This window comes from Prevotella sp. HUN102 (genome assembly GCF_000688375.1).
In the GTDB taxonomy this organism is placed as follows: Bacteria; Bacteroidota; Bacteroidia; order Bacteroidales; family Bacteroidaceae; genus Prevotella.
The window spans coordinates 2,246,888-2,328,889 of sequence record NZ_JIAF01000004.1; the positions used below are offsets into that span (position 1 = coordinate 2,246,888).

The window sequence follows — 82,002 nt, forward strand, 5'->3', positions numbered from 1 at the left end:
GCCTGTGGGGAGGCTCTACGGGACGTTTCCATACGCAGTACGGTGTCGGGCTGAAAATCATGCTGGACTGATGGACGCGCGACAGATGAGAGAGATTCCCATTGCGGACTTCCTGAACGCAATGGGGATTCATCCGACCAAACAAAAAGGAAACGCTTTGTGGTATTCCGCTCCGTACCGCACGGAGCGGACACCCTCCTTCAAAGTCGATACCGCCAAGAATGTCTGGTTCGATTTTGGAACGGGCAAAGGCGGCGACATCTTCGACTTGGCAGGAGAGTTTATCGGATGCGGTGATTTTCTCCTGCGGGCGGCATTCATCGCCAAGAGCGGAACGTGTCCGCTGCCTGCTTTGGAACAACCGCAAAGAAGCGAAAAGAAAGAACCAGTCTTCAATGATATTTGGGTGCGACCGTTGCAGGATGCCAAACTGCTGGGCTACTTGAAAGAACGGGGTGTCAATGCCCACGTTGCCATACCCAACTGCGAGGAGGTTCGATACCGTGTGCATGGCAAACGGTACTATGCCATCGGCTTTCGTAACGATGCCGGAGGATTGGAGCTTCGCAACCGCTTTTTCAAAGGCTGCATACCGCCGAAGGATATTTCCTTGAAGTGTAACGGCTCGGACGTGTGTTCCGTTTTTGAGGGCTTTATGGATTATCTCTCCGCCATGCAACTCGGTATCATCGCTTCGGATAGGCTTGTCCTTAATTCCGTTTCCAACGTGGAGAAGGCAGTAAGAGCCTTGCAGGGCTATGAAAGGATAGAATGCTTCCTCGACAATGACGATGCGGGGCGAAGGACTTTTCGGAGATTGCATGAGTGCTTCGGGGAGAAGGTCATTGACCGCAGCTCGCTGTATGCCGACCACAAGGATTTGAATGAGTTTCTGCTTTCCAAGAATGCAGGGAACAATGTATAACAACAAAACGATAACAAACAATGAAGAAGAAAATTGTAAACACAATATGGGTAATGGGAGTGCTTGCCCTCGCCGGGTTTTGTTTATCTGCTTGTAATCACGAGTTGGATATTCAGCAGGCGTACCCGTTCACGGTAGAGACAATGCCGGTGCAGAAGCACATCGTCAAGGGACAGACGGCGGAGATACGCTGTACATTGAAAAGGGAGGGCAATTTTGCCGATACCCACTATACCATCAGGTACTTTCAGAGCGATGGAAAGGGACGGCTGAAGATGGACGACGGCACGGTCTTCAAGCCCAATGACCGTTACCCGCTTACGAAAGAGGAGTTCAGGCTATACTATACCTCTGCTTCCTCCGACCAGCAGACCATTGATGTGTATGTCGAGGACTCGTTCTCGCAGACGGCAAAACTCTCGTTTGAGTTCAACAGTCAGAAGGACGAGGAAAAGGAGAGGAAGGATGAGGATAGGAAGTAAACTTGCCCTCTTGTGTCTTATCTGCCTTTCCTACTTCCGCCTTTCCGCTCAGGACGGAAGAAATCTCCTGCTCTCACTCCCTCCATTCGAGCGTGCCGTTGTCTGCATCAAACACTTCGAGGGCTTACATTCTTGGAAGGATTATCCCTATGTAGGTTACGGACATCGGCTTCTGCCCGGAGAGCGGTTCACGGCGGCGATGACAGAACGGCAGGGGGATTCCCTGCTTCGGGCAGACCTGACGAAGCGTCTGATGATGTTCAAAGACTACGGAAAAGATGCTTTGCTGCTTACCGTCCTGTCCTACAACATAGGAGCAGGCAGATTGCTGGGATACGGCAAACATCCCAAGAGCCAATTGCTGCGGAAGATAGAGTCGGGCAACAGGAATTTCTACCGTGAGTTTGTCTCTTTCTGTCGATATAAGGGCAAAGTCCTCAGAGGGCTTGTCAAACGACGAAGGGTGGAGTTTGCCCTGTTTTATATTCCCTGATTTCACAAAGTACACCCCTTGCAAGTTTTATCGGCTTGCAAGGGGCATTTTCTTGTTGTTTGATTCACCTTTCTCGTTATGAATGAGTAACTTTGCAGAATGAACTTATAAAAAGAGTTTTAATGAAAAAGAGAGAAGCACTCATAGCATTAGTTTCAATAGCAATATCTGGAATCCTGAATGAACCGATAATTGCTGCATTTAAGATGATTCCTTGGGATAAGATTACTTCTACAGAGAATTGGGAGTGGATATTCTTACCAAAAGTTAGCATTCTAAACATTATCTTCTTTATTATCTTACTGGTTACTGTTTACTACATAGCCTATCTGTTACTTATCAAGAGAAAGAATGTTGCAATAAACAAACTTAAATCGTTAAATTGTTTTGTCGATGACGAGAATCATATCAAAGTAACTTGGGATGTTGGCATAGGAACTATATATAATCATAATCCATTTGCATATAATATTCAATTCTTCTGCCTTCAGCATGGTGAACTTCCTCTGAGAATGCAAAATGGATGTTGCCAAGATTCTACATGTTCCAATAGTTCTTTATGTATAGATGAAAGGAGGGTAAAAAATTATATAGAATCTCTACTTTTGAAGAAACAACAAGAACTTAAAGGATTAAGTTGAAATACAATTTGATCGATAAAAGTTTTTCATCGGCTTTTTATAATTAACCTAAACGATAGGTGTAAAAAATTAAACTATGGGAATAGAGAAACTTACAACATTGGCTTTTTCGATGTATTCAAATAAAGGAGCGTATGCCCTGTTACTCGGTTCAGGCATCTCTCGTTCCGCCCATATCCCTTCTGGCTGGGAAGTGGAAGAGAAACTTATTCAGAAACTTGGGGCATCACAAGGTATCATAGTCTCTGATGATTGGCATCAATGGTATAAAGACAAATACCAGCAATCTGCATCTTATTCCTCTCTTCTTGGAGAAATTGTAAAGACTCCAACAGAACGAGTGCAGTTGATGAAATCATTTTTTGAACCAACGGATGAAGAAAAAGAAATAGGTTGGAAGACCCCTACCAAAGCACATCTTGCCATTGCAAAATGTGCAAAGAAGGGATATATTCGTGTTATCTTGACAACGAACTTTGACCGCCTTCTTGAAAAGGCTTTTGAATTGGAAGGAGTCACTCCACAAGTTATTAGTCATGAAGGAGCAATATCACAAGCAACACCTATCGTACACAGCAAGATACCAACTATCATTAAGATAAATGGAGACTATATAGATTGTCAATTCAGAAATACGGCAGAAGAACTGGATGAATACCCAGAACAGATGAAATTGTACCTGTACCGTATTTTTGAGGAATATGGCTTGGTCACTTGCGGATGGTCTGGAGAATGGGATAAAGGCTTAATTGAAATCATTAATGGTGCAACACATTCTCGTTATAATTCTTTTTTTACTTATATCGGAGAAGCAAAGAATAGCATAATGTCTCTGTCTCGAGATCGTATGGGAGAACTTATGCCAATAGAGAGCGCCGATAATTTGTTCTCAGAACTCTACGAGCAAATTACGGCTTTGGAAAAATATGATGCGAATGCTAATATGAGCCATGAAATGATGTTGGCACGAGTAAAAAAATATATATCATCAAAGCAATATGACATTGAGTTCGCAGACATAATAGAAAAATGGGGAGCAGAAGCATATAATCAGATTACGGAAGTTGCTCATTATAATTTTTCACTTACTAAAGAATCCTTTGAGCGCTATTTAGAAATTCATCTCCGTGCAATAGATCCACTATTAGATGCTGCAATAATCACAGCAAGATGGGGAAAAGAGTGGCATGTTAAACTTTTTGGTGATATTCTAATAAAGCTGTGTATAAAACCTTTCAAAAATGGCGAAAGAGGGGTAGTTGAGACTTCATACATACACGCATTAGCTCCCATGTTATTGTTAAACGTAATTGGAATTGCTTGTGTGAAATTTGGACGTTTCAAGGAGTTAAATTCTATTCTGAAACTTTCTGTACCTGCGGGTAATTTCATGGGGTTTTATCGGCATCCTTTACTATACCTACTTGGAGGTACACATTGGACTTATGAAACATGGAATAATTTGATGGGAACAACCTACTGCTATCCATTTAGTTTGTTCTTTCTCGGACAATTGGAACCTGTTTTCAAAGATTATTTCATCACAGAGTCAGAATATGAAAATGTTTTCTATATATGGGAGCATCTAAAATCTCTTGTGTATGGTTATAACCAATGTTCTTTGATAGAATTTAGTGTCCCGATGGGTAATTTCCTTTATAAAAGAAATGAATATAAAATGAGGTACAAAGAGACAGAGCCTTACACTTTGTTTTTTGAGGAAGCCGATAAATTGAAAAATAATTGGGAGCCTATAAAACAAGGAATGTTTGGAGGAAGTTACGATAACTACAAACAAATTTATGAGCAGGCAGAAGCATATTATCAACAATATAGAAAATATTAGTTATGGAAGAACAGGTTTCAATCATAGTAACTGTCCTCGCTGCATTATTAACAGGAGGCTTTCTGATGATGTTTATAGAAAGTCAGCAGGTTGCGAATAATATGGCTGAACGTTTCCATTTTATAATGCGCCCTTTTTTTCATAGTTTCACCAATTATGCAAGGTTTATATCCTCATTCAAAACATGTTTCAGTTTCAGAGGGATAGAAGCAGAAGGATATATGAAGAGATTAAAGGATGACTTAGAACAAATTTCAAGGATAGGCGGAAAATCTATAATCGTTGGACAAGAGTTTCCATCAGATTATTTCACGGCAAAACAATTAGATTCAATCTGTAAAACTATAAATGACGTATGGTATTGTATAGATAATGATTATCACGGCTTTCAGAAAATCGAATTTGATACTCATCATGCTGAAATGTTTAGTGAACATACAATTGGTTATTTAGGAGAAATCTCCCCTAAATACAAAGGTATAGAATTGACAAAAGATTTACTTGGGAAAGTATCAGGAGACTTTTTTGTCGATTTCTATCAACCAATAGAACACATCTTACCTGACTATGAATATTGGTTGAAGAAAGAAAAAGAATTTAAGATTATAGCTATGATAACTATTGTCATAACCTTACTTACGATGTTGATTCTTCTCCTGTTGCGTTGCTATATTCCAATATGGGTATTAACTTCATTATGTGTTCTATGTTGTGGGTTATTACTTTTTGAACTGTACAAGTTAATGCGATTAGAAGACCTTACAAAGAAAATTATGCGATAACATACAACCAATAAAAGAGAATTTATGCACGATGGCTTTTTGTTACTTTTGAGCCGTCTCAACTCACTGTCAAAAGTAACGAGATGTTTTTCATCGGGGTTTCTTTGCTCCTTTCTTTATCCGCTTAGGCTCACGAAAGAAAGGAGCGGTCGGCAAATCTGCCGACCGCTTTACTCCGTCTGCTCTTCTTGAACGGTTATCCGTCCCGTCCTTACATCGGGGTGCGTGGAGAAAGCCCAATTGATTTCCTCATCGGGAAGGGTGCTGTGAACATTTCCGCCCATCACCATTCCGCAATCCTGAATGACTTTCTGCCGTGCATCCTCTCTGCTCTCTGCAACCACCTCAAAAACTCCCTCGAAGACGTATTGCGTCCGTACTCTGTAAACTTTCCTCTTCATATTCTCAAAACTCAACCTTTAATAATCTGTGTTCCATCGGCTCACCATTCGATAACCTGCGGTGGGTAAGCCAAAAATGATGTGTTCCGTAACCATAGGCAAAGAACTTGTCAAGTTCCGTTTCTTCGGCTATCCGCTTGACAGCAGCCCTTAATTCCTCTTCATTGGCGGATAAGGTAATGGCATTGATTACCCTTACAAGGATATGGGGTATCTCTTCCGCCCAATTACATACGATGCTTTCTATTTCTGCTTTCATATCTGTGATGTTTTGTGATTGTTGCTTATGCTGTTGCTCTCATTCTCTGTCTTATCAATTTACGGTTAGCATTGACAAGGCTCACGATTTGGTCGTGATATTCCGTATTCTTATTGCACACGCCACGACTTTGCACTACTTTAAGCGTGTCCAGATTGACCTCAATCGTTTCTATCCGTTTGCCCTCAATGGTTGCCGAAAGGATTAGCGAGTTTTCTTTGAGATAGTAGGCACTATCAAATACGCAATGGTGCATTGCCACCCCCTCCTCCAAATGTTCCTGTACACTCTCCAATACGTGGATTTGGATTGTGCCGTCTGAAAAGGCAAGACCGAAGAACTTGGATTTGAGTTCGTGGAAACGCTTCTCTTCCTCCATTGCCTTTTGGCGTTTCTTCTCCTCTTCTTCCTTTTCCCTTTGTTTGCGGAGTTCGCTTTGTCTGCGGTCGTGTTCCCTATGCAGATTGATGGGACAAACATACTTTGGGCTGTGTATGTCCTTGCCCAATCTGCGGAGCATATCCACGTAGTCGCACCAAATCGAAATATCCTCTATGATATAGCCGTTGCGGACTGCTATTTTATAAGATTGCCAACAAGCGTCAAATGTCCTCGAATTATTAAGGAAGTATTTCAGATGCTCGGTGCTATCTGCTTTCAACAAGGTTTCCACACGGCTATCGGAGAGCAAGGCTGGAATAAGTCTTGTCGGGGCAATGCCGTGAAAATCGTCCTTAAATCCATTCCTGCGGAGTGTGTCCGTAGCCTTGAATTTGGGATATATCTGAGAGTAAGATATATGGCGATAGGCTTCATTATCATTGCGTACTGCCATTGGCGAACAGAAAGAGAAAGTGTCAATGTATCTTCCCAATGTTCGTTGGACGGCTATCACAACTTGCCTTCCTTGTGCGTTCCACCAATACTGACCGATTTCTATAACATAGGACGTTGCCTTGCATCCTTTCTCCATTTCTGCGGAGAGGAGGAACATTCTTAGTATTTGGTATTCTCCACAAGTGGTAAGTATCGTAAAGTATTGTTTCTGCCTTATCTTGCGTTCAAAGGTTTCCCTGACCTGCAACCTTGCCCTGCAATGAGGGCAGGTGCAAGTGTCCTTCGGCTTTTCCATTGTCCAACTATGCCCACAATCCATACACGTTGTGCGACCTTTGGGCAAGCGGTAGGCGAAATGGTCTATACACTCTCTAAATGCCCACTTACATTGTGTCTTGGTTATTTGGCGTAGGTTCTTGCTCTCTGCAAGTACTGCCTTCTCAAACTTATTTCTCGGTTTCATAATCTGTCCTCCTTGTTTTATTCGTTGCGAAATACATAGCCGTCCTTATACCAAAAGTCCGTATCAAAAAGGTCATCGGCAAATTTGGAGAAGTCGAAGTAATTCAGCGCAAAATCGGGTAATTCATTCTCCATTTTCGCAAGTTCTTCCGCAAAATCCTCCCTGCTTGAATAACTGCCGATGTAGTCGGATCGGAAAGACTTTACAAGGCTGTAAGCGTCTTGTGTGAGTTGGGTATTGTTTCCTTCCACCCATATCCAAAAGGCTTCTTTCTCCGTGTCGTTCAGTCTGTCCAACTCGTCTCGAAGTTCAAAGAAATTTTCCTCTAAATGTCCTTCGTCTATCAGACCATCGGGGATTTCCTCCCACGCTTGGAACATAAATTCGGGTTCTTCCTCGTCCTCGTGTATCTCGGCACAACGCTCCATCAAGTCGTCCCAATCATAAAACTCCGAAAGTTCCACCCATTCGCCCTGCAATGAGCCGTTGTTGTACTTGGCATAAGTGCCAACATAGATGCGTGCTTCGTTCAAATCCATTGCTTCCATATCCTTTTCTGTTTAGGGTTAAAACTCGAATAATGAGGGTTGGGGGTGCTGTTCCTCCTGCTTTTCCGCTTTGGGTTTCTTGGCGGTAAGTTTGCGGTATTCCTCTGCTTGGTATCGCTCGATAGCCTTTTTCCGTGCTTCTGCTTTTTCCTCCTCTGTAAGTTCGATAGTATGGTTTACCACGACTTGGCAGTTGATTGATTTGCCCACCTCGATGTTATCCTCATCGTAGTAGTGAACGGCAAGGGAATATACCTCCTCATCGGACAGACCTGCACACTCCATTCTTTGGACTTCCGTCAAGATGTAGGTAATGCACTCGTCTATGTTCTTGCTTTCTTTGCGGAAATTCTCCGCAAAGAGTTCATCGTATGATGCTCTGTTCTCCAAGTAACATTGGATTACGCTCTTGAAATGTTCTGTTCCTTTCATTGTCTTTGATGTTTTAATCAGTTGAATAATGTTCCGTCAGAAAGAAATTCGTAGTTGTTGGCTTCACAGCTCTCGGTAAAGGCTTCCTCGCTGAGTTGGTATTTCATATCATCCCTGCAAGCCTTGAAAAAGCCGTTTAAGCACTTGTCCATAAGTTCGTAAAGGGTGGTGTTGTCGGGGACTTTCAGAAAGTCGTATATAGGCTGTAATATCTCATAGTCCATATAGTAGCCTGTCAAAACACAATCATTGGTGACGAATACACGGCTCTTGCGCTTTGTCTTGTAATTGTGTCCCCAAATGGTTTTGGGCATATACAAGTCGTTCCAATGGTTATTGACAAGGTATTTCAATAGTCTAACCCCTTTCAAATTATCTTCTTCCTCGCTGTAATGAGAAGTGAAACGATACCAATAGGAATAATCATCGTATGACCATCTGTCCACCTTGATATTGAATGTCTGTTCAAAGGCTTGCAATGTCTTTCGGTTTTCTTCGTCCCAACCATAGTTGAAATGTTCCGCCCAATGGCTGTGCGCCTTTGCTTGTGCCTCTCTTGTCAGTTCGTGGAGGTTATATACCTCGTATGTTCTTGTTTCCGTTCTCATATCCGTTTGATGTTATCGGGTTGTATTATTGATGATGTCTTCTCCATTGTCCGCAAAGACCTCGATAGTCGGTTTCCCTCCGTTTTCCTCTACGGATAGGTGTTCGGAGGTTTCATATAATGTTTCTCCGTCCGTAATGATGACTTTCTCGTTGTCCTCAAAGCAGAGTACGTCCTCACCTTGCCACGATTTGACAAGGGCAACGGCTTCCTCGTAATTCTCGGCTGTTACTTCAAATCGGGTGCGTTCCCAGCAAGTAACCTTTCGGTCTTGGTAAAAACTGAATGTTTCCATAATTCCTATATTTAGATAGTTGCTAAAATGATTTCTTGGATATGAACAGGTTCAACTTCTGAAAAGAGATAGAGTATAAACTCCTTTCTGTCCTTCCGATTGAGTTCCTTGTATAGTTCCCCAAAGGCGGATATGTTTCCGTTTAGGAAAACCGATACCATATACTCGAAGATGTTGTCCACCTCGTAGTATCTGCATTGCTGTGCGATAGTTTTGCTTCTTCTTTTCATATATCTGCCTATTTAAGAAATGAGTAACCAAAGTATTGCCCCAATGATGAGAGCATAAGCCAAGATGTATGCTGCGATTGCCAAAGCGATGGTAAGGAGTAGCCGAATGAGGAACTTCCCTGCACATATCCCTGCCAGCCAAAGCCAGACACTTCCGCCCCAAAGGAGAGAGCCTGCGAGTGCAAGAGCCAGCCAAATTGATATTTTGTATCTCAGTTTCATCTTGTCTGATTTTTTTGATTTTATGCGGATTCCAGAGGTGAGGGAGTTGAGTTTCCATTTTTCATTTTCTCTGTCCTCGTGTTTCCGACATTTTTTTTATGCGTTTTTCCGTCGGGTCGGTCGTTTTCGTTTCAGGGGCTTAAAAAGGTAGGGCTTAGGACAAACAAGGTTTTACGGCGAGAATACTACCTGCAATGAAATGGAAGTGTGGAGATTGTCGTCTAAACGGCTTGCCGCCCCGACCTTTTTTGTCCGTAGAAGCCCGGAACTACCTTTGCCGCTGACAACGAACAACCGATCCCGATGCGAATACATAGAATGGAACGTGGAGAGGAACACCGCAGAGGACAGAGCGAAAAAATGAATGGCAGCCTTCACAAGAAAGACTGCCATAATCGTGAGGAATAAGACGAAAAGAATGAAAGCCGTTGTCTGAACAGACAACTATTAGAAAAGAAAAACGGAGAAAGTTTCGTCTTTCTCCGTAGATAGTATTACCTTTGCAATAGGTTATTCGAGTTATGCAAAGCGTTGTGTGTCGTTGCAGAAGATAGGTCGCTAAATCATTACCTGCTGAAAATCATAACTCACAAGGCTGTTCATAGCCAATTACTTAGACCTAAATGATAGATTTTCGTCTGAAAAGTACGTACTTTTTTGTTGGAAAGTACGTACTTTTTTAAAAGAAATATGTATCTTCCTTTCAGAATATGGATATTTTTCCGTATCTTTGTTTCCGACGGCGGGACGAAAGCTCCGTGAAGCGTGCGGAGAACATCGCCTCCCCGCCACCCTAAAACAATCTAAACAATCTAAATTATGGACTATTCATTGAACAAAAGAAAGATGACCATCGGAGTGAACAAGGGCAAGGATATGTTCGTGGCAAATCCTGTCTGCCAGAAACAGCGCATATCGTTCGAGAGACTCTGCGAACGAATGGCAGAGGACACAACCGTGGGCGAGGCAGACATCGCCGCCGTGTTCTTTAAACTCCGCAAGGTGCTGAGCCAGTTCTGCTCGCAGGGCTACATCGTGGACGCAGGTCCGATGGGCACGTTCCGTCCTACCTTCACGTCGAAGGCAGTGGAAAAAGAGGAAGATTTCAAGCCCTCTGAAAACATTACCAAGACGCAGATTCTTTTCACTCCCACGCCGGAATTCCGTCAGTTGAAGAACGTGGAGTTCTTCCGGGTGGAAAAACAGGAAAAGAAGAAGGCAAAGCCAAAGCCATCGGGCAGCGGCTCGGAAGAGGGTGAAGAGAATCCGTAAGCCCTTGAAACATCAAAAAGAAATCCTCCTTTGCAGGGATGCAAAGGAGGATTTCTTTTTGAGCTTAAAATACACATTTTTGAGTATTGCAATCATCGAAACTTCTCCCTACTTTTGCTGCACATAACCAAACTGAAAAGCTGAAATTATGGAGACAAGAAAACTGACGAGCATACCCGAAACAATGCTCATACCACTATGGGCGCGTGCTACGGAGACGGAAAACAGGGGTGGACTGATTTACGATGAAACTGCAAAGCGCATCATCAGCAATATTGATTACGATTTCACGAAGTTCAAGAACGGAAAACTCTCACAGGTGGGGTGCTGTATCCGCGCAAAACTGATTGACAGCGATACGAAGAACTTCCTTTCAAGGCATCCCGACGCCGTGGTAATACAGTTGGGTGCAGGTCTGGATGCCCGTTGGCAACGGATGGGATTTCCGAAAGTTACCCATTGGTTCGACCTTGATTTGAAGGAAACTATCGACCTTAGGCGACAATTCATACCCGAAACCGAATACAACACCTATCTGGAACTTTCGATGTTCGACTATCAGTGGATTGAGAAAGTGAAATCGTTCGGAAAACCTGTGCTTATCATCATCGAAGGGGTGCTGATGTATTTCAAGCCCGAAGAAGTAAAGAAGTTTTTCCTGACCCTGTGCGGACAGTTCAGCGAGGCTACAATCCTCTTCGATATGCTTGCCTTCTTGGCTCTGAAGCACGGAAAGCATCACGATACGGTGCGGAAAATGGAAGGAAATCCGGAATTTCTGTGGTCGGAACTGGAAACAAGAACGATGGAAACGTGGCACGGGAAACTGCACATCGCACACGAATACTATATGAGCGATTACGACGAGAAGCGTTTCCCCTTGCTGGTGCGTTTGCTTTACAGGATTCCCTATTTCTACAAACGCTTCAATCAACGCATAGTGGAGGTGGAAATAAAGTAACGGCAACATCTATTGTCTGCCGCTATCTTCCCGTTTGTCGCCCCCAAACCCTCCATTTCTCATCCCCTTTCTCCCATTTCACATCTCATATTTCCCTTCTTCCATCCTCCATTTCACATTTCCCTTTTCCCCTTGTTTCTCGCCAAAAAATCGTACCTTTGCCGTTGCGAACGCAAGAAACGCAATGAAGATACAAGACATAAACGAACTATACGCCACCTTGCCACAAGGTGGTGCCTTGATGAAAATGATGGAAGAAAAGTCGGTGCGGACGATTTTTCTTCAGGGATTATTGGCTTCAGCCACACCGATGTTCTTTGCCTCGATGGCAAAGAGATGGCAAAAGACGCTGCTCTTTGTGCTGAACGATAATGACGAGGCAGGTTATTTCTACAACGATTTAAAAACAATAGCTATGCCCGAGGAGGGCAAGGAACAGGTTGCCGAGGTGCTGTTCTTTCCCTCTTCGTATCGCAGAGCCGTGAAATACGGTCAGCGCGATGCCGGAAACGAGATTCTGCGTACGGAAGTGCTCTCACGGCTGTCGGCTGTAAGCGGGTCGGGAGCGAAAAACAGGTTGCCTCTTTATATCGTTACCGAACCTTCGGCATTGGCAGAACTCGTTGTGGCAAAGCACAAACTGGACGAACGCACCCTATCTGTTTCCGTCGGACAGGTGCTCGACGTGATGGAAGTGGAGAAGACGCTGCGTTCGTATGGGTTCAATCAGGTGGACTATGTTTACGAACCCGGGCAGTTTGCCGTCCGCGGCAGCATTCTCGACGTGTACTCTTTCTCCAGCGAACTGCCGTTCCGTATCGACTTCTTCGGCAACGACGTGGAAACCATCCGTACTTTTGAAGTGGAGACGCAGCTATCCTGCGACAAACGGGAGAAGGTGGACATAGTACCGGAACTCGCTACGCTGTCGGAAGAGAAGATTCCTTTCCTTCAGTTTCTTCCGAAAGATACGGTGCTCGTGATGAAAGACTTTCTCTATGTCCACGACACCATCGACAGGATATATAAGGACGGCTTTACGGCACAGGCCCTGACGGAGCAGATGGAGGGCAAGACGGAAATGGAGCAGCGCGATATTCAGAAGAACTTTCAGGTAAGTTCGCAACTCGTTTCTGCCGCTCAGTTTACCGATGATGCGCTGAACTTCCGTCGCGTGGAGTTCGGTCCCAATCGTGCCGTGGATGCGCCGTCGCTGAATGGAGTTGTGGAGAGCAAGGCCGTCATCCATTTCAATGTTACGGCACAGCCTCTTTTCCATAAGAATTTCGATTTGCTCACACGAAGCCTCAAGGACTATCTATTGCAGGGTTACAGGCTCTATATCCTTGCCGACAGCGAGAAACAGACGGCACGTCTGCGCGAGATATTCGACAATATGGACGACGCCCCTGTGTCTGAAAACACGTCTGTTGCCGACAGGATACCGTTCATTCCGGTCAATCGCACGATTCACGAGGGATTCATCGACAACGACCTGCGTGCGTGCTTCCTCACGGACCACCAGATATTCGACCGTTTCCACAAGTACAACCTGAAATCGGACAAGGCACGTCAGGGAAAGATGGCTCTGACGATGAAGGAACTGCAGGAAATGGAACCGGGCGACTTCCTCGTACACGTGGACTTCGGCATCGGCAAGTTCGCAGGTCTGGTGCGCGTTCCGGCAGGCGAATCCTATCAGGAAATGATTCGTCTGGTATATCAGCACAACGACATCGTGGACGTTTCCATTCATTCCCTGTACAAAATCAGCAAATACCGCCGTGCCGACAGCGGCGAACAGCCACGCCTTTCCATTCTCGGCTCGGGTGCGTGGGACAGATTGAAGGAGAAAACCAAGAAGAGAATCAAGGACATTGCACGCGACCTGATAAAGCTCTACGCCAAACGGAGGCACGAGAAAGGCCACGCCTATCCTCCCGATTCCTATTTGCAGCACGAACTGGAGGCATCGTTCCTCTATGAAGACACGCCCGACCAACTGAAGGCCACGCAGGAACTGAAGCAGGATATGGAGAGTGTGCGCCCGATGGACAGACTCATCTGCGGCGACGTGGGATTCGGAAAAACCGAAGTGGCCGTGCGGGCGGCGTTCAAGGCAGCCTGCGACGGCAAGCAGGTGGCAGTCTTGGTGCCCACTACGGTATTGGCTTTTCAGCATTATCAGACTTTCAGGAAACGTCTGAAGAATATGCCGGTGCGTGTGGACTATCTCTCCCGAGCACGTTCGGCGAAGCAGACGAAAGATGTTCTGGCAGATTTGGCTGAGGGGAAGATAGATATTCTCGTGGGAACGCACAAGCTGATTGGCAAGAACGTGAAGTGGAAAGACATTGGCCTGCTGATTATCGACGAGGAGCAGAAGTTCGGAGTTTCCACAAAGGAGAAGCTGCGCCAACTGAAGTCGAACGTGGATACGCTCACGATGTCGGCCACGCCCATTCCCCGCACCTTGCAGTTTTCGCTGATGGGTGCCCGCGATATGAGCATAATGCGCACGCCCCCCCCCAACCGTTATCCGATTCAGACGGAGATAAGCACGTTCACACACGAAGTGATAGCCGATGCGATAAACTTCGAGATGAGCCGCAACGGACAGGTGTTCTTCGTGAACGACCGTATTTCCAACTTGCCCGAGATAGCAAAGCTCATCAACAAATACGTGCCCGACTGCCGTATCGCCATCGGCCACGGACAGATGAAGCCCGAGCAGCTCGAGGAAATCGTAATGGGATTTATGAACCACGACTACGACCTTCTGCTCTCCACCACCATCGTTGAGAACGGCATAGACATATCGAATGCCAACACAATCATCATCAACGATGCGCACCGGTTCGGACTTTCCGACCTGCACCAGATGCGCGGCCGTGTGGGACGGTCGAACAAAAAGGCGTTCTGCTATCTCCTTGCGCCACCGTTGGCTGCATTGAATCCCCAATCGCGCCGTCGTCTGGAAGCACTCGAAACCTTCTCCGACCTCGGAAGTGGCTTCAATCTCGCTATGCAAGACCTCGATATCCGCGGAGCCGGCAATCTTCTCGGGGCAGAACAGAGCGGGTTTATGGAGGATCTGGGCTATGAGACCTATCAGAAGATTCTCTCGCAGGCCGTTACGGAGCTGAAGAACGACGAGTTTCAGGACCTTTATGCCAAGGAGATTGCCGAGGGGAAGCAGATCAACGGCGACGACTTCGTGGACGACTGCGCCATTGAGAGCGATCTCGAAATGTACTTCCCCGACAACTATGTGCCCGGCAGCAGCGAACGGATGCTGCTCTATCGTGAGCTGGACAACATTGAGCGCGATGAGGAACTCGATGCGTACAGGAAACGGCTGGAAGACCGTTTCGGCCCCGTTCCCCGTCAGGGAGAGGAACTGATGCAGGTGGTTGCGCTCCGTCGGGTGGGCAAACGGCTCGGATGCGAAAAGATTATGCTCAAGCAAAGCACGCTCCAGATGCAGTTCGTGTCCAATCCCGACAGTGCCTATTACAAGAGTCAGGCTTTCGGCAGATGCCTCGACTACATCGGCTACCACCCTCAACGCTGCACACTCAAAGAGAAGTTCGGCAAACGCTTTATGGTCGTCTCAAAGGTAAAGACCGTCGGCGAAGCCGTGTTTATATTAAGAGAGATAGAGAGGGGTAAGTGAACGAGGGACGAGGCTACAAGGGAACGAGGGAATAAGTTTACAAGCGGACAAGGGAACAAGTGGACAAGTTTACAAGGAAATTACCTCAGCATCTAAACATACAAAGGAAAGATAAAATTGAAACGACAGAAATCCAAACAAATTTATTTGTCTCTCCGTCCTCTTCTCCCCTTGTTCTCTCGTCCACTTTTCTCCTTATAAACTTACCACCTTGCTCACTCGTTCCCTCGTCTACTTGTAAACTTACTCATCCCATAAGCATCTGAAAATCAACGGTTAAAAATTGATTTCCATTTGTGCGAAGAATGCAGCGCAATCTTCGCAAAAACGCAATGCAATCTTGCGAAGAATAGAAAGCATTCTTCGGTTACTTGCAAATCAGGTAAAATTCGTCTCTCAACCTGTTCCACTTTTATTAGTTTTCCATCCGAGTTCGGAAGCAGCCAAAGTCAGGGAATATAAGGTTGCTCTGATAATTATTCTGCCTTCTTGGGGAGATTAAATTCTCACAGAAAACATAGAATCACGGATTTCGTTTTCGTCGCAGAGAATGCAAAACCTTCAAGGAACACACAGATTTTATTTGCACTACTGTGTGTTATGAGATAAAATACTATCTTGCTTTTTATCAAGAATCCGTGCCATCCTTGAAGGCTTTGTTTTCTCTGTGTTCATATCTTAACAGAAATGGCAAACAGAAAAAAGGCGCAAGGAAATGTGAATTTCCTTGCGCCTTTACAAGTATAACCATCTAAAACAAATCTGAAATCAAATAAATAAGCAAGCCTCATCTTACCAACTTGCGTCTGAGACGAACTTCCCTTGCCAATCAGGCATTCAGATTATCAGTTTCTGATTTGGGGATATTTACGGAACCACCCGTCGATACGCAACTGCATCACGCCGAAGAAGGCTTCGGAGAAGATGCCGCCGCTCATCTTGCTCGTTCCCTCGCGGCGGTTCACGAAGATAACGGGCACTTCCTTTATCTTGAAACCTATCTTGTGAGAGGTGTATTTCATTTCTATCTGGAAGGCATAGCCCTTGAAACGTATTTCGTCCAACGGAATTGTTTCGAGCACTCTGCGACGGTAGCAGACGAATCCGGCTGTGGTGTCGTGTACGTGGAATCCTGTTATGAGCCTGACGTACTTGCTTGCGAAATAACTCATCAGCACACGCCCGATAGGCCAGTTTACAACGTTCACGCCGCTGACGTAGCGGGAACCCACTGCCACGTCGAATCCTTCGTCGTGAGTGGCCGCATAGAGGCGAGGGAGGTCGTTCGGGTCGTGGCTGAAGTCTGCATCCATCTCGAAGATGAAGTCGTAGTTGTGCTCCAAAGCCCACTTGAAACCACGGATATACGCCGTGCCCAATCCCTGTTTGCCTGTGCGTTCAATGATGAACAGACGGTCGGCAAATTCAGTCTCTATCAGACGATGCACAATCTGCGCCGTTCCGTCAGGGCTTCCGTCGTCGATTACCAATATATGGAAAGCTTTTTCCAAGCCGAAAACGGCACGGATAATCTTTTCCATATTCTCTTTCTCGTTGTATGTTGGTATGATTACAATACTGTCACTTGTCATAAGCCGTTACTTTTTTGCAAAAGTAGCACAAATATCTGAATGCCACAAATCTATAATTCTTTTTTATCAATTCATTTCCCGCTAATCCCAACGGCTGTCCAACAATCTTATGCTGTCATAGGGCAGTTGCCTGTCGGACTTTGGCATATCAGGGAATAGCAATTCGATGCGTTTTACCTGAAAAAAGGCGCAATCAAAATCCATAGGACTATACATTATCTTGTCCTTCTGGCGGTATCTGTCTATATAACTGTCCACTATCGGCAGAAAAACGGGATTATCAGAAGGAGGTATTTCTCCCAATTCTTCAAAATTGCGATTGGATTCCAATTCATACTTCATAGTCTGTCTGCGTCCATTTGCGAATTGCAGATACATCTCAATGCTCTTAACTCTCATTGTATCAAGCTGTAATGCCACTTCACTTACAAATCTTGGCTTTGTCAATTCAATTTCAATCTTACGCGAAGCAGAAGTCTTGACAGTAAATTCATTCGCCGATATTGCCAATTCTTCGACTATCGCCCATCGCTCTTCCACAGAATGATAAGGATTCGCATTCACGTGCAGATGGATTGGTTTGATGGAATCTGCCCGCATTTCCCAGTCTTCATAGCTCAACTGTGTTGCCTTGTATTTCCATTCCCATTCATTCTCCTTATATACGATAGGATTGCGAAGGTTTGAAAGGTCTATATTTACGATCAGTTTTTTGATTATGCCGTCGCCAAAGTGCTTTGCCTTCTTGAAATCATAATGTATTGTAAAGTCATTCAAGAAGAATCTACGCACAAATGGAACTAAATCAGGATCAGAAACTTCTTCAAAATCCAAATTCTTGAGATAATATCTGTTTACGTTTCTATTAAAAAGTGGACAATCGGTAGAGGCATATACCTTATATTTTACATTCAGTTCTATCGTATCGCCACGATTGATACCAAATTGTGTATAATACCAACGACGCTTTATCTCAGGGGTATAATCATAATATAATGTGTCAATTTCCCCAGAAGACTGTGTATAGATTTCTTTATCGTAGTCAGAAGCTCTAATACTTTCCAAAGCATTCTGAAAAGGCAGCATATTTCCATTCGTCTGAAAGCTTACATCCTTAATAAACCTCGGATTCCAGCCTCGCTCAAATATACTTTCTGTCATATAAGAATCGTCAAAACCCCATCTTCCGTATTCAGATTCTTCATAATCAATAGGGAAGCCATAATCAATTGCCGGATAATCTTTTTCCGATTTATTTGCCAAGGTATAGGTTATGTCGAAGCAATTGTAAAGTCCTTCACGCTTTATATTTACTATTTCTTTTACAATGGATATATCCGATATGGTCAATGGTTCGGGATTTGCAACTCTGCAAACTGCCGAATAGCGCATAACAGGGTCGCCATTGGCAAAAACTGACAAGGATATATTTATCAGACAAACAATAATAGCCAGTTTTCTCATTTTTATCAAATTTATATTGGTAGGAAAATCAAAAATAAGAGTTTTCAATATTGCCTTTTACTGGTCGGGATTCTCCACGTAACTCTGATATTCCGGTACGAGCGCAGAGTTTACCACTTCGTAGGCTTCTGCCATTACCTGCTTTTCAAACTCCGCTCCCTTGCCCTTTGGGGCGATAGGCTTGTGGATAGTGAGGCGCAGGGGATGCCATACCGGGAAATGCCAGTCCTTGGTTCGCGGCATCACATCGAAAGAGCCATTGATGGTTATAGGACAAACGGGTAACTGGAGTTCGTCAGCAAGCATAAAGGCACCACGACGGAACTGTCCCATATGTCCGGTAAAGCTGCGTGCTCCTTCGGGAAACACCACCAGCGACATACCTTTTTGCAAGGTTTCGCGTGCCTGATCATAGGTTTTCTTTATCTTGCTGGCACCGCTCTTGTCTACAAAAATGTGATGGGCGTACTCACAAGCTACGCCGATGAACGGAATCTTACGGATTCCCTTCTTCATCATCCACTTGAAATTACGTCCCAGAAATCCGTAAATCAGGAAGATATCGAATGCGCCTTGATGATTGCTGACGAACACATAGCTCTGTTTGGGCTGAAGATGCTCGCGTCCTTCCACCTTTACGGGCAGAAAAAGGAGTCTGATAGTGAGCCATCCCCACCACTTTGCGGGGTAATATCCCCAAAAGTGTCCGTTTCCGACAGCACAGCCAAACATTGTTGTCAATGCAGTCAGCAAGGATGCGAGGAGAAACAGAGGGAGAAAGATAAATAATGTATAGACACCGTATATGAAAACAAAAAGCAGTTTGAAGGGGTTGAAACCACTCTGCTTTTTACCTTGGCTGATTGTTGTTTGTGTGTTATCTGACAAAGGATTCATCGTTTATTTCTTTTTAGAATGCAATGTGATTACAGTAATTTCATTGGGCATATTCAAACGGAAAGGAACGAGACCTCCCAAACCTGCCGTAATGTAGAGCATACGGCCGTTGTCTTCGTAGAGCCCGTAGTCTTCCGTAAGTCGCAGATGGGTCGGGCGCAGCCCGAATATCTGCATCTGTCCGCCGTGTGTATGGCCTGAGAGCGTGAGTTGTGCGTGCGTGTTCGGGAGAATGGAGCGACGCCAAGCCGAAGGATCGTGCTGAAGCATTATTACAAATGCCTCTTTGCTTATCCCTTTCATTGCTTTCGCCACATCTACCTTATGCGGGAAGGGAGGTTTGCCGTCGTTTTCTTCGCCACATATATATATATGGTCTTTTCCATTGTATATCTCCACGCTGCTGTTATTGAGCAACGTCCAGCCTAAAGTATCTCGAATCACGCTTTGCAGTCGCCGTTCCTGTGCCGACAGCTCTTCAGGCGTGCCCTTCACGTATTCCGTATAGTCGTGATTGCCGAGAACGGCAATCGTTCCTTTCAACGGTTCTTTGAGATAATGAGCAAGCGTTTCCACTTCCTGTGGACGCATATTCTGAATGTCTCCCGTGAAGAGAATCAAGTCTGCTTTCTGTTTTGCAATACTGTCCATCTCTGCTTTTAGAATATTTTCGCGCCATCCTTGGAATGTTCCCAGATGAAGATCGGACACGTGAACAATGCGATAGCCGTCGAAAGACTCCGGAAGGTCTTCAAATGACAGGTCTATGTTCTTTACTCTGATTTCCGAAAAGCCTAAAGTAAGCCCGTAGATATAGGTTCCCACCATCAACGCTCCGACCAAGAGACCGACGTAATGCCCCCAGTTGCGATGCGTATGGGTAATATATTTCCTAACGAACCATCCAATGGACGAGAAGAAAGTAAAGATAGCCTTCGGTCCGACCACCATTCCTATGAGCACCAAGTAAGTATTAAGCCACGTCAGGTCTGTTGGTGCAAAGTTTCTGATGGATGCCAGTATGCAGGTATAGCACACGAGAAATATGGTTGGAACCCACCAAAGGAGCCGCAACCACCAAGATATCTTATAGTGCTTGCGGAAATAATGTGCATCGATATAAACATCGGACAGCACGATTATGAGCAACAAGGGTATAACAATTCTTGCTATCATCCGTCTGTCTTATCTAAATGAGAGTTTCTCGCCGCGACATTCGGCATCGAACTTATCATTGTCCAATATATGGCGGCCATTACAGAAGGTATGGACTACCTTCCAGTTGTATTCGTGCCCTTGCATAGGACTCCATTTACACTTGCTCTGGATAATATCTTCGGTAAGTTTCCACGGCTCGTTCGGCTTAACGATGGCAATATCGGCCTTGAAACCTTTTCGCAGATAGCCTCTCTCATTGATATTGAAGAGCTTTGCAGGGGCGTGCGCCATCAGTTCCACCAGTTTTTCTATGGTAAGAACACCGTTATCGACCATTTCCAGCATCGTAACCAATGAGAATTGAATGAACGGCATTCCAGAAGTTGCCTTGGCACAGCCACCTTGTTTCTGCGAAAGAAGGTGTGGAGCGTGATCGGTTCCTATTGTAGTGATACGGCCATCCATTAATGCTTTTCGCAGTTCGGAACGGTCGTTTACTGTTTTTACGGATGGATTGCACTTGATCAATGCCCTCTTCGTGAGATAATCTTCGTTTGAAAAATACAAATGAGCGATTACAGCTTCGAGCGTAACGAGGTCTTTTGCGCCTGGAAGCTCAAGCAATGAGAGTTCCTTAGCCGTTGAAAGGTGTGCAATATGAAGACGGGTGTTGTGTTTCAATGCCAGTTCCACAGCCAATCGGGACGACTGCCAGCACGCCTCTTCGCTGCGAATTTCGTGATGATGCGTGATGTCGGGGTCTTCTCCATACAGCTCTTTCGCACGTTTCATATTTGCATTGATGATACCGGAGTCCTCACAATGCGTCATTACAGGCAGATTCATCTCGGCAGCTTTTGAAAAAATATTCTCCAAAGCGTTTCGCTTATCCACCAGCATATTACCGGTGGATGCCCCCATAAAGAGTTTCACACCCGGAATGCCGTGAATGTCCAGCTCTTTGATGAGTTCGGCGTTTGCATTCGTAGCACCGAAGAAGAAACTGTAATTGACGTGGCTTGTTCGTTCAGCCCTTTCAAACTTGTCGTTCAGAGCTTCCAAAGATGTTGTTTGTGGATTCGTGTTCGGCATTTCCACGAACGAAGTTACGCCACCATAGGCAGCAGCCCTGCTCTCGCTCGCAATAGTAGCCTTCTCTTCCAGTCCCGGTTCGCGGAAATGCACGTGCGTATCTATCATACCGGGTAAAACAAAACAACCCGTGGCGTCGATTGTCTCACCGAATGTGCCACGGGATGGTTGCGTATTTTCCGTAATTTCGGCTATCCTTTCATTATCAATAACAACTGCACCCTTGAAAGTGCGTCCTTCATTGACTATCGTTCCGCCGTAAATGAGTTTCCTCATCCTTAAATATATCTTTTAAATGTTCTTTATTGTTTGGTCTTTGCCGTGTCTCCAGCCATTTCTGCTGGTGTGGGAGGTGCGGGAACAGCATCGGGAGTGGTGCCTGCCGCATCGGGAACGGGCATTGTCCGTTGGTCAGGTAAGCCTGCCGTGCCGTTTCTATACTCCTGAAGAGAATTGTATATGAACTTTACCTGTGGGTCGTTCTTGAAGCTGTCCGGGGCTTTTGTCATTATATATTCAATCCAAGAGGGCAACTGGCTCGAAGCATTCATATACAGATACTGATTCAGCCATATTGGAAATGCCCCGGGATCGGAGTCATAAGCCACACGCGTAGAGAATCCCCAAGAACTCAATACATTGTCAAAGTTGTTCACAACGAAATTCGTAAACAGCGTATCACCCGAATAATAGACCTGCATAGCCTTCATCATAGCCTCACGGTTCACGCTATATTCGTCCTTACCGTCCAAGAGAGCGGCGTTCCCCTGATGCTCAATCTCCATATATCGGTTGCTGAGCTGCACAAATTTAGCCCAGAACTGATTGAGTTTGTCGTTCAATGGCGTTCCACCTACTTCACGCTGACCGTTGTCCAACCTCATAACGATGTCTCCCTCTTCCATAACGACAGGGAAAAAGTTCATATCGCCGATGTAAACACTTACCACCTGAACCGAATCGAAAGTACCCTGAAAAGTAAACTGACCGTGAACGACATCGCAGGAGTCGAGGCTCTGCAACGAACCATCATTAACTTTTTTAAGATACAGCTTTCTTCCATCAAGGCTTGATATGTTAGATGTGCCCTGTATGTTATAGGATTGAGCGCACGATGCAAGTGCTACGAGAGAGATTAGAGCATAAAGTATTTTATTCATAGACAATTTCCTTGTTCAAGACAAATATACAACGTATAGTTGATGTAGTGAAAGTTTTTCATTCAATTTAAAACTATAAGCTGCTTTTTAGCGTTTTTTCGCTTAATGCTTGTCTTCTTTCTTCAATTCGTGGTCGATACGGTGGGTTGAATACACCTCCAATACGGCACCGATAAGCATTGCTACCACCCAGTTGTTCTGAAACACGCGAATATATGTGAGCTGACTGCTGATGTCTTTCACGAAATAGGGCTGCAGAAGACCGTGTTCGGATTCCACCATCAGCAATCCTGCAATGACAAAGCACACATTCGCAAGCACCATTATCTTTCGGAGACGGCGTATCGTAAGGCTCTGACCGAGATATTTCTGGCGAATCTGCATCGCTGCAAACAAGACTGCACCGACCAGCATTACCCAACTCACAATCCCACGTTGGAAGAAAAAGACATAGAGACCTGCTCCTGCCACCATCATTATGCCTCCCAACAAAAACAACAAACTCTCTAATCTACTCAACAGTCTCATTTTCAGATGTATTTCCGGCAGGCTGTTCGTCATCGCTCAATACGAATATATCCTCATCGTCTGCCTTCATAAAATAACGTTCGCGAGCAATCTTTGCAATAGCATCAGGATTGCGCTTCAACTCTTTCAGTTGCTCGGTAGCACGCTGATAATTGGCTTCATATTCCTGTATTTCTTCCTTCAGGTCTTCAATCTGATAGGCATACCCTAAACGCTTCATCAGGCTGTTCTCACCGAGAACACCCACCATCAGTATACCGACAAAAATCGTTATCGGATACTTGAAACGGCTGAGAAAATTATAAATATGTCCAGTAAACTTGCTCACGTTATTAATTACCTTTTTATTTTGACTTTCAGAGAGAAACAGAAATCATTCTGCAACAACATCCATTCCCCCTGCTATCTCTATGCAAAAGTAACTAAAAGATTCTGAATAGTGAGACAACGCAAATGAGAATTTTAGCTAATTAACATTTTATCGGTGGTCTCTGAGCCATAATTTTTCAACTTTTTACTACCTTTGCAAAAACTATCAGAATCAAACTATGGACGAATATATCGTTTCGGCGCGTAAATACCGACCTATGACCTTCGACTCCGTGGTGGGACAACAGGCATTGACCACCACGCTGAAGAATGCCGTAAAGAGCGGGAAACTCGCCCACGCCTATCTCTTCTGCGGCCCTCGGGGCGTAGGAAAGACCACTTGTGCGCGTATCTTTGCAAAGACTATCAACTGTACCAATCCCAACGCTGAGGGAGAAGCCTGCAACGAATGCGAAAGCTGTCAGGCTTTCAACGAGGGAAGAAGCTACAATATCTTTGAACTGGATGCGGCAAGCAACAATTCGGTTGAAAACATCAAGACCCTGATGGACCAGACTCGCATTCCTCCACAGGTGGGACGTTACAAGGTTTTCATCATCGACGAGGTTCACATGCTCTCCACGGCTGCTTTCAACGCTTTTCTCAAGACGCTGGAAGAGCCGCCAGCACACGTTATATTCATTCTTGCCACAACGGAGAAGCACAAGATTCTGCCAACCATTCTTTCGCGCTGCCAGATTTACGACTTCGAAAGAATGACGGTGCCGAACATTATCAACCATCTGAAAGCCGTTGCAGAGAAAGAAGGCATACAGTTTGAGGAGCAGGCACTGAACATCATTGCCGAAAAGGCCGACGGAGGTATGCGCGATGCGCTTTCCATTTTCGATCAGGCTGCAAGTTTCTCGCAGGGAAACATCACTTACCAGAAGGTCATCGAAGACCTCAATGTGCTCGATGAGGAAAACTATTTCAAGATTGTAGACCTCGCAATGGAGAACAAAGTGAGCGAGATTATGGTGCTCCTGAACAATATTATCAACAAGGGATTCGACGGCGGCCACCTTATCAACGGACTTGCATCGCACGTGAGAAACGTCCTGATGGCAAAGGATCCACAGACACTTCCCCTGCTTGAAGTGAGCGAGCAGCAGAAACGCCAGTATCAGGAGCAAGCCCAGAAGTGCCCGACGCCTTTCCTTTACCAGTCGTTGCAGATTATGAACCGTTGCGACGTAGAATACAGACAAAGCTCCAATAAGAGGCTTTTGGTGGAAATCACGCTCATTCTGGTGGCACAGATCACGCAGAAGGACGACGAAACGCCCGCCTCGGGGCGCAGCCCTAAGCGTTTGAAATCCCTGTTTAAGCATCTTATTATTAAGGCTCAGCCTAAACCGGTTCAGCAGGTAACCGGGGGGAGCCGTGCAAAGGCTGCACAGACGGAAAGGAAATCGGCAGAACCTGTTGCTCCACAGCAGACAGAGCCGGCTTCTTCCACCCACGTTTCCGTGCAGCTCAATGAATCCGTGGCTGCCAAAACAGCCCCGTCGGCGACAATGCCGAAAATAAACCTCGGCTCTATCGGAATGTCGTTCAGGAATCTCCGAAACGAGGGCAAGGCCGAAGTGGTGGAGGAAGACAAGGTGGAAATCACCAATAAGGACGAAAACCAACAGTTCTCGCAACAGGACCTAATCGTGGAATGGCGTGCAATGTGCAACCGAATAGGTAAGGCAAACGTTGGTCTGGCGCAGCGAATGAAGCACCTCAGCCCTCGGATTACCGAATTTCCGAACGTGGAGGTACTTGCCGAAAACAACATTCTTCTTGAGGAAATGCAGGCATTCAAGGGACGCATTCACGCCACTTTGACGAAGTATCTCCACAACGGAAACATAGCAGTAAGTTTCCGGCTTGCCAAACAAGAGGAGATAAAGCCTATCCTGACACCGAGACAAGAACTGGAGAAACTGCAAAAGGAAAATGCAAGCATCGCCAGACTCATTGAAAAGTTGAGCTTGGATTTGGTATAAGAAAACCAATTTTACGATACATAAAATCATTTTAGAGCCAAAACTGCCTGCATTCTTCACACGTCTGCAAGCAATTTTGGCTTTTTACAATCTATTTATTTTGCACTTTCCAAACTTTACATTACCTTTGCATACGCTTTTGGCTCCGTAGCTTAGCTGAATAGAGCGTCAGATTCCGGTGCTTGAGTTACAAAAAGGCTGCCAAGCTATAATAGGCAAAAATGCCAAGTTCGATAATCGTGCAAAGCGAAGATACAAAAAACTCGTAAGCACTTGTAGTTCAATGGATAGAATAGAAGATTCCGGTTCTTCAGATTAGGGTTCGATTCCCTACAAGTGTACTCCTAAAAAGCCAACTTTCAAAAGTTGGCTTTTATTGTTTCCGCACTTTTAAGGCTTTTCCTCTACTTTTGCGGTAAAATGTGGTTCAAATGTGCCACAATTTACCTGCAAGATTATGAGTACAACATTTAAGGCTGTGGTATATGCCCACCACAAAAAAGTAGATGGCACGTACAATGTAAAAATACGTGTTACGCACAACAGGCAACGCAGACACATTGCTACAAATATATTTGTAACCAAAGAGGAACTGACACGAGGGCTGAAAATAAAATCAGCCAAAGTAAATGATTTGCTAAAAAAGGAGATAACCCAATACCAAGAGATAACAGCTACTATCCCAACAGCAAAAGCAAGTTGCATGGGAGTGGCAGAGGTTGTGGAGTATATAAGCAATTACGAGCGGACACACTCTGTATTTAACCTTGACTTTATAGAGTTTGGCAGACAAGTTATTGATGAGTACATAAAGGCTGGGAGAATAGGTACAGCAAAGAGTTACGAGTGTACAATAAACGCATTAGTACGCTGGCTCAAAAGAGAACACTTGTATATAAATGAAATTACGGTGCAGTTCCTCACTGATTTCTATCTATGGATAAAAAACGATATGCCTGCACGCAAAGGAAGAAAAAAGGGAGAGCGTGCGCCCTCCTTGTATTTGGGTAACATACGGATATTACATAACAAGGCTAAGGATATATACAACGATGAAGATGCAGGAGTTATACGCATACCTTTAAGCCCATTTAAGCGTTTCCACGTTCCACGCCAACCACTCACACGCAAAAGGAGTATAACAATAGAGCAATTACAAGCTATAATGCAAGTACCCGATGGTAAAACAAAGGATAGTAGGGTTACGCTGGCAAGGGATATGTTTTTGCTCTCCTTTGGGCTTATAGGTATGAACAGTGTAGATTTGTACAACTGCACACAAATAGAGGGCAACCGTATAATATACCAACGTACCAAGACACGCAACAGGAGAGCCGACCACGCAACTATCAGCGTAAAGGTTGAGCCTTGCGTAATGCCACTGCTGGAAAAATACAGAGACAAAACAGGCAAAAGGGTATTCAACTTTTATCAACGTTATTCTGATTCTCACACCTTTAATGCCAATATAAATAAAGGGCTAAAAAAAATAGGTGCTATGCACGAGGTAAGCATAGCTGATTTAGAGTTTTACGCAGCAAGGCATACGTGGGCAACATTGGCAAGGAATAAAGCAGGGATAGATAAAGCTACCATACATGAGGCATTAAACCACGTGGACGAGCAAATGCGTATAACAGATATATACATAGATAGGGATTACGGTAAGCAAGATGAAGCAAACCAAACATTGCTTGAACTTGTGTGTTTTACTCCTCCACTTTCTTAGCAGCCATCATACGTCCTTTCCCAGTAAGCAGCCACCTTGCACTTACATTATATACCTCTACAAGAGGAACAAGCCAGTACAGCTTAAGCAGCTTGCGCTCTAATTCTTTTTCTTGAGCATAAAACAACCTCTTATCAATATCATACTGCCTGCAATAAGTTTGGCGACCTCTTATTACTTTGGTATCTAAAAGCACATTAAATGCCTCATAGAAACGCCTCTTTATCCCTGTAGAAATGTTTTCACTCTTTTGTGTTGGCATAATACAGGGATTTTTTTGCCTCTAATAGGCAGCTTTTAATACTTACAAGCTCTTCAACAGGCTTGCCATCTATAACAGCATTATCAATAGCAATTTCAGCCTTTAATAATGCCTCATTTATATATTTTTCGATTATTCCCATACTGTGCTAATACTTTGGTTTGAGAGGAATTATACGGCAGCTCCTGTTTTTTCATTAAAAGTTGAACTAAAATCCTGTTGCAGCTGGCTTCTTAACGCCCCAATCTCTCTATTGAGTTTTTGTATCTCCAAATCTTTTTTATACAACAACTCATCTTTTTCCCTAACAACGCTTGCTGGGTATAATTTACCCTCACTAATGAGTTTAAGGATTTCATTAGCCACAATTTCCGACCCCTCAAATACAACTTTTTTAGTCGTACCTTCTGCATCTTCCATATCCGCTTCAAACATAGCTCCATACCCAGTGGTTAGCCACGCTGCATTAAAGCCAAAAACCTTACTCCAATTAGCTGCTGTTCGTTTTCCAAAAGGTTTGCCATTTAGCAGCCTACCAACTACTTGCTGTGTTGAGCCAAGCATTTCAGCAGCCACTACTTGAGTAATACCTTTTTCCTTGAAGTAGTCCTTAATTTTTTTACCTACATTATCTGCCTGTGTCATAGTTACTTATATAAAATCACTAAAATTTACGACAAAAAAAGTCGTATTTCGCTTTGGCGATACGACCAAAAAGATTTATCTTTGCATCGTTATAACCAATTAACGGTACAAAAATAAGCAAAAATGGGTGTATTAACAAGTAAACAGAACGGATTTTGCAAAAAAATAACTGCTGGGGGCTATGCCAGTATTGCTTTTTCCGAGATTTATCACAGCTTGCCACGCCAAGCTAAAGCCCCCAAACAGGCATTCGTTGAGGATATAGCAGCCTTATGCTGTTGTAGCCAACAAACAGTTAGAATGTGGATACAAGGTGTTCAACGCCCCGATGCCTTAAAGCAAAAAATAATTAGCGAACATTTAGGGGTTGATACTGACATTTTATTCCCACAGAAAGTATGAAGCCAGTAGAGTTTTATATTACTCCAGAGGGTGATATTACTCTTAGGGAGGTAGGCAAGGCAGAGAGGCTATTAACAGAAAAAGATACAGATATTATACAGCCCCTCCTCTATACACTCCGAGAGTATTACCCAGCAGCTTACAGTTGCTTAATGGATATATACAGTAAGAGCGTAGATAACAAGCCTTATCGTGATTTCCTTGCTGCACGTAGGTTTATAAAATGCAACTTTGGAGTATTTGATAACACCATAGACATTGATGCAGAATGGTATTTTAATTTTGAGTTTGTAAGTTGCCCTATGCGTGGAGAATGCAAATTTGACCATATACTTTGCCAGCCAAAATTTAACAGTTCACTAAGTGAGCGACAACTGGAGGTAATGCGTATGTGTTATGATGGGCGAAAAGATGATGAGATTGCAGAGGCACTGTTTATCAGCATTAACACGGTTGCAAACCATAGAAAGGCTGCATTCTTAAAACTGGGTGTGCATAGTATGGGGGAGTTTAACAAATACGCGAACGACAATAAATTATTTGGATAGTATGGAAAGAGAGCTTACAGGAAAAGAAACTGCTAAATGTATGGCAGGAATGGTAATTATGTTTCTACTTACCTGCATAAAAGATGACGATTACAGTATGGTTGCCTTTATTAGATTACTTATAGCAATTATACTGGGGGTAGTAGTAGTTGCATACCAATATAGATGTATGCACTCTCCATTAGAAAAGGAGGAAGAGAATGGAAAATGAAGCATATAAAATACGCTCTTTTTTAGAGAGTGTTGCAGAGTGTGGAGCAGCGCAAGCTATAAAACAACTTGAACCTGCAAGCGATAAACTTACACAGCGTAAAGCGTATGAGTTTTTCCGAAAAAGAGATACCCAGCACGGTGGGGAATTTACACACGGTGAAGCATGGGTAAAGAGAATGGTACAAGAGGGTAAGCTACACCCTGTAAGAGAGGGGAAAAGTACAAATAGCCCACTCTATTACAGCAAAACAGAGATGTTACAAGTGCTGGCAACAGAAGAAGCCGTAAGGCAAGATATTTTCAAAGACACATTACTTTAATTTTTACAATATGGTTATACAAATTCAAATGCTCACTATGCGCAATTTTAAGGGTGTGCTGGGAGAGAGAAAGATTGAGTTTAGCCCAACAGTAACACAAGTGCTGGGAGCTAACAAAACTGGCAAGACCACAATAGCCGATGCTTTCCGCTGGTGTTTGTTTGGCAAAAACAGCGAGGGTAAAAGCGAGTTTGGAATTAAGACCAAAGATGAAAAAGGCAACGTATTACCCGAATTATCGCACGAGGTTGAGGTCGCTTTGTTTGTTGATGGTAAAGAGGTTGTACTCAAACGTGTGTACGTTGAAAAGTGGACTAAACCACGCCAACAAGAGGAGCGAAAGCTAACAGGACACACCACTAACTACTTTGTTAATGGCGATAAGTACACAGAGAAAGACTACAAAGCATACATTGATAGCATCTGTACTGAAAGCCTATTTGTGTGCATTACTAACCCTAATTATTTTACGAGCTTACCCGATGATAAACAGCGTGCCTTGCTAACAAAAATGGTTGGAGAGGTTAGTTTGGAGAGCATTGCTGATGGCAACGAGGCTTTTACTCAATTACTGAAAGAAATTGATGGAGAAGAACTCGTTACGTTTTTGCAGCATCTTAGCTACAAGAGAAAAGAGGTTAAGGAGGAACTTGATAGAATACCCGTACGCATTAGCGAGCAGAGAAACGAAATTGCAGCACTCACCGATGAGGGTTGTAACTGGGTGGAGCTGGAGAAAGATATAGCCAGCACTGAACAAGCTATTGAACGCATAGATGAGGAGATTGCAGACCGCAGCAAGGTTATTGATAGCGAGTATAACACACGCAGGAATGAGCGCAAAGCAGTAAATGATTTGAGAGAAAAGGCAGATACCATTGAGTTTAAGCACCGTAAAGATTTCAATGCAGAAACAAATGAACGCCAAAATACAATTAGCAATTTAGAAAGCAAGTTGCGTAACCTCCACAACCAAATTGAACAGGAAAAGGATTGCAAAGAAAAAGCGCAAGCCCAGTTAAAGGCTATTGAGAGTGAAACAGAGAATTTTAGAAACCGTTGGCAAGAGCTGGATAACTCTTACTTTGTAGCTAATGAAGATGAGTTTGTTTGCCCTACCTGCTTGCGCAGATATGAGCAAGGAAAGGTAGATGTAATGTTAGCCGATATGGAGCGAGCATTTAACATTAAAAAAGCAAGCAAATTAGAGGCAATGGAGCAAGAGGCTGCTGGTATCAAACAACGCACAAAAAAGTTCAATGAAAGAATAGAGGAGGCTGATGCAAAGCAGATGGAGCTTCAGCAGAGCGAAAATGAGCTTAGACGGGAACTTGAAAAAGCAAAAGCTGTTACAGTGCTGACAGCAGCCGAACGCATAGAAAAAGATGCAGAGTTAAAGGCTTTGCGTGAAGAGGTAGAGGCACGCACACAGGAGTTAAACAAGCCCGATACTGATGCTGCACAGGAAGCCTCTAAAATGAGTGAGAGCCTTAAAAAAGACAAAGAGGAATTGCGCAAAAAACGTGATGCCTTGCGTGATAAGCTCAACATACGAACGATAATTGCCAACAAACACAAGCGCATTGCAGAGCTTGAGGGGCAAGAAAATAAACTCAATGAGCAACTTGCAGAGCTGGAACGCCAAGAGTACACAGCAGAGGAATTGGTAAAAGCTAACATTGAGGTATTGGAACAGCGTGTGAACTCATTGTTTAGTTTTGTACAATTCACGATGTTTGACCACCGCCTAAATGGAGCATTGAAACCTATGTGCGAATGCACAGTTAAAGGTGTACCTTATAGCGATTTGAACAATGCAGACCGCATTAACGCTGGTATTGATATTATCAATGCTATATGCAATTTTAACAATGTGTATGCTCCTTGCTTTATAGATAACGCAGAAAGCATTAACGATGTTATGCCAATGCAAAGCCAGTGCATACAACTAATTGTGAGCCGTGATAAACAACTGGTAACAATACATAATAATAACGATTAAAAATAGAGTTATGACACAGAGTAAAGAACAGGCTGTACAGCAGCCAACACAAGTGGCTGTATCAAGCAATGCAGTAGCACTTAAACGTTTCCAAGAGGAAACTGCAAACAACGTACTTGACAGAGTAAACGCTATGCAGGAGACAGGCGAATTGGTTTTACCACAAAATTACCATGCTGGTAATGCTGTTCGCTTAGCATGGTTGTACTTGCAAACAGTAAAGGATAGGAACGACCGCCCAGCAGTTGATGTTTGCACCAAAGAGAGTATTTGTAACTGCTTTCTTGAAATGATAATAAAGGGTTTAAGCGTGGCAAAAAAGCAATGCTACTTTATCGTAACTGGCAACCAGCTCTCTTTTTGGGAGGATTACAGAGGCAAGTTTATGCGCGCAAAACGTGATACAGAGATTGCTACGGTAAATGCACAGGTTGTGTATGAGGGTGATGAGTTTGTGTACACCGTTGATGAAAACGGCTTATACCAACTGGTTAAACACACAACTAAAATGGAAAATATCAACATTGACAAGATTACAGGTGCTTATGCTGTGGTTATCAACAAAGATGGTAGCAAGCATTTGGAAATTATGACAATGGCTATGATACGTAACTCGTGGCAACAAGGAGCAGCAAGAGGTAACAGTGGTGCGCACACCAAGTTTACTGACCAAATGTGCAAGAAAACTGTTATCAGCCGTGCTTGCAAGGTAGCTTTAGGTAGCGCAGAAGATGAGGAGTTAGCACCCGATGCAGCTGCAAGTGAGCGAACATTAGCCAACACAAGCTCAACAAAGACCATTGAGCCAACTGTTGAGCCAGCAGAGTACGTTGAACTCCCCAGCGGTGAAAAGGTACAATCCGATACGGGAGAGGTCGCCAAGGCACAAGATATGCCAGCAGCAGAGAGTGTAGAGGCAGAGGCTCAACCTGCAAAAAAATGCCCACTCTAAAAAGAATATGCAATGCAATTAAAAGTGTTAGGCAGTTCATCAAAGGGAAACGGCTATGTGCTTGATGGTAATAATGAGGCACTGGTTATAGAGGCTGGTGTAAAGCTCATTGAGGCTAAAAAGGCAATAGATTTCAAGCTCTCAAAACTGGTGGGCTGCCTATGTACCCACCAGCATAACGACCACGCAGGTTATGCCTCCGAGTATGCCAAAGCTGGTGTTAGGGTGTTAGCACTGGAGGAGGTTCTGAAAGCAAAAGGAATAACAAGAAATTGCCAGCGTATAGAACTGGGCAAAGGCTATAAAATGGGAGGCTTTAAGATTCTACCTTTTGAGGTTATGCACGATGTTCCTTGTGTTGGTTTTGTTATAGAGCATAGCGAGTGTGGTAAGATAGTGTTTTTAACCGATACATACGCCTGCCAATACAGATTTGCAAACGTAAACCACTATTTGATAGAGGCTAACTATGCAGATGATATTTTAATAGAAAATATACTTGCTGGTAGAGTACCACAGGCAATGCGTAACAGACTACTAACAAGTCATTTTGAGTTGAGTAACACTATTGCTATGCTTAAAAGCAGCGACTTGCATAGTGTGCGAAATATTGTACTCATACACCTTAGCGATGGCAACAGTGATGAGAGGCGATTTGTTGCAGAATGCAAGGCAGTATTAGGCAAGAAAGTAGTTGCAGCAAATGCTGGGCTTGTGTTGGATATAGACACCATACCGCTATGAGATACATAAAAGAGAGTAATGCAAAACTTATAGAGGAGGTGCTGGAGGTTCGCATAAGCCAACTTAAAGAGCTACCAGCTCCAAGCCTACGGTTGCAAAACAAAATAAGGCTGTTGAAAATTGCATTAAAAGAATTACAAACAAAGAAAATAGTAAAAAATGGAAGAGTTAAGAATTAACAAAGAAAATGTTATTGCCTGCTACAACAAAAGCAGTGAGGAAACAAAAGAAACTTTGATGCACCTTTTCGGTGAAGATGTTTTTAAGTTTGATTTCCGTAGTATTAAAACCTACAAAGATGCCTGCAAGCATTTAGGACTTGATGGTAGTAAGGAGGTGTTTAATATAGATGATTGCAACTCCTTTAATAAGAAAGCAATGCAACAGGCAGATGCAGTGTACAGGCTCATAACCATTTGCGATGCTATAAACAACGGACAAAAGTATGATAAAAACGGTACAACATGGTTTCCTGTATATTATTTCTACACCAAAGGAGAGATAGAGGAAATGGGAGAGACAAAACGCAAAGAAAAAGGTATTAAACTCCTCTCCTCTGCTTTTGCGTACTTTTCGGAGGTTGCGGGTGTTCGCTGTGCGCTTGCGGATAATCGAGGTGCGTTTACGTTTGCGATTTGGGGTTTCCCCTTGTGCCTAACAAGCGAGGAAAAAGCTCTATATGTAGCAGAGCAATTCGAGAGTTTGATTTTTAGATGTTATGGAATAGAAGTTAATGAGGATTAAGTATGAATAGCTGGTTTGAATGCAAAGTGCGTTATGAGAAAACGCAAGAAAATGGTACAGTAAAGAAAGTTACAGAGCCATATTTGGTAGATGCTTTGAGCTTTACAGAAGCTGAAACACGCATTACCAAAGAGATTACACCGTATATGGCAGGGGAGTTTGAGGTAAGCGATATTAAACGTGTACGCTACTCCGAGATATTTGAAAGCACCGAAGAAACAGCAGATAAATGGTTTGAGTGTAAATTGGAGTTTATTACGCTTGATGAGCGTAGTGGCAATGAGAAGCGAAGTAATAGCCGTGTACTCGTGCAAGCAGCCAATTTGCGTGATGCTATGAAAAAGCTGGAGGCTGGCATGAGTACAACTATGGTTGATTATAATGCTCTCTCCATAAAAGAAACAGCACTAATGGATGTTTACAAATTTCAAGCCGACACAGGCGTTGAAAATTCTTAATCAATAACACGTACCTCTGTTGCATAGAAAATGCGACAGAGGGCGTGAAAAACGGCAAAAACAGCAATGACTAATAAAGGTTGGATAAAGCTACACAGGCAAATACTTGATTGGGAGTGGTCAGATGAGCCTGCTATGGTTGCCTTATTCGTACATTTACTCCTTATGGCTAACAGTGATGAGGGGTGGAAGTACAGAGGGGTTACGCTGAAAGCAGGGCAACTCATCACAAGTGTTGCAAGTTTAAGCAAGGCAACAGGTATAACCATTAAGGCATTGCGTACACGGTTGGAGCGTCTTGTTTCTACTGGGGAAATTAGTGTTGAGAGCTGCAAAAAATATAGCATTATCACTATCTCAAATTATACAATTTATCAGCCAATGGCAAACGAAACGGCAAACAAAGGGCAAACTGAAAACACTGATAATATGGAGATTATGAGTAATGATAAAGAAGATGGGGCAAACAAAAGGGCAAACAATGGGCAAACAAAAGGGCAAACCGATATTCAAGAAATGGGCAAACAAAGGGCAAACGTAAACCATTGTGAAACAGGTACATTACAAGAGTGCAACTCTGTTAATGGGCAAACAATGGGCAAACAAAAGGGCAAACAAAAGGGCAACATTCAAGAATATAATAATATATTATCTTCTAATAATATTATAGATAATAATATAGAAGAGAAAAAAATAATAAAAAAAGAGAGCGAACAAATTTTTGATGAATTCCGCAAAGCCTATAAAGGGAAAAAACGTGGACTTACCACCGAACTTGATAATCTCAAAAAGAAACACCCCAAAGACTGGAAAGACATAGTGCCATTACTAATGCCAGCATTGGAGAGAGAGGAGCAACACCGAAAGATAGCTAAAGCTGCTGGAGAATTTGTACCTCAATGGGCAATGTTGCAAACGTGGATTAATCAAAGCAGGTGGGAAATGGAATACCCCGAAGATGAGCAGCAGGTAACACAAGTACAACCAACAGCCCCAGCAGCCAACGAATATGGAGGCGACTTTGGAGGGGTTGATTACTAACAGCAAGGAATATGGAACCTCAAAGGATAAACGAAATTTGGAGGCGTATACAAAACGATTACAGAAACTCAAGGGTACACTACGAGGATTTGAGCAATGAGGAGGTTTTTAACCAGCACGCCAAGATACTCCTAACAATAGCAAACTCTATCGTACTTGAACCGCAAAGGAGAAAGCTTGTAATTGATGAGCGAAACAAGGAGCTACTCCGTTTCCTACTCTATTACTTTAACGATTGCCAGCTTGCAGAGCAGGTTTTCCCCAATAAGCGGTACAAGCTGCACAAGAACCTACTCATACACGGCAATGTTGGTACAGGGAAAACTCTCATTATGCAAATATTTGCAGAGTATTTGAGGTACACCAACAACCCGAAAGCATTTCAAAACCTATCTGTAACGCAAATGGTAAATTACTACACCATACACAACAACCTTGACCGCTACACCTACAATGAGGAGAGCAACAAGGGATTTAAGGCAGAGCCTGTAAACATTTGCCTAAATGATATAGGCGTGGAGAGTAAAACGTACTTTGGTATGGACACGAAATTGCTTACCAATGAGTTTCTACACGCTCGCAATGAGATATGGGTACAGTATGGTAAATATGGGCATCTCACTACCAACTTAACCATTGAGCAGCTTAAAAGTGAGTTTCACGATGGTTTTGGGCGTTTGATAGACAGATTTAAGACCTACAATGTAATTGAGATGGCAGGGAATAGCAGGAGATAGCCGTTTTTGGCACTTTTCAGCCCTGACAACAGCGTTTCGCCTGTAATATAGTACAAGTTATAGAAGCAGGAAAGAAAATGCCTTAAATCGGCTGAAAACAGCAAATAAGATTTTAAGTACAACCAAAACAAGTGTAATATGAGCAACAAAGGCAATAGTAAGCAGTATGATGGTATAAAACAAAAACTCTTAAAGCTGCAAGCACTGGCAGAGAGAGGCTATAAAGGAGAGGCGTATGCAGCTCAACAAGCCATAGAGCGTATTTGCCAGCAATATAACATAAGGCTTGATGATATTTTAGATACACAAGCAAAACGCTGGTACACCTTTGAAACAGGGAGGAGCAAGGCAATGCAAACACTGTTTATGCAGTGTTACGCAAAGGTTATGAATGTTGGCAGTATGTCTTATCGGCAAATTGGCAGGAATAGAATAGGCATAGAGCTTACAGCCCTGCAATATGCAGAGCTATCCAATATGTTTGAGTGGCACAAAGATAACTTTACGCAAGAGCTGGAGAATATGAAGCAAACTTTTTTAGAGGCATACATTAGCAAGCATAACATTTACAGAGATACAGATAATGAGAATGCCGAAGAAAAAGAACTAACAATGGAGGATTTACAACGCATACGCAAAATACTGGCAATGCGTGAAACCATTAGTGATAGACACTACAATAAGATGTTAGAGTGTACGCAGGGGTAAGGGGTTTTTATGCACAGAAAGCGTGTATATAATTAACGTAAAAACAAAATAATATGAGCAAGAAAAAAACAGCAGTTTTAATGTTGAGTAAGCAATTTATGACAGGGCATAGTTGCGCTGGAGAGCCTACTGGGTTTGTAGATAAAATCAAAGCAGGTACAAAGCTCCACACCATAAGAGGGAACTATGACTACTGGGCAAAAAAGGCTGAAAAAATCAATGCAGGAGAAATGGAGTTAAGCATCAGAGTATGGGAGGGCAAACCATACAATAGCCGACAGGTTGAAGTTGCAAAACTGGATAAGCTGGGTGTGCAGCAAATGGAGGCTTGTTATGGCAGTAAAGATGCAGTACCTCAAATTTGGATTGATGGCAAGGAATATTTAGGCGATATAGAACATATAGCACGCAACGATGGCTTGAGTTATGAGCAATGGGTTAATTGGTTCTTCCAAAAGTCCAACACATTTGAGGGTGTGATATTGCAATTTACTGATTTTAGATACTAACAAGTTATGGAGCAAGAAATATGGAAGCCAGTAGAAGGCTACACAGGCTATGAGGTTAGCAATATGGGGAAAGTGCGCAAGTGCGGACATACCGAGATACTCCGTATTGTAAAAGGCTATGGTATGAGGAGGGTAACACTCCGTAAGAACGATGAGTATCACCTTGTAGTTGTTGCAAAACTTGTACTGGAACATTTTGTTGGTAAGATGCCAGCAGGATATAAGGCTACCTGCATTGATGGTAATTATGAGCATTTGAGTGTAGATAATCTATGCTGGGTTGTGCGCAGAAAGAAACGCTACAACAGGCAGTGTAATAAAATTAAGACTGATAAAGAGGCTGTTAGTCGAGTAGAAAACCATATAAATTGGATTAAAAGAAATGGGAAAAGGAGACATAACAATTAGGCAGCTTGAAAATGGGTGTTTTGATGTGCTTTACAATGAAAAGCGTACAGGAGATTTAAGTTTCGATGAAATGTTGGGATTGATAGCTGCAATCACAATGCCACAAAAACGCCCCTGTTTACATTGGCTCAAAACAGAGGAATGGCACGAAGAGGAAGCAAGGCGTTACAAACCAAAGGAAACAGAGCAAGGGGGTATGCCAAAGCTGTTACCACACATAAAGGCTGATAATTTATGAGGTTTGCATTAAGGAACAAAGATAAGCTAATACAAGCCTTTGGAGAGTCTTTTTATTGCGAACTGGTGGAGTGCTTGAAAAAGTATTTTGAGAGCGACACAGCAAACGACAGGTGCAGTATAGATGGCTTAAACAAGGAGGCAATAAAAGTAACAAGCAGTACTGCTGGCGGAATACATATTTTTGCTGTTATAGGGCAAATGTATGATGTTGTTAAGCTGGCATACTATAAAACGGAAAACAATGAGTAATAACAGTAGGAGCAATAAAGCTATAAATAGAGCTAACCCTGTACACGGATTGGAAAAGATACCAACGCATATCCTACTCAAATACAGCAGGCAAGAGGTTGGGGAGCTTAAAGCATATATTGACGAGTTGGAGTATGAGAATGAAATGCTCCGAGAGAAATTACTTCAAAAGGAGAATAGCAATGAATAAAACAATAGAACAGGCAACAAAAGAGTACACAGATGTAGTTAAACCATATCTTTCAGAGGAGGAAATAGAGTTGGTGCAGAATATGCGTTGGCTAACCAGTGGCACGATATACGAGAAGTTGATATGCCAGAAGAAAGATTTGTGCTTGTACGAAGTAGAGAGGGTGGTCTTAATTTAGGTATGAGATATAAAGATGGAAGATTAGGTTTTAGAACTTATGATAATTTCTTAAATATCTCTCACTGGTGCGAGATACCACAATTTGAAAACAAACAATCAAAAAGGTAATATGTTATGGATAGCCAAAAAATGATACAATGGATAGCCACCCACCACGTGGGTATTTCCTCAAAAACAATGTGGTCGGCTTTAATGCAGGTAGAGATAGACCCAAATGTGAGCTATGATATACCCTACGATGTAGATGATTTTTCACGCTGCTATGACCTATATAGGTTTGCAAAGTTAGATTTGAACGATTTGCGCAAAATAGAAAAGGTTTTCCCATACTGGAAGCCAATCATAGATGTTTGGAGCAACCTTGCCACTGCATACATTGGGCTTTGCTATAAGCGTGTGAATGAGATTTTGGATAGCACACGTGATGAGGTAATGAGGCTTAAAGGCTACAAAAAAGTATCACAAAATAGCTGGGTAAAGGAGGTGCAAGTATGAAGATAGTATTTTGCAAATGGTTTCCTTTCAAGGGCTACAAGGCAATTACCGTTCTAAAATGGATATTTGTAAGAAAAGATGCAAAGGTTGCTTTTACCTCTGTGGATTACAACCACGAGTGCATACACTATGAGCAGGAGAAAGAGCTATTGTACATTGGATTTTACCTACTGTATGTATTAGAGTTTATTGTAAAGCTCCTCTATTACCGCAAATGGCATAAGGCATACAGGAGCATATCCTTTGAGCGTGAGGCATACACAAACCAGTATAACACAGCTTACACCGTAAAGCGTAATAAATTTGCGTGGAGGCTGTACTTGAAACAGCGTACAAATGAAAGATATTGAGTTATATAACGACCATTTCCAAAACTACAAAACGTATGGCATACCAAAAGCACAGCTTATTATTGCCGATATACCATACAACGTGGGCAAAGATGCTTATGGCTCAAATCCTAAATGGTATGTAGGAGGCGATAACAGCAATGGGGAGAGTGAGCTGGCAAGCAGAGAGTTCTTTGATACGGACAAGGATTTTCGCATTACAGAGTTTCTACACTTTTGTAGCAAGATGCTCATCAAAGAGCCAAAGGAAAGAGGCAAAAGTCCCTGTATGCTGGTGTTTTGTGAATTTGAACAGCAATTTGAGCTTATTCAAAAGGCAAAGGAATATGGGCTAAACAAGTATATAAATCTTGTTTTTCGCAAAAACTTTTCTGCACAAGTGCTAAAAGCCAATATGCGTGTAGTAGGCAACTGTGAGTACGGATTATTGCTATACAGGGATAAACTTCCTAAATTCAACAATAACGGCTCTATGGTGTTTAATTGCTTCGAATATCAACGAGATACGTACACACCACATATACACCCAACACAAAAGCCTGTAAAGCTATTGGAGCGTATAATTGAGCTGTTTACAGATGTAGGCGATGTGGTAATAGACCCTTGTGCTGGTAGTGGTACAACACTATTAGCTGCTGCTAATTTAGGCAGGAGGGCATACGGCTTTGAGATTAAGAAGAATTTTTGCGCAGAGGCAAGGAGGTGTATTTTGCCACTGGTGCAAAGGAGTTTATTTGTATAAACTGGAAATGCTATGAGTACATTTGAAAAGATACTGCTTGATTATGGAGGCTACATCTTGATTTGTGTGCGTAATGTTTTCCAAGTAAACGAGGATTACGAGTGTTGCGCAGAGATAAACAAAGTATTACAACAGTATGACATATCCACCTCTATGACACAGGAAGATTGGCAGGCTGAAATGTGGCGTACTGGCACAAGTGGAGAGGTTGCTATTAAAAATGCACCATTTTACTTTTTGGAGGCTTTGAAAATGTGCAAAGATGCAGGAATGTTAGATAAATATATACCTAAATAGCTTATGCGATGTCATTATGAGAATATTAAGATTGTACATAAATGTACATTATATTGAGTAAAAACTGGGAGAGAAAGTGTGTATTTGTACACAAAATGCACATAAAACAAGAAGTTAATGAGGTAACAAATGAGTAAAGAAAAGGCATACCAGTTTTTTAGACTGGTTGAGCGTATGCGAAAGGCTCAAAAGGAGTATTTCAAATATAGAACCTCTAATATCTTAAACGATAGTAAAAGATTAGAAAAGGAGGTTGATGATGAGATTAGCAGAGTAAATAACTTGCTGCTTGATAAACAGCAGCCAAAACTTTTTAATGAACAATGAAACAATTATTTTACGACCTTGAAACAACAGGTACAATGTACTGGAGGAATGGAGTACACCAGTTTAGCGGTATGGTGATAATTGATGGAGAAATCAAAGAAACCTTTAACTACAAGGTACGCCCAAATCCAAAAGCCGACATAACAGAGGAGGCTTTGCAAGTGGCAGGAGTATCAAAGGAGGAGATACAACTGTACCCACCTATGCAGGAGGTGTACAGTGAGTTTGTACAGATGCTGGGTAAGTACGTTGATAAGTACAACAAAACTGATAAGTTTTTCCTCTGTGGCTATAACAATGCCAGTTTTGATAACCAGTTTTTGCGTGCGTGGTTTGTGCAAAATGGGGACAGCTATTTTGGCAGTTGGTTTTGGAGTTCGGCTATTGATGTAATGGTGTTGGCTACACAGGCACTAATGGAAGTGAGAAGCCACATGCCAAACTTTAAGCTCTGCACCGTTGCACAAGCGTTTGGGATAAAGATTGAGGAGGAGAAATTGCACGATGCAATGTACGATATATACCTCACTTATGAGGTGTACAAACGCATTACAAACAATGCCCTCAAAGAGCCTATTACAGAGTAAGTATTACAGTAGTAGGGTATATAAGTATTATATATATTATATACTAAGTAATAGTACTATTGCCAAAAACAAAAAACAAGATTATGGGAAGTCTAAACAGGGTTGAGCTTATCGGTAATTTAGGTAAGCAACCCGAAATAAAACAAGTAAACAACGGAAACAAGGTTGCTACGTTCACACTCGCTACAACAGAGCCAGCATACACAATGCAGAATGGTACGCAGATACAAGAGAAAACAGAATGGCATAACATTGTAGCGTGGGGCGGTAACGCCTCTATTGCAGAACGCTTTTTGAAGAAAGGGCAACAGGTGTACATTGAGGGCAAAATGAGAACAAGGAGCTATGATAACAAGAATGGGCAAAAATGCTACATTACGGAGGTTATTTGCGAAAAGATTGTTTTGCTCTCCAATAGTGGAGGTAAGGCTGAACAACCACAAGCAGAACCACAACCTGTACAACAGGCAGCAGTGAATAATTACAACAATGATGATGATTTACCATTTTAGGCTATGGCAGCAATAGAATGTAAGGTGCAGCTCTCACAGGAGGAGTTAAACAAAACACTGCACAAAATAACAACAGCTATGTTGCAGAAATTACACGATGAGTTGGGAGTTGTTATAACTCGCATACAAAGCCAGCTTGATGCAAACGGCAACATTGAAGATGTATTACTGGTTTATGAGGAAAGGAGGCAAGAATATGAAACACGATGAAGACGAATTGCAAATAGCTTGCGTAAATTGGTTTGGTATGCAATACCCAAAACTCTCAAAGTTATTGCACCACTCTCCAAATGGTGGCAGGAGAAATGCAAGAGAAGCTGCAAGGTTCAAGAAAATGGGTACAAGAGCAGGTTTCCCCGATTTGGTACTTATGTACCCAGCGAAAGGGTATCACGGCTTGTGCATAGAAATGAAAACTGCAACAGGTAGGCAACAACCAACATAGATATGAGTGTTATTGATTTATTTTTTAGCAAATTCAAAACGGCTGTTGGCTACCAGCAATCGTTTGAGGAGCTTGTAAATGCTGGCAACATCGGAGGTGCGTTATCCTTAATGAGTAACGACAATATCGAGCAAACAAAAGCTCTCAAAGAATATAACATTGAAACGCACCCTATTATGGAGCGTATGGATAAGGCTACTTTTGATAAGAACGGCAATTTTACAGGCTGGGTTAAAAGGTGGAAACTCCCACTCTCCTATCCAAAGTACATTAACGAAATGGCTGTTGTTTTCATTTATGGTCGCCCTGTACAGTGGGTACAATGCTCAAAGGAAACGGATAGGGCTTACAAGGCTTATACCGACTTTATAGATGATACACACTTTAACGCACGCATTAGGCAGGCAAAGCGTTTGGCAGGTGCAGAGAAAAAGAGTGCATTGCTCTTTCACTGTTACCGCAACAAGGAGGGTAAAGCTGATTGCCTCATTAAGGTATTGGCAAAATCGCTGGGCGATGATATTTACTACATTAAAGACCAGTACGACCGCCTATTGTACTTTGCACGAGGCTATTACCTAAGAGATAGAGGTAATAGCACAAGCTATTATGTGGATATATACACCGACAACTACACATACCATTGCAAACGTGCCTCTATGGGCTGGGAGGTTGAACAAGAAATCAACTATGCAGGTAAAAAGCCTATTATACTCTTTGAGCAGGAAAAGGAATGGGACGGAGCTACTGCCATTATGGAACGCCAAGAGTATATGAAAAGCCGTACAGCCGATGTAAACGACTATATGGCAGACCCTGCACTGGTGGCTACTGCTGATGTTGTAAAGGGTTTGCCCGAAAAGGACACAGAAAACAAATTGTATGTGCTGGGAGAAAAGGGAGAGCTTAAATACCTTGTACCCGATACGGCTAATGAGCTTAAAAAGCAAGAGAGCGAGGATAACGAAAGGCATATCTTCCGCAATACCTTTACGCCTAACATTGATTTCGATACGATGAGCAAGCTAACCAACGTATCTGCTAAGGCTCTAAAACAAATGATGGTGCTTGCAGAGGTAAAAGCCTCTATGCGTAAGGAAACACACGATGATTACCTCAAGCGTACAGCCAACCTCATTATAGCTATACTTGCCAATGTTACCAACATTGAGCTGTACGATGAGCTTATGAAGCTCAAAGTAAAGCACGAGTACCAAGAGCCATTTGGAGAGGATATTGTTGAGGCTATGACAACTGCAATTAAGGTTAAGCAAGCAGGTGGTTTGAGTACCGAAACATTTGTTGAGATTAACCCAATGGTAAGAGATAAGCAGTTGGAGAAAGAGCGCATCAAGAAAGAGGAGGAAGAGAAAGAGGCAAAAGAGGCAGAAACGGCAAAAAATAGCGTATTCAATTACGAGTAATAAAACTTTTTTGCGCTGGTGCTACTATTTATAAACAAACACTTATACAATGGCAAAATTAGATTATAAAGACATATACTCTAAACTGGGCAAGCGTACCGAGTGGTATGCGCTTGCCGTGCGTGATACCTTCCAGAAGCGCATAAGCGAAATAGTGGCTATGTGTGAGGAGCTGGATATTAACGAGGATAAGCCATTTGCATTTGCGGATTATAAAGATATAGCACCAGCCGTTCAAGCCAAGCTAAGGCAACTATATAGCGAGGTGTACCAATCCTTGCGAGGTAACATTGTAAGGGAGTGGAACTATGCCAACGACACAACCGATAAGCTGGTTAAGGGCTTGTTTGGCAAACATAGCATAGAGGATAAGCACTATGCACGCTATTTTCAGCGCAACAAAGAGGCTATGAACAGCTTTTTTGAGCGCAGGCAGGACGGGCTGAATCTCTCCCAACGTGTTTGGCAGTATGTAGGGCAAGCTAAAACAGACCTTGAGGTGGCACTTGATTTGGGTATAGGGCAAGGGTTAAGCTCTGACACGCTCAATCGCAAGGTTAAGCAGTACCTTAATAACCCCGATGACCTCTTCCGTAGATTCCGTTATAAGGTTGGAGAGGACGAGGAGGGCAACCCTATTTATGGGCGCAAATGGAAACGCAGGAGGTATGATAAGGAAACAGATACCTTTTACTGGGTGGACGATAACCCAAAGAATTACCATACTGGGCAAGGTGTGTATAGGAGCAGTTACAAGAACGCTATGCGTTTGGCAAGAACTGAAACTAATATGGCTTACAGGACAGCCGACATTACACGCTGGCAACAAATGGAGTTTGTGCTGGGCTATGAGGTAAAACTAAGCCATAACCACCCTTGTACTGATATATGCGATGATTTGCAGGGTAAGTACCCCAAAGGGTTTGTTTTTAAGGGCTGGCATCCTCACTGCTATTGTTACATTGTGCCTATACTCTGCAAAGATAGCGAGCTGGGACAGCTAACAGAGACTATACTTAACGGAGAGGACACAAGTGCGTTTGCACCTGCTGGTATAATTACAGATGTACCAGCAGGCTTTACTGGTTGGATAGCAAATAATGAGGAGCGCATACGAAGTGCAGCCTCTTTGCCTTACTTTATAACTGATAATTACAAGAATGGAGAAATAGACAAAGGTTTTAAGTGGTTAAGGGAGCATAAAAATGAGGCTGGGCTGGCAAACTTTAAGAAAGTATTAGCCAATAAAGAGTTGCAGCTTGATGCTATAAACAAAGTGCAACCGCTCACAGCTAAGGAGTTTGCAGAATGTAGCAATTATGTTGAAGCTGGCAAAGCAGGAGGTTTCCCTATTTGCACAACCCCACCAGCAACAGGCGTGCAGTTTGAGGAGTTAAGCAAGTTGGCAGACAAAGAAGAATTGGCTGCTATAATGCAAGAGGCTGCTAAGGGTAATAACACCCTCTCAACATATATAAACACAAAAGAGCTTGCAGAGTTGGAAAAGATAGCCACTCAAGCTAAGTTTGCAAGCAAAACAGAGGTACAATTTGTAGCCGTATTAGATAATGATGCGCTGGGAGCTGCAATAAAGGGCGACACAGGCTTATTTGCCAGCAGTCGGTATATTGGTACGAATTATAGTAATTTATGCTCTGTTGCGCTTGAAAATGGCTCTATCGCTGCTGATACAGGTGCAACGTGTGTTATAAAGCTACCTGCTGGCAGTAGATACCTACAAACTACTATTGGAGGAGAACATACGGCAATGCTCCTACCTAATACTAAACTCAAAGTAACAGGCAAGGAGGTTAAGGCTATTACCCACGCAGGCAAGACTACCAATATAACGCATTATACGTTGGAGGTGGTAAACGATGGGAGCAGCTTTGTAAAGAGTATTGCAGAGATTAAAACACAAGTTGAGGCAGAGGTTACAGCATATAAGAAAGCTGTTAAGGCTGCCAACAATGTTATAAACGCAGCCAATAAATGGCATTATGGTTTACTGGGCGTTGATACAGCACCACTACAAGCAATCGTTAAGAGCGAGAGCAGCATAGAAATTAGCAAGGCTACTAAGGTGTTGGCAAAAGAGATGGCAGGGGCTAAGAAGCTGGCACTTGCAGAGTATGAGAATATGCCTAACCTGTATGGGCTTACATTGGAGTTTGGAGAGGCTAATGCAAAGGTATTTATGGAGAACTGGGCAAAGCACATCGGCAAGTCAAGCATTTATGACACCGATGAGCTATTCCTTAAAAAGGTTATCCAAAAGGAGTTGTATTATGCCAAACTCAACCCTAACAAATACCCTACAACCCAAAAGTTTATATATTTCTTTGAGAAGCTGGAGGAGCAATATAATACAAAGATTGCTATAAAAGCTCTGCAACCCGATGTTGATGCAGCCATTGTTTTTGCTCAAACAACAAAAAGTACAAAGGTAAAAACATTAGTAGCAGAATTACAGCAACTAATGAGCAGCCAAATGCTTGATGAGAGTGCTATTAAGGCTAAGTTAGAAACAGCACAAAAAGAAATTGATAGGTTAAACAAAGAGCGTTTAGCACGCCTAATTAAAAAAGGTATTGGCAAAGGGAGTACAAGTAAATATGATATGACATCGGTGTACTCTGCACAAGAGGCAAAAGAGTATAACCGACTGCACGCTGAATTTCAAAAAGCACTCTTAAATAATAATGGAGATTATCGAGCAAGTGCAGTTCTACAAGCTCAAAATGCTTTGGCTGATTATGTAACAGATTTGGGTGTAAAGTACCAAAGTATTAACCCAAAATTGCCACATATAGGAGGCTATACAGATGCAGAGGTTAAGAAAGCCATAAAAGACTATTTAACGCACAAAACCAATACCAATGGTTTTGGAGTGTATAGTGGTTCAATAGGTGGAGAGTATGAAAGTGCAGCCTGTGAAAGTTATGCTAAAAAAATAGGGCTACCAGCAAAAGAACTCTCTATATTACGTAGGTACACAGCAGGTAGTAACTTTGTTAATGAGTATGCGTATAAAGCTGACGATTGGATAAACTGGGCAATGCCAAAAATGAAACAAGCTGGTGTATATCATGAATTTGTAAAGCTCATAGAGGACTACCTAAAAGCCTATAATGGTGTGTGTGAAAAGATGCCAAGATACAATAGCCATACATATAGAGGGGTGCGTTTAAGCAAACCTGCTGCACAACAAATGTTGGCAGATATACAGAGTGCTTATAACAGTGGCAAGGAATGGATTAGTTTAAACCCTATGAGTACAACAAGGGATATACGAGTAGCCGATGGGTTTGGTACAGATTTAACCTTTCTTGTAAGAGGTAAAACAGGTGTTGATGTTAATCCTATTAGCCGTTTTATGGGAGAGGACGAATATGTATTTAGAGCTGGTAGCAAATTCCGTGTATTGAGGGTGTACAAAGCTACTAAGCCCGACATTGCAAGAGTTGGTAGCTGGTGTGTTGAGTTAGAAGAAATACTTTAACGAGAATACCCGAAGCGTGTATTACTGCTTCGGGTATTCTGCCATATAGCTTGTTTGCTCCAATACGATTTGTTGAGGCTCTGTAAAATGTAGGCTATTAGCCTCTATGTTACACAAATACCCTTTAAGGTGTTGAGTAAATACCTCTATACTGGGCATATTGCCAAAATGCTGTTTGAGGTACATAAATTCAAAATCCCACCAAAAGCCAGCATTTACCTCTTTGTCTGATTTTAAGTAAGACCAAGGATTTGTAGCCTCTCCTTTATACCATCTAAAATATGTTGGATAATCCTTTGTTACCTCAAATTGAGGATTATAAAACCTCTCCTCTATACCGTGTTTATACAAGTACTCAACCCATAACTTACAGCCATTTTTAATGAGTTTATGAGCAAAAGAATGAGTAGAGAACTCCAATATTGCATCTATAATGTTTGCAAATTCTTTTTGAGGCTCTTTGTATTTTTCAAAGAAGTATGCAGGATTACGCTCCTCCAATTTGCTATATTTTTCAGCTCCATTAACCCAGTAGTATTCCACATACCAAAACATTGCAGCTATTTCATTATAGCGCATACACCAAGCCCCTTGTTTGTCGTTTACCTCCTCAAAAGGATTGGTATGCTCTCCTTTGTAGTACCTATATTCTTTATCCATCGCCTGCAAAGTTAGTCTAAATAAATCATTTACGCTCTATCATTGGTAATATATTGTGTTTTTTAAGCTCCTCATACAAAAATAAACGCCCTTTTTGTCGCCATTCTGTATGCTGTACTGTACCAATAGTACCATTGTGATGTGTTATTTGTATTGTTTTGCTATGTACAAATCCCATACTTATGTATGGAGAGTAAAGTACCCACTGTTTATTTACTTTACGCTGTATTTTGAGGTCTGCCAGCACCTTGTTAAAGGCTTTTGCACTCATACCATAGTCCTGTGCTATTTGAGTTATGGTTACAGTTTCCTTGCTACTCAAAATAACCTCTATATAATCCGTTTTCTTTTGTAGCTCTACAACCTCCGTTGTAAGGCTCTCTATTTGCCTATTCTGAATTGCTATTTGCCTTTGTTGCTCTGTATTTTGTTGGCGCAACATTTTCAATTTGCTTGCAACCTCTATAATTAGGTCGGGGTTCTCTACAAGCTGCTCAATTGTGGGTTGTGTAGCTGTAAATCCTATTTGGAGTAGCTCCTTAATCCTATCATTACACCAAATGGCAAATGCAGGGCTTAACCAGCGTGCAAACTCCAACGCAACATCTTCGTGCATCCAAGTGCCTTGTAGTGATGGACTTCCACCTTTTACAACCCTAATGGCTTGAAAATCAGCCGAAACGCTTTTTCTCACTTCGGTTAATGCGTTTATAAACTCTTTTGATGTTTGATTTTGCAACCAATCGCTTGTGCGCTTTCCAAAAGGTTTTGCCATTTCGGTTGCGTTTACATACAAGCACCCTGTTTCTTTACGAAAACTTACAGGTGCATCGCTGTACTGAAATACGGATAAATTACTCATACTGCAAGTGCTTAAAAATAAACAAGGAGCAAAAGCTGTGTGTACTAATGTAGGAGATGTACAACAACAGCTTAAGCTCCTTAATATCCTTTTGCAGCAATGCAGCTTCTCCTACCTTACTGCAAATGCTAAACACCTGCAAATATAATACAACCTAACTACAACCCAAAAGGTTGTATATACAACTTTTGGAAGTAATCACCATTTAACCCATATTAACTATTTAGGTTGCTTTTAATCTCAAACAAGTTAATAGAAATATTGCTCAAAACATTAAGCACCGCCCAAGTCGTTATTGAGGACAATAATGTTATAATTGCCATAACAAAGCCCATTGGGTTAAATATCATCTCTTTATGATAGGTATATTTAGGGTTTTGTACCCAACCCATAGTAACAAGCAATATAATAGCTGCTAAAACTCCTACAACCAGTACAACAACAGCAACCCCTTTGAGTATGCTCTCTGCTGGATAAGATGGCATATCTTCTTTATTGCCAGTTTTGGGAGTTTCTTGCACGCCAAGAATTTGGTTCGTATCTTCCATTTTAATTTTGGTTTTTATATAATTTGTAGAAAAACAAAGCGATAAGACTATATGCAACTAAATGAGCAGCATTGTTTACCAGTATAGTAGTAGCATTCCACGTAGCCCCTGTGATATTATGTACAAAAGAAAACATAGCGCAAAGTAGCAGTAACATCACACCAACCAATGCTAACAATGTGTAAGTTTTTAATTTCATAGATTTATGTTATTTATTGATGTTAGTATATGAAACAGTAGCTTTGCCATTTACAAAACGGAGTGTGTCAGAAAACAATCCAGCCCCTTTTTGGTCTTTTGCAAATATATGGAAATACTCAAGACTTGTATTTACAGTAAAAGATTGCCCAGTTTCTATTTTACCTGCATCTTGATACCCCTTACTCTCCCCCTTTGCTGTTTCGTGGAATAAAACGTGTGTATTATACCAAGTTATACCACTTAAATTAGTAATGGTTTTTAGCTCTGTTTCTTCCTTTGAGCAAGAAACAAAAGCCAAACATAGCCCTATGAGGCTAAAAATAAAAAATAATCTCTTCATAGTTTTTATTCTTTGTTTAACGTTTGTAATTTTACCTCTCCTACTGGTAAGCTCAACAAAGGTGCTAAACGCAGAAACGTAGAGCCGTACCATTCGCTGTCGAGGTTCACCACAAACCTACCTATCCGTTGGTGCAAGCTCTACGTTATGAGTAGATACAATTTGCCCATTGGATAGGTATATAGCCTGTATTCTTTTCGAGGTGGTGATTTCGACAGCGAATTGGCTATAATGTATGTATGCTGTAAGAGTTGAGTACAAACCTCAAACCCAAACATGCTGCAAAGATAGCTCTATTTATTGAGTACTCCAAACAAATGCACCGTATAATAGTAAAACTACACAAAACGTTGATAGAATCTAATCAAAATATCGTGCAAGTCGGCTGGTAATGCCATAAGTGCAGCCTGCATAAACTCTGTTGGCATATTCTCTGTGCCATAGCCAGCCTCTGCAATACCACCTGTAATACAACCCAGCGTATCAGCATCGCCTCCGAGCGAAACAGCGAGCCTTACCGCATCTTCAAAGTCTTTGCTCTCAATATAGCACTTTATTGCTTGTGGTACTGTTTCCATACAACTTTCATTAAACCTGTATGTAGGGCGTATCTCATCAAGCGTAAAACTCAAATCATAGCTAAACTGTTGCTCTATCTTCTGCTTAATCTCCTCCTTTGAGCATCGTTTGCGTGCCATAAAAATTGCAGTAGCAGTGGCAACAGCCCCCTTAATACCCTCTGTGTGGTTATGTGTACACTCTGCACTTTTATAAGCCTCCATTTGCACCTCCTCTAAGCTATTAAAAGCCCAGCCAATAGCACCAACACGCATTGCAGAGCCATTACCAAAGCTATTATATGGTTGAGGCGTTGGAGAGGCTAACCAAGCACTAAAAGAGCCACCATACGCCCCTTTGGGATTGGGGTACTTGCGCCCCCAGTACCTCATACGCTCTGCATAAGGTTGATTGCGCATAATTGCCTCTGCTATGGCTAAGCTCATAATGCTATCATCTGTTATCTCACTACCGTTAGGCATAAACTCAAAATTATAATCCTTTGTTGGCTTAAACTCGTATGTACTACCAGCCAAATCTCCAATTACTGAACCTATCATTTTCTTTTTCCTCTATTTGTTATCGTTCTATGTAATACTAATTTCTGCATCGTGCATTTGGGGTTCTCGTAAACCTCCTCTAAGTTGTAGCGGTTTTGCAGAGTGGTAAGAGCTATACCAACAACATTGGCTGGCAACGTATCATATATAGCTTTTTTACTGCCAAATAACCACTTTGTTTGCCCCATATAGGGCGTTTTTAACTCTACCAGTATAAACTTACTTTCCTCCATACCTTACTTTTTTAATGGCACATTACACAACACTTTTTTATTACACTCTCCACGCAAGAAATCAACTGCCAGTACTGCAATAGCTCTGCCTTGTATGGTGTGGCATCTTTCAGCTATACCTTCATAGCCATTTCTTTGCTCTCTCAATATAGCCAACGCCTCTGTGTACCCCTCTTTTACGGCTGCATTACAGGCTTTGCTCATTGCTTTATCCTCCAAACGCTTACTAATAGCAGTTATGGCTCTATCTATCTCTAAATTGGTTCTTATAATCATAATACCTTTGTTATTGTAGCAAGGCGTACCTTGTTTTGGCACACCTTGCATCTTGTTATTTACCTATGTTTAATTTCTCTACTCCCAGCACTCTCTCTGCTGCATATATCGCATTGCTTGTAAGCAGCCTTTGCCAAGCTCCATTGTGAGGCGACCACTTAAAAGCTGCTTTCTTTAGCTTGCTTATGGTTTCTCCATCGGGTTTGCCATCAAAGTACAATCTCAATCTCTCCTCCGAGTAGCAATAAACAACCCTCACACCATTAACCATACCCTCTGCATCTTCTCTATCTACCATATTTTGTAGGCGTGCTATGCGCTGCTGGGCATCTTTGATTTTAGCAAGGTTGTTTGTAAGCTGGTACTGCTGAAAGCCTTTGCGCATAAATGAGTATTGAGGCTCTTCGAGTAGCGTTTTAGCATTTGCCTCTGAAAATCCAAGAGCTACCAACTCATCTAATTTCTCCTCCTCTGTGAGCTTCTTTTTGCGTATAACGCTATTGGCTGATTTCATAGCCTCCTGCAATGCAGTTAGCTTTTCTACTTTGTCTTGTAGGCGTTCTATTTCAGCCCAGCCAGTAAGCCTGTGTTGTGTGGGGTTACAAACTCTATCTACAAACCTCTTTGCCCAGTTTTCAAGTTTTTCCCTTGCACCACGCTCCCAATTATTAAGTTTCTCTGCACGCTTAACAGGGAACTTTGCGGGTCCAGTTATAAAAGAGGAGATACAACGGCTACAAGCACTAAGCCATTTAGCGTACAATTCCAAATAGCGTTGCTCAAAATGTTCGTGCATTTCTGCTGGCAACTTTGCCAAATACGCCTGCAACTCCATTTCACAATCATTCAATAACATTTCTCCACGCTTTTCGGGGTGGAAACTCGTCCATTGGTGCGCTCTGTACGCAAGGTCTTTAAGTGCCATTACAGAGGCTCTACGTGTAATCTCTTCCATTGCTATATTATTTAATTGGTTGTACAAATGTGATATTGTTATAGTTGAGAAAGCCACCAGCTTGTACGATGCTTTCTAATGCCTCCTTACCTCCACAAGGTGTATAAGGTATTACATCGCTATTAAATTGCAAGTAGCCTTTGCCATCAACATAAAAGCCATAGCCATATATTTTAGCTACTCCATTTGGAGTATTAAATTGTACGCCATCTATACGCACAATTTCCAATGCCTTGTTTAACTGTTTTGTTGTCATACTATTTTTGTATTATAGAGCTGGCTTACACCAGCCCTGTATTTAACTTATTAACTCTGCATTTTGCCCCACCCACAACATAGCATCTGTACCTTTCCAAGTAAAATCAAATGCTTTGTTCTTTGGGTTATACCTCCCCTCTAATTCTGTACCCTCCTTTAAGCCGTGTATCTCATCTAAGCAATACCTACCAAATTCAGTAGTAATTTTTACACGTACTTTTGCTTTGATTGTTTTTACCATATTCCGTAATTATAAAAGTATTACCTAATCTTCCCACTCCCCACTTATATCCTCCCAGTCGTCATCATCAATGTATGCAGGGAAACCTTGTTCGGGGTCTGCTTTGGGTGCTACACCTCCGTAATACTCCCCACTCTCTGTAATGGAGGGGTGTTTTACATTTGGGTTATCTCCACAAGGCGCACCCTCAAACGCAAGCTCAATACCTTTTTCTCTATCCGAGCCATAGCCATTCATTTCTGCCAGCAACTCATAATAGTCTTTACCTCCAAACACTCCGTAACCCTCATAACAGGTTTCCTTATAACGCTTGCCTTTATCATCTACCATATACACTGTAAAAGGCTCATCGTTTACAATACGATGTTTCGTGTCTTGTGTAATCCAGCTAAATTGTCCCATACCATTAAAATTTATCAACCACCAAACCTTTTGCGCACATACTCAAACTATAACCAGCCTCTATGAGCTTACTAATTATAGTAGCATTACTCTCAAGTATGAGCAATTTATAAACATTGCCGTAATGGTCTTTAACAGGCACATTAAAAGCTACCTTTATGTTAGGGCTTTCGCTTACCAGTGCAACAGCGTTGCTAAAATCTTCATTTGTCATTGCTTTATAATTTATTTATTCAACTTTTGTCCTTAAAAGCGTTTTGTATATTCACGCTTAATTTGATGCAAATGTAGGTTGAAGAAGTCAATACGCCAAACATTCAAATGAATAAATCCAATAATTTAACCTTTGGTAACAGTTTTCGTATTTGACTGGCTATAAATCACTTTCAAAAGTTGTACGTTTATTATATACACGCTTAAAGCAAATAAGACTATATTTGCCACCGATATAAAGCAAATTAGTATAGTATGAACAAAAAGTTACTGGAAACATTGGTAGCAAAATGCAAGGACATGGGGCTATCAGAAGAATCTATCCAAAAAATTGCTGGCATTGCAAGCAATGGTTTGGCAGATGATGCAACAGACGAGGCTATTGAAACACGTGCAAATGAGTTTTTGCCTGTCCTTAAAACAATGCAAGGAGAGGCAACCCGATGGGCGCAAAACAAGAACCCCAAACCACAACAGCAGCAAGAGGAAAAACTGAATGAGGCTTCCATTGAGGCTATTATCAAAAAAGTAACCGAAAATCTCTCTACAAAGATTGAGGAACAAAACACAGTTATCGGCAATTTGCAAAAGCAGTTGGGCGAAAGCCAGCGCAATGTTATAATTGCGAGCGAGATGCAAAAACTGGGGCTAACAGAGGCAGATATGGAGTTTGTTACAATTCCAGCAGATGTCAATGTTGGGGAGTATTTAGGTAAATACAAGCAAAGCCTTGTAGATAGAGGCTTAAAGCCTGTTGATAGCAGTGTTTCCAAAGAAGCAAGAGAAAAAGCAGAGAGTGATTTGGCAGAAACTATGCTAAATGAATATGCTAAGTAATTATTAAAACAAGTGGTATGAAACGTAAATTCCAAAACTATGGTGGTGATAGACATTGCGCCACTATGCCACCTGTAAAGGTTACAGGAGGTTTTACGCTCAATCCAGCCCAAACAAACCTTACTGCTGGTGCAGTTGTGCCTTTTGGCACATTGGCGTATGTTGATGAGGCAACACGTTTGGTAACGCTCATTAAGAGCGCAAGAGTTGTGGCTATCGCAAGCGATACTAAAAAGGTTACGCTTGAGGCTGATGAGTTTAGCAAACCTCTGTTTGTTGTTGGCGACATTGTAGCAAAGGATTTGGCTGCAACACTTGCAGTTTGTCCTAAGATTACAGCCGTTGCTAATACAGAAGCAGGGGTACAAATCACATTGAACAAAGCTATTGAGGGGCTTACTGTTGGTGATGCTCTGTTTGAGGTTGTAGCCAACGAAGCTAATGTGAAACTGGTTGCAGAGCCTAACTCTATTACCATTGGAGAGGGTTCTGATGCAGAGATTAAGGAGGAGTTGGCAGACACAGGCATTGATGTTACTCGTGATAGTGGCAATGGAGAGGTGTATGCTCGTAGAGTTCCCCCTGTTCCTGCAACTCTTATGGAGGGTTCATTGCTCAAAGGCACAAAGGTAAGCTATACCAATAGCCGTTAAACTATGGAGGAGTAAATAACTATGGATTCTATTTTTAGTAAAGTAAGTTTGCCCAGCGTTCCAGTGGATTTGCTGGCAACATTGAGAATTTTCTTTGATAAAGCCTCTCTGCAAAACAAAACTATTTTTGAGCAGCTGTATGTTGATAAGTGGTTCGACTACAATTTGCCACAAATGGATTTGACCGCAGATGCAATTCAAGCAACCTACAACGTGCGCTTTATGGCAAGCGTAATTGGTAATGATGCAGCAACTCCGTTGCGCCCTACTGATGGCTTTAAGACCTTTAGCGAAGAAATCCCCCGTATGGGACACCGCTTCGGTATGTCTGCTAAGAAAATGCGCAAAATGCTCTCTATCTTAGAGGCAAGCAGCAAGCGTTATACCGACCAGCAGAAATTCCAAGAGGTGTACAAAATCCTTATGGGAGAGGTTAAGGAGGCTTATTTGGGTTGCAAGGATACAGCTGACCATATCATCTTGCAGGCAATGTCAAATAAGGGTGTAGCACAATTTACCCCTACTCTCAATAATCCCGATGGTCGTACCTACAAGGTGGACTACAATATGCCAAAGGGCAATAGCCTGCAAGCAGCTTTTAACTGGGAAAAGGATAATGAGAGCAAGGTAAATCCTTTTGAGGAGTTGGCAGATATTCGCTACACATTCCAAAACAAGGGCATTGTGTTTGGAGAAACCTGTATGTCGCCATCTGTATATGCGTGGCTTATTAACTGTCCAGCTGTACGCAGAGCAATTAAGGGTACAGATAAGAGCGGACAGGCTGTAACACCTGCTGAACTCAATGCTATGCTGCAACAGTTTGAATTGCCAGCAATCACTCTCATTAACAAGCGTAATGCTGTTGCAGAGGACGGCAAGCGTAAAACAGAGCTTATCAATCCGTGGAATGATAATGTTATTACGCTTAAGCCTGCTGGCAAGATTGGAGAGGTACAACCTGCATTTGAGGACAATGCTATCATTGAAGAGCCAAACGTGCAGTACACAGATGCTGGTAACGGTATGCGTATTGCCAAGTGGCAAACTGGCGAAAGCACAGGGCAAAAGGCAGGAGAGTACACGCAAGCAAGCTGGAGAGCGTTGCCTATTATTACGGAAATTGACAGCATTGTCAACTACCAAGTAAGAGGACTTTAATAACAAGCATTCGGTATGACAAATTTAGAGGCTATATATTGCGAGGTTAAACCATATTGTACAGATGAGTATGAGCTTGAGTTTGAAAAAGCATTGTTATCTGCTTGCAAAAGAGCAGGGGTAACAGCTGGCATAAAGGACGAATATACGCCCGATAATGAGCGTTTAATTGCACTGGCTGCCATATTCACACTCCAAAAGTATATTACTCTAACCTCCGAGAAAGAGGGCGAATACTCGCAAAGCTATAACGAAAAGCTCAAAGATAGGATTTTATTCCTCTGCAACAGCAACGGTATAGATGCCTCCGAGTTTGTCCCCGATGCAGTTATTACGCTCTCACACGCTTCTAATATGTTTTAATTATGGGAGGTAGATACAGAGATTTACTGGAAATAGAGCAAGTAGAGGCTCAAACTCGTAATGAGGTTGGCGATTTGGTAGGCGGTAATCCTATTTGGGTAACTCTCTCTAAGTGCAGAGAAGAACCTGCTAAGGCTGGTGCAGTACTTTCAACAGTAAACGCAAAAGCCATTGAATACAGCTCTAATATATTTCTCCCCAAACACTCCCCAAACGTGCCTCTCAATGCACGTGTAAGAGTATTAAGTGAGGCAGGAGAGGTTCAAGTCGTAGGCTCTGTATTACGCTACAAAAAATACCAACACTATGCCAAAATATGGGTTTAAGGCTAATTTCGGTAAGGACGATGTACACAGCTCTATCAGCCAGTATGCTTTACGCATACACCGTGCATTGGAGGTTACAATGCAGTATATTGGCGAACAATGTGTAAGCATTGCAAGAGAGAAAGGAACGTACAACGACATTACAGGTAATTTGCGCAACTCAATAGGCTATGTACTGGTACGTAATGGAGATATTATTTGCAAAAATTTTGAGGAGCGTGTACAAAGCAAGATTGTTTCTGCTGTTAATAACAGTGGCATTTTAGAGGGGCAAGCATTAGCAGAGGAGCTGGCAACCAAATATACAAAGGGCTATGTGCTGATTGTGGTAGCTGGTATGCACTATGCTCATTATGTTGAGAGCCTTAACAAAGATGTGCTGGATAGCGCAGAGAGATACGCCTTGCAAAAAATACCAACCATATTGAAAGATTTGAAGAAGCAGATTTACAAGGTAGCTTTATAAGATGGCAAATAAAAATGTAGATAAAATAGTGTTGCGGAAAGGGATGCAGTTTAACACCGTACAGAACGATATTCTGTATGTGGTATTAAACAACTCTAAGCTGGCAAAGGAGCTTACAGGCGTAATAAAGAAAAGCCAAAAACCTGTACGCACACAGCCACCAAAGGTTGAAGACTGCACCATTAGCAGCCTCTCTATTGAGAGTGGCACAGTGCAATTAGGCACAAGCAACGTAAACATCTATGTTCCCGATAAGATAGACTGTGTAACGCAAAGCGATGCCTCCAATACCGATGCTGACACGCAGCGTATCAAGCAGCTTGCAGGGCTTGCATACGAGGTGTTGGGAAAGTATTACAGCGAAAGCTGGGGGAGTTTCGAATGCGTTGCACAAGATGTCATTGAGGAGGCTGCACTACATTGCCACCGTATATGGCTCAAAATAAGATTTAATTTTCACAACTTATAAAAGTAAAAGTATGGGATTAATTTCATTAGGATTGACCGAAATACAAGTAGGTGCAATAGAACAAGATGGAGGCGAGGCTAAAACTTACAAAAAGATTGGCAAGACCTACCAAAACACCTGCAAGTTGGTGCAGGAATCAGCAGATGTAACAGAACATTACGAGGAAGGACAAAGCGCACCCGAAGTGCGTAAGAGGAAAAAGAAAGTACCTATCCTTACCTTTTCCATAATGGACCCCGATGTGGATTTTCTCAAAGCCTATTTGGGAGGTACTGTTACAGGTTCAGCAGACGAAGCCGAATGGAGCTGGAGTGATGTTGATGAGAATATCGAAGCCAGCATTAGAGCTGTCCCCGAAGTAGGTTTGGTTTACACCATTCCACGTGCGGATATTGAAGCGGTGCTTAACGCAGAAATGTCCTCACAGGGCATTAACCTTGTGGACTTCACGGTTACACCTCTCAAACCAAAGAAAGCAGGGGTTGCCACCATTAAGGCTAAGAAGAAAACAAAAACATTCCCAGGATAACGTGGGATTGGGTAACACCGAGTAAAGCCCACCGTGCTTATTGCATAGTGGGCTTTTTTACTATAAGTAGTACAAGTATGGAAGATAATACAAAGGCATTAGAGGCTTTGGAGGCAGAAAGAAAAGAATTACGTCTGCTCATAAATAAAGGGATTAGCTTTGTTGTGGACTATACAGAAAAGCGGAAAGTAAAAATACCACGATCTCAATGGTGTAAGTGGCTCAAAAAGACACAAACCATTGTTGAGGAGAAACAGCGTGAGTTCATCGTCAAAGAGCCAACCGCCTTTACACTGGATAGGCTCTCTATGGAGTATATAGAGCTTATTATTGATGAAAACAAGCTAAAAGAAGCACCAAGACAGGAGGCACGCAGGCTATTTTCAGCACATAACAAGCGCATGGCAAAGATTGTAGCAATAGCCGTGCTGGGTAATGACTGGGAAAACGAAAGGTTATTAAATGAGCATACAGAGTTTTTCGTACGCTGGCTCAAAAATAGCACTCTTATTGATTTAGTGCAGGCAATAGACCTAACAAACAATTTAGCGGATTTTATAAACTCTATGCGATTGTTATCGAGCGCAAGAACGACAATACCGACACGCATAGAGGAGAACCAAGAGGCTTAAATAGTCTGTATGGGCAACGTGGGGCTATATGCGCATACTTTCATTGGACATGGGAGTATCTCACAAAAGGTATTGCGTGGGCTGTTGTGCAGCGTATGCTGGCTGACCAAGCACGCTATGATATAGACGATGAGCCGACAAATAACAGTGCAGGAGGTAGCCAGTTTGATAATGGTAGCATAGAGCTTACAGAGGAGAATGCAGATGATTTCATTAACTATATAAATAGCATTAGTAGTGGAAAGTAATAACGGTGCTTTGGCTTTTGATGTACTCATCAGAGATAGCAACATAAATGAAATGTTAGCTAAAGATGAGAAACGAATTATACAGTTTGCCGAAAACGTGGAGGGGCAATCCCAAAGCGTTGTTGGCAGCTTTGAGGGTATAGGCAAGGCTATTGGAGGCATTGCCATTGGTGCTATGCTTCAAAGCTGGGTAAAAGATATAATTAGTGTTCGTGGAGAGTTCCAGCAACTTGAAATAGCATTTAATACAATGCTGGGGAGCGCAGAGCAAGGCACGCAGTTAATGAACCAGCTGGCAAAAACGGCTGCTTCTACTCCATTTGACCTAAAAGGTATTGCTGGAAGTGCTAAACAGTTGTTGGCATACGGTACAGCAGCCGAAGATGTAAACGGTACACTTGTGCGATTGGGTAACATAGCAAGTGGATTGAGCATACCATTAAACGACCTTGTGTATCTGTACGGTACTACTATGGTGCAGGGGCGTTTGTTCACGCAAGATGTAAGGCAGTTTATGGGGCGTGGCATACCTTTGGTGCAAGAGTTGGCTAAACAGCTTAACAAAACGACTGATGAGGTTAATGCTATGGTTACTGCTGGGCAAATAGGTTTCCCCGAAGTTCAAAAAGTCATAGAGAGCTTAACCAACGAGGGTGGTATGTTCTATGGCTTGATGGAGGAGCAAAGCAAGAGCCTTACAGGTCAAATCTCTAACCTTGAAGATGCCTTTGATATGATGCTCAATGATATTGGGCAAAATACACAAGGCGTATTAAGTGGCAGTATTAGCGTTGTTGCCTCACTGGTAGAGAATTACGACAAAGTATTACGTGTTTTAGGTGGTTTAGTCGCGATGTATGGTACATACAAAGTGGCTATGGCTACTGTTGCCATACAGCAGGGCAAGAGTACTGGTATGGCTAAGGTTGATATGATTGTACAAAAGGCTCGTATGGGTACGCTTGCTAACCTCAATGCGAGCGCACGCAATTATGTTGTACAACACGAGCTAATGGGCAAAGCTCATCAAGCATACACGCTGGAGTTGCAAAAGGCTCTAACACTGGAACAGCAGGAACAGGTTTTGAGAGGCGTTAAAATGCAGGCTATTGCTGCATTGCTCACACAGGAGCAGCAACAGTACCTAAGCCGATTAAACCTAAACTCTCAAAGCGTAGAGTACCTTGCAGCAGCAGAAAGCATATTAACCGCTGACCAGCGTATGAGTTTGGCAAAGCAAGACCTTACACGCAATAGTATGGCTTATGGTGTTGCTATTGAACAAAGCATACAGGCGCAAATGCTGGAGAATACAGCCAGTATGAACGCATTGCGTACAGAGGCTGCTAAGTTGAAAGCCAAAGAAGCCTCTTTGCTGCAAGATTATAGGGTTAGCCAAAACAAGATACAGCAAACTCGTGTACAAATAGCACTTGCACAGCAAGAGGGTAATACAGAGGCAGCCGCTGCATTAAAAGAACAGCAGCACAACCAGCTTAAACAGCATGGTATTATTGTTAGCGAAATGAAATCTGCAAAGTTAGCTAAGGAGGCTACAACGCAGAAGATTACAACGCTCGCAACCCAGCAAGCATCTTTGGCAGGAAAGGGTAAAGCTGCCAGCGATGCAATGCAAACCGCATCCTCTACTCTACTAAGCACTGCAACAACATTCCTTACCGCAAAATTAAGGGTTTTGTGGGCTACACTCATTGCAAACCCTTTTACAGCGATTATTTCACTTGTAGGGCTTGCTGCAAGTGCATTTATGATGTTCGGCAAGCAAGAGGAGGAGAACACAACGATTGCAGGAGAGTTCCAAGATGCCGTAACAGAGAGCTACAACAAGCTAAACCTTTATTTTGCCATATTAAAAACCTCCTCTGCAAACTCTAAGGAGTACAAAGATGCTCTGAAAAAGATAAACGACCTTTGCGGAGAGCATAGCATTGAGTTATTGAAAGAAAATGCTGGACTTGAAGAGCAGGCTAAAAAACACGATGAGCTTGTAGATGCTATCGGGCGTAGCACTGCTGCTAAGATTAAGGCTAAGTATATTGAGGAGGAGTATAATAAACTGGCAAAAGAGCAAGAGAATATACTTAAAGATTTGAAAGAGGCAGCAGAAGAAGCAAGTCATAAGGAACTTAAGGAAACTATAGATGTTACCCCAGAGGGTGTGGCAACAACGGCTTATAAAGTTGTTGATGAAGCATCTGTGCATATACAGGGGGCAACAGAGGCTTTATGGGCAAGCGTACTAACTGCTGCAACTGATGGAGCAGAGAAACTGCAAGTGCTTACAGGTGATGCGTATAACAAAGCCTACAATGAGCTTATAACTAACATTCTTGAACGTGTGCAAGAGGCAACTGGAGCAACGGACAAAGAAATGGAGGCATTCAAAGGTAATGTAGAGAGTGCTGTACAAAGCACTCTGACATCTGCACAAGCCTGCAATAAAGGTATTGAACTAATAACCAGCCAAACGGATAGTATGTTTGGTAAACCTATTACCAATAATCTTAAAAATGAGATAGACATCACTAAGCTAAGTTTGGACGAGTTGCATAAACTCTCCTCTCAACTTAACGGCTCACAAATTGGTATAGACTTAAAACTATATGGCTATACAGAAACTATGGCTATGTTGCGTGATGTAGATAACCTCATTAACAACAAGCAAAATAACCTCAACACAGAGAATGGCATTAATGATGAGATAGGCAAACTCAAAAAATTACGTGGAGAGGCTACATTAGGCAGTGCGGAGTGGAAAAATTTGGATAAGCAAATTACAAAACTCGAAAACCGATTACCTAAAACGCAAACTAAAATTGCCAATGCTGCAAACAGAGCCAAAGAGCAAGCTGCTAAAAAGGCTGCAAGAGATGCAGAACGGCAAGCAAGGGATAGGGAAAATGCACTAAAAGATATTACTCAAAAGGAAATTGACTTACAGATAGAGGTAGAAGAAAGCCGACTTGATATTATAAAAGATGGCTTTGAGAAGCGCAAAGCAGAGCTTAAGGCTCAACACCAAAAAGAGCTGGCAAGAATTGATAAAGAGCAAAAGGAGCTGGCAGAAAAGTACAAAAAAGCTGGTAAGGCTATACCTGTTAAAACAGAGGCTAATTTTAGAGCTTTGCGTACCAACGAAAATGCCAGTTACGAGATTAAGATAAGCCAGCTTACAGAGGCAGAAATTAGCGAACGCAAAAAGCAATATGAGCTATACTACAAGTGGGTAAGCACATACGGCGAAGATATAGCTAATGCTCAATTTGAAAAGCTGGTATCTAATGGCAATACTTATACAGCGTGGCTTGAAAGCAAGGTGCAAAACCTTGTAGAGAAAGAGGCAAGTACGGCTGGGCTTAACGAGGCAGAGAGTAACGACCTCATAACATTCCAACAGGAGTTACAAGCTGCTAAGGGGCTTAAAACTGAATTTGAGAAATTCAGTGAGAGCCTATCAAAAGCCAAAGACAATAGTAACACACTAAGTGAAAGCATTAAACATTTGTTGCAGCTCAAACAGGAGCTGCAACAAGGCAAAACCAATCTCATAGGCGAGGAAAGAGCTAAAGCGATACAGCAAGTAGATAAACAAATTGAAGAGAGTACACAAGAGTTACAAAAACATCTTTTGGAAACCTACAAAAGTAATGCAGCTTTACGGTTAGAAACCGAGCAAAAGTATGAGCAAGAAATTACGTGGTTAAAACAGCACGGCTATAACGAGCAGGCAATGCTTGCAGAGAAAGCACGCAGAAAAGCTATTGCTGAAATTGATGCTACAAGGATACAGGCAACAGATGATTGGAAACAACTTTTTGAAAATGCAGAATATTTAAGTAGCTCTGCATTTGATAATATCCTGCAAAAATTACGTGCTATGATTGCAGGTATAGCTGATGCCAACATTAAAGGAGCATTACAAAAGCAGCTTGATGATTTAGAGGTACAAACACAAGGCGAAAGAAACCCATTTAAGTTGCTTGTAAATTCTATTAAAGAATACAACGCAGCAGCAGATGGTAGTGTGGAGAAATCTGCAAAATTCAAAAAGATGTTTACCTCTATTGCTGCCAGTATCTCAATGGTAAAAGATGGCTTTGATAGCATTGTCAATGGCTTAAAGGACTTAGGACTGGCTGGTGATGAAGCAACACAGGAGCTGCTGGGAGATATTAGCAATATGATGGGAGGAGCTGCAACACTTGCAAAAGGTATTGCTACTTCAAATCCTATGGATATTATCAGTGGCGGTGTCAGCCTCATTACAAGCGCAATCTCTGTTTTCGATAGTACGAGCAGGAGGATTAAGCGCGAAATGAAACAGCACGAAAAGCAACTGCAAGCATTACAACGTATATATAGCCAAATTCAATTTAGTGTAGAAAACGCTGTTGGCGATGATTACTACAAGGAACAACAAAAAGCGATTGAGAACCTGCAAAAGCAAAAGAAAGAGTATGAGGAGTTAGCACGGCTTGAGAGGAGTAAGAAAAAGAAAGACCGTGATGATAACAAAGTGCAGGAGTATTTGGCTAATGCAGAGCAAGCGGAGCGAGATATAAAAAAGATTGAGCAAGAAATTGTAGAATCTTTGGTACAAACCAACTTCCGTGATTTGGCTAATGAGCTGGCAAATGTTTGGGCTGATGCGTTCGGTAAGATGGAGGATAGTACAAAGAGCTTTGAGAAGATTTGGAACACCACCATTGCAAATGCTGTTAAGAACTCACTCAAACTGAAACTTATAGAGCCTGTTGTTAATGAGTTTACCAGTACACTTGCAAAGTATATGGGAGCGCATAATAATAGTGTTGTAGGCTTCAATTTTGCATACTGGAAACGTATGTTACAAAACGCTGGTAAAGCATTTACAGATGGCTTAAAAGGTTTTGAAGAGTACTTTCAAGGTATGGAAGATGAAGTTGGCAAGGCAAGCAACACACTGGAGGGGCAAATTAAAGGTGTTACGGAGGATACAGCCTCTATGCTTGCAGGAGAGATAACTACAATGCGTATTAGACAAATGGAGCAGTTGTTGGTTATGCAAGGCTTACAGGCTACAATGACTGGTGTAGATAACACAGTTAAGTCTGCTCTAACATATCTAAGCACCATTGCCAATAATACGAGCTACAATAGGCATCTGCTGGATATTACCAAGCAACTTGAAAATATCAAATCTTCACTTGCAAGTAATCCATTACGAGCAAAAGGTTTAACTACATAATATGGAACGAATAGCAGTATTGAGGCAGCTAATGGCACATGGGCATTGTGCTGCAAGCATAAGTATGGTGCATAACACGCAAGGGGACATATCCAAACTTGCCAATACATACTTTTACTTTATCAAACCGTGCATACAAAAAGATTTCCCCAGAATGGGGTTCTTTCGTGAGTATATCGGCAAAGATGGCGAAAAGTATGGAGTGTATGTTGATAGCAAAGGAGAGGTTGCAGCCTCTCCTAAAGCTGCTTTTTTAGGCAGTAGTAATGTGAGCTTTACAGCCACACATTACAACATACACCAATGCTGGTGTAGGCACGATAGCCAAGTTACTATTGTAGCAACGGATAATAGCCACCTGCACATAGATTGCTTTGAAAATGCAGCGGTTAATGTAACCATACAGAGTAAGCAAGCTAAGGTTTTCATAAACCAATATGGCAATAGCAAGGTGCTGGTTAAGGGCTTTGCAGAACAGGCTAAAATTATGACATACAAATGTAAAAATTATAAATAGTTAGGATATGACACAGGAACAATTTATGGTACTCAATATGCCTTTTGATGAGGCAGAGGGAGCAAAGAAAACGTATGATTATAGCCCCAACCGTGCAGACGGAGTGGTTACAGATGCCAGCTTTGAGGCTGGTAGGCAATCAAACTGTATAAGGTTTGATGGTGCTGGCAAATGCGAGGTGCAAAAAAACGTACTGGATATGGCACGTGATTTTACAATTTGCACGTGGATTAAGCTGCACCCTGTTAGCAACCAGCTCATCATTGTATTTAACTACAATGGCATTAACAAGCTGTACCAAAAGAGCATAGAGCTAAACGCAGAGCAATGGTACTATCTTGCAATCAGTAGGAGCGGTAACACCATTTGCACATACCTTAACTCAACGCTTGTAGAACGTGCTGTAATGCCTAACGATTTTGGAAATCCTATTGGTATAAGCATTAGCCAAGATAACTACAATACAACGCTGGGGAATGGCTGTTTGGACGAAACTCGCATATACCAAAAAGAACTCACACAGGAGGAGATAGATGGGGAGCTAAACAATACAAAGCAGCTTGCCTATCTGTTAGATGGTGTGAACTTTAAGGAGTATGGAGTATTTGTAAGTGCGAGCAAGGGGCTGCTGGGTAGCTTAAAGATGAAAGACCCATTAAAGGTTGATTTCAGCGGTTATCACGGAGAAGCCGTAGATTTGGCACGCCCACGCTTTGAGGCAAGAGAGATTACATTAGAGTGCTTTATCCACTCCACAGGCGGTAAAATGGAGTTTGTAAAAGCTGTAACAAACTTTCTAAGCCAGTTCAACAAGAAACATACCACCAGCACGGATATAGTACAAGCAGAGCCAGTAGCAGCAGGGTTACACAGATTGACAATAGATATACACCCAACAAAGGCTTTGGTTTATGAGGTATATTTGCCCGATGCAACGCAGGTTGAAAAGGTATGGAACGATAGGGATATGACAGGTACATTTACTCTTACATTAAGAGAACCCGAACCAGTCAAAAAGGTTTTGAAACACATTAGGGTAAACGAAAGCTCAAAGCAAGTAAGTATCACTATTACCACAAGTAAGCTGGTTAATATATACTGGGGCGATGGAACGACAACGCAAGATGTGTACGGAGCAAACAAAACTATTACGCACAATTATACAACCAATGGCGACTATTATGTAGTTGTAACAGGTGTCATTGAGGATATAGAGGAGTTTACCACAAACGCAATTATAGTATGGGACAAATTATAGTACACAAACGTAATGGAGAGGTACGCTATGTGTTAGATAGTACTGCAAAGCTCTGCACCGTAAAAAGTGCAGAGCAAAAGCGTGATTTGCTGGGCGAAGATACCGTAACTATAAAAACAGAAAGCACAACGGCAATGGAATATATGGTAGGCGACTATATAGAGGTGTTTGGCGATGTTTACACGCTTAACAAGATAAATGAGCCTACTAAAAATGGAGAACGCAAGTTTGAGAACAATATGGTATTTGAGGGCTTACAATACAAGCTACTTGATGCACAATATCGTAATACCGATGCTGCTGGGCATAACCCCAGCGGAGAGTTTCAACTTGTAGCCAATATGGGCTTGTTGATGAATGTGCTAATCAACAACGTAAAACGTGTATCAGCTCCTTTGGGAGAGGTTTGGGAGTTGGGCGACTGCATAGAAACAGAGTACAAAGATTTCTCTTTCAGTAAAGAGAATTGTTTGAGCGTATTGCAGCGTGTATGCAAGGATTTCAATACAGAGTTTGAGATTGAGGTTGTTACTCCTAAGCATTATAAGCTACATATCCGCAAAGCTGGCAAACTCTTCCCTGCTACATTCTCATTCGGTATGGGAGGAGGCATTTACAAGCTGAAACGCAAGAATGTTAATAGTAATGATATTGTAACACGCCTGTATGTTGAGGGTGGTACTAAGAATATTACAACCAATTACAGGAATGGAGCGCAGCGTTTAAGGATTGCTGATAACGAGGAAAGTTATATTGATAACAAACAAGCAATAGCAGCCTTTGGAGTTAAGGAGGGGAGCAGAGTATATGAGGATATTTACCCACACCGTACAGGAGTTGTTAGCTCTATTGTTGAGGGGGATATTTTCAAGTTTGTGGACAACACAATGTTTGACCTCAAAGAGAAAGATACCAACGGCAATACACGCTGGTTGATAGATGGCACTGCTGCAAAGCTCAAGTTTGTTGGTAATAGTAATTTGGCTGGCTATGAGTTCGAGATAGCCGACTATGATACCAAAACACAAACTTTCACGATTAACCAGTATGAGGATAAGCGAGGCTTGAAAATACCAAGTGCAGCCACAGCTTACCAAATACAAAAGGGGGATAAGTATGTGTTACTTGATATTATTATGCCAAACGACCCATACGTTGTTGATGCAGAAACAGAACTTAAAAAGGCAGGCACAAAAGATTTGGAGGCAGATAGCCAGCCAAAGGTTGAGTATGAGCTTGAATTTGCGAGCCTGTTACTCAAGCGTAGGTTTGGTGTAGATGGCTCATTGCCTAACCTCTTTAAGGTTGGCGATTATTTGCCTATTAAAGATAAGGATATAAATGTAGATAAAGCTATACGAATTAAGGGGTTTACAAGAGATTGTTACAAAGACGAGTATAGTTACAAGCTAACAATTAGCGACACAGCAGAGGTAAGCATTATTGAGAAGCTGATTATAGATAACGAGGAGCAAAACAAACTCATTACCTTAAACCAGCTTACAGATGTTGCCAAAGCAAGAGCTAACTGGAGAACCACACAGGAGCTGCTAAATATGGTATTTGATGGCGATGGCTTCTTTGATGCCACCAATATACGCCCAAATAGTATTGAAACGCTTATGTTGAGCGTTGGCAATCGTGCTGGGCAATTCATTTTACAAAACATCGTCATTGAGGCTAATGCCACTGTTAATGGTAAGCCTAACCCTAATTTAGTGAGAATAGGCAGCAATAATGGAGTGTTAATCCATTACGCTATTGAGGAAAATAATAGAATGTGGAATATAGGAGAGAACACCATTACCTTAACAAGTAATGGGGCATATTACCTATATGCACGTTGCGCAAAAGGAGCTGGAGAGAGTGGCGCAAGCCTTGTTTTCAGCCAAACACGCTATGCAGTAGATACAGGTGCTTACTATTATTTCCCTGTTGGAGTGCTTTCCTCTGTTTACAATGGCTATCGTGAGCTTACAACAACATACGGAGCAACACGCATAACAGGGCGTACTATTAACTGTGGGCGTATTGAGAGTATAGATAAACGTACTTACTTTGACCTTGACAATAGTGAGATTGGAGGTAATATAAAATTTGTTTCAACCGATGGTACAATGAAAAGTATTGAGGAGTTGGAGCATTTGGTTAATACAACCTCCACTGCACTTGATAATGTAAATGAGATTATAGAGAGCTTACAAAGCCAAGTAGATGGTACTGTTGAGTATTGGTTTGGTATGGGTGTGCCAACGCTGGGAACTGCACCAGCTAACCAGTGGAAAACAGAGTTGGATAAGAAAACACATTTGGGGGACTTATATACTGACACTGCTACTGGTTTAGAGTATAGATTTACAAAGGAGGGAGAAACCTATAAGTGGGTAAATATTCCCAGCACTGGTATTGGGCAAGCCATACAAACAGCTAATGATGCGTTGGAAACTGCCAGCAGTAAAAATCACACTTTCCTAACAGCAAACTATAATACATATCCAAAACCACCGTATAAAATTGGTGATTTGTGGATAACTCTCAATGATTATAAGATACGAATTTGCACCAAAGCACGCGAATCCTTAAGCTCATACACCAATGCCGATTGGAAAGAGGCTGGTTATACCGATGATACAAATGCTAATGCTGCACTACAAAAACTAACAGATTTGGCAACAGATAGCATCATTACTCCAAGCGAGAAAATTAAGCTCAAAGATGAGCTGGCTAATATTAAAGTGGACTACTCTACTGTGAAAGCAAAGGCACAGTTGGCAGGTTGTACTACCAATGAGTTTGATGCAGCATACAGTACGCTACTTGTGTATATTAGTGCATTTCTCTCAAATATGCAGGTAAATAGCACAGGAGTAAATAAAGCAACCTACAACGGCAACTTCTCTGCATATTACAAAGAACGAACCAACTTACTTGATGCTGTTAGCAAGCAATATGTTGATAGCGTAGAGGTCGGTAATGGTAATTATATTGGGAATAGTGCTTATTTTACAGACCTCAAAGGCTGGTTTCACAACCCTAATGATGGTGTTAATATCCCACCTATTTATGCCGATAGTATTATGGGCAATGTTATGAGGTTTAGGAAAACGAACCAAAAAGATATTTGGTTTCTGCATACTCCTTTTGCTAAAGCAGGAGGTAACATATTATTGCCAAACGAGAAATTTGGTAGTGGTATTACATACACACTTGCATTTTGGGTAAAAGCAAATGCTCCAATACAGCTTAATATGGGCTTTATGAATCCGAAAGGCGATAAGAGAGTTGCACCATATAAGTATTTTACAGCCGATACAAAATGGAAACGAGTTGTATATACATTTGTGGCAACAGGAGATAGCCAACCCGATACAGAATTGTTTTTCCGCACCGATACAGCTGATATGCAATTTGCAAACTTATATATGACAAAGTTTGTTTTAGTTGAGGGGAACAAAGCCCCCGAATGGAACTCAAGCAACCAAGAGGTACAGAGCATGATTAAGGCTAACAAGGATTTATTAAAAGCCATTACCCAAAACTACACACAAATTGAGGGTGGGCTTATCCTATCCACATTCTTAAAGCTGGGCGCATTACAAAAAAGTGATGCTTGGGTTGAGAGTGCAGGCTTAAAAGCTATGCTCAATAGTACAGATGAGATTGCTGCATATTTTGGAGGCACTTACCAAGAGGCATTGGCAGGAAACAATGAGGGTATGACTATTATATATCACAATGGAAAGCTGAAAGCACTCAACGCAGAGATTACAGGTACTATAAATGCTACAAATGGAACTTTTAGTGGAAAATTAGATGGTGTTACAGGTACTTTCCGAGTTTTACAAGCTCTTGATAGTAACGGTAATGTAAAGGCAGAGATTGGCTTTAATTCCAGTGAGGGGAAGCTGTATTTTAGTGGAGATATGCAGCACCAAGGAACTAAGGACGGACGTAGCTTGCGCTTTTATTCCTCTGATATTTGGTGTCGTGGCTCATTTGGAGCAAGAGAAAGAAACTTGTTAGTTATCAAGGGAGCTTATGGTTATTATTATCCAAACGGTGTGTACACAGATGGCAACTATGTAAGTTTAGCATCTAAAACCAGTAGTAATGGGGAAAGATATTATGAGGTTGATTGCTATGGGCGAACTGGCGATTACAGCGGTTTCCCTGTTGATACCATAATCTTTAACATACAAGGTGGCTCTGTATTTCAATACTGCTTAAATGCTGCTGCAACACAAAGAATAATGATTATCAATGGTAATGATAGCAGCAATAATGTTAAAATCTTCTCCAATGGTAGAGCAGTTGTTTGGAATGGTGGAGAGATTGCAGAGGTCGTGCAAATGCCTACTCCCTCTTCATTCACAACACCAAGCATAAATACAAATCATTTAGGTGCTGGTTTGTTGGTGGGAGCTTTTAGAGATAATAACTGGCAATAATTGCCTATACTTTCAAAAGTTAGACAAACAAAGCGTGAATATAACTAACGCTTTTCGTATTTTTGAAGCGTAGAAGAATAAACAAATAATAATTAAACAATAGCCAAATGGGATTACTTATTGGTGTTGGGAACACAGTACCCAAATTTCCATACCAAGAGTTATGGTATGGCATTCGCATTAACCTCAAAAATGGAGGGCATAATGTAGCAGATGGTAAGGTTGAGCGTGTGGGGAACTTAGACCTACATCGCTCATTGCCTATACAGAAACGTATTAGGCGTTATGTAGCACATGAAGATGGAACGGTTAATTATTGGCTGGGGGCTAACGATAGCACCTTAAAAGAGGGAGGAGGAGCTGCAAAACTTAATGCTGTTGATGGTATTGTGCAACTCTACAAGCCCGATTATTACCGTAAGTTTGAGTTCGATGGGGATTACCTCCTTGTAGCCATTAGTGAGGTTGCATTGCCTGGATTTACACGTATGAAAGAGAAATCTCGTAGTCCGTGGCTGGCAACATTCAACCGCACAAACAATAAGCCCACCTGTGCATCTTTCCTACAATGGGAAAGCAACGGCTCTGTAAAGCGTGTTGCTGAAACAGGGCTGCTTGACCTACTCCCAAATGCAGCAGATTACAGAGGCGGTACTAATGTTACTGGCAACGATGGAAAGCCAACAAGCGTGCTGGGTATGCCTGCAACAAGCACCAACAAGGCTACTATACGGACACGGTGCAAGAGTTTGGGCGACAACTGGCATTGTGGAGGTTGGCGTTTTCGTGAAGAAATGAGCTGGTTAATGGCTATTGAATTTGGAGAACTTGATAGCCAAGCTCCTTACAATGCTCAAAAAACAGAAGATGGGTTTGCGCAAGGAGGATTGGGCAACGGCTCTTATGTAGGTGGAGAATGGGGAGGTTTTAATGGCTGGCAGCCATTTATTCCTGCTGGTATCACTGCCAAGCTGGGTAACAATACTGGAGTTGTTGATTACCTAATTAAAGAGTGGAAGAGCGGAGTAGATAAAACCATTAAAGTAGCCAGTTACAGAGGCTGGGAGCAACCGCAACAATACCTGTGGGAGCATAACGATGATGTGCTGGTATTCTATACACCTTTTGCAGATGGTGGAGCTTGTAAGTTGTATTTATGTAGTGACCCTGCAAAGTTTACCACTCCAAGCGACCACGCAGGGGAAAATGTAGATGGTTATCAAGAATTAGGATTGCTACCTACTGGTAGTAACTACATTTCTGAAATGGGAGTTGCCAATGGCTACTCTTTCCCAAGTAGCGTAACAGGTGGAGCTGCTAATAAGAATTATTGCGACTATTTTTGGAGGCAGACAGTAAATGCCACAAACAATGCTGATGGCTGGTATCAACTCCTCTCCTCTGCTGGTGCGTACTATTCGGAGCATGCGGGTGTTCGCTGTGCGTATGCGCTTCATCGAGGTGCGGATACGGGTGCGGTTGCGACGTGGGGTTTCCCCTTGTGCCTTGAATTTCCGAGTTCCGATGGCATTTAGTTTTGTTTGAGTAAAATATTGCTCTGTGTGAGTTCATAATAATACGGTTACGGTGGTTCGGGAACTCCTCTCCTCTGCTAATGCGAACAATTCGGAGAATGCGGGTGTTCGCTGTGCGAATGCGAATAATCGAGGTGCGAATACGAATGCGAATTGGGGTTTCCCCTTATACCATAATTACGGTTTTCCCTTTTAAGGAGAATCTTTGCAACCACCGTAAACCTTGCCTCACAAAAGCACCTTATACAAGGGTGCTGGCAAAAGAATATGGTTAAAATAAAGTGCTGGTAGATTGTGGTTTACCACAAGTGCGAAAGCTCTTATAAAACAATGGCACATAAGATATATGCAAATAGTGAGAATGGGTATTGGAGGGTATGCAACCCTCTAAACGTGCTAAGAGCTACGAATAATACCATACGTGGCAAAATGAATAGACACGATGTAAAAAGATTACTAAAACGTGGCTATTGTGATGCTATAAAAAATGTATGGGAGATGCTGGAATATCAAACATTCAAGCCATCAAAATACACAGAGAAAACTATTTTTGATGTGAAGCAACGCAACCTCAAAATAGCACCGCTATACCCCGATAGAATAGTACACCACTGCTTGATAGATGTTATTGAGGAAGATTTGCGCAAGATTTTTATTGCCAATACCTATGCTTGCATTAAAGGGCGTGGAATACATAAGTGCCTAACCGATTTGAACCGTGCGTTACAAAAAGATAAAGCAGGTACAAAGTATTGCCTAAAAATAGATGTAAGGCATTATTACGATAGCATTGTACATAGCATACTCAAAGATATAATAGCAAAAAGCTATGGGGATAAAAAGCTGCTTTGGCTTATGCACCTTATAATAGATAGTACAGAGGGCGATATTGGTTTACCAATAGGCTTTTTAACAAGCCAGCATTTTGCAAATTGGTATTTAAGCCCATTTGACCATTGGGTTAAAGAGGTGTTGCGTGTAAGGTATTATTACAGGTATATGGACGATATTGTAATACTCGCTAATAGTAAAGCAAAACTGCACTATATACTTGAACAAGTAAGAGAGTACTTGCAAACAAAGCTAAGGCTAACTATAAAAGCAAACTGGCAAATATTCCCAGTAGATGCACGCAGTATAGACTTTGTAGGTTACAAAAGCAACCATTACAATATATTGGCACGAAAAAGCATTTTGTACACCTATTGGAGAAAGTTGAAAAGGCTGCAAAATAGTTATGGAGCGATGACAGAAAGCGAGTTGCGACATAAGCTATCTGCACACTTTGGCTGGCTGCAACATTGCTCAAACAAGCATTATAAAGAGATAATAAGTTTAACATTAAAACAGATAAGAATAAAACAAATGGAAGAAAAAAGATTGAGTACAGGCTTGCATAGCGATAGCGTGCAGCCCACGTTTTGATGTGATTGATAGAGCGAAAGGTACAACGCTGTACAATTTCAACCAGCACTACGAGCAAGTAGATGATGAGCAAGGTAAAAAGCACAAGGTTAATGTGTATGATAGCCTTTTGTGTTATTACCCTGTTACTGCCAATACTGTATTGGAAACTCTCATTATGGCTAAGTATAGCGATAACCTTGAGAAGAAACTGCTCAACGATTATAACGCAGCAGTAGCAGGTATTGAGGACGAAAGCAAGAAGCAGCCGTACCTTGATTTCCTTGCAGAGCGTAAGGCTTTGCGTGCTATGGTTGATGCAGATTGTGCAACTAATAACATTCCTATGGAGTAAGATATGACAGAGGAAACTTACGATTTTGCAGACCTCCCACTGCAAGGGGACGGAGCAAACCCACAAAAGCCAAGTGGAGATTACCCCAGTATAGACACTGTAATAAATAAGCCTATTTGGTGTACAGGTTTTACAGAAGATGTTGATACTGAAAATGGCAAACGCACTCTTATACGATTTAAGTGGGATTTGGGAGAGGCTGAAACGGCTTTTTGGACGAGCAGCAAGAAACTGCTTGCCATTGTAAAACACCCAAATATCCGTTTTCCTTTCCATACCATTATTAAGGTAGTACTCATTAGAGAAATGGCTGGCTTTGAGTTTCGCAGCGCAAAAGAAGCCATATCGCAAGATGATATAGATGCGTACAACCTCTATTTAATGAAGAAACGTAGTTATATGAAGCAAAGGAGATAAAGTATGAATTCAATCCTTAATTATGAGCAGTTACGCCTTATAGTCGTTACTGTAATTAGCACCCTATTAGGTATGATTACGCCTACTAATGGGTTTGTTTTAGCTCTCATTATTATGAGTAGCTGGAATATATGGTGTGGTATGCGTGCAGATGGTGTGGTTATACACACCTGCAAGAATTTTAATAAAAAGAAATTCAGAGGAGCATTAAAAGAATTGTTGCTTTACATTGCTATTATTTACCTCATACATTCTGTAATGGTTATGTGTGGAGATAAGGCAATAGCCTTGTATGCTGTAAAGAGCATAACTTATGTATTTGCATACGTTTACCTACAACACTCATTTCGCAATTTAACTATTGCATACCCTAACAACCTTGCAATATGGGTTATTTACCTTGTTATACGTTTGGAATTTAAGCGAGCAATGCCCAGCCATATTAAACCTATTATTGAGCAATACGAGCAAAAGAAAGCAAAACAAAAAGAAGAGGAGGCAAAAAATGAAAGTAATAATTGATAATGGACACGGCAAGGACACACTGGGCAAACGTAGCCCAGTGTGGGCTGATGGCTCACAGTTATTCGAGTGGAGGTATGCACGAGAAATAGCCGTAATACTGGAGCAAGAACTTGTAGGGCGAGGCATTGATGCAGTACGCATTGTACCCGAAGATACAGATATATCGTTACGAGAACGATGTAATAGGGTGAACAAGCTATGCGCAAAAGTAGGAGCTAAAAACTGCCTGCTTGTAAGCATACATTGTAATGCTGCTGGAAATGCAGGGAAGCCTATGCAAGCAAGAGGCTGGAGTGTGTTTGTAGGGCTTAACGCCTCACAAAATAGCAAATCATTAGCAACCCTTTTCAGCGCAAGTGCAGAGGCGCAAGGCTTAAAGGTGCGTGTTAGCTCTCCAAACCAAAGATACTGGGTGCAAAACCTTGCTATGTGTAGAGATACCAAATGCCCAGCAGTGCTAACTGAAAACTTATTTATGGACAACGAACAGGATTGCAAACTGCTACTCTCTAATGAGGGGAAACAGAAAATCGTTGAAACGCACGTGCAGGCAATCCTTGATTACATTAGTATGATATGAAAAGGTATTTAATTGTATTATTGCTTGCTGCTGTTGCGTTGGCATTTGGAGCTATACAAAGGTGTAGCAAGCTGAAAGAGGAGAACAAAAGGTTGGCAAATAACCAAACCGCTCTTATGCAAGAGGTTAAATTGTACAAAACCCAAGATGGTAAAAATGCTGCAAAGGTTGTTGAGCTATCTCTGAAAGGGAAAGAGTTTAAGCAACTCAATAGCTACCTTAAAGAGGAGGTAGAGAGGCTGGGGCTAAAAATTAAAAACCTCAAATCAGCTACCAGCACCATAACGCTTACCAGTTTGAAGATTGATACTGTTATAAAAGACAGTATTGTATTTTTACCAGCCAAAGGCATAACAGATACACTCAAATGTTTCAGCTACAACGATAGCTGGATAAATGCCAGTGGGTGTATAGGTGCTGATAATAGGTTTCAAGGTACATTTGAGAGCAACGACACTATTTCTATTATTGCTCACAGAGTACCTAAACGCTTCTTATTCTTCCGCTGGGGTTGCAAAGCGATAGAAGTTGAGGTTGTAAGCCATAACCCACACACAAAAATAAATTACGCAAAGATGATAGAGTTTCAAAGAAAATAGCTATTTTTGCAGCACATAACCACCGAGCTTTACACGCATTTTTTTGCAGTTGTGGCTCAAATGTGGTTCAAAATAGAATTACAAGTGCTTCCAATGGACTGACCCACAGCACAATAATAAGAATTGGCTATTAGCTTCCGGTTCTGAAGGTCTTGGGTTTGAATCCCAACGGAGTCACCAACAGTAAAAAGAGAGTGTACGAATGGCGTTCACTCTCTTTTCTTTTTCAGTCTTACACCTATCTTATAAGCATACTTTACAGCAAGCCACGCACAATCGCTGCAAGGCTCTTGCCGTCTGCCATAGGCAACTGTGCCTTCACAGCCTTGATGATAATGCCCATATTCGCGCCCGGATTGGCTGCAATCGCTTCCTTTGCACACGCAGTAACTTCCTCTTCAGTAGGAACGGCAGGGAGATACAGGCTGATAATGTCAAGTTCCTTTTTCTCATTTTCAGCCAATTCCCCACGCCCGGCTTTCTCATACTGGTCGATGGCATCCTTGCGCTGCGCCACCATTTTCTTGAGAATGGAAAATTCCGTCTCCTCATCCATCTCCTTGCCTGCGCCCTCCTTGGAAGTCTTGAACTTCAGGAACTCTGTCTTTATCAGACGGAGCACGTCGCGTTTCTCTGTTTTCTTAGCCACCATCGCATCGCGAATCAGCTCATCAATATTGCCGTTAATCATCTTAATATATATTTTAGTTTGTCTTAAAACACATTTGTAGGTCTGCCCTCTCTGCAAAAGTAGCAAAATTTTGCTTAGTTTCATTCCGATATTCAATGTTTTTTCTGCAAAAGCGCAAATATCGCTCCAAGTTCAAGCTGATTCCGAACCCAGAGACATCAGTTTTCCCATCCGTAAGTCCTCAAGTGATTCATCTTTATACATCTAAAATATACGACCCGTAAGTATCTGAAAATCAATTATCTTTTTCCTCATTTCCATTCTTGCGAAGATTGCGTCCCATTCTTCGCAAAAACGCAATGCAATCTTGCGAAGAATGGAATGCAATCTTCGGTCATTTGCAAAGCGTGTATATTATCTCCGTAAAATAAGAGATATTCTGCTGAATCAATGATGAAATTTCTTTGGAGATTCAAGCAGGCAGTATTAAGAGAGCAAAAAGGTGTAGAGTCAACCAGCAAGTGCAAAATTACAACACATGTTTGAAGAACTCGCACTTTGGTGTGGAAAAGTTTAATTTTTCCCTTGGTCTTTCATTCAATTTCTTCTGTATGGCCATAATCCTCTTGTCCGTATAGTTCTCAAAGGAATCCTTTTTAGGTATATATTGTCTGATTAACTTGTTTGTATTCTCAATGGCTCCCTTTTGCCATGGACAATATGGATCTGCAAAGTACACAGGCACGCCCAACCATTTCGTGATATCCTTATGTGCGGCAAACTCAGGTCCGTTGTCAGTGGTAATGGTCTTCAGTCTGTCCTTGTATGGCAGCAGCAGTCTCCTGACTGCTTTTGCCAGAGGCTTCGACTGCTTCCCAAATGGCAGTTTCCGCATAAGCAACATATTGGTGGATTTCTCCACCAGTGTGAGTATGGCCCTTTGGGCAGGGTCGACGATCAGGTCCATCTCAAAGTCTCCAAATCTCTTCCCGTCCACTTCCTTGCTTCTCTCATGGATGCTCACCCTGTCCTTGACAGGAAGATGCCCACCCTTGGGTGATGCCTGTATTTCATCTGATGTCTTGTGTGCCGGCAAGTTTCCCTGTCGGGTCATCGTGGATGATGTTGTAGATGGACTGATGGGACACCCTTATCCCCTCATTCACACGCAGATACCCCGATATTTGTCTTGGAGACCATTGGTCATTAACGATATATTCCTTGATTCTCCAGACCAATTCGTCGGAGAGCCTGGAGTTGCTCACCGTTCGCCTCCTGCGCTCCATGGCCATGTCGTGCGCCTTCGTCCAGATATACTTTCCCGAGGGCGTGCTGTTGCGTTTGATTTCACGTGAGAGTGTTGCCTGACTGATGCCGACGATGGCGGCAATATCTTTTCTTGCGGTTTTCTTTTGAAGTAAGGCGAAAATTTGCGACCTTTGCTCCGAGATTAATTGATGGTACATAAACAATACAAAGTTAGTTAATCTTGGGGAGACTTCGGTCTCCTTTTTTAATTTGTATTGCCGGTTGTTGCTTTTTCCTCGCCGAGAGATGCACACAACCTCTCGCTACGCTTCGAGAACGTCTGCATCTCTCGGCGAGGGCTACTCTTTTTTGCACTTCGATTTGGAATCTTCAAAGGTAGGGATGAAATTAATCGAACCAACAGGACGTTTATGAAGAAAAAGAATTAATTTTGCAATGACGAAATAGGTGATGGGTAATTATCGTCGCTCTTGAATGATGATTCCCCTTTATTCCTTTCATTCGCTTATGAGGTGCTTCTCTCACTCAATTCGTTTAATCTCATAAATATATAAAAAGAAATATGACACAGCAACAATACAAACAGATTTTCAAGAACGACCTGAAGGAATATCTGCTCTCGCACGGCAAGGTGGACGAACGCCTGCCGGAAGCTCCCGACTTGGAGGCTCTCTGGTTGAAGATAGGACAGGCGTATCTTCCCGACGGAATGCGCGAGTACAACAGCTATCCTACCGTTGCGCTCGGATGGATGATGTATACCGGAATGGCTCTCGCCAAGTATTGGGACGAGGATTGGGAGGTCTATGGCAAAGTGGAGAATCTCTATACTTATCTCCTCGGCAAGACGGATTTACGACCATTTGGACGACTACATTCGCGGGAAGGTTCTTCAGCTTACCGCTGAGGAGTCGAAAGCTCTCGAGCTGCTTGTGGGCGAATGTGCCTCGCGCACTTACAGTCAGATCAGAAGACTGCGCATAGAGCCGAGCACCAATGATGCTTTCCACGCCTTCCTCGGTGCTCTCCATCAGATGTATCTCTTCGGAATAGCCGTAGAGTTGAAGACGCTCGGCTATCGTATGACGGCAATAGGCTAAGAGATATTCCGAAAAACCGTTGAATAATAAATTTGTCAATAGTTCCATTCGCCATTTCGGTATCTCCGTGATAGTGTTTGCTTAGGTTATGCCATCTGAAGAGTATAACAGAAAACGCTCCCAAACCTGTGAGTGTGAGGTTTGGGAGCGTTTGTATTGTTTCTAATCCATAAAGTAAGAAAGGATGGGGCATATCAGCCTGTTCCTTCTTATGCAAACAGGAAGAATCATCCACTGAGCCAACATTACGCGGAGGAACATCGTGGCGGATAGACCGTGGCGTACTTGATGGCGGGAATATTGTTCTTCGACGCATCAGGCGTGAGCGACAGGCAGGGGCGAAGGTCATAATGCCGGCTATGTTAACCGAGCAGAGTGAAGTAGTCGAGCTTCAGCCAATAGCGACCGAGAATGCAAGTTGCCCAGAGAGGAATGAGCATTATCAGGGCAGCATAGGCCATCCAGAGATTAAACCGCCGTCGAGCAGCTGTCACGAAACTTCCTCCCCACGCTCAATCCCACGCACGCAAAGGAAGAGCGTAATGCCAAATTCCTTCAGCATAAGGTTCACACTCTGCGTGTTGTGCGTGTTCAGACGGAACCGGTTCCGAAGTTGCTGATGAGGATTGCCACCACAAGCGTTCCTCCGGAGAATCCCAACTTGGCCGGCATCGGCATATTTCCGAGTGGGAATTCGATGCTTCCCACAAGAATACCTATCAGAATCACGACCGAAAGCACCATCAGGTTAGGTTTCTTGAGCGTGGAAACCGAGTTGCCCAGTATCTTTTCCACGCGCTTCACGTTTTCCTCCTCGCCTACGAGCACTACGGTGTCACCCGTCTGCAAAAGCAAGTCGGGCTTTCCGATAAGATGCACGCCGGCACGCAGCACACGCGAGATGTTCACGTGATAGATGGAACGGAACTTCAGTTCCTCAATGCTCTTTCCGTTTACCGTTCCCTGTGTTACGAGGCATCTTTTCGAGATGAGTCTTCTGTCGAGTTTTCCCCACAGGGCATCCGTCATTTCGATTCTGTGCCCGATGAAAGCGCATATCATTTCCATTTCGTGATGTTCGGAAATCACCATAATCTTGTCGCCTTCCTCGATAACCGACTTCGGATGCGCCATTTCTATCTCCGAGGTTTTCTTGTGCATAATTCTCGATACAAGGAAATCGTGCTTGTCGAGCAACAGTTTTACGTGTGCTATGTCGAGTCCGTAAACGCTGGGGTTCGATACTTCTATGGAATACACCAATGCCTCCTTGCCCTGTGCCTTCTCCCGGTCTTCAATGCGCTGCGATTCCTCGTCCACCTTCACTCTCAACACCCACTTCAGGCAGCCCGTTGTGAGTATCAGTCCGAGAATGGCCACCGGATAAGCCAGTGCATAACCGATACCGATGTCAGACGAAATGCTGCCCGATATTCCCTTTGCCGCTTCCTGCGCCGCACCGAGCGAAGGCGTATTCGTAACGGCTCCGGCCAATATGCCCACCATCGTGTCTATCGGAGTGCACGAAAGAGAGAAGATGAGATAGGTCATCAGGAGTGCCAGTCCGATGGAAAGGAGCGAGAGAAGATTGAGCTGGACACCTCCCTGCTTGAACGTTGAGAAGAATCCTGGCCCCACTATCATTCCGATACCGAAGATGAAGAGCACCATACCGCTTTCTTTCACGAATGAGAGCACCATCGGGTCGATCTGCAAGCCGAGGTGTCCGGCGAGAATGCCTGAGAACAACACCCAAGTAACGCCCAGCGAGAATCCTCCCACCTTGATTTTGCTCAGCAGAATGCCGACCGTAATGACAAGTGCCAGTACGAAGATAGACTGTCCGATTCCGGGTGTGGTAAGCAAACTTACGATTCCGTCCATAAGATAAGTTTTTTGCAGGATGCCCTGCATCCAAGTTTTTTATTGTAAAGCATCTTCCCCGTCCGTTCACTTCCGTGCCGTCGGCAGGGGGATTGATTAACGGTGCAAAGGTACAACAAACTTCTTATTCCAATCCCTTTTTCTCATTAATTATTTCTATGAGAGCGAAGAATGTCAATGCCTCTGGCAATGTCGGAGCATCAACAACGGCAGTTCTTGCTAAATAATTCCCCTCCATACACTTGCCGTTTGAAATAAAGTTTACGATATATTCTCGCTTTCGCTATCATTTGCTCTTTAATCTTTTGCCCTCTTAAAAGAAAAGCATTATATTTGCATTCGATTAATACATAATAGCCTATGAACAGGTAAAACAGAAAAAGACATAATAGATAGAAAGCGTTAGCTTGCATTCTTGTTCTTGAAATTCGCCAAAATTTATAGAGGCACGAGAGTAAAAGTTGATGCTCACGTCAAACGGCGTGGGCTTTTACTTGTTGAAGTGGCAATGGTGTTTGGCGATACCTCAAGAACATTAACGAAGTTATCAGTCCACGCTTTTTATTTGTCTCATTCAAAAATTTTTAAGGGCTGAAAAAAAGTTAATCATAAACGCATAAAAAACAGAATCAATGAAGAAAATATTAACC

96 protein-coding genes, 1 tRNA gene and 2 pseudogenes (1 of these 99 running past the window's edge) are annotated in these 82,002 nt (G+C 42.4%); 63 read left to right on the forward strand and 36 right to left on the reverse strand.

The genetic code is table 11. The features are described from left to right. From P150_RS0115045 to P150_RS0115075, 7 genes are all read left to right on the forward strand, one after another. On the forward strand, nt 1-71 hold the end of the coding sequence (locus P150_RS0115045) for a conjugal transfer protein TraO (RefSeq protein ID WP_028898421.1). Its footprint begins 514 nt before the window's first position; only the last 71 of its 585 coding nucleotides appear in the window; its start codon lies off the left edge, out of view; the stop codon is at nt 69-71. Further along, nucleotides 71-925: a toprim domain-containing protein gene (locus P150_RS0115050; RefSeq protein ID WP_028898422.1), complete on the forward strand. Its 855-nt coding sequence runs from the start codon at nt 71-73 to the stop codon at nt 923-925. Before P150_RS0115045 ends, P150_RS0115050 begins: the two co-directional genes overlap by 1 nt. A gap of 20 nt (nt 926-945) precedes the next feature. Beyond that, a complete protein-coding gene (locus tag P150_RS0115055) occupies nt 946-1,407 on the forward strand; it encodes a DUF3872 domain-containing protein (protein ID WP_028898423.1) in 462 nt (153 codons plus the stop codon). Then, nucleotides 1,391-1,900 carry a lysozyme gene (locus P150_RS0115060; RefSeq protein ID WP_028898424.1) on the forward strand — a complete coding sequence of 170 codons (510 nt, stop codon included), beginning with the start codon at nt 1,391-1,393 and terminating at the stop codon, nt 1,898-1,900. Before P150_RS0115055 ends, P150_RS0115060 begins: the two co-directional genes overlap by 17 nt. A gap of 122 nt (nt 1,901-2,022) precedes the next feature. Continuing rightward, nucleotides 2,023-2,541: a hypothetical protein gene (locus P150_RS0115065; RefSeq protein ID WP_028898425.1), complete on the forward strand. Its 519-nt coding sequence runs from the start codon at nt 2,023-2,025 to the stop codon at nt 2,539-2,541. A gap of 76 nt (nt 2,542-2,617) precedes the next feature. Next, nucleotides 2,618-4,387, forward strand: a complete 1,770-nt coding sequence (locus P150_RS0115070; RefSeq protein WP_028898426.1) for an SIR2 family protein — start codon at nt 2,618-2,620, stop codon at nt 4,385-4,387. A 2-nt stretch (nt 4,388-4,389) separates the two neighbouring features. Beyond that, a complete protein-coding gene (locus P150_RS0115075; protein WP_028898427.1) occupies nt 4,390-5,169 on the forward strand; it encodes a hypothetical protein in 780 nt (259 codons plus the stop codon). A gap of 170 nt (nt 5,170-5,339) precedes the next feature. On the opposite strand, the gene P150_RS0115080 is transcribed toward P150_RS0115075, so the two are convergent. The 10 genes from P150_RS0115080 to P150_RS18080 all read right to left on the reverse strand — a co-directional run bounded on the left by P150_RS0115080 (nt 5,340) and on the right by P150_RS18080 (nt 9,856). Next, the gene (locus tag P150_RS0115080) at nt 5,340-5,570 is read right to left on the reverse strand and encodes a hypothetical protein (RefSeq protein WP_028898428.1); all 231 of its coding nucleotides are present in this window, start codon (nt 5,568-5,570) and stop codon (nt 5,340-5,342) included. A gap of 4 nt (nt 5,571-5,574) precedes the next feature. After that, a complete protein-coding gene (locus P150_RS0115085) occupies nt 5,575-5,829 on the reverse strand; it encodes a hypothetical protein (RefSeq protein ID WP_028898429.1) in 255 nt (84 codons plus the stop codon). A gap of 25 nt (nt 5,830-5,854) precedes the next feature. Then, nucleotides 5,855-7,129: a PcfJ domain-containing protein gene (locus tag P150_RS0115090; RefSeq protein WP_028898430.1), complete on the reverse strand. Its 1,275-nt coding sequence runs from the start codon at nt 7,127-7,129 to the stop codon at nt 5,855-5,857. A 17-nt stretch (nt 7,130-7,146) separates the two neighbouring features. Continuing rightward, the gene (locus P150_RS0115095; protein ID WP_028898431.1) at nt 7,147-7,677 is read right to left on the reverse strand and encodes an antirestriction protein ArdA; all 531 of its coding nucleotides are present in this window, start codon (nt 7,675-7,677) and stop codon (nt 7,147-7,149) included. An 18-nt stretch (nt 7,678-7,695) separates the two neighbouring features. Beyond that, nucleotides 7,696-8,109: a PcfK-like family protein gene (locus tag P150_RS0115100; RefSeq protein ID WP_028898432.1), complete on the reverse strand. Its 414-nt coding sequence runs from the start codon at nt 8,107-8,109 to the stop codon at nt 7,696-7,698. Between the two features lie 17 nt (nt 8,110-8,126). After that, nucleotides 8,127-8,717, reverse strand: a complete 591-nt coding sequence (locus P150_RS0115105; RefSeq protein WP_028898433.1) for a hypothetical protein — start codon at nt 8,715-8,717, stop codon at nt 8,127-8,129. 12 nt (nt 8,718-8,729) lie between these two features. After that, the gene (locus tag P150_RS0115110) at nt 8,730-9,011 is read right to left on the reverse strand and encodes a hypothetical protein (protein ID WP_025002787.1); all 282 of its coding nucleotides are present in this window, start codon (nt 9,009-9,011) and stop codon (nt 8,730-8,732) included. A gap of 11 nt (nt 9,012-9,022) precedes the next feature. Beyond that, nucleotides 9,023-9,241: a hypothetical protein gene (locus P150_RS0115115; RefSeq protein WP_028898434.1), complete on the reverse strand. Its 219-nt coding sequence runs from the start codon at nt 9,239-9,241 to the stop codon at nt 9,023-9,025. Nucleotides 9,242-9,253: 12 nt separating this feature from the next. Next, on the reverse strand, nt 9,254-9,463 hold the full coding sequence (locus P150_RS0115120; RefSeq protein ID WP_028898435.1) for a hypothetical protein: 210 nt from the start codon (nt 9,461-9,463) through the stop codon (nt 9,254-9,256). Between the two features lie 171 nt (nt 9,464-9,634). Beyond that, on the reverse strand, nt 9,635-9,856 hold the full coding sequence (locus P150_RS18080; protein WP_231477620.1) for a hypothetical protein: 222 nt from the start codon (nt 9,854-9,856) through the stop codon (nt 9,635-9,637). A gap of 426 nt (nt 9,857-10,282) precedes the next feature. Between P150_RS18080 and P150_RS0115125 the strand changes: the two genes are divergently transcribed. From P150_RS0115125 to mfd, 3 genes are all read left to right on the forward strand, one after another. Beyond that, nucleotides 10,283-10,735 carry an HU family DNA-binding protein gene (locus P150_RS0115125; RefSeq protein ID WP_028898436.1) on the forward strand — a complete coding sequence of 151 codons (453 nt, stop codon included), beginning with the start codon at nt 10,283-10,285 and terminating at the stop codon, nt 10,733-10,735. Between the two features lie 148 nt (nt 10,736-10,883). After that, on the forward strand, nt 10,884-11,696 hold the full coding sequence (locus P150_RS0115130) for a class I SAM-dependent methyltransferase (protein WP_028898437.1): 813 nt from the start codon (nt 10,884-10,886) through the stop codon (nt 11,694-11,696). 184 nt (nt 11,697-11,880) lie between these two features. Beyond that, entirely contained in the window at nt 11,881-15,372 is a 3,492-nt protein-coding gene (mfd, locus tag P150_RS0115135; protein WP_028898438.1) for a transcription-repair coupling factor, read from the forward strand. Between the two features lie 845 nt (nt 15,373-16,217). Here mfd and P150_RS0115145 read toward each other — a convergent pair. The 8 genes from P150_RS0115145 to P150_RS0115180 form a co-directional block, all read right to left on the reverse strand. Next, nucleotides 16,218-16,964: a polyprenol monophosphomannose synthase gene (locus P150_RS0115145; RefSeq protein WP_028898439.1), complete on the reverse strand. Its 747-nt coding sequence runs from the start codon at nt 16,962-16,964 to the stop codon at nt 16,218-16,220. Between the two features lie 81 nt (nt 16,965-17,045). Then, nucleotides 17,046-18,428 (reverse strand): hypothetical protein, encoded by a 1,383-nt coding sequence (locus P150_RS0115150; protein ID WP_155953032.1) that lies wholly within the window; start codon nt 18,426-18,428, stop codon nt 17,046-17,048. 57 nt (nt 18,429-18,485) lie between these two features. Further along, nucleotides 18,486-19,325 (reverse strand): 1-acyl-sn-glycerol-3-phosphate acyltransferase, encoded by an 840-nt coding sequence (locus P150_RS0115155; RefSeq protein WP_036932251.1) that lies wholly within the window; start codon nt 19,323-19,325, stop codon nt 18,486-18,488. A gap of 3 nt (nt 19,326-19,328) precedes the next feature. Beyond that, nucleotides 19,329-20,501: a metallophosphoesterase gene (locus tag P150_RS0115160; protein WP_028898442.1), complete on the reverse strand. Its 1,173-nt coding sequence runs from the start codon at nt 20,499-20,501 to the stop codon at nt 19,329-19,331. Between the two features lie 9 nt (nt 20,502-20,510). Beyond that, nucleotides 20,511-21,851: a dihydroorotase gene (locus P150_RS0115165; protein WP_028898443.1), complete on the reverse strand. Its 1,341-nt coding sequence runs from the start codon at nt 21,849-21,851 to the stop codon at nt 20,511-20,513. A 26-nt stretch (nt 21,852-21,877) separates the two neighbouring features. Continuing rightward, nucleotides 21,878-22,735 carry a DUF4369 domain-containing protein gene (locus P150_RS0115170; RefSeq protein WP_028898444.1) on the reverse strand — a complete coding sequence of 286 codons (858 nt, stop codon included), beginning with the start codon at nt 22,733-22,735 and terminating at the stop codon, nt 21,878-21,880. A gap of 102 nt (nt 22,736-22,837) precedes the next feature. Beyond that, entirely contained in the window at nt 22,838-23,263 is a 426-nt protein-coding gene (locus tag P150_RS0115175; RefSeq protein WP_028898445.1) for a hypothetical protein, read from the reverse strand. Beyond that, nucleotides 23,247-23,591 carry a septum formation initiator family protein gene (locus P150_RS0115180; RefSeq protein ID WP_028898446.1) on the reverse strand — a complete coding sequence of 115 codons (345 nt, stop codon included), beginning with the start codon at nt 23,589-23,591 and terminating at the stop codon, nt 23,247-23,249. Before P150_RS0115180 ends, P150_RS0115175 begins: the two co-directional genes overlap by 17 nt. Before the next feature lie 220 nt (nt 23,592-23,811). On the opposite strand from P150_RS0115180, the gene P150_RS0115185 reads away from it, so the two are divergent. From P150_RS0115185 to P150_RS0115195, 3 genes are all read left to right on the forward strand, one after another. Then, nucleotides 23,812-25,629 carry a DNA polymerase III subunit gamma/tau gene (locus tag P150_RS0115185; protein WP_028898447.1) on the forward strand — a complete coding sequence of 606 codons (1,818 nt, stop codon included), beginning with the start codon at nt 23,812-23,814 and terminating at the stop codon, nt 25,627-25,629. A gap of 269 nt (nt 25,630-25,898) precedes the next feature. Next, nucleotides 25,899-25,970, forward strand: a tRNA-Arg gene (locus P150_RS0115190). A gap of 116 nt (nt 25,971-26,086) precedes the next feature. Further along, the gene (locus P150_RS0115195; RefSeq protein ID WP_028898448.1) at nt 26,087-27,358 is read left to right on the forward strand and encodes a site-specific integrase; all 1,272 of its coding nucleotides are present in this window, start codon (nt 26,087-26,089) and stop codon (nt 27,356-27,358) included. Here P150_RS0115195 and P150_RS0115200 read toward each other — a convergent pair. The 3 genes from P150_RS0115200 to P150_RS0115210 are packed head-to-tail and all read right to left on the reverse strand — an operon-like array spanning nt 27,339 to nt 28,265. Beyond that, nucleotides 27,339-27,620: a hypothetical protein gene (locus P150_RS0115200; protein WP_051617652.1), complete on the reverse strand. Its 282-nt coding sequence runs from the start codon at nt 27,618-27,620 to the stop codon at nt 27,339-27,341. The two genes, P150_RS0115195 and P150_RS0115200, sit on opposite strands and share 20 nt — an antisense overlap. Further along, nucleotides 27,601-27,762, reverse strand: coding sequence for a hypothetical protein (locus P150_RS17750; RefSeq protein ID WP_155953033.1), 162 nt, complete (start codon nt 27,760-27,762; stop codon nt 27,601-27,603). Before P150_RS17750 ends, P150_RS0115200 begins: the two co-directional genes overlap by 20 nt. Before the next feature lie 29 nt (nt 27,763-27,791). Continuing rightward, nucleotides 27,792-28,265, reverse strand: a complete 474-nt coding sequence (locus P150_RS0115210) for a helix-turn-helix transcriptional regulator (RefSeq protein ID WP_028898450.1) — start codon at nt 28,263-28,265, stop codon at nt 27,792-27,794. 123 nt (nt 28,266-28,388) lie between these two features. Here P150_RS0115210 and P150_RS0115215 point away from each other — a divergent pair, with 123 nt between their 5' ends. The 29 genes from P150_RS0115215 (at nt 28,389) to P150_RS16970 (ending at nt 47,591) form a co-directional block, all read left to right on the forward strand. After that, complete coding sequence (locus tag P150_RS0115215) at nt 28,389-28,667, forward strand: helix-turn-helix transcriptional regulator (protein ID WP_051617653.1); 279 nt, start codon at nt 28,389-28,391, stop codon at nt 28,665-28,667. Next, nucleotides 28,664-29,215 carry a response regulator transcription factor gene (locus P150_RS0115220; RefSeq protein ID WP_028898452.1) on the forward strand — a complete coding sequence of 184 codons (552 nt, stop codon included), beginning with the start codon at nt 28,664-28,666 and terminating at the stop codon, nt 29,213-29,215. The genes P150_RS0115215 and P150_RS0115220 overlap by 4 nt, the downstream gene beginning before the upstream one ends. Nucleotide 29,216: 1 nt before the next feature. Then, nucleotides 29,217-29,426 carry a hypothetical protein gene (locus P150_RS0115225; RefSeq protein ID WP_028898453.1) on the forward strand — a complete coding sequence of 70 codons (210 nt, stop codon included), beginning with the start codon at nt 29,217-29,219 and terminating at the stop codon, nt 29,424-29,426. Continuing rightward, the gene (locus P150_RS0115230) at nt 29,416-29,748 is read left to right on the forward strand and encodes a hypothetical protein (RefSeq protein ID WP_028898454.1); all 333 of its coding nucleotides are present in this window, start codon (nt 29,416-29,418) and stop codon (nt 29,746-29,748) included. The genes P150_RS0115225 and P150_RS0115230 overlap by 11 nt, the downstream gene beginning before the upstream one ends. 10 nt (nt 29,749-29,758) lie before the next feature. Then, complete coding sequence (locus tag P150_RS0115235; RefSeq protein WP_028898455.1) at nt 29,759-31,750, forward strand: AAA family ATPase; 1,992 nt, start codon at nt 29,759-29,761, stop codon at nt 31,748-31,750. Between the two features lie 10 nt (nt 31,751-31,760). Then, nucleotides 31,761-32,702: a RecT family recombinase gene (locus P150_RS16645; protein ID WP_051617654.1), complete on the forward strand. Its 942-nt coding sequence runs from the start codon at nt 31,761-31,763 to the stop codon at nt 32,700-32,702. Nucleotides 32,703-32,714: 12 nt separating this feature from the next. Then, nucleotides 32,715-33,446 carry an MBL fold metallo-hydrolase gene (locus tag P150_RS0115245; protein WP_028898456.1) on the forward strand — a complete coding sequence of 244 codons (732 nt, stop codon included), beginning with the start codon at nt 32,715-32,717 and terminating at the stop codon, nt 33,444-33,446. Further along, nucleotides 33,443-33,625, forward strand: a complete 183-nt coding sequence (locus tag P150_RS0115250; protein ID WP_028898457.1) for a hypothetical protein — start codon at nt 33,443-33,445, stop codon at nt 33,623-33,625. The genes P150_RS0115245 and P150_RS0115250 overlap by 4 nt, the downstream gene beginning before the upstream one ends. Further along, nucleotides 33,606-34,190: a hypothetical protein gene (locus P150_RS0115255; protein WP_028898458.1), complete on the forward strand. Its 585-nt coding sequence runs from the start codon at nt 33,606-33,608 to the stop codon at nt 34,188-34,190. The genes P150_RS0115250 and P150_RS0115255 overlap by 20 nt, the downstream gene beginning before the upstream one ends. A 2-nt stretch (nt 34,191-34,192) precedes the next feature. Further along, nucleotides 34,193-34,648, forward strand: a complete 456-nt coding sequence (locus P150_RS0115260; protein WP_028898459.1) for a DUF4494 domain-containing protein — start codon at nt 34,193-34,195, stop codon at nt 34,646-34,648. A 66-nt stretch (nt 34,649-34,714) separates the two neighbouring features. Beyond that, nucleotides 34,715-35,689: a hypothetical protein gene (locus P150_RS16965; RefSeq protein WP_028898460.1), complete on the forward strand. Its 975-nt coding sequence runs from the start codon at nt 34,715-34,717 to the stop codon at nt 35,687-35,689. Nucleotides 35,690-35,700: 11 nt separating this feature from the next. After that, complete coding sequence (locus P150_RS0115270; protein ID WP_231477621.1) at nt 35,701-36,426, forward strand: hypothetical protein; 726 nt, start codon at nt 35,701-35,703, stop codon at nt 36,424-36,426. A gap of 138 nt (nt 36,427-36,564) precedes the next feature. Then, nucleotides 36,565-37,134 carry a hypothetical protein gene (locus P150_RS0115275; protein WP_028898462.1) on the forward strand — a complete coding sequence of 190 codons (570 nt, stop codon included), beginning with the start codon at nt 36,565-36,567 and terminating at the stop codon, nt 37,132-37,134. A 53-nt stretch (nt 37,135-37,187) separates the two neighbouring features. Continuing rightward, nucleotides 37,188-37,643 (forward strand): hypothetical protein, encoded by a 456-nt coding sequence (locus P150_RS0115280; protein ID WP_028898463.1) that lies wholly within the window; start codon nt 37,188-37,190, stop codon nt 37,641-37,643. A gap of 6 nt (nt 37,644-37,649) precedes the next feature. Further along, complete coding sequence (locus P150_RS16655; RefSeq protein ID WP_036932252.1) at nt 37,650-38,051, forward strand: NUMOD4 domain-containing protein; 402 nt, start codon at nt 37,650-37,652, stop codon at nt 38,049-38,051. After that, the gene (locus P150_RS0115290) at nt 38,026-38,289 is read left to right on the forward strand and encodes a hypothetical protein (RefSeq protein ID WP_028898464.1); all 264 of its coding nucleotides are present in this window, start codon (nt 38,026-38,028) and stop codon (nt 38,287-38,289) included. Before P150_RS16655 ends, P150_RS0115290 begins: the two co-directional genes overlap by 26 nt. Then, on the forward strand, nt 38,286-38,540 hold the full coding sequence (locus P150_RS0115295) for a hypothetical protein (protein WP_028898465.1): 255 nt from the start codon (nt 38,286-38,288) through the stop codon (nt 38,538-38,540). Before P150_RS0115290 ends, P150_RS0115295 begins: the two co-directional genes overlap by 4 nt. Continuing rightward, nucleotides 38,533-38,730, forward strand: coding sequence for a hypothetical protein (locus tag P150_RS0115300; RefSeq protein ID WP_028898466.1), 198 nt, complete (start codon nt 38,533-38,535; stop codon nt 38,728-38,730). The genes P150_RS0115295 and P150_RS0115300 overlap by 8 nt, the downstream gene beginning before the upstream one ends. Before the next feature lie 294 nt (nt 38,731-39,024). Further along, nucleotides 39,025-39,405, forward strand: coding sequence for a hypothetical protein (locus P150_RS0115310; RefSeq protein ID WP_028898468.1), 381 nt, complete (start codon nt 39,025-39,027; stop codon nt 39,403-39,405). Continuing rightward, nucleotides 39,402-39,755: a hypothetical protein gene (locus P150_RS0115315; RefSeq protein ID WP_028898469.1), complete on the forward strand. Its 354-nt coding sequence runs from the start codon at nt 39,402-39,404 to the stop codon at nt 39,753-39,755. Before P150_RS0115310 ends, P150_RS0115315 begins: the two co-directional genes overlap by 4 nt. Then, a complete protein-coding gene (locus P150_RS0115320) occupies nt 39,742-40,497 on the forward strand; it encodes a site-specific DNA-methyltransferase (protein ID WP_028898470.1) in 756 nt (251 codons plus the stop codon). The genes P150_RS0115315 and P150_RS0115320 overlap by 14 nt, the downstream gene beginning before the upstream one ends. Nucleotides 40,498-40,509: 12 nt before the next feature. Further along, the gene (locus tag P150_RS16660; RefSeq protein WP_051617655.1) at nt 40,510-40,794 is read left to right on the forward strand and encodes a hypothetical protein; all 285 of its coding nucleotides are present in this window, start codon (nt 40,510-40,512) and stop codon (nt 40,792-40,794) included. Between the two features lie 129 nt (nt 40,795-40,923). After that, nucleotides 40,924-41,121, forward strand: coding sequence for a hypothetical protein (locus tag P150_RS16665; protein WP_036932253.1), 198 nt, complete (start codon nt 40,924-40,926; stop codon nt 41,119-41,121). Next, a complete protein-coding gene (locus P150_RS0115335; protein ID WP_028898471.1) occupies nt 41,118-41,708 on the forward strand; it encodes a 3'-5' exonuclease in 591 nt (196 codons plus the stop codon). The genes P150_RS16665 and P150_RS0115335 overlap by 4 nt, the downstream gene beginning before the upstream one ends. An 83-nt stretch (nt 41,709-41,791) precedes the next feature. After that, a complete protein-coding gene (locus P150_RS0115340) occupies nt 41,792-42,220 on the forward strand; it encodes a single-stranded DNA-binding protein (RefSeq protein WP_036932254.1) in 429 nt (142 codons plus the stop codon). 3 nt (nt 42,221-42,223) lie between these two features. Continuing rightward, nucleotides 42,224-42,430: a hypothetical protein gene (locus P150_RS0115345; RefSeq protein ID WP_028898473.1), complete on the forward strand. Its 207-nt coding sequence runs from the start codon at nt 42,224-42,226 to the stop codon at nt 42,428-42,430. Next, nucleotides 42,417-42,665 (forward strand): VRR-NUC domain-containing protein, encoded by a 249-nt coding sequence (locus P150_RS17890; RefSeq protein WP_036932420.1) that lies wholly within the window; start codon nt 42,417-42,419, stop codon nt 42,663-42,665. Before P150_RS0115345 ends, P150_RS17890 begins: the two co-directional genes overlap by 14 nt. 2 nt (nt 42,666-42,667) lie before the next feature. Then, nucleotides 42,668-44,089, forward strand: coding sequence for a phage portal protein (locus tag P150_RS18085; RefSeq protein WP_028898474.1), 1,422 nt, complete (start codon nt 42,668-42,670; stop codon nt 44,087-44,089). 49 nt (nt 44,090-44,138) lie between these two features. Next, the gene (locus P150_RS16970) at nt 44,139-47,591 is read left to right on the forward strand and encodes a hypothetical protein (protein ID WP_051617656.1); all 3,453 of its coding nucleotides are present in this window, start codon (nt 44,139-44,141) and stop codon (nt 47,589-47,591) included. A gap of 21 nt (nt 47,592-47,612) precedes the next feature. On the opposite strand, the gene P150_RS0115365 is transcribed toward P150_RS16970, so the two are convergent. From P150_RS0115365 to P150_RS0115420, 12 genes are all read right to left on the reverse strand, one after another. Then, nucleotides 47,613-48,251 carry a hypothetical protein gene (locus P150_RS0115365; RefSeq protein ID WP_028898475.1) on the reverse strand — a complete coding sequence of 213 codons (639 nt, stop codon included), beginning with the start codon at nt 48,249-48,251 and terminating at the stop codon, nt 47,613-47,615. Between the two features lie 25 nt (nt 48,252-48,276). Beyond that, nucleotides 48,277-49,113, reverse strand: coding sequence for a phage antirepressor KilAC domain-containing protein (locus P150_RS16975; RefSeq protein ID WP_051617657.1), 837 nt, complete (start codon nt 49,111-49,113; stop codon nt 48,277-48,279). Nucleotides 49,114-49,328: 215 nt separating this feature from the next. Further along, a complete protein-coding gene (locus tag P150_RS0115375; RefSeq protein WP_028898476.1) occupies nt 49,329-49,661 on the reverse strand; it encodes a hypothetical protein in 333 nt (110 codons plus the stop codon). Between the two features lie 208 nt (nt 49,662-49,869). Continuing rightward, nucleotides 49,870-50,202, reverse strand: coding sequence for a hypothetical protein (locus P150_RS0115380; RefSeq protein WP_155953034.1), 333 nt, complete (start codon nt 50,200-50,202; stop codon nt 49,870-49,872). Nucleotides 50,203-50,540: 338 nt separating this feature from the next. Next, a complete protein-coding gene (locus P150_RS0115385; RefSeq protein ID WP_231477622.1) occupies nt 50,541-51,296 on the reverse strand; it encodes an ADP-ribosylglycohydrolase family protein in 756 nt (251 codons plus the stop codon). Nucleotides 51,297-51,316: 20 nt separating this feature from the next. After that, complete coding sequence (locus P150_RS0115390; RefSeq protein WP_028898479.1) at nt 51,317-51,553, reverse strand: hypothetical protein; 237 nt, start codon at nt 51,551-51,553, stop codon at nt 51,317-51,319. 3 nt (nt 51,554-51,556) lie between these two features. After that, the gene (locus tag P150_RS0115395; RefSeq protein WP_028898480.1) at nt 51,557-51,829 is read right to left on the reverse strand and encodes a hypothetical protein; all 273 of its coding nucleotides are present in this window, start codon (nt 51,827-51,829) and stop codon (nt 51,557-51,559) included. 55 nt (nt 51,830-51,884) lie between these two features. Then, nucleotides 51,885-52,784, reverse strand: a complete 900-nt coding sequence (locus P150_RS16980) for a hypothetical protein (RefSeq protein WP_051617658.1) — start codon at nt 52,782-52,784, stop codon at nt 51,885-51,887. Between the two features lie 7 nt (nt 52,785-52,791). Further along, on the reverse strand, nt 52,792-53,040 hold the full coding sequence (locus P150_RS0115405; protein WP_051617659.1) for a hypothetical protein: 249 nt from the start codon (nt 53,038-53,040) through the stop codon (nt 52,792-52,794). A gap of 42 nt (nt 53,041-53,082) precedes the next feature. Next, on the reverse strand, nt 53,083-53,283 hold the full coding sequence (locus tag P150_RS16690; protein ID WP_036932258.1) for a hypothetical protein: 201 nt from the start codon (nt 53,281-53,283) through the stop codon (nt 53,083-53,085). A gap of 24 nt (nt 53,284-53,307) precedes the next feature. Continuing rightward, nucleotides 53,308-53,685 (reverse strand): hypothetical protein, encoded by a 378-nt coding sequence (locus P150_RS0115415; RefSeq protein ID WP_155953035.1) that lies wholly within the window; start codon nt 53,683-53,685, stop codon nt 53,308-53,310. Nucleotides 53,686-53,689: 4 nt separating this feature from the next. Beyond that, nucleotides 53,690-53,899, reverse strand: a complete 210-nt coding sequence (locus P150_RS0115420; RefSeq protein WP_036932259.1) for a hypothetical protein — start codon at nt 53,897-53,899, stop codon at nt 53,690-53,692. Nucleotides 53,900-54,153: 254 nt separating this feature from the next. Here P150_RS0115420 and P150_RS16985 point away from each other — a divergent pair, with 254 nt between their 5' ends. The 20 genes from P150_RS16985 (at nt 54,154) to P150_RS0115525 (ending at nt 76,468) form a co-directional block, all read left to right on the forward strand. After that, nucleotides 54,154-54,735: a hypothetical protein gene (locus P150_RS16985; protein ID WP_051617660.1), complete on the forward strand. Its 582-nt coding sequence runs from the start codon at nt 54,154-54,156 to the stop codon at nt 54,733-54,735. A 17-nt stretch (nt 54,736-54,752) separates the two neighbouring features. After that, nucleotides 54,753-55,388 (forward strand): hypothetical protein, encoded by a 636-nt coding sequence (locus P150_RS16700; protein WP_051617661.1) that lies wholly within the window; start codon nt 54,753-54,755, stop codon nt 55,386-55,388. Nucleotides 55,389-55,409: 21 nt separating this feature from the next. Continuing rightward, a complete protein-coding gene (locus P150_RS16705; protein WP_081819347.1) occupies nt 55,410-56,549 on the forward strand; it encodes a major capsid protein in 1,140 nt (379 codons plus the stop codon). A 15-nt stretch (nt 56,550-56,564) separates the two neighbouring features. Further along, the gene (locus P150_RS0115440) at nt 56,565-56,912 is read left to right on the forward strand and encodes a DUF6706 family protein (RefSeq protein WP_028898484.1); all 348 of its coding nucleotides are present in this window, start codon (nt 56,565-56,567) and stop codon (nt 56,910-56,912) included. A gap of 2 nt (nt 56,913-56,914) precedes the next feature. Continuing rightward, the gene (locus P150_RS0115445; protein ID WP_028898485.1) at nt 56,915-57,238 is read left to right on the forward strand and encodes a hypothetical protein; all 324 of its coding nucleotides are present in this window, start codon (nt 56,915-56,917) and stop codon (nt 57,236-57,238) included. Beyond that, nucleotides 57,219-57,704 (forward strand): hypothetical protein, encoded by a 486-nt coding sequence (locus P150_RS16710; RefSeq protein ID WP_051617663.1) that lies wholly within the window; start codon nt 57,219-57,221, stop codon nt 57,702-57,704. Before P150_RS0115445 ends, P150_RS16710 begins: the two co-directional genes overlap by 20 nt. Before the next feature lies 1 nt (nt 57,705). Then, the gene (locus P150_RS0115455) at nt 57,706-58,173 is read left to right on the forward strand and encodes a hypothetical protein (RefSeq protein WP_028898486.1); all 468 of its coding nucleotides are present in this window, start codon (nt 57,706-57,708) and stop codon (nt 58,171-58,173) included. A gap of 10 nt (nt 58,174-58,183) precedes the next feature. After that, complete coding sequence (locus P150_RS0115460; RefSeq protein WP_028898487.1) at nt 58,184-58,702, forward strand: hypothetical protein; 519 nt, start codon at nt 58,184-58,186, stop codon at nt 58,700-58,702. 77 nt (nt 58,703-58,779) lie between these two features. Beyond that, nucleotides 58,780-59,334, forward strand: a complete 555-nt coding sequence (locus P150_RS0115465) for a hypothetical protein (protein ID WP_028898488.1) — start codon at nt 58,780-58,782, stop codon at nt 59,332-59,334. Between the two features lie 237 nt (nt 59,335-59,571). Next, entirely contained in the window at nt 59,572-64,830 is a 5,259-nt protein-coding gene (locus P150_RS0115475; protein ID WP_028898489.1) for a tape measure protein, read from the forward strand. 1 nt (nt 64,831) lies between these two features. Continuing rightward, nucleotides 64,832-65,347 carry a hypothetical protein gene (locus P150_RS0115480; protein ID WP_028898490.1) on the forward strand — a complete coding sequence of 172 codons (516 nt, stop codon included), beginning with the start codon at nt 64,832-64,834 and terminating at the stop codon, nt 65,345-65,347. 7 nt (nt 65,348-65,354) lie between these two features. Beyond that, complete coding sequence (locus P150_RS0115485; protein WP_028898491.1) at nt 65,355-66,605, forward strand: LamG-like jellyroll fold domain-containing protein; 1,251 nt, start codon at nt 65,355-65,357, stop codon at nt 66,603-66,605. After that, the gene (locus P150_RS16990) at nt 66,590-71,053 is read left to right on the forward strand and encodes a phage tail protein (RefSeq protein WP_051617664.1); all 4,464 of its coding nucleotides are present in this window, start codon (nt 66,590-66,592) and stop codon (nt 71,051-71,053) included. The genes P150_RS0115485 and P150_RS16990 overlap by 16 nt, the downstream gene beginning before the upstream one ends. A gap of 389 nt (nt 71,054-71,442) precedes the next feature. Beyond that, the gene (locus tag P150_RS0115495; protein ID WP_155952932.1) at nt 71,443-72,588 is read left to right on the forward strand and encodes a hypothetical protein; all 1,146 of its coding nucleotides are present in this window, start codon (nt 71,443-71,445) and stop codon (nt 72,586-72,588) included. Nucleotides 72,589-72,918: 330 nt separating this feature from the next. Further along, entirely contained in the window at nt 72,919-74,013 is a 1,095-nt protein-coding gene (locus tag P150_RS16725; RefSeq protein WP_051617665.1) for an RNA-directed DNA polymerase, read from the forward strand. 1 nt (nt 74,014) lies between these two features. Next, entirely contained in the window at nt 74,015-74,347 is a 333-nt protein-coding gene (locus P150_RS16730; protein ID WP_051617666.1) for a hypothetical protein, read from the forward strand. A gap of 3 nt (nt 74,348-74,350) precedes the next feature. Further along, complete coding sequence (locus P150_RS16735; protein WP_051617553.1) at nt 74,351-74,764, forward strand: hypothetical protein; 414 nt, start codon at nt 74,351-74,353, stop codon at nt 74,762-74,764. A gap of 3 nt (nt 74,765-74,767) precedes the next feature. Further along, a complete protein-coding gene (locus P150_RS0115515) occupies nt 74,768-75,286 on the forward strand; it encodes a hypothetical protein (RefSeq protein WP_028896664.1) in 519 nt (172 codons plus the stop codon). Beyond that, nucleotides 75,270-75,869, forward strand: coding sequence for an N-acetylmuramoyl-L-alanine amidase (locus P150_RS0115520; RefSeq protein ID WP_028896665.1), 600 nt, complete (start codon nt 75,270-75,272; stop codon nt 75,867-75,869). Before P150_RS0115515 ends, P150_RS0115520 begins: the two co-directional genes overlap by 17 nt. After that, on the forward strand, nt 75,866-76,468 hold the full coding sequence (locus P150_RS0115525; RefSeq protein ID WP_051617554.1) for a DUF6549 family protein: 603 nt from the start codon (nt 75,866-75,868) through the stop codon (nt 76,466-76,468). Before P150_RS0115520 ends, P150_RS0115525 begins: the two co-directional genes overlap by 4 nt. A 256-nt stretch (nt 76,469-76,724) precedes the next feature. Here the strand turns inward: P150_RS0115525 and P150_RS0115530 are convergent, their stop codons facing one another. Together P150_RS0115530 and P150_RS16740 are read right to left on the reverse strand one after the other, a co-directional pair. Continuing rightward, nucleotides 76,725-77,159: a GatB/YqeY domain-containing protein gene (locus P150_RS0115530; RefSeq protein WP_028896721.1), complete on the reverse strand. Its 435-nt coding sequence runs from the start codon at nt 77,157-77,159 to the stop codon at nt 76,725-76,727. 469 nt (nt 77,160-77,628) lie between these two features. Continuing rightward, nucleotides 77,629-78,565 (reverse strand): annotated as a pseudogene (locus P150_RS16740) (IS30 family transposase). A 365-nt stretch (nt 78,566-78,930) separates the two neighbouring features. On the opposite strand from P150_RS16740, the pseudogene P150_RS16745 reads away from it, so the two are divergent. Continuing rightward, nucleotides 78,931-79,468 (forward strand): annotated as a pseudogene (locus P150_RS16745) (hypothetical protein). Nucleotides 79,469-80,059: 591 nt separating this feature from the next. Here P150_RS16745 and P150_RS16750 read toward each other — a convergent pair. Continuing rightward, nucleotides 80,060-81,352: a TrkA C-terminal domain-containing protein gene (locus P150_RS16750; RefSeq protein ID WP_231477623.1), complete on the reverse strand. Its 1,293-nt coding sequence runs from the start codon at nt 81,350-81,352 to the stop codon at nt 80,060-80,062. Nucleotides 81,353-82,002: the final 650 nt, after the last annotated feature.

What these genes read in the sequence shown, in the direction of transcription:
- P150_RS0115050 (WP_028898422.1), top strand. Translation starts at nt 71, where the DNA reads ATGGACGCGCGACAGATGAGAGAGATTCCCATTGCGGACTTCCTGAAC.
- P150_RS0115055 (WP_028898423.1), top strand. Translation starts at nt 946, where the DNA reads ATGAAGAAGAAAATTGTAAACACAATATGGGTAATGGGAGTGCTTGCC.
- P150_RS0115060 (WP_028898424.1), top strand. Translation starts at nt 1,391, where the DNA reads ATGAGGATAGGAAGTAAACTTGCCCTCTTGTGTCTTATCTGCCTTTCC.
- P150_RS0115065 (WP_028898425.1), top strand. Translation starts at nt 2,023, where the DNA reads ATGAAAAAGAGAGAAGCACTCATAGCATTAGTTTCAATAGCAATATCT.
- P150_RS0115070 (WP_028898426.1), top strand. Translation starts at nt 2,618, where the DNA reads ATGGGAATAGAGAAACTTACAACATTGGCTTTTTCGATGTATTCAAAT.
- P150_RS0115075 (WP_028898427.1), top strand. Translation starts at nt 4,390, where the DNA reads ATGGAAGAACAGGTTTCAATCATAGTAACTGTCCTCGCTGCATTATTA.
- P150_RS0115080 (WP_028898428.1), bottom strand. Translation starts at nt 5,570, where the DNA reads ATGAAGAGGAAAGTTTACAGAGTACGGACGCAATACGTCTTCGAGGGA.
- P150_RS0115085 (WP_028898429.1), bottom strand. Translation starts at nt 5,829, where the DNA reads ATGAAAGCAGAAATAGAAAGCATCGTATGTAATTGGGCGGAAGAGATA.
- P150_RS0115090 (WP_028898430.1), bottom strand. Translation starts at nt 7,129, where the DNA reads ATGAAACCGAGAAATAAGTTTGAGAAGGCAGTACTTGCAGAGAGCAAG.
- P150_RS0115095 (WP_028898431.1), bottom strand. Translation starts at nt 7,677, where the DNA reads ATGGAAGCAATGGATTTGAACGAAGCACGCATCTATGTTGGCACTTAT.
- P150_RS0115100 (WP_028898432.1), bottom strand. Translation starts at nt 8,109, where the DNA reads ATGAAAGGAACAGAACATTTCAAGAGCGTAATCCAATGTTACTTGGAG.
- P150_RS0115105 (WP_028898433.1), bottom strand. Translation starts at nt 8,717, where the DNA reads ATGAGAACGGAAACAAGAACATACGAGGTATATAACCTCCACGAACTG.
- P150_RS0115110 (WP_025002787.1), bottom strand. Translation starts at nt 9,011, where the DNA reads ATGGAAACATTCAGTTTTTACCAAGACCGAAAGGTTACTTGCTGGGAA.
- P150_RS0115115 (WP_028898434.1), bottom strand. Translation starts at nt 9,241, where the DNA reads ATGAAAAGAAGAAGCAAAACTATCGCACAGCAATGCAGATACTACGAG.
- P150_RS0115120 (WP_028898435.1), bottom strand. Translation starts at nt 9,463, where the DNA reads ATGAAACTGAGATACAAAATATCAATTTGGCTGGCTCTTGCACTCGCA.
- P150_RS18080 (WP_231477620.1), bottom strand. Translation starts at nt 9,856, where the DNA reads ATGGCAGTCTTTCTTGTGAAGGCTGCCATTCATTTTTTCGCTCTGTCC.
- P150_RS0115125 (WP_028898436.1), top strand. Translation starts at nt 10,283, where the DNA reads ATGGACTATTCATTGAACAAAAGAAAGATGACCATCGGAGTGAACAAG.
- P150_RS0115130 (WP_028898437.1), top strand. Translation starts at nt 10,884, where the DNA reads ATGGAGACAAGAAAACTGACGAGCATACCCGAAACAATGCTCATACCA.
- mfd (WP_028898438.1), top strand. Translation starts at nt 11,881, where the DNA reads ATGAAGATACAAGACATAAACGAACTATACGCCACCTTGCCACAAGGT.
- P150_RS0115145 (WP_028898439.1), bottom strand. Translation starts at nt 16,964, where the DNA reads ATGACAAGTGACAGTATTGTAATCATACCAACATACAACGAGAAAGAG.
- P150_RS0115150 (WP_155953032.1), bottom strand. Translation starts at nt 18,428, where the DNA reads ATGAGAAAACTGGCTATTATTGTTTGTCTGATAAATATATCCTTGTCA.
- P150_RS0115155 (WP_036932251.1), bottom strand. Translation starts at nt 19,325, where the DNA reads ATGAATCCTTTGTCAGATAACACACAAACAACAATCAGCCAAGGTAAA.
- P150_RS0115160 (WP_028898442.1), bottom strand. Translation starts at nt 20,501, where the DNA reads ATGATAGCAAGAATTGTTATACCCTTGTTGCTCATAATCGTGCTGTCC.
- P150_RS0115165 (WP_028898443.1), bottom strand. Translation starts at nt 21,851, where the DNA reads ATGAGGAAACTCATTTACGGCGGAACGATAGTCAATGAAGGACGCACT.
- P150_RS0115170 (WP_028898444.1), bottom strand. Translation starts at nt 22,735, where the DNA reads ATGAATAAAATACTTTATGCTCTAATCTCTCTCGTAGCACTTGCATCG.
- P150_RS0115175 (WP_028898445.1), bottom strand. Translation starts at nt 23,263, where the DNA reads ATGAGACTGTTGAGTAGATTAGAGAGTTTGTTGTTTTTGTTGGGAGGC.
- P150_RS0115185 (WP_028898447.1), top strand. Translation starts at nt 23,812, where the DNA reads ATGGACGAATATATCGTTTCGGCGCGTAAATACCGACCTATGACCTTC.
- P150_RS0115195 (WP_028898448.1), top strand. Translation starts at nt 26,087, where the DNA reads ATGAGTACAACATTTAAGGCTGTGGTATATGCCCACCACAAAAAAGTA.
- P150_RS0115200 (WP_051617652.1), bottom strand. Translation starts at nt 27,620, where the DNA reads ATGCCAACACAAAAGAGTGAAAACATTTCTACAGGGATAAAGAGGCGT.
- P150_RS17750 (WP_155953033.1), bottom strand. Translation starts at nt 27,762, where the DNA reads ATGGGAATAATCGAAAAATATATAAATGAGGCATTATTAAAGGCTGAA.
- P150_RS0115210 (WP_028898450.1), bottom strand. Translation starts at nt 28,265, where the DNA reads ATGACACAGGCAGATAATGTAGGTAAAAAAATTAAGGACTACTTCAAG.
- P150_RS0115215 (WP_051617653.1), top strand. Translation starts at nt 28,389, where the DNA reads ATGGGTGTATTAACAAGTAAACAGAACGGATTTTGCAAAAAAATAACT.
- P150_RS0115220 (WP_028898452.1), top strand. Translation starts at nt 28,664, where the DNA reads ATGAAGCCAGTAGAGTTTTATATTACTCCAGAGGGTGATATTACTCTT.
- P150_RS0115225 (WP_028898453.1), top strand. Translation starts at nt 29,217, where the DNA reads ATGGAAAGAGAGCTTACAGGAAAAGAAACTGCTAAATGTATGGCAGGA.
- P150_RS0115230 (WP_028898454.1), top strand. Translation starts at nt 29,416, where the DNA reads ATGGAAAATGAAGCATATAAAATACGCTCTTTTTTAGAGAGTGTTGCA.
- P150_RS0115235 (WP_028898455.1), top strand. Translation starts at nt 29,759, where the DNA reads ATGGTTATACAAATTCAAATGCTCACTATGCGCAATTTTAAGGGTGTG.
- P150_RS16645 (WP_051617654.1), top strand. Translation starts at nt 31,761, where the DNA reads ATGACACAGAGTAAAGAACAGGCTGTACAGCAGCCAACACAAGTGGCT.
- P150_RS0115245 (WP_028898456.1), top strand. Translation starts at nt 32,715, where the DNA reads ATGCAATTAAAAGTGTTAGGCAGTTCATCAAAGGGAAACGGCTATGTG.
- P150_RS0115250 (WP_028898457.1), top strand. Translation starts at nt 33,443, where the DNA reads ATGAGATACATAAAAGAGAGTAATGCAAAACTTATAGAGGAGGTGCTG.
- P150_RS0115255 (WP_028898458.1), top strand. Translation starts at nt 33,606, where the DNA reads ATGGAAGAGTTAAGAATTAACAAAGAAAATGTTATTGCCTGCTACAAC.
- P150_RS0115260 (WP_028898459.1), top strand. Translation starts at nt 34,193, where the DNA reads ATGAATAGCTGGTTTGAATGCAAAGTGCGTTATGAGAAAACGCAAGAA.
- P150_RS16965 (WP_028898460.1), top strand. Translation starts at nt 34,715, where the DNA reads ATGACTAATAAAGGTTGGATAAAGCTACACAGGCAAATACTTGATTGG.
- P150_RS0115270 (WP_231477621.1), top strand. Translation starts at nt 35,701, where the DNA reads ATGGAACCTCAAAGGATAAACGAAATTTGGAGGCGTATACAAAACGAT.
- P150_RS0115275 (WP_028898462.1), top strand. Translation starts at nt 36,565, where the DNA reads ATGAGCAACAAAGGCAATAGTAAGCAGTATGATGGTATAAAACAAAAA.
- P150_RS0115280 (WP_028898463.1), top strand. Translation starts at nt 37,188, where the DNA reads ATGAGCAAGAAAAAAACAGCAGTTTTAATGTTGAGTAAGCAATTTATG.
- P150_RS16655 (WP_036932252.1), top strand. Translation starts at nt 37,650, where the DNA reads ATGGAGCAAGAAATATGGAAGCCAGTAGAAGGCTACACAGGCTATGAG.
- P150_RS0115290 (WP_028898464.1), top strand. Translation starts at nt 38,026, where the DNA reads ATGGGAAAAGGAGACATAACAATTAGGCAGCTTGAAAATGGGTGTTTT.
- P150_RS0115295 (WP_028898465.1), top strand. Translation starts at nt 38,286, where the DNA reads ATGAGGTTTGCATTAAGGAACAAAGATAAGCTAATACAAGCCTTTGGA.
- P150_RS0115300 (WP_028898466.1), top strand. Translation starts at nt 38,533, where the DNA reads ATGAGTAATAACAGTAGGAGCAATAAAGCTATAAATAGAGCTAACCCT.
- P150_RS0115310 (WP_028898468.1), top strand. Translation starts at nt 39,025, where the DNA reads ATGGATAGCCAAAAAATGATACAATGGATAGCCACCCACCACGTGGGT.
- P150_RS0115315 (WP_028898469.1), top strand. Translation starts at nt 39,402, where the DNA reads ATGAAGATAGTATTTTGCAAATGGTTTCCTTTCAAGGGCTACAAGGCA.
- P150_RS0115320 (WP_028898470.1), top strand. Translation starts at nt 39,742, where the DNA reads ATGAAAGATATTGAGTTATATAACGACCATTTCCAAAACTACAAAACG.
- P150_RS16660 (WP_051617655.1), top strand. Translation starts at nt 40,510, where the DNA reads ATGAGTACATTTGAAAAGATACTGCTTGATTATGGAGGCTACATCTTG.
- P150_RS16665 (WP_036932253.1), top strand. Translation starts at nt 40,924, where the DNA reads ATGAGTAAAGAAAAGGCATACCAGTTTTTTAGACTGGTTGAGCGTATG.
- P150_RS0115335 (WP_028898471.1), top strand. Translation starts at nt 41,118, where the DNA reads ATGAAACAATTATTTTACGACCTTGAAACAACAGGTACAATGTACTGG.
- P150_RS0115340 (WP_036932254.1), top strand. Translation starts at nt 41,792, where the DNA reads ATGGGAAGTCTAAACAGGGTTGAGCTTATCGGTAATTTAGGTAAGCAA.
- P150_RS0115345 (WP_028898473.1), top strand. Translation starts at nt 42,224, where the DNA reads ATGGCAGCAATAGAATGTAAGGTGCAGCTCTCACAGGAGGAGTTAAAC.
- P150_RS17890 (WP_036932420.1), top strand. Translation starts at nt 42,417, where the DNA reads ATGAAACACGATGAAGACGAATTGCAAATAGCTTGCGTAAATTGGTTT.
- P150_RS18085 (WP_028898474.1), top strand. Translation starts at nt 42,668, where the DNA reads ATGAGTGTTATTGATTTATTTTTTAGCAAATTCAAAACGGCTGTTGGC.
- P150_RS16970 (WP_051617656.1), top strand. Translation starts at nt 44,139, where the DNA reads ATGGCAAAATTAGATTATAAAGACATATACTCTAAACTGGGCAAGCGT.
- P150_RS0115365 (WP_028898475.1), bottom strand. Translation starts at nt 48,251, where the DNA reads ATGGATAAAGAATATAGGTACTACAAAGGAGAGCATACCAATCCTTTT.
- P150_RS16975 (WP_051617657.1), bottom strand. Translation starts at nt 49,113, where the DNA reads ATGAGTAATTTATCCGTATTTCAGTACAGCGATGCACCTGTAAGTTTT.
- P150_RS0115375 (WP_028898476.1), bottom strand. Translation starts at nt 49,661, where the DNA reads ATGGAAGATACGAACCAAATTCTTGGCGTGCAAGAAACTCCCAAAACT.
- P150_RS0115380 (WP_155953034.1), bottom strand. Translation starts at nt 50,202, where the DNA reads ATGAAGAGATTATTTTTTATTTTTAGCCTCATAGGGCTATGTTTGGCT.
- P150_RS0115390 (WP_028898479.1), bottom strand. Translation starts at nt 51,553, where the DNA reads ATGGAGGAAAGTAAGTTTATACTGGTAGAGTTAAAAACGCCCTATATG.
- P150_RS0115395 (WP_028898480.1), bottom strand. Translation starts at nt 51,829, where the DNA reads ATGATTATAAGAACCAATTTAGAGATAGATAGAGCCATAACTGCTATT.
- P150_RS16980 (WP_051617658.1), bottom strand. Translation starts at nt 52,784, where the DNA reads ATGGAAGAGATTACACGTAGAGCCTCTGTAATGGCACTTAAAGACCTT.
- P150_RS0115405 (WP_051617659.1), bottom strand. Translation starts at nt 53,040, where the DNA reads ATGACAACAAAACAGTTAAACAAGGCATTGGAAATTGTGCGTATAGAT.
- P150_RS16690 (WP_036932258.1), bottom strand. Translation starts at nt 53,283, where the DNA reads ATGGTAAAAACAATCAAAGCAAAAGTACGTGTAAAAATTACTACTGAA.
- P150_RS0115415 (WP_155953035.1), bottom strand. Translation starts at nt 53,685, where the DNA reads ATGGGACAATTTAGCTGGATTACACAAGACACGAAACATCGTATTGTA.
- P150_RS0115420 (WP_036932259.1), bottom strand. Translation starts at nt 53,899, where the DNA reads ATGACAAATGAAGATTTTAGCAACGCTGTTGCACTGGTAAGCGAAAGC.
- P150_RS16985 (WP_051617660.1), top strand. Translation starts at nt 54,154, where the DNA reads ATGAACAAAAAGTTACTGGAAACATTGGTAGCAAAATGCAAGGACATG.
- P150_RS16700 (WP_051617661.1), top strand. Translation starts at nt 54,753, where the DNA reads ATGAAACGTAAATTCCAAAACTATGGTGGTGATAGACATTGCGCCACT.
- P150_RS16705 (WP_081819347.1), top strand. Translation starts at nt 55,410, where the DNA reads ATGGATTCTATTTTTAGTAAAGTAAGTTTGCCCAGCGTTCCAGTGGAT.
- P150_RS0115440 (WP_028898484.1), top strand. Translation starts at nt 56,565, where the DNA reads ATGACAAATTTAGAGGCTATATATTGCGAGGTTAAACCATATTGTACA.
- P150_RS0115445 (WP_028898485.1), top strand. Translation starts at nt 56,915, where the DNA reads ATGGGAGGTAGATACAGAGATTTACTGGAAATAGAGCAAGTAGAGGCT.
- P150_RS16710 (WP_051617663.1), top strand. Translation starts at nt 57,219, where the DNA reads ATGCCAAAATATGGGTTTAAGGCTAATTTCGGTAAGGACGATGTACAC.
- P150_RS0115455 (WP_028898486.1), top strand. Translation starts at nt 57,706, where the DNA reads ATGGCAAATAAAAATGTAGATAAAATAGTGTTGCGGAAAGGGATGCAG.
- P150_RS0115460 (WP_028898487.1), top strand. Translation starts at nt 58,184, where the DNA reads ATGGGATTAATTTCATTAGGATTGACCGAAATACAAGTAGGTGCAATA.
- P150_RS0115465 (WP_028898488.1), top strand. Translation starts at nt 58,780, where the DNA reads ATGGAAGATAATACAAAGGCATTAGAGGCTTTGGAGGCAGAAAGAAAA.
- P150_RS0115480 (WP_028898490.1), top strand. Translation starts at nt 64,832, where the DNA reads ATGGAACGAATAGCAGTATTGAGGCAGCTAATGGCACATGGGCATTGT.
- P150_RS0115485 (WP_028898491.1), top strand. Translation starts at nt 65,355, where the DNA reads ATGACACAGGAACAATTTATGGTACTCAATATGCCTTTTGATGAGGCA.
- P150_RS16990 (WP_051617664.1), top strand. Translation starts at nt 66,590, where the DNA reads ATGGGACAAATTATAGTACACAAACGTAATGGAGAGGTACGCTATGTG.
- P150_RS16725 (WP_051617665.1), top strand. Translation starts at nt 72,919, where the DNA reads ATGGCACATAAGATATATGCAAATAGTGAGAATGGGTATTGGAGGGTA.
- P150_RS16735 (WP_051617553.1), top strand. Translation starts at nt 74,351, where the DNA reads ATGACAGAGGAAACTTACGATTTTGCAGACCTCCCACTGCAAGGGGAC.
- P150_RS0115515 (WP_028896664.1), top strand. Translation starts at nt 74,768, where the DNA reads ATGAATTCAATCCTTAATTATGAGCAGTTACGCCTTATAGTCGTTACT.
- P150_RS0115520 (WP_028896665.1), top strand. Translation starts at nt 75,270, where the DNA reads ATGAAAGTAATAATTGATAATGGACACGGCAAGGACACACTGGGCAAA.
- P150_RS0115525 (WP_051617554.1), top strand. Translation starts at nt 75,866, where the DNA reads ATGAAAAGGTATTTAATTGTATTATTGCTTGCTGCTGTTGCGTTGGCA.
- P150_RS0115530 (WP_028896721.1), bottom strand. Translation starts at nt 77,159, where the DNA reads ATGATTAACGGCAATATTGATGAGCTGATTCGCGATGCGATGGTGGCT.
- P150_RS16750 (WP_231477623.1), bottom strand. Translation starts at nt 81,352, where the DNA reads ATGGACGGAATCGTAAGTTTGCTTACCACACCCGGAATCGGACAGTCT.